The organism is Desulfonatronum parangueonense, from assembly GCF_054656975.1.
Genome location: NZ_BAAHXH010000003.1, coordinates 284,476 through 382,500, shown reverse-complemented (window position 1 = coordinate 382,500; position 98,025 = coordinate 284,476). Strand labels below are relative to the sequence as shown.

Sequence of the window (98,025 nt, the reverse complement as noted above, 5' to 3'; positions counted from 1 at the left end):
GGCCGTGACCTTGCCGAACCGTTCGAACGCTTCATCATAGGCGTGCATCAACCTGCTCTGTCCTATTGCGGCGGCTGCCTGCTTTTCCGGCAGGTGCACTCCCAGGCATAGATTTGAAATCACCTTCCGCCCGGCGGCCACGGCTCCGGAAGAAACCAAAACCAGATCCAACCCCCGATCGTGCAGCGACGACATCTGGTCCGCCAAACGCGAAACCACGCGCAGATCAAGGCCCTGTTCCGACGTCAGTACGGCACTGCCCACCTTGATCAAAATCCGTTTTGCGTTCGCCAGCACCTGATGACGATGTTCTTTCCAATCACTCATAGCTTTATTCCTTGAGTATCTTGCCATCCCCCGCAATGCTCTTCCGCCATGTCAACTGAAGAAGCCCTGCCGCCCCGCTGCCACTCGCGAATCTGCTGATCCGGAATCAGCAACGCCGATTCCTGTCGGAGACATCAGCCCCATTTTCGCACAGCCGAAAGCCTGACGAAAGGCTTCGCGGCATTGATGAGGGCAGGATCCCCTGCTGACGTTTCGGTGAATACTCATTGAAATGCCGGATGAAAAGCCCCGGCAAATGGCCATATGACAGTCTGTCCTTCCGATCCTGAAAACGAAGGAGCCATATCCAATCCAGATGGTGATTCCGATGTGAATTATGGCCCTGCCATGGGCTGAAGAAACAAAAAAAGGAACAACACCTTCGTGTTGCTCCCTGATTTTGTTGACCTTGTTATTCCGAAATCCAAGTGTGTGGTGGAGGCGGCGGGAATCGAACCCGCGTCCGAGAACGGTCCGCCAGCGACGTCTACAGGCTTAGGACAGGTTTAATTCTCGCCATGAAAGCTGCCCCTGTCCAGGCGGCTCCAAGGCCAGTTCGTCTGTGTCTCGCCTTGATTCCCGACGAACAGAGGAATCAAGGCCAGCCTGAAGTGTCGTCGCTTCTATCGGCTTACCAGGCGATGGGCCGGAGAAGCGCTGGCTGTCTTAAGCAGCCAGGGCGTATTCGCGATCGTTGGCAGTTGAATGCCTGCTGCGTGTTTAACGAGGCCTCGCAGCACCTCGGCCTGCAGCCGTGGTTTCATCATCCCCGTCGAAACCAGGGCGCCCCCTTGCGTGGAAGACCTCTATTATAGTTTTTGCCATTGATTTGGCAAGGGGTGTTGAACAAAAAAATCTTCGTCTGTCTTTTGCTTTACGCCATTATTCACCTCGTGAGTTACGATTCGATCACGGCATCCGCTCAGGAAAAATACATGTATCCATGTATATGATGTTCGTTCACGTAACGATACCCTGTTTCCATGGGGCAGAGGATTTGGCGAATCCGCAATGAATCATTGATTTGTGGCAACGAGCAGGAGCTATGAGGCGACTTCAGAACCTCAACCCACTGTCCAACTAAAAATCTCAAACGAAATGATAACTTTTCAGCTTCGTTCCGGTTTGTCTCAATTTTTCAGCCTCGCAACTCCTTCGTCGGCCTCACAACATCGAACCATTGCTCGAATAAACATCCATTGGCACTTCAGGCGATTGGCACAGGTTCGACGACGAATCCTGGCTCAGTCAGACAGGCGATGCCAAAAAATCGAGACATTCCGGAACAATCCAGGTTTATCATGAAAAGTGCTGAGTAGTTATTGGTTACCAACATTATGATGGCCGTCGCCATGAATTGGGTAGTCCGTGGATGGCGAGTCCGTGGAGGCTGTAATGATTAAAGGCATTTCCATGAAGCAGTTCGTGCTTGATCTCAACCAGGAGATCAATAACGACAACGTCTATAATGGCGCCGCGGCGTTGGGATACTATCTGACGCTTGCCATTTTTCCAGCAATGATTCTGCTCATGACCATCATCCCCTATCTGCCCATCGAACGAGTGGATGAGGCAATTATGGACCTGCTGGGGCAGGCCCTTCCGGACGAAGCCTACGACATGGTTGCCGAGGTGGTGGTCGATGTCACGGAAAATCGGCGCGGAGGCCTCCTGTCCTTCAGTCTTGCCGGAACGATATGGGCGGCTTCAACGGGAATGTACGCGGTCATGCAACAGCTCAATGTCACCTACGGCGTTCAGGAGGCCCGCAGCTTTGTTCGGGGGCGAGCCACGGCTTTCATGCTCAGCCTGCTGTTCGGCCTGCTGGTGATAGGTGCATTTTCCCTCATCGTCCTCGGCGGCATCATTGAGGATTGGATGGCTGACCAGCTCGGCATGAGTGACGCCCTGATCATGGTCTTTGCCGCCTTTCGATGGGTGGTCATCGTGCTTGCTCTGTTTTTGGGGTTCGCCTTGATCTACCGGTATGCGCCCAATGTCGAACAGAAATTCAAGTTCATCACCCCGGGCAGCGTGTTCGGCGTGGTCATGTTAATCATCGCGTCTTTAGGCTTCTCCATCTACACCAGTAATTTTGCCGACTACGACGCCACCTACGGCAGTATCGGCGCGGTGATCATTTTGATGTTGTGGCTCTATGTCGCCGGACTGGTGATTTTAATCGGTTCGGAGATCAATGCCGTGCTCGAGCATTATAGTTCCCACGGCAAGCGCAAGGGCGAAAAGAAGGAGGGGGAGCACCAGGGTGAGAAATTGCAGGATCGGTAACGCACAATAATTTCATAGCTTCATAAGCGGCTTTGCCCGCAACCCGGTTATCAGTTATCCGTTATTTGTTATCAGGTAATCAGGTAATTGCTCAAAAAGATCGGATGATGAAGTTCCCTGCGCAAGGATACTCATCGACGCGGAGTTTCGTGAGAAAGCTACGGGGGCCATGCTCCAGCCGGAACTTTGCCCTGAGTGCGTTACACCGTTGCCGCACTGGGGTGCGGCGCTCCCAGGTTTCATCTTCATTGCCCCAAGTTTTGAGCAGTTACCCGGCGCGCCTGAGTCAATCAGAGCAGCCACTCGATGGGCAACCGGGCGAGAATCCGGATGGCGACCCGTTGCAATGGCGTCGTGCCCGGCTCGATGTCATGGTGAATCAATCGGCCCTCATCCAGCTCAAGCCAGTAGAGTTGTCCCGCTTCGTCCAGCCGCACTTCGTATGCATTGGCCGGTATGACTGTCTCAAAGGCGGTCGCAATTTTTTCGGCCAAAGACGGGCTGTCAATGACGAAGCCGAGTTCGGTGTTCAGCTTCGCGGAACGGGGATCAAAGTTGAACGAGCCGACAAAGACACGTGATGCATCCACGGAAAAAGTCTTGGCATGCAGGCTGGCCCCAGAGCTACCAAAAGGTCCCGCCTCGCCCGAGTACTGTTGCATCGTGGATGAGAGCTTGAACTCAAACAGAGTAACTCCGGCAGCGAGCAGATCCTTGCGTCGTTTGGAGTAACCGGCATGGACGGGAAAAACGTCGGTGGCCTCCAAAGCATTGGTCAGCACCTTGATCTGCACTCCCTCTTCGGCCATGGCCGCGAAAGCCGACACTCCCGATTCCGTGGGCACGAAATAGGGGGAGATCAAGTCCACTTCCCTGGACGGCACACCGATGATATCGCGCAATTGAGGGATAATCAGGTCTTCAGGCGCACCATCCGGCATGATCTTGTCTGGATCGTCGCTGACCATGCGTACCGTTGTCCACTCCAGAGCCAGGTTCCCGGAAGTCAGGTCGTTCACAAACCGTGATTCCCGCACGGCGTCCAGATAAATTTCCACGTGAGGGCTTATATCCAGTCGCCGAACTCCCAACTCGGCGACGTCTGCCTGAGGCAGAATGGCTTCCACCGGATATGCCGCTCTGCTCTGCCAGTAGCGATCGAAATTGGCGGACACCTCTTGGACCACGGCACCGACTGTCAGAACGTCCAGATCCGCAAAAAGAATGTCGTTGGTCGCGCCGAAATACTCATCCCCGATATTCCGCCCGCCGACGATGGTGACCATGTTGTCCACGGTGAAGGACTTGTTGTGCATTCGACGATGGGCGCGTGAAAAGTCCAAGATGAAGTTCAACGCACGGAAGTTGCGAAAGACGAAGGGGTTGAACAACCGCACTTCAAAGTTGGGATGTGCGTTCAATCTCGCCAAGGTCTCGTCCAATCCGGCCGTGGGCAAATCGTCCAGCAGCAGACGGACTCTGACTCCACGTTCGGCAGCATGATGCAATGCCTCAAAAAGCAGATTTCCGGTCAGATCGTTACGCCAGATATAGTACTGAACGTCCAGGGTCCGCTCCGCCGCCGCGGCCAGCAGAACACGGGCCGCAAAGGCGTCCTTGCTGGTTTGTAGCGCGAAAACGCCGCTCATTTCGGGATGCAGGTCCACCAAAGGCGCAACAGTCTTGCCCAGGTAGGTGTATCGTGCTTCCTCCGCCGCCAGTGCGGAAGATTCGGTTCGCGATTCCAAGGTCGGCAGGGAGCGACAACCCATCGCCATCAGGCTGACCAGGAGTATCAAGACGCAGGCAATCGCCGGGAACACGTCGCGTAGTGGAACCGCCACCAAGCTGCTATTCCGGCGAAAGCGGAGTTCGGCGTCCAGGGCCGACCAAGAACAGGGATCTGTTGGCAGTGAGGAATTACTCATCAACTCACTTCATCTTCAGCAAAGCCTGATACAGGGCCTGGGTGCCATCACGGCCATGACCCAGGGCTGAGGCCTCTTTATAGATACGTTCCACCAGATCCAGACCCGGCAGATGAATGCCCATGCGCTGGGCTTCATCCAAGGCTATGCCCATGTCCTTGATGAAATGATCGATCATGAAGCCCGGCGCGAAGTCGCCCTTGAGGATGCGCGGAGCGAGATTCTCCAGGGACCAGCAGTAGGCGGCGCCCTTGGTGATGGAATCCAAAACCCTGACGGGATCGAGACCGGCCGCAGCCGCGTAGACCATGCTTTCACAGACGCCGATCATGGTCCCGGCAATGACGATCTGGTTGCACATTTTCGCATGCTGTCCGGCACCGGCCGGTCCCTGGTAAACGATGTTCACGCCCATCAACCGAAACAGCGGCAGAATCGCCTCAAACGCCACTTCGTCTCCGCCGACCATGATGGACAGCTTGGCGTTTCGCGCTCCCACATCTCCTCCGGAGACCGGCGCATCCAGAGAAAAAGCCCCCTGCTCGCGGGCGGCATCGGCAATGTTTACTGCCAGGCTTGGACTGGTGGTAGTCATGTCCACGCAGACGGCTCCGGATTTCAAACCCTTCAGGATTCCCGATTCGCCGAAGTAGACCTCACGCACGTCCGGGGGAAAACCGACAATGGAAAAAACCACGTCCGAATCATGAGCAACAGCCAGGGGCGACTCAGCCCAGACCGCGCCCCTGTCCAGCAAAGGTTGGGCTTTGGATCTGGTCCTGGTGAACACCGAGACTTTGTATCCGGCATCCAGCAGATGCCCGCACATGGACAAGCCCATCACTCCCGTTCCGACCCAGCCGATCCGGGCGGTTTCAGGCGACACGCTCGGGAATTTATCCGTCATGATTTCCTCCTTGAATAAAACAGTAGTGGCCCTTTGGGATCAACACAGCACACATTGCGTGCCCTGCCTCAGCAAATCGAGTTAGGAGTCGGATTCTGGTGTCAAAAACCCGGCCTCCACATGGCCAACGTTTCCGAGACCGATAATGTTGAATGTAACTACTCAGCTGAGGTCCGGGTTGCTTTGATTTTGCGGCCTCGCCAACTCCTTCGCCGGCTTCGTAACACCAAACCATTGTATGAATAAACAACACTCGTGCTCCAAGAGTCCGGCAGTGGTTCGGTGAACGAATCCTGGCTCAGTCAAACAGGCGAGACCGCAAAATCAAAGCAACCCGGACCATCCCTGCTTCAACTGTTAATAGTTACTGTTGAATAATGATTTATTCAAACGAAAACGTCCAGACTGCAAAGCAGCAGCCTGGACTTGAAAACAGCAACGACAAGCAACATATTATGACGAAATGATGATTACTTCTTGCCTCTCTCCCCGGAAGCGTCGGCCGTGGCCAGAATCGGTTTGACGATTTGATTCATGGCCTGGGCAGTTTGGCCTTCCGGATGCACGCGGAGAAAGGCGAACCCCTCGTCTCCGGCTCGAACCACCTCCGCATCCAGGGGTATGCGTCCCAGAAAAGGCACGCCCGTCTCGCGGGCAAGGGCTTCTCCCCCGCCGCTGCCGAAAACGTCGTCCACTTCACCGCATTTGGAGCAAACATGACCGCTCATGTTTTCCACAATGCCCAAAACCGGGTTTCCCACCTCAGCGCAGAATGTCACGGATCGGCGCACGTCGTCCACAGCCACCCCTTGGGGCGTTGTGACGATCAAAGCCTTGGCTTCGGGACCCAGCAACTGGAGGACGGAAAGAGGTTCGTCGCCGGTTCCCGGAGGGCAATCCACCACGAGAAAATCCAGATCGCCCCAACGCACGTCCCGCAGGAACTGCTTGATCATGCCCATCTTCACCGGCCCCCGCCAAATCACGGCTTCCCGGTTGTTGGGCAGCAGGAATCCCAAGGACATGACCCATAAATTGGGACCCGCATTGATTGGCTCCATACGGTTTGCATCGACCTGTGGCCGTTCTCCGGACAGGCTGAGCAGCCTTGGAACGCTGGGCCCATGCACGTCCACATCCAACAAACCGGTGATTTTGCCGGCCATGGCCAATGCCTGGGCCAGGTTCACCGCTACAGTGCTTTTTCCAACGCCTCCCTTGCCGGACAAGACAACGATCTTGTTCTTGATCCGGGCCAGATTGGCCTGCAAAATTTTTTCTTCTTCGCTCGGTTCGCTGCACCCCTTGTCCGAACACTTTTCCGAACAGGTTCCGCACGCATGTTCACCCATGATGCCATACTCCTGAAAATCTGATGTTGAAGGGTTGATGTTCAGGGTTGACCCGCTTGCCTATTGTGCAGGAGGTCCAACCTTTCAGCTTCAGTATCTGTCGCACCCCGCATACCGCTCAAGTTCCGCAATCCGTTAACATCGCTGTGGGGTAACGACAAAAATGGAACATACGGCAGGCTATCGGACACGTCCAGACCGGTTTCCTGGATTGGCTCATCCCGGTCCAGCGCGGAATTTTGCTGAGCGGTTCCTTTGGGAAACCATTACCGCTTGACATTATGAAAAAAAAACAGTGGGAAAGGTGGCGGCGCTTCATTGCCGATAGTCCGGGAATGATATATCATGCCGAGTCCACAACAGGACAGGAAAATCATCAACTTCATTTTTTCCATAACAGGGGAATCCCTTTCGGGAGGATATGCAAATTATGACATTACCCAGTTTATCTTTCGGGGATTTAGTTGCCAGGACGCCAATTGTTCAAGGTGGAATGGGCGTGGGCATATCCCTTTCCGGCCTCGCGTCAGCCGTAGCCAACCAAGGCGGCATCGGGGTCATCTCCGCGGCCATGATCGGCATGAATGAGCCGGATCTCGCCAAGAATTATACTCAAGCCAATATTCGTGCTCTGCAAGAGGAAATTCGCAAGGCCAAGGAAATGACCAAGGGCATTCTTGGCGTGAACATCATGGTTGCCCTGAGCAATTTCGCCGATCTGGTCCGCACCTCCATTCAGGAGCGTATCGATATTATCTTTTCCGGAGCCGGATTGCCCTTCGACCTTCCGAAGTATCTCACGGAAGAATCTCACACCAAACTTGTGCCCATTGTCTCATCCGGCCGGGCCGCGGCCATCATCTGCAAAAAATGGATATCCAAGTTCAACTATGTTCCGGACGGTTTCGTCGTCGAAGGCCCCATGGCCGGCGGCCACCTGGGCTTCAAGGCGGAACAGCTGGACGACCCCGAGTTCCAGCTCGAAAACCTGGTTCCGCAGGTCATCGAAGCGGTCAAGCCTTTTGAAGAAGAACACAATCGTTCCATTCCCGTGATTGCTGCCGGTGGCATCTTCTCCGGCGCGGACATCTGCAAGTATCTGCGCATGGGCGCCGCCGGCGTCCAGTTGGGGACCCGTTTTGTCGCCACCCATGAATGTGATGCGGAAATGGCCTTCAAACAGGCCTTCATTGACGCCCAGGAAGGTGACGTGACCGTGATCAAAAGTCCGGTGGGCATGCCCGGCCGGGCGTTGAAAAACACATTTCTGAATGATGTGGAAGAAGGCAAACGCAAGCCCTTCAAGTGCCCCTACCACTGCATCGTCACCTGCGACATCAAGAAAAGTCCGTACTGCATCGCCCAGGCTCTGGCCAACGCCAAGAAGGGCCGGATGAAGCTGGGCTTCGCCTTTGCCGGGCAGACCGCGCACCGTGTGGACAAACTGCTCTCGGTCAAGGAATTGATGGAATCGCTGGAAGCCGAATACAACGAAGCCTGCGCAGGACCGGCTCCTGCCGAAAACTAAACGCCGGGCATCTTAAACCCAACGCTGAAGCCATCTCAAGGCGGGGGATCAGATCTCCCGCCTTTTTTTATCGCCAAATAGAAACAGATCCGGACACCCCTGTCTGACCGACCCAGGCATCGTTCTTCAAGCATTGCCGTAGGCAGAGAGCAAAGTCTTTTGTTATGACAACGCAACGGCTTGATGATCCGAAGCCGGCGCGTGAGTTTCAATCCTGCCAATCAGGTAAACCAAAATGCCCTGGAGCCTTGCCTCTTGTATTCACAGAGGAAAACAGATACAGCCGCGTTGAGCTTTGACGGCACTTCGTATGTTCACTCTTTTGCCGTTGCAATGACGTGCCAAAACATCCTGCACAATTTGACGCAATCATCAATAATTACGTTGGCATTTTCGCCGGCTTTGACGGAGTCAATAAGAAATGGACGATGGCGGTAGTAGTACCCGAAAATCTCAACCTCCCTCAGCCTTGCCCAATGGTCCTCAAAGGACGCCGCGCCACGCCGGAACGTTCCACTTGTAAATCTTAGATCGTTCCTGTCCGGGTTTACCTCCGCCGCGTCCCTCAAGACCACGGGCCTGGAGGCAACCCATGAAAGATCCTCTCCTCATCAGTACTTTGCGCGAGTATATTGATGCCGGGAATCCCAAAGCACTGCGGGATTTCTCGGCTTCCCTGCACCCGGCGGATCTGGCCGATTCCCTGGATGAACTGGCGCCGAAAGACGCATCGTACGTCCTGGAGACGTTGTTCTCGCATCAGAGCGCGGAAGTGCTCGGGCAGCTTGACTCAGACCTGCAGATGGACATCATGCTCCGGATGTCCGACATCCGACTGGCGGACATTGTCACGAACATGTTCTCCGACGAGCGGGTGGACCTGATCCAGCTCCTGCCCGAGGAACGACGCCAGAACGTTTTACGCCTGCTGGCCAAGGCCGAACGAGAAGACATCATCCGTCTGGGAGCCTACGAGGAAGGAACCGCGGGCGCGATCATGACCTCGGACTATGCGGTGCTCAAGCCCACGCTGACCACCCGCCAGGCGCTGGACAAGCTGCGTTTGGAAGCTCCGGACAAGGAAACCATCTACTATGCCTACGTCATTGATGAACAACGCCGGCTGCTGGGCCTGATCTCCCTGCGTGACCTGATCATGGCCACGCCGGAAAAGAAGGTCGAGGACATCATGCGCCGCGATCCGGTGCGGGCCAATGTCGCCGACGACCAGGAAGACGTGGCCAAGACCATGGCCAAATACGATATCCTGGCCCTCCCGGTGACCAACGGCAACGACGCCCTGGTCGGCATCATCACCTTCGACGACGTGCATGACGTCATTGAAGAAGAGGCCTCGGAAGACTTTCACCGCATGGGATCCATTGCCGAGGGATTCGGCCCCTCGGCATCCGACCTCAGCGGATTCAAACCAGCTGACATTTATTATCTCTTCCTGAAGCGCGTTCCCTGGCTGCTGGCCCTGGTCTTCGTGAACATCTTTTCCGGCGCGGGCATCGCTTTTTTTGAAGACACCATCCAGGCCGTGGTCTCGCTGGTCTTTTTCCTGCCGCTGCTGATCGGCAGCGGCGGCAATGCCGGCTCGCAGTCCGCCACCCTGATGGTCCGCGCCCTGGCCACGGGAGAAGTGCACATGAAGGATTGGTTCAAGCTGCTCGGCAGGGAGATCGTCATTGCCCTGGCCATCGGCCTGTGCATGGGCTTTGCTGTTTCCCTGATCGGCATTTTTCGGGTTGGTCCGGACGTGACCGTGGTTGTCGCCTTGAGCATGATCACCATTGTGCTCATGGGCTGTCTGCTGGGGATGTCCCTGCCCTTCCTGCTGACCCGAATGAAGCTGGATCCCGCCACGGCCAGCGCCCCCTTGATCGCCTCCCTGGCCGACATCGCCGGCATCGTCATCTATTTCGGCATCGCGACCTGGTATCTGGGACTGCAGTACTGACCCATCACGAATCTTCACTCGCAATCGCAATCGAAATCGAAATCGAAATCGCAATCGAAGCGAATTGCACCACGAAGAGAATGAAAGATACTGCTCGAAAAATTGTGGCAAGCATGGCCTGGATGCCCGCCTTCGCGGGCATGACGAGCTTGGTAAAGCGTACCTTTTGGAGTCATTCCCGCGAAGGCGGGAATCCAGGTACAAGGGTACTTCAGACCGCCCGATCTTTTGGAGCAGTTACCATGAAAGCACGAAGGCACACAAAGCATCAAGATTTCCTCTCCGTCCCCCTTCGTGCTCTTCGTGCCCTTCGTGGTGAAAAAAAATCCGCAAGAAATCAAACAACAACTTGATCACGTCCCGTCCCGGCGTGACATCTTACTTCTCGCGGAAATTCGGGCCGCACTGGGGTGCGGCGGTCCCGGGGGTTACATCATTGGATACCTATGCCGAACACTTGGGATGGCAATCTCGATTTCGATTGCGATTTCGATTTCGATTTTTTTGTTACATTGAGGCGGCTCACTGTCAGAATGGTGGAGAGGCGCTGGTATACAGATAGCGCTTGATTTTGTGGGTCGGGGTTTTTTCGAAGGGTTCGGTTTGCTCGATGATCTTGGTGATCCGGGAGAAGGATGACAGTCCGGCATTGGTTTTTGTGCGGATATCCTCCAGCAGGGTTTCCAGTTGCTTGCGTGCATCGAACTGGCTCATGCCCCGCCAGGCGAAGACTTCATCCAGCCGGTCGTAGTCCAGAAAAACCCTGGCCGCCACCTTGCCGTCCAGTTCGAAGACCAGGGATTCCAGGACGAAATCCTGTTCATTCAGGGCGATTTCGATTTCTTCCGGATAGATGTTCTCACCACTGGGCCCGAGGATCATGTTCTTCAGCCGCCCACGGATGAACAGATAGCCGTCATTGTCCAGCACGCCCAGATCACCTGTTCTCAGCCAACCATCCGCGGTGAAGACCTCTGAAGTCAGTTCCGGCTCCTGGAAATAGCCCTGCATCACGTTGGGGCCCCGGACCTGAATCTCGCCCACGCCCTCCTCGCCGGACTGCTGAATGCCCTGGCTCTCCAGCCCTGCTCCCTGATCAGCGGCAATGCGCACGTCCACGCCCGTCAGCGGACGGCCGCAGGAACGCCGGCGGACCCAGGCAGGCCCCGTACCGGTCACCAAAGGGGAAGCTTCGGTCAGGCCGTATCCAACAGCATAAGGAAAGCCCGCATCGCGCAAGAAGGTCTCGGTTTCCACGGCCAGAGGCGCTCCGCCGATGCAAAAGCCCCGCAGATGACCGCCGAAGGCCTGGAGCAGTTTCTTTCCAGCAGCCTTATGCAGAACTTTCCGACCCGGAGCAAAGCGGTACAGCATTCGGCCCACGGCGCTTCCCGTGAGCTTGGGCTGAATGCGGCGCTTGAATATCTTTTCGATCACCAGAGGCACGCTGAGCATGAAGGTCGGCTGCACCTTGCCCAAGGCGTCCATCAGGGCCTGTGGCGAAGGCACGCCCTGCAGATAGCGGATCTGGGTGCCATTGATCATGGGCAGCAGGAATCCCAGGGTGAACTCGATGGTATGGGCCAGGGGCAGAATGGAAAGCATCCGATCCTGTGGGCCAAGGTCCACAAGCTGCCGGGTCATCCAGGCATCGGAAATCAGGTTGCGATGGGAGAGCATCACTCCCTTGGCCCGACCGGTTGTGCCGGAAGTATAGACGATGGAAGCCAGATCATCCTCCCCAGGTGCCGCGGGCACGGATTCACCGGTCAACTGCCGGGCCAAAGCCTGCAGTTTTTCCCGATCCTTGAAGCTGGAACGAATGACGCCTTTTACCCGACCGGCCAGGGATTCCGGTGGCAGAATCCGGTAGTCATCCAGAACGATTACGGTCAGATGCTGCTGGTTCAACCCTTCCAGCTTGTTCAGACAACGTTCCGAAACCAGGAGAACTTTTGCCCCGCTGTGCCGCAGGATATGATGCACCGCGGACGGGTGAAACTCCGTCAGAATCGGCACGGCCACAGCTCCGAGAAAACTGGCCGCGAAATAGGCCACGGCCCAGTCCGGACGATTTTCACAATAAATCGCCACCCTGTCCCCATGTCCCACGCCCAATTGCGCCAGGGTCTCAGAGTGTTCCTGAACCTTGGAGTAGAGTTCGGAATAGGTGAGCGCGTCTCCCCCTACTTCTCCGACAGCCGGACGATCCGCAAACAGAACCGCGCCCCGGGACAACACCTCGGGTACGGTTCTTGGAGATACATTGACATCAAAATCCACTTTCTTTGTATTCGGCATGGTGGTCATGGCGATTCCTTCATGATTATTGGAATGGTTGCTCCAGGATGCTCATCCCGGCGTCTACCCCATGTATTGTTGATCGTACAACCGTTTGTAGACGGCGGAGGTCAGATACAGTTTTTCGTGATCGCCCTTGTGGGTGATCTGCCCGGACTCAAAAAGAAAAATATTGGACGCCAATCGGATGGTACTGAACCGATGGGCGATGATCAGCACGGTCTTGTTCCGGATCAGTCCGGACAGGGCCTGCTGGATCATCTCTTCGCTGGTAGCGTCCAAGGCCGACGTCGCCTCGTCCAGAATCAGGATCGGGGCATTGCGCAGAAAGGCCCTGGCCAGAGCCAAACGCTGTTTTTGGCCCCCGGAGAGCCGCATGCCCTTCTCTCCGACAATCGTCTCATATCCATGCGGCAGATCCCGGATGAACTCATGGGCAAAGGCGCGCTCCGCCGCATGCTCCACGGCTTCGGGAGACGCTTCCAGATCTCCGGCCATGATGTTGTAACGAACGGTATCGTTGAACAGTACGGGGTCCTGGGGCACGATGGCCATGGTGCGGCGCAAATCCTCCTTGCGAAGGTTGCGCAGGTCATGGCCGTCGATCCGGATGCTTCCGGCGGATACATCGTAGAAACGCGGAATCAGGTTGGCGAAGGTCGTCTTCCCCGCCCCGCTTGGTCCCACCAACGCGACCACCTCGCCCGGGGCAATTGTCGCGTTGATGTCCTGCAGCACCGGAATGCCCTGGTCATAGGCGAAAAACACCCGCTCGAAATGGATCTCCCCGCGCACCTTTTCCAAGGGCAGTGATTCCGGTACTTCAGGGTCGGGGACGCTGTCCTCGGTGGAGAGAATATACTCCAGACGCTCCAGCGACGCTTCCCCTTTGCGGATTTCATTATGGATCCGACCCAGTTTTTTGACCGGCTCATAGGACATGTACAGGGCGAAGATCAAAGGCAGAATTTGTTCAAGGCCGACGCCCCGGGACGACGCATAAAAAACGGCCCCGGCAACGCCGAATGCCGCCACGACTTCGATTGTCGGCGAAAGAATGTGCGAATACTTAACCACCTTCATGGCCCGGCCGAACAATTCTCTGACCGCGTGCTCGAACTTTCGGATCTCGCGATTCTCCAGGCTGAAAGCGCGTATTTCCTTTGTTGAGGTAAGATTCTCGTTGAGGATGGTGGTCAGGTCCGCGGTCTGCGCCAGGAAGCGGTGCGCCCGGTGCAGGAGCTTCTTGCCGATGATCCGGATGGGCAGGATGCAGACCGGAACCAGCAGCAAGGTCAGCAAAACGAACAACAATTCCTGCTGCTTGAGGGACAAATAAATAACCGCGCCCACGGCTCCGAGAAAGGTCAGGGGCTGCTTGATCAGGTCATTGGCCACATTGGTCACGACGCCCTGTAAATGCCCGGTATCATTGATTACCCTGGCCAGCAGGTCGCCGCTTTTATTCTTCTGATAAAATGCCAGTGGCAACGTCTGGAGCTTGGTGAACACCCGCACCCGCAGGGCTTCCAGAACCTTGCCGCCGCAATAATGTATCAAATAGACATTCAGGAAGCCGCTTACGCTGCGGACCAGAAAAATCGCGGGAATAAACGCGGTTACGGCGATCAACACCGACAGGGGGGGCGGTTCCGGTCCAAAAATGATCGGGAAGACGCGGTCAGCCATGAACGGCAAGCCGAACCCACTGGCCACGCCGAAAATGACCCCGAAAAAAATCGCCGCTGCAAACTGCTTGCGCACTGCCCCCAGGAGTGAAAAGTAGGGCAGAAAGCGTTTGAACAACCCTTCGTTTTGCTTTACTCGCATCAGGAGGAAACGCTCCTCCGGCAAAAACGTTGCTCAAAAATGTCCATACCGGACTCCTCCACCCTCAACCCGCATCTTGTCAGCAAACTGTTGCATGAAAAACCCCACCTTTCTCATCATCAAGCCGTCCTCTCTCGGAGATATCGTTCACGGCCTGCTTGTGGCCCAGATGATCAAACGCGGATTCCCTGAATCCCGCATCGACTGGGTCTGCCGGGACATCTTCGCCCCGCTGATCCATGCCTGCCCCTTTGTGGACAATGTTTTTCTCTTTGAACGGCACGGGGGCATCGCCGCTTTCCTTAAACTGATCCGTAATGTGCGACAACATCGTTATGGTTGGATCCTGGACATGCAGGGTCTGGCTCGCAGCGGTCTGATCACCATGCTGGGCAGAGCCGAAACGTCCATCGGCCGATCCGATGCCCGGGAAGGCGCCCGGTTCGTCTACGACAAGCGCCCCCCCCTGCCGCCGACGGGCGTTCAATCCCACGCCGTGGCCATTCTCAGCGAGTTCCTGCCCCTGCTTGGCCTGCCCAGGAATGTTTCCCCCCGCCTCATAATTCCCACTGGAAATCAGGGCTGTCCGCAAGCTTTCACGATGTCGTCCGCTCCGGTGCTTCTGTTTCCCGAAAGCCGCCGCGCGGAGAAGAACTGGCCGTTTTTTCCCCGCCTGACCCGCGATCTCGGCGAAATTTTTCCGGGCATCCCGATTGTCTGGGCCGGGGCCCAGGCCGTGGACTTCCCCGCGGATATTTCCGGAGAAGATTTCATCAACCTGACCGGAAAGACGTCACTTCGGGAACTGCTTCCACTTCTAGCCGGCGCCCGCCTGGTCGTCGGCAACGACAGCGGCCCGTTGCACCTTGCCGCGGCCTTGGGCGTGCCCACCCTGGCCCTCTTCGGCCCCACGGACCCGGCCCGATATCGCCCCTATCCTGAAGACGACCGGCAAAACCGCATCCTCTGCGCTCCAGGGGGCGTCTTTCAGCGGCTTCAGCCCGAGACGGTTCTGGAATCCATCCGAAATATTCTCACGTAACCTGCCATGGCCTCTCAAGCAAGGAAACTACATGCTCGATCTCAGCTCATTGAGCGCGAGCAGAGTCCGTTGCGCGGAGCCTTTGCCGGCCAGGTGCCATTGCCTGGCGGCCCGTCCCCGCTCCTCTCGTGCCGCGTGGTTCTGGAACAAGGCCAGAACCTGGTCGGTCAGTTCCTGTTCACCGTGCATAATTTCCCCGGCTCCTGCCGTGGTCATTGAGGTCACTATCGCTCGGAAATTCTGCATGTTCGGCCCGAAAAGGACCGCCTTTCCCAAAGCGGCAGCCTCGATGGGATTCTGCCCGCCGCGGTGAGGGTCCATGCTCTTGCCTACAAAAACCACGTCGGCAATCTGCAGCAAGGCCACCATTTCCCCGGTGGTATCGGCCACGGCCACATCCACGGTCGCGGTTGCCGGACCAGTTGTCCGAAAGTGAGCGGCCCACCCTGTCTTGGTCAACATCTGCCGCAGGTCGGTACGTCGTTCCGCATGCCTGGGAATCAGCAGCAGTTTGCAGGGTACGCCGTGTTCCCGAAGCGATCTCGCCACCCGCAGCAGCATTTCCTCCTCCCCGGGCCAAGTGGACGCACCGGCCAGGATAAGCGGCCGAGTCGTTGCTCCAGACTCCCAAAGCCCAAGTTCACGGCGCAATTGCTCCAGTTCATGGGGTTGCAGAAGCGGATGGGGAGTGAAGTCCAGCTTGAGATTGCCGCTGACCACGATCCTGTCCGGAGGCGTTCCAAGCCCGGCATACCGTCGGCCGTCCTCTTCCGAAGCGGCCACGACCTTGTCCAACATGGCAAACGGCGCCCGAAGAAAACTCGGAAGAATCCGCCAGCGGCGAAAGGAACGCTCGGACATCCGGGCATTGATCAGGGCCACGGGAACATTCCGCTGACGGGCCTGGTGCAGATGCTCCGGCCAGATCTCGCTCTCCATCAGCACGCACAGATCCGGTTGCAGCCGGTTCCAAACACGATGGCTGACGGGCCAGAAATCAAGAGGAAAGTAACCGAGATGAGCCATATCGGCGCCGTATTTGCGGTGGGCCAGAGCATAGGCCGTGCTGGTGGTCGTGGTGAGCACGATCTGGACGGTGTCATCCTGGCGCAACAAGTCCAGCAACGGGGCCAGGGCCAGAATCTCTCCGACACTGACTGCATGAATCCAGATTCTCCGCCCACCCCGCGGTTTGGGCGCCAAGGCTGGAACATTGCCCAGGCGCTGCGCAAAATGCCCGGCATAGCCGCCGCGCCGCAGCATCCTTGGAATATACATCGGCAGAACCAGAAACAGGGCCGGCAGAAACAGCAATCGGTAGAGCAGCAGCATCGCGTCTTCAGGCTATGTGTCTTTGCCCGGTTGCCGGGTAAAACGAACCATGATGAAATCCCCAAAACCATTCGCCCGGGAACCGAACGGCAGCGCACACTGTTGATCCATGGTCACTTTCCTGTTTGTCTGTCCGCAAACATCAACGGCCATGCGTATGCTCCGAGCACCCCTGGGCGGGGTGAAAACAGGATCCCGTTCGACATGAGGGGAGGAACAGGGATGTAAGAACCGCGGCAACGGCCGGTGCGACAGCCTGTCACGGTCAGAGGGGAATGCCGTTGTCCCGCAGATCCTGGATCAAGAACTGCCGCATCCGTTTGCTCACTGGTCCGGGACGAACGTCGTGAATGGGCTTTTTGTTGAAACGGACCACGCTCAAGGCATCAATGGTCGTACCCAGCAGAATCACTTCCCGGGCCAGGTAGATGTCGTTCTCGGAGACCTTGCGAAAAAGAACAGGCATGTCTCCCGTGACCGCATCCAAAGCACGCATCAGTGTCGTTCCGGTCAGTGCGTTGCTCAATTCCGGAACGACCACGCGCCCCTGGTCATCGACAAGACAAACGTTTTCCACGGCGCCTTCGGCCAGAAATCCCTGTTCATCGAAACACAGCGAATAGTCGCAACCGGATTCCACTGCTTCCCGTTTCATGAGCACATTGGGCAGGTAATTGACGCTCTTGATCTTGGCCATCAGGCCGCTTTTCGCGGGCATGGAGCAGCGAGAGGCCGTGACTCCCTTCTCGTAAGCTTCCTCGGAACGCGGATGGAGCTTGTACACCACGATGTACAAGCTGGCCTTGGGACACTCCCGGGAATCAATGCCGAAGCCTCCGGGACCGCGACCCAGCAGCACCCGGACCATTCCCTGCTCCGCGGATGCCGCCCTGGCCACATCCACGATCATTGTCTTCAATTCTTTCCAGGAACAGGGCGGTTCGAGAAAAATCGACTGTGCCGAGAAAGTAAGCCGCTCCACATGCGGCTCCATCTGATACAACTTGCCGTCCACGAATTTCATTGTTTCAAAAACACCGTCTCCGCGGTGCACCATGTGATCATCCAGCGGCAGAAGCATCAGCCGCGGGTCAGTGCCGACAACCCCCACCCTGTGATCATAAAATGCCAGAACTTCATCGATGCCGGGACGCGGCGCCTGCAGCATGCGTTGCAAATAAGCTTGCTGATCTTTTTCTATGGATAGCAAAGGAATCTCTCCTCAAAACAGGTACGGTTAAAGCCCGGCAGCCCAGGACTGCCGGGCAAGCAAGGACAAATAGGTTATCGGAATGGTAAACAAATCTATAACGACTCAGCTCGTCCGAGTTAAACCGGCTGGATACCCGCTTTCGCGGGTATGACTGGTCCGAAGACGGCAAAAAAACAAAGTCATTCCCGCGAAGGCGAGAATCCAGGTCACACTTGCCAGACAGTTCGTTCAAAACCCCAAGTGCAAGGAGCAAAAATAGGTCAAGGTCGAAGCTCGTACGTGAGAGTTTGAACTTTTGCGGCAACGCAGCAGTTGGGAGTTTTTCAACGAACTGTTACTGGGCGTCGTTCACCCGGATCAAGTCACGATCCAAAAGCACCTCAGCGATCTGGACAGCGTTCAATGCGGCGCCCTTGCGCAGGTTGTCCGCCACGATCCAGAGGTTCAAACCGTTGGGGATGGATTCGTCTTCCCGAATCCGGCCGACAAAGGTCAGATCCTCGCCCGCGGCGTGGATGGGCATGGGATAGATTTTTTCCTTGGGATTGTCCAAGACCTGCACGCCCGGAGCCTGACTCAGGATCACTCTGGCTTCCGCGGACGTGATTTTTTTCTCGGTTTCGACGTTGACGGACTCGCTGTGTCCGTAAAACACCGGGACCCGTACGGTCGTCGCAGTCAGGCGAATGGATTCGTCTCCCATGATTTTCTGGGTCTCCAGGACCATTTTCATTTCTTCCTTGGTGTAGTCGTTGTCCAGAAAGACATCGATATGGGGCAGGCAGTTGAAGGCGATGCGGTGCGGATAGACCTCGGGCTCGGGTTCCTGCATGTTGAACATCTGCCGCACCTGGCTCTCCAATTCCTTGATGGCATTTTGGCCGGTTCCGGAAACGGCCTGGTACGTGGAAACCACGACCCGTTTGATCTTTCCCGCGTCATGCAACGGCTTCAACACCACAACCATCTGGATCGTCGAACAGTTGGGATTGGCGATGATTCCCTTATGCCGGGAAAGCTCATCCGGGTTCACTTCCGGAACAACCAGAGGTACTTCGGGATCCATGCGCCACGCGCTGGAGTTGTCCACCACCACGCACCCGGATCTTGCCGCGATGGGGGCGAACTTTTCGGAAGTGCTCCCGCCGGCCGAAAACAAGGCCAAGTCAAGGAAATTGAAAGAATTTTCATCCAGCTCCTCCACCACCAGCTGTCCGCCCTTGAACGGCAGTTCCTGTCCCGCGGATCGCGACGAAGCCAATGCCTTGACCGAGGTTGCCGGAAATTCCCGCTGTTCCAGTATCTTGAGGATCTCCCGCCCCACTGCCCCGGTCGCACCGACCACGCCGACACGTAGTTCTTTGGTCATGTCATAACTCCTAAATATTGGATAAAGATTGTCTGCAGATAAAACCGGTTATTGCGCAACCTGTTCCATGATCCGCAGACATCCGTCCGACCGGTTCATGGTGTACAAATGCACTCCGGGTGCGCCGTTGTTCAACAGATCCTGGATCTGCTGAGCGGCATATTTCATCCCCACTTCCTGCACCGCGGCATCGCCGCCCCGCGCGTCCGCTTGTTCCAGATCCTTCTGGAATTGGGCCGGCAGAGACGCACCGCACATGGAGGTTATGCGTTGGATGAACTTGAGGCTGAAAATGGGCATGATGCCGGGAATGATGGGTTTGGTGATCCCGGCGTCCCGGGCTTTTTGGATAAAATCCCAGTAAACCTTGTTGTCAAAAAAAAGCTGGGTTACGGCAAAATCCCCTCCCAGATCAAGCTTTGCCTTCAAGAATCGCAGATCCTCCTCCAGGCCGACGGCTTCCGGATGACCTTCCGGATAACCGGCCACCCCGATCCCGAAATCCGGATAGTTTCCGGTGATGAATCGAACCAGATCGGAGGCGTGCTGAAAACCTTCGTCAGATGGGGTGAACGAGGTCTCCCCTTTGGGAGGATCGCCTCGCAAGGCCATGACATTGGTAACGTTGGCGCGCGCCAAATCATCCAGAAAATCTTTCAGGCCTTCGGCGCTTGCACCAACACAGGTCAAGTGCGCCATGGGCTCCATGTCGAAATCGCGCTTGATGGTGGTCACAATATCCAGCGTGGCGGCCTGGGTGCTGCCGCCGGCGCCGTAGGTCACCGAAACGAAGAGCGGGTTCAATGGACGCAGCCGCTCCACTGTTTCAAAAAACTTCGGCCACAACGCCCGGTCCTTGGGAGGAAAGAACTCCAATGAAATCCTGGATCGATCAGGCTGCTGCAGCATGTCCTTGATTTTCACGACAAATCTCCGATGGTTTGTGATTGAAGATGACTATGGGTCAAGTCCAGCCACTGTTGCCGCTATCACCGGCTGGATTTTTTTCTGATAGCAAGCTTGGTAACTGCTCAAAAACTTGTGGCAATCAACAGGATAAATCCTGGGAGCGCCGCACCCCAGTGCGGCAACGGTGTAACGCACATCGGGTAAAGTTCCGGCAGGAATATGGCCCCTGTAGCTTGGTCACGAAACTCCGCGTCGATGGGAACAGGAATCCTCGTCGCCCGATCTTTTTGAGCAGTTACCATGCTTGGACCTTTAACGAAATTTCTTCGATTTCGATTTCGATTTCGATTTCGATTTCGATTAAAGCCAAAGCACACTTATTCTGGTGCTGTAAACTACATGATCGTCTCGCCGATTTGGAAGATGGGCAGATACATGCTGACCACCAGTCCGCCGACCACGACACCGAGGAAGACGATCATCATTGGTTCCAGGAGCGAGGTCAGCGTCTCCACGGCCACATCCACCTCGTTGTCGTAGAAGTCGGCGACCTTGGCCAGCATGTGATCCAGGTTACCGGTGGTTTCGCCGATGGAAATCATCTGGATGACCATGGGCGGAAAGACACCGGTGGCTTCCAGGGGATCTGCCAGGGTCTGTCCCTCGGAAATACTTTTTTTGGCATCGAGAACACCGCGTTCAACGGTCTTGTTGCCGGAGGTTTTGGCCACGATGTCCAGGGCGCCCAGAATGGGCACCCCGCTGGAGACCATGGTGCTCAAGGTGCGGCCAAACCTGGCCACGGCAACCTTGCGCAGGAGGGGACCGAACACCGGCAGGGTCAAGACCCAGTAATCTACCAAGATCTTCACCCGCTCGATCCGGTACAGGCGTTTGGCAATGATTGCAAACGCCACGGCCCCGCCGAGCATGAACAATATGTTGTCCTGGGTGAAGCGGCTCAAATTGATGACGATCTGGGTCGGCATGGGGAGCGCTGCGCCGAAATCCGCGAACATGGTTTCAAATGTCGGGATCACGAAAATCAGAATGATGGCAATGACCGCCACGGCCACGGTGACGACCACCGCCGGATAGACCATGGCCGACTTGACCCTGGCCTTGAGTTTCGCGGCCTTCTCCAGGTAGTCCGCCAGCCGGAGCAGGATTATGTCCAGCACGCCTCCGGCCTCGCCCGCATTGACCATGTTCGCGTACAGATCGTTGAAGATCTTCGGATGTTTGCGCATGGCGTCGAAAAGCGAGCTGCCGCCCTCAATATCGTTGCGGACGTTGTACAGAACCCGGCGCAAGAGCTTGTTTTCCGTTTGCTCGCACATGATCTGCAGGGACTGCAGGATCGGCACGCCGGCATTGATCATGGTCGAGAACTGGCGACTAAAAATGACCATGTCCCGGTCCGTGACCTTGCCTTCGAGAAAAGTGCCCTCAAGGATGTCCTTGGGCTTGGGCTTGACCGTAAGCTGGGTGTAACCTTTTCGCCGAAGGGCGTTTTCAGCCATTTCCAGTGATGGAGAGTCAAAATCGCCCTTGATCCGGCGACCTTGCCTGTTCCGGCCTTTGTAGATGAATATGGGCATTCAAAAGATCCTAAATACTCGAATGGGAAGATAACCGCAGTACAGCGCAAACGGCTGATGGATTCCCCGAATCTGGATGCAACTGCGCTTGCGACTTTGCAAACGGATCAATAAACGCTTTGCCTGCAACCAGGTTTCGAAACTAGCCATGGACAAACGATCATCGGACATCGGGTCGTGACGAATCAGACCAATCAGCAGGTGAGGAAACGGTTGCCAGTTCAGCAACGATCTCCAGATCGCCCGGCAGAAAAGGGAGATCCGCAGCACCAGGGACAACCCAAGCCAGGTCCTGATTTTCCTGCGGTACAGGCGTTCCCTGGAAGCAGCTAACCCAGAAAAAATACAAATGAACATGAAGATCAGGGTATTGGTGTTTTTTTTCACGCCAGAGGGAAAAGTGCTTGGGAATAATTTCCAGTTCCTCCCGCAACTCACGTACCAGTGCCTGCTCCAGCGTTTCTCCAGGTTCCACCTTGCCCCCGGGAAATTCCCAAAAACCAGCCATGTGCTTGCCGTCAGGCCGCTGAACAGCCAGATATCGCCCTTCTCGCCACACCACCGCGGCAACGACTTTCGTGAATTGACCTTCTTTCATCCTTTACCTCTGACAAAGGCGTCTCTTAGCGTAAAGAGATGCATTTGACCAGAACGGGCAGAGATCACGCAGCAGACAATATCCAGGACCGGCAAATTCAACAGCATGACGGCACTCGATCCTGTTATTCTTTTGATTAAGGCAAGTACGAAAGCCCTTGACCACGAATCCCACACAAAAAACTCTCGCAAACATCACCCTCGCCTTGACGCTTCGCCAAAGAGCACATAAACAGAGTACCCATGCGCCCGTAGCTCAGTCGGATAGAGCGTCGGACTTCGAATCCGCAGGCCGGGAGTTCGAATCTCTCCGGGCGCACCAAGAAAATTAAGGGTTTACGATGAAAAATCGTAAACCCTTTTTTGCTTCAAAACGCCAAAAATCGCTTTTTGGTCAACCCCTGGTCAACCAATGTAAATCTTGACCAGCCTCGCCCCACCTTGGAATCTTCACTTGGATAGCCACCCTGCATCGTTGCGGGAGCACATGGATGTGCGTCTTCGGTGCCGCCTTCGGGCGCTTGACAGCAGTGCTCGCGACGGCTAAATTGTTGTTTAGATAGACAAAAAGTATTTGGACGGACGTTCGGGGCCAGCCTACCCTTCCGGCGTACAGGCGCTGCCTGTTCACCGTAGGGGCGTCTGGCAAGGGGGGCATCCCCCTTGACCCCCGTTTCCGCTTCGCGTCGGATTTTTGGTGTGGCTAAAATATTTTGAACCAACCGAATTGAGGGTGCTTTTTGAAAAAGAAACCACCCGCTTCGCTCATGACACTGAGGTCGCCATGAATATGGCATCGATGCTTTCCAACTCCCGTCAGAGAGTGGCAATCCTATTGGAAAGCAGCCCTCCCCCTGCTTTGCAAAATGTTTCCTTAGCGAACTTTGCGGCTTGAGCGACCAATGGGAGCGGACGGTGAAACGATTTTGCCCCCTGGTGATAACTGACCCCGCGCACCCGAACCGGCTAACGCCGATGCTCCCATCATCAAAACAGAGATTTCCGGAGGTACAAATGGCCAAAAGCGAACGAATGCACTTGCGGTTCAGCCCGGAAGACAAGGTCTTGGTCCGGCAAAAAGCCGAGATGGCGGGCATGAGCGTGTCCGAGCTTGTCCGGTCCATTCTCCATAAGCGCCAGATTCGCTCCCATCTGGACATCCGGGTGGAACAGCAAAAGATTGTGGAGTTGAACCGCGTCGGAGTGCTGCTGAACCAGATTGCCAAGTATGCGAACACCTACGCCGAAGATGCCGACGCCGGGAAAATCCTGGATGGGCTTTTGCGGATTGAATCCCTGATCAACGGGAGGGCGTAGCCGTGCATATCAAATTCACCAAAGCCGGGAAACGGACGGCCAAAGGTCTGGCCGAGTATCTGCTTCAAGAAAAGAATTCAAGAGGGGCCGTGCGCCATGAAATCAAAGTCCTCGAAGGCGACCCACATCGTGTTGCCCGGATCGCGGACAGCCTGGACTTCAAGGACAATTTCACCCACGGCATCATTACGTGGGGACCGGAGGATGAGCCTACGGAACAACAAAAGGACAGCCTACTGGCCCACTTCAAGAGATTGGCCTTTGGTGGCCTTGACGAGACCAGGTTCGCCTTTTCCTTCGTGGAACACCAGGAGCAGGACAAAGGGCGACATATCCATTTCTTTCACGCCAAGTTGGATCTCCAGTCCGGCTTAAAATACAACACCGCGTCGCCGCAAAAGGGCCGGTTTGGTTACTATGCCGCGTGGCAAAAATCGTATGACGCCCTGCGCGACGTCTTCAACTACGCCTGCGAGTGGACCCGACCCGACGACCCGCGTCGGATGCGTGACATCTCCCTTGGACGTGGCAATTTTGCCACTGAAGGAAAGGCCTTTACGAATCGCACTGCACTGAAAACCGCCCTGTGCGAGATCGTTCTCCGGGAAATCAAAGCCGGGACGATCAAAAACCGTAAGGACGTGCTGGACACGCTCCGGGAATACGGGACGATTACGCGAACCGTGAGAAATTCCATTTCCATCGAACTGGAGGGCCACAAAAAACCGTTTCGATTAAAGGGATACATTTTCAGCCAGGATTTAGACGTAGCCCAACGAATCAAGATAGAGCAAATGCCAGAGTTGTCCCCGGAAGAACGCGCGGCCAGAATACAGGCCGCAAGCAAAACCTTCACCGAAGAGCTGCAAAAGAAAATCGACTACAATCTTAAGCGTTACGGGGCGGACCGGGAACTCCCTCTGCCCGACCCCGGCCAAGGCCACGAGTTGATGAGCAAGGCCATATTCCGTCCTTCACCCTCTCCATTGGCCATCAATGCCCCTGACAAACCCCTTTCCCTGAGGACCTTCACGCGGGACACCGCCTGTCCCGTACGTCTGCTTTCCCCAATGGCAGTGCAACAACACGTCAAGACCAAAGAGCGGTCCCAAGTCCAGCCGCGCCAAGCACCCTCCAAGCAGTTGCCACTAACCCGTTCCTTCTGGAGTGACATGGCCCAAAATCAAATGAGGAAAACAGCCCTTAGCACACAACAGGACTTGGGCATCTTCCTGGAGCAACTCCTGCTCACGGTCTCCTGGCAACAGCCTGACCGCTTGGACATTCCCTACAATACCATCATGGTTGAATCAGAACCGGGAAAATGGGCTTACCTCCTGGTGTACCCCGACGAGTACACCCCAGAGGCCATCCTTTTTCTCGATACCAAGACCCTGGCCGTTCTAGAACGGGAGGGCACACCGGAGGCGCTGAACACCCTTATTTCAACTTATCAAAACTGGGTCAAAAACGACCTAACAAGCCATCTTGATACACATAACCCCACTCATCGTCTCGCCTTCTAGCGCAAGCCCCAATAATTGATATGGCGATCAATTTTTTAGTTTTTGACTTCCCCTCCCCCTTCCTTTAAGGCAAACCTTGTCTAACCGGATATAATCAAGTCGGACAGAATTCAACTTGATTGAGCCCCCTTTTTTTGATTTGGATAAGAACGGAGTCAACTTTATGCAAGACAGATGGTTGTCCGTCGATGAGATTGGAGACTATCTCGGCGTAAAGCGGGATACGGTCTACAAGTGGATCGTCGAGAAGGACATGCCTGCCCACAAGATCGGTCGGCTTTGGAAGTTCAAGAAGGACGAGGTTGACAACTGGGTGCGTAAGGGCAAGGCAAAGAAGAACAATGGTTTTGGCAATGCAAGCTAGCCAAGACCTGCTGGAAAAATTCGGCTTCGCCTTTCCCAAGGGCAGCCCGCATGTATCGCGGACCATGATGTCCGAAGAATTGGGTTTGCTGCTGGACTTTGTCAGTGAACCTGACGCCGAGCGGGCGGATTATGTCCAGGCCATCGTTGCCAACAACTGCCTGGGCAAGAAAACCGAAAAAAACCGCCTGATCACAAAAAGATATCTTGTCGAACTCTATGCGCTGGACCCGGCATTTCTCCTATTTCGGGCTCTGCGGTTCTTCTGGAAGCGGGACGAGAGCGGGCGTCCGCTGCTGAGTATTCTTTGCGCCTATGCCCGCGACACCATGCTTCGTGCCTCAGCAAAATACGTTCTGTCTCTTCCTGAAGGCTCTCTGGTGACGCGCGTGACCATGGAGACTTTCCTGGATGATCTTGCCCCAGGCCGTTACAGTCCGGGAAAGCTGGCCTCCAACGCCAAGAATCTCAATTCCACCTGGACCCAATCCGGACATCTCAAAGGCAGAACGAACAAAAGCCGCTCCCGCGCACTTCCCACTCCAGGCAGTGTTTCTTATGCCCTTTTGCTGGGTTATCTGTGCGGGTTTCGCGGTCATTCCCTGTTCACCAACGAATACGCCAACCTTCTGGACTGTTCCTTTGACGAAGCGGCCCAACTTGCCGAGAGCGCTTCCCGGAAAGGATGGATTGTATTCAAGCGGGTGGGAGATGTTGTCGAGGTGAATTTCCCGAACCTGATCACAATGCAAGAAATGGAGTGGCTACGTGAGCAGAATTAAGCGTCTGGTCCAGTCTTACGGAAAACATATTGCCGTGCCCTGGAGGGATGATGTAGCGGCAGCCCAGCGGGTCATTTTCTGCGTTTACAACGAAAACGACGAACGGTGGCTGCGGGCCAGGATTGATGAGTTTGAAATTTTGACCCGGCAAGCCGGCCATGAGTGGGCGATCTATGACCTGACAGACACATTCGCCGTGTGGCTGGCCGCTCAACGATACTCCATAAGCTATTTCCAGAAGCCTGAACTCCTCTCAACACCGCTTCCCAAATACATGACGTACATCACCGGAAGTTTTTCAAACTTCCTGGACGAAAAGCAGGTCGGCTCCCAAGCGGTTACCGCCATCATGGGCGTGGGTTCGCTGTTCGGCTTTATGAAAGTCAAGGACCTTGTGGACAAGCTTTCGCCGATGGTCAAAGGGCGGCTTTTGGTCTTTTTCCCTGGCAGTTTCGAGAACAACAATTACCGGCTGCTGGACGGTTACGACGGATGGAACTACCTAGCCGTACCCATCACGGCGGATAAGAATACTTGAGCAAGGGGATGAGCATGATCAACCGCGGTGTTTACCAAAAAGATCCTTCCATCAGAAAACTGGTCAACGAGGGCGTGGCTAACGTCAATGACTCCAGATCCAGCCTGGATCTGGCCGTGTTGCGCTATGAGTTGGAGACCTTTGTCTGTGATGGTCAGTATGAAAAAGGCATGGCCCATATCCTGGAAACCTATTTGAAGAACATTGACCAGGCCCAGCAGCCCGGTGTTTGGATCAGCGGTTTTTTTGGCTCGGGCAAGTCCCATCTGGTAAAGATGCTCCGGGCCATTTGGCTGGATACGGCTTTCGATGATGGAGCCACTGCCCGAGGAATTGCCAACCTTCCACAACATATCCGCGACACCTTGAAAGAACTGGACGTGGCAGCCAAACGGCATGGCGGGTTGCATGCGGCTTCCGGGACACTGGGGGCGGGAGCCAGCGGCAGTGTGCGCCTCGCTTTGCTCGCGATCATTTTCAAATCCGTCGGGCTCCCGGAAAAATATCCCGTGGCTCGTTTTCTGATGTGGCTCAAGCACGAGAGCATCCTTGATCAGGTCCGGGAAGTCGTGGTTCAGAACGGGTTTGACTGGGAAGAGGAACTGGACAATTTCCATGTGGCCGAAGGCCTGTATCAGGCCCTGTGCACGGTCAAACCCAAGGTCTTCTCTCCAAACCTGACTGCCGCGGAAATCATCCCCCAGCTTTATCCCAACGTGAACGACGTTTCCAACGACGACATGCTCAAGGCCATGCGCCTGGCCCTGACCAATGGCGGCAAGTTTCCCCTGACATTGATCGTTCTGGACGAGGTGCAACAGTTTATTGGCGACGACAGCCAGCGATCGCACGATGTTCAGGAAGTGGTGGAAACCTGCTGCAAGCATGTTGGCGGAAAACTGCTGTTCATCGGGACCGGACAGACCGCCGTGACCGGCACCAGCTATCTCAAGAAATTGGAAGGCCGCTTCACCGTCCGCATAGAACTCTCCGATGCTGATGTGGAAACCGTCATTCGTCAGGTTCTACTGGCCAAGAAACCAGAGGCCAAAACACCCATCAACGAGATGATGCAGGAAAACCTGGGCGAGATTTCCCGCCACCTTTCCGGAACAACCATCGGACACCGGCAGGATGACATTCCCTATTTTCCCCAGGACTATCCCATTCTTCCAGTGCGCCGCCGATTCTGGGAAAATACTCTTCGGGTGCTCGACCAGACCGGCACGGATAGCCAGTTGCGCAACCAGTTGAGCATGATCCACAAGGTCATCCAGACCAATCTGGATGCTCCCTTGGGCCACGTGGTTCCAGCTGATTACCTCTATTTTGACTCGGCGGAGAAGCTTATCCAGGCCCGCATTCTTCCGCGTAAGGTCTATGAAACGACCATGTCCTGGAGCAAGGGCTCCCAGGGTGAACAGCTTCTGGCCAGAGCCTGCGGGCTGGTTTTTCTGATCAACAAGTTGGCCGCCAGCAACGACGAGATCGGCATCCGCGCTACCATCGATACCCTGGCCGACCTGCTTGTTGAGGACATCTCCAAAGGCTCCGGAGAATTACGCGGCAGGTTGCCGGCTTTGCTTGAGGCTTGCGATCTGCTGATCAGGGTCGGCGACGAGTACCGTATCCAGACCGAGGAGAGCGCTGCCTGGAATGATGAATTTCTGAGTCAACGGTCAAGCCTGGCTAACTCACCGCATCGAATCGAGGGCGAACGCGATGATCGCATTCGCAAAAAGTTCAACGAAATGGTCCGCAAACTCACCCTGACCCAGGGCAGTTCAAAGGTTGTCCGGGATATTACCCCATGCTTTGATGCCCAGCTTCCGGTGGATGCGGAAAAGCGTGTCACGGTCTGGGTGCGTGACGGTTGGGGCGTTGATGAAAACACTGTCCGCGCCGACGCCCGCCAAGCCAGCGCACACTCACCAACGGTTTTTGTGTTCATCCCCAAGCGTTCCGCCGACGACCTGCGCCGGGCCTTGATCGACTTCAAGGCCTCTAGCGCCACCCTGGATATTCGCGGCGTCCCCAACACACCTGAAGGCGCTGAAGCCCGCGCGGCCATGGAAACCACGAAACAGACCGCTGAAAAAAGGATTCACGAACTTCTGACAGAAGCATTCTCCGGTGCCCGTGTCTTTCAGGGCGGTGGAAGCGAGATTACCGGAAGTGATTTGCAGGACATGATCCATGAGGCTGGCGAGAATTCACTGACCCGCCTCTACCCTCAATTTCATCTGGCTGATCATGCCGGATGGTCCAAGGTTTACGACAAGGCCAGAACCGGCGCTCCTGATGCCCTGAAAGCCGTGGGCGACGATGGGGAGCCGGGCAGGAATCCGGTTTGCAAGACCATCCTGGGTTTTATAGCCGGTGGCAAAAAAGGGGCTGATATCCGAATTCATTTTGAGTCTGAACAGTACGGCTGGTCTCGCGATGCCGTGGACGGCGGACTGCATGTGCTGCTTGTGGCCGGATCGATCCGTGCCCAGGATGAGCGCGGGCAGCCCATCGACCCCAGGGAACTGGAGCGCAAGAACATCAGCAAAGCGATGTTCAAGGTGGAGTCAGCCACAGTCACCACTGCCCAGCGCATCCAGATCCGGAAATTGTTTCAAAAGGTAGGGCTGACGGCCAAACAGGGTGATGAGTTGATCCATGTACCGTCCTTTTTGCAAAAAATGACGGAACTGGCCGATCAGGCTGGCGGTGAAGCTCCGAAACCACTCAGACCGGACACAGCCTTTCTGGAGGAGATTCGTCTTTCAGCGGGCAATGAACAACTGCTGGCTTTGTACAACCGCCGCGACGAGTTGGCCCAGGCCATCGACGACTGGACTGGTCTTACGGAGCGGATCACCAAGCGATGGCCGAACTGGATGGTCCTGAAACGGCTGCTGGGCCATGCCCAGGGAATACAGGACGCGGAGATGATTCTGGCTCAGGTCACGACCATCGAACAGCAGCATCAGTTGCTGGAAGATCCTGATCTTGTGGCTCCCCTGGCAGCCAACCTGACCCAACTCTTGCGCGATGAATTGAATAATCTGGCTTCCGCGTGGCAAAGCCGGTGGGAGCAAGGCGAAACCCTGCTCAAGAACGACGTCAACTGGAACCAGCTGGAGCCGGAACAGCGTCAGGAATTGCGCAAACCGCACGGGCTGATCGAATCGGCAAAGCCAACGATTCTTGTTGATTCAACCGACTCGGTCCTGAAAACCCTGGACAGCAGCGGCATCGCTCCGCTCAGAGACCGTATTGCCGCCATGCCCGGACGTTACGAACAGATGCTGATGGATGCGGCCCTGTTGCTGGAACCACAAATCCAGATGGTCAACCTGCCCTCTCCAACCCTCAAGTCCGAGGATGACATCGACTCCTGGCTGTCCGAGGTCAGAAAGCTGCTCCTGGACAAACTCGAAGACGGTCCTGTGAGGCCCAGATGAGACTGTTCGTCGGAAGTGCACAAATCGTCAGGCTTGTGTTTGGCACACTGGGCAAAGGCGGGCACGACTGATGCACACGAAACAGCATATTGCCGAGCTACTTGAACAGCTTGACGAGCGCATTGCCGATGAGCTTGAAAGCCAACATCTGGATTTCAAACAGTGGGATCTGCAAAGCCGGGAAAAGGCCGTGCGCACCGTGGTCAACATGGCCGTCTGCATGGCCAATGGCGGTGGGGGCAGCGTTGTTTTCGGCGTCGCGGACCAGGTCAGGGGGCGCGAGAAGGCCCTTGTTGGCGTTCCACTTGAAATAGATTCCCATCTGCTCAAGAAAGCGGTGTACGAACGTACGGACCCCAAGATCACTCCTGTCTTCGAAGACATACCCATCCCCCACGGCACCGGCAGGCTCCTGCTCATGCATATCTACCCCGGAATGCCACCCTATACGGACACATCCGGCCAGGGAACATTTCGCTCCGGCAAGGATTGTCTCCCCCTGACCGGAACCATTCGGCGCAAGATAGCCGTGGAAACCGGAGAAACAGATTTCACGGCCCGGATCGTGGCTCCGTTTGATCCGGACATGCTCTCCCCCAGCGCCATGGAAAGTCTGCGCGATTTGGCTCGGGCTGAACGCGCTCCTGGGGACTTGCTGACATTGAGCGACGCTGAGCTGCTCAACAGGCTGGATGTTATCAAAAATGGCCAGTTCACCCGCGCCGCCCTCTTGCTGGGAGGAACCGAGGAAGCATTGCGTCAGCATCTGCCCGGCTACGGTTGGACCTTTCTCCAGATGAATTCAGATACGGACTACGGGATTCGCGAAGACAGAACCGCGCCAATTCCCCTCTCTATCCAGCGCATTGAAGAGCTGTTCGTGCCCTTCAACCCCATCACGACCCTGGAACGGGGCTTTTTCCATCTGGAATACCACACCTGGCCGCCCCTCGCCCTTCGTGAAGCCCTGATGAATGCCTTCTGTCACCCTGATCTGCGCATCTCCGGACCGGTTCTGGTCAAGCTGCACGCGGACAGACTGGAAATCAGCAACAATGGCGGGTTCATCGCCGGGATCACGGAGCAGAACATCCTTCATCACCCGCCAGCGGCACGCAACCCGTTACTGGTTGAAGCCCTGACCCGGATGCGCCTGGTCAATCGGAGCAGTTTGGGAGTGAATCGGATGTTCAAGGCGCTTTTGGTGGAAGGAAAAGAACCGCCCCTGATCCGGGAGATCGGTGAATCCGTGCAGGTCACCTTTTTCCGGCGCGAGCTTTCACCGGCCTTCAGGATGTTTGTGGCCGAGCAAAGCAAGCAACGCCGGGATCTGAGTTTGGAAAGCCTGCTCGTCCTGCAATATCTGCTCAAGCATCCCGAGATTGAAACAAACCTTGCCGCCAGGATTTGCCAGCAGTCCGACGACCAGATGCGGGAGCACCTCGCGTCCATGGAGCGCCTTGGCTACATCGAACATGGAGGCACGGGCCGAGGGGCCTACTGGACCATGCGACCGGAATTGCACCGCAGGTTGACCCAGGATGACCATCAGGAACGGACACGTCGCATTGACTGGGAGGCAGCCAAGACCCGAGTGCTGAGCGTCTTGATGGAGCGTTCAAAACGCGGCGAACCGGGAATGAGAAATCAGGACATCCGCAGACTCACTCATTACAGCAGGCACCAGGTTATCAAGCTGATGAAAGAATTGATGAAAGAAAACAAGGAAATTCAAGAGCCTGGGCGCGGCAGTCAAGCGGCGTACCGGTATGTTGCCGGTAATAACGGCTGAATGTTGACACAACATTAAACGCAGCATTAATGACCTCTCAATGTTGCATTCAATGTTATTTAAGCATTCAATAAAACATTCACGTCCATCACGTCCATTAACGTTTCGACCTTTCCCAGTCTCTGGAGCACCCATGTCCACCCTTGAAAAAAGCCTGCGCAATAAGCTGGAAAAGACCGTCAAGGACGCTCGCGACATCGCCGAGGCAGCGGCCAAAGCGTCCCTGGAGCAGCTTGGGGTAAAGGAGCCTTCAGCCTATGCGCATCTGACGGAGGATGAACGTTCCTTGCGTCGAGCCTTGCGGGCGCATGCCAGGCAACTGGGCAATGGTCGCGGCCCCAAAGGCGAACAGGAAGTCGACCGCCTGATCGAAGAAGTCGCCTACGAGCATTGGCACCGAATGCTCTTTGCCCGGTTCCTGGCCGAGAACAACCTGCTGATGTACCCGGACCCGGATGATCCGGTGGCGGTATCTCTGGAAGAATGCGAAGACCTGGCCGCCGATGAAGGCGCGGCCAACGGCTGGGAATTGGCCTCCCGCTATGCGGCCCGGATGCTGCCCCAAATCTTCCGCCCTGATTCTCCAGTCTTTCGCCTGACCTTGCCCCCGGAACACCAACACAAGCTTGAACGCCTCGTGGCTGATCTGCCGCTGGAAGTCTTCACCGCTTCGGACTCCCTGGGCTGGGTCTACCAGTTCTGGCAGGCCAAAAAGAAGGACGAGGTCAATGCCTCCGAGGTCAAGATCGGCGCACGGGAACTGCCTGCCGTGACCCAGCTTTTCACCGAGCCGTACATGGTCAGCTTCCTGCTGGACAACTCCCTGGGGGCTTGGTGGGCTGCACGACGGCTCACTGAAGCCGATCTCAAAAATGCGAGCACCGAAGAGGAGTTGCGCCAGAAGGCATCCATCCCCGGCGTACCGCTGGAGTATCTGCGATTTGTCCAGCAAGAAGATGGCTCCTGGACACCAGCGGCTGGCACCTTCGACGGCTGGCCGAAGCAGCTTGCCGACCTAAAATCCCTCGACCCCTGCTGCGGCTCTGGCCACTTCCTTGTCGCCGCTTTCCTAATGCTGGTGGCCATGCGCATGGAGCTTGAAGGGCTTTCCGCCCAGGAAGCCGTGAACAAGGTACTCTCCGAAAACATCCACGGTCTGGAGATCGACCAGCGTTGCGTGGCCCTGGCCGCCTTTGCCCTGGCCCTGACTGCGTGGACGTATCCGGATGCCGGAGGATACCGGCCCTTGCCGGAACTAAATCTGGCCTGCTCCGGCTTGGCGGTCAGCGCCGCAAAGGAACAGTGGACCAGTCTCGCCCCACCGCAAACCAAGTTGCGCAACGCCCTGGACCTGCTCTACGACGACTTCCAGCAGGCCTCCATCCTGGGCAGCCTGCTTAATCCCTCCCGAGGCATTGCCGCCAACCTAGTGGACATGCACGAACTTGCCCCGATCCTGCAAAAAAATCTTTCCCAGGAAGAATCCCTCGAAAAACACGAAGCCGCCATCGCGGCCCAAGGTCTGGCCAAGGCCGCCGCAGTGTTGATTGGCCAGTATCATCTTGTAATCACCAACGTGCCCTATCTGGCCCGGAGCAAGCAGGATGAGACCCTACGGGAATTTTGCGCCCAGTATTACCCAAAAGCCAAGAACGACCTGGCCACGGTGTTTCTAGATCGATGTTTAGAATTATGCGTTCAAGGTGGAACCGTGAGCGTGGTGTTGCCGCAGAACTGGCTGTTTCTAACTGGTTACAAGAAGTTTCGGGAGAAACTGCTGAAGAAGGAGAGTTGGCATTTGGTGGCGCGGTTGGGGCCAGGGGCGTTTGAGACGATCAGTGGAGAGGTGGTAAAGGCCATCTTGATTACCCTCAACAGAGGCAATTCCACTCTCACCCCATCCTTTTCCCAAAAGGAGAAAAAGCAAATCCATCTTCCTTGGGGAGAAGGTACCGGAAGTGCGGTTGATGGTTTGATTCGCGGCCTGGATGTTTCCAAGCCACGGACTGCGATAGAAAAAGCGGCGCAGTTAATTGTGGATGAAATCAATAGCGTGGAGCAAGCGAGGCAGCTGGAGAATCAGGATGCGCGAGTTACGTTTGAAAAAATGAATACGTCGCCTTTGCTTATGGGGCATGGCATTAGTGTTCAAGGGTTAGCTACTAGTGATGATCCGCAATTTACTTGTCTGTTTTGGGAGCTTATTTCAATAAGCAATGAGTGGACAGGTTTACGTGGAACTGTTGAAAACACAACCTACTTTGGCGGGTGTGAAAGGTTGCTTCTTTGGGAAAATTGCAATGGCAGGTATTTCCGCCATGCCATGGCCTTAAAAGAAGCTGGAAGACTAGGTGGATGGAAATCCGGAACAGAGGCTCGCGGAAAGAAAGGGATCATAATTTCCCAAATGAGCAAAATTCCTGTTTCGATTTACTACGGAGAATTCTATGACCATAATGCATGCGTTCTTGTTCCTAATGATCAAGGTCATTTATCAGCATTATGGTGTTACATGTCTAACAATAAATTTTATGATGAGGTCAGACTAATAGATCAGTCACTGAAGCCATCAAATAATACATTTCTTGCTGTTCCCTTCGACCTCGACCACTGGTCCAATGTAGCAGAAGGAAAATATCCCAACGGCCTGCCCAAACCGCACTCCGACGATCCCACCCAATGGATTTTTCACGGCCACCCCAGCAGTTCGGTCATCTGGGATGAGGAACAAAAGTGGACCGCGCACGGCCCGTTACGTACCGACCACACCGTGCTACACGTCGCCATTGCCCGACTCCTTGGCTACCGCTGGCCTGCCGAGCTGGATACCGACATGGAACTGGCCACCGAGCAACGCGAATGGGTCAATCGCTGCGATACCTTACTACCCTTTGCCGATGATGACGGCATCGTCTGCATCGCGCCAGTGCGGGGCGAGGCTTCAGCCACCGACCGCCTGCTGAACCTTTTGGCTGCCGCTTATGGCGATGCTTGGTCCAGCGATACCCTGGCCGCGCTGCTGAAATCAGTCGATCACGCGGGCAAAACACTGGAGACCTGGCTGCGGGAGAAGTTCTTTACCCAGCATTGCAAGCTGTTCCACCACCGCCCCTTCATCTGGCACATCTGGGACGGCCTGCGGGACGGGTTTGCCGCCCTGGTCAACTACCACAAGCTGGACCGCAAGAACCTGGAAACCCTGATCTACACCTACCTGGGCGACTGGATCAGCCGCCAGAAGCAGGACATCGCGGGCGGAGTGGACGGTGCGCAGGAACGGCTGGCCGCTGCCGAGAATCTCAAGAAATCCCTGGAACTGATCCTGGAAGGTGAAGCGCCCTTTGACATCTTCGTGCGCTGGAAGCCCCTGGACAAGCAGCCCATCGGCTGGGAGCCGGACCTCAACGACGGGGTGCGCCTGAACATCCGCCCCTTCCTGTCCGTCCCGGACGTGGGCAAACGCGGCGCCGGAGTGCTGCGCGACAAGCCGAACATCAACTGGAACAAGGACCGGGGCAAGGACGTGGAATCCGCGCCGTGGTTCCACCTGTTCAAGGGCGACCGGATCAATGATCACCATCTGACGCTGGCGGAGAAGCGATAGCGCGTAATTTAATCCAATGGTTTTATGCAGGACGAGGAAGCCATGAACGATAATAATTATCCAAGCACTGAAATTGAGAGAGGTTTAGTTCTTGTCGATCAAGAAATGACTGAACTGGATGGTTCTGACACAAGCAGTGAATCTGAAGAAGGAAAGATTACAGAGCCATTTGATCCAAGTAAAATCCGAGTGGAAACAAAAAATACTACTATGGATGTGCTTATAAAAAGGCTAAGGAACAATGAAATTGATCTAGCTCCTGATTTTCAAAGAAGGGGTGGGATCTGGAAAGATGATGCTCAGAGCAGGTTAATAGAATCTATGCTCATCAAAATTCCTTTACCAGCTTTTTATTTAGATGCAACTGAAGATGATAAGTGGCTTGTAGTCGATGGGTTGCAACGACTTTCAACAATAAAAAGATTTGTTATTGAAGAAAGTCTATGCCTTACAGGTCTTGAATTTCTAAATGATATTAAAGATAAAAAATTTAGAGATCTTCCTCGCAACTTTCAGAGACGTATAGAGGAAACTGAAGTTGTCATGTACCTTATCCAACCCGGCACACCCCCCAAAGTTAAATTTGATATTTTTCGTCGTATTAACACTGGTGGAGCTCCATTAAGCACACAAGAAATACGGCATGCATTAAATCAAGGCAAAATAATCAAAATACTGGAAAATTTAGCTGATTCTCAGGATTTTAAAATTGCAACTGCAAAAGGAGTGTCTCCTAAAAGAATGGATGATCGTGAATGTGTTTTGCGATTTCTTGCTTTTACAATAAATCATCCTGATGATTACGACACTGACAATTTTGATGGCTTTCTAAATGATTCAATGGCCCAGCTCAATCACATGAATGACGCCGAATTGCAAAATCTTAGTATTAAATTTCTTGATTCTATGCGCCTCGCCAAGCGTATATTTGGCACTGACGCCTTTCGAAAGCGATATGAAAAAACAACTATGAGGCACCCCATCAATAAGGCACTTTTTGAATCATGGTCAGTAAATCTCGGACAACTCACTGAAAAAGAGTCAGATAAATTGTTTGAAAAAAAAGAGATGCTTAAAGAAAATTTTATATCATTAATGAACAACCGAGATTTCGACATTGCAGTTACTCAGGGAACAGGCTCTGTGAAAAGAGTCCGTCTGCGTTTCAAGAGGATAAGAGATATCATCTCGGAGGTGTTGGCTTGATTTTCTCTCTTGGGCTTCATAATTTCAAGTGTTTTTCAGATGTACTATTAACACTTTCTCCACTAACCGTCCTTTCCGGTATAAATGGAATGGGAAAGAGTTCAGTTTTGCAATCCCTTCTTCTTCTCCGGCAATCCTACTTATCTGGAAACCGCAACATTTCAGGAGCGCTGTTAAATGGACCATTGGTTACCCTTGGAACGCCAGATGACGTGCTATATGAGGGTGCACAGTCAGATTCATTCATAACTTTTGAAATTATTCTGAATAAACATTTATCTTCTAAATGGTCTTTTGCTTATGAAAAAACAAACAACATTCTCCCTTTGCACCATTCTGAGATATTGGAAACATTACATCAATGTTCTCTTTTCAACTCAAACTTTACATATCTAAAAGCAGAACGGATCGGCCCAAGAACATCCTTTGCCATCTCGGATCACGAAATGGCAAAATACAACCCGATTGGAAATGCTGGTGAATATTGCGCTCATCTTCTTGCACGTACAGAGAGAAACCGTTTGAACATCCCAAGTCTCATGCATCACACCGAAGAACTTAATGAGCTAAGGGCACAGACGGAAGCATGGCTTTCCGAAATCGGACAAAACCCACGGATCCACATACAAGAATATTCCAAGATGGATCTGGTCAACCTTGAGTTTTCTTTCATCAGAGATGGCCTTCCCAGTATGAACTACCGGCCAACAAACGTTGGGTTCGGTTTAACCTATTCCCTTCCGATTTTTGTTTCCACACTTACTGCGATCCCAGACAGTCTGGTCCTAATCGAGAATCCTGAAGCCCACCTACATCCGCGTGGGCAAGTTGCTATGGGAAAGTTTTTAGCCTTGGCAGCTGCCCATGGCGTTCAGATCATCATTGAGACCCATAGCGATCATGTATTGAATGGTATCCGTATAGCAGTCAAGAACGGGATGATACCTGCTAACAATGTTACGCTACATTTTTTTGACCGTACCGAGCAAGCACCATGTTGTGTTGTTACAACGCCAAAAATTGATAAAGATGGGCGTCTAGATCAATGGCCTGATGGTTTTTTCGATGAATGGGAGAAGGGATTAACAGAACTTCTTTAGGCCAACAATGGATCAAATCTTCAATGAACTTTCTGTCTCAAGCTGTTATATAGACAAATATGCAGCCCAAAAAGGCATGGACTTGGCAATAGAAGTTTCGGTTGCCATTGCTAGGCTTGGAATGTCAAAAACAATCCGCACAACAAAAGATTTTACATTACGCTATCTGACAAAAGGATACTCTGTTGCAGAATGGGCTAGAGATAAAACAGTTAACAAAGAAAAGAAATGGTACTTTATTACACATGCAACAAAATCTCCATACATTGAGTGCTTCTATGAAGACAAGGAGCAGTGCGATGAACTCTTGGAGTATCGCTTTGAAGAAGAGATTGCTTTTGGGCTTGGCCTCGCTTACGTATGGGGCTCATCAACGTTTTCCTTATTGGGAGACACAAGGTTCACCCAAGGAAAAGTAAACATATCAGAATTCAAGGTCACTGAAGAAGGAGAAACTAATAATATAATTTCTGTGCTTACATTTACCACTCCCGATCAAGTAGATGCTCATGCTCAAATTATTATTCATAATCTTAAGCGCCTACTTCATAATGGTCAGTCACTAGTCGATAATGCCAAAGAAATGTTGCCATATCTTTCATTATGCTCAAAAGCTATAGATCAATTATCGATTTTACGAGGAAGCGAGACTTTCTTTCAAGATATCGTTAATCATTTGTTTGTCTTGAACGCCACAATGATGGTGTGGACTGCGGGACCGTTTACTCCTGGCCTTGATTTCTCTTCTGAATCAGAAAGCACAATGAATAATCCTGAGTACGCACAGAAGAGGATCTTTTTATGCACAGATGGTATAGAAAGACAATTCAAACTTCACTCAAAAATCAAGAGTTCGAATCAGCGTATTTATTTTCTCCCAATTCCTGAACAAAGAATTGTCCATATAGGTTATGTGGGCGATCACCTTTCAACAACCAGATTTAGGACATGAATTTTACGAATTTCTGATATCAAAGGTGGCACATGAGGATTTTTAATCACCTTCTATTAGCAGTCCGTGGTGCTGGTATTTTTAATCCCGAAGTCCAGATTGCTCCGGCCTGCATTCTCTGGCCAGATCATGACAGGCAGTGGGAACCAATCATCCCCAGACTGCAACAGGATATGCCCGAGTTGTTTGTGCTGGGCGAGTATACTCCCGACAAACGCACCGGACCGGGCATCTGGCTGCGTTGCGTGATAGCGAACACTGTTGAAAAATCCTCGGGCCTTATCGACGCATCTGGTAAAAAACGTCCAGCGATCATTTATCTCCCCGGCGTCAGTCGGCAAGATATGCGGGCTGTGGAGAACTGCCCAGAGCATCTCAAGCCGTTGGCTGAACTACAGTATCGGGGCGTGATTTGGTCACAAATCAATGCCAAGGACTGGACCATTCTTGCCTGGCTAAAGTCCGATCAAGGCGGACTTGGTCTGGATGTGGCCCAGGACAATGAAGCCAAAAACGCGATGAAACTGGCTTTGTATCGCCTACTGGATGAAGAGGTGGAACTGCTAAGGGGCAAACGTCTGGACAAGGATTATTTCAACACGCTGCTGACAGGAGGAGACCCTGTCCGTGACCTGCTCCAGTGGCTGGACCAAGGCGAGGCATTTCAGGCTGGACGAGGGCTGAACGAATGGAAGGCCTTTGTTGCGGTCTGCAACTCACAACTGGCCTTCAATCCCCAAGAAGAAGGACTTTTGGCCGGAGCGGCAAAGCTGGCTGCCCATCAAGGCCCTTGGCAGGCTGTCTGGGATCGCTACTGCGAAGCTCCGCTGCGCTACCCGAACATCCCGAATCTGATCCGCAAATGTCCACCCCCAGCCAAAGACATGTTCTGGATCATCGGACACGGAACATTCAACGGCTGGCCACAATGGAACGAGGACCAGGAAAAGTCCCTGCGCAATGACCTTCATGCCTTAAACAGCCTCCCCCCACATAAGGCCAGAACAAGGATTCTGGAACTGGAAAAGCAGCATGGCTCCAGGCGCATGCTGGTCTGGGCCGAACTGGGTGAAGCGCCTCTGGCCTTGGCTTTGGAACATCTGACGATCCTGGCGGACGTAATCCAGGTCGGACTGAACGCTGGGAGCGTCGAAGACTTGGCCGCCGGGTATCGGGTAGCAGGCTGGAAAGCTGACGATTCCATGGTCCGCGCATTGGCGCAGATTGAGAAGAGCGAGGATATGGAGGCAGTTTCCACGGCCATCCGGGCTGCATATATCCCTTGGGCTGAGGAATCTGCCCGGTATTTGCAGAAGATATGGGACGGGAACCATGAATCAAAGCGAATAGACGTAAATGATGATGGGAGTACCTGCGTGCTGTTTGTGGATGGGTTGCGCTTTGACTGTGCGCTGCGTCTGACGGAGATGCTGGAGAACACTGGCTGCTCTGTTCAAACCGAAGAATACTGGGCGGCTCTGCCCAGCGTGACCGGTACGGGCAAACCCGCCGTGGCTCCCATCAACCACAAATCACATCGCCTTGCCGAAGAACCGGACGGCTACAACTTCGAGGTCATGTCGGCCCATCATCTGCGCAAAGCCATCGAAGAGAACGGCTACAGCCTACTCGAAAAAAATATTCACGTTCATTCAAGCCCTTCAAAGATTCAAAAATCCTGGTCTGAATTCGGCAACATTGACCACGAAGGCCATACCAGGGGCTGGAAACTGGCCAGGCAAATTGATGTTCTGCTCACCGAAATAAGGGAACATGTGACTGCCCTGCTCCAGGCCGGTTGGAAAACCATACGCATCGTGACGGATCACGGGTGGCTGTTTCTGCCTGGCGGACTGCCGAAGATCGAACTGCCGAGAGCGCTTTCTGAGAATAAATGGGGCCGCTGCGCCGCCTTGAAACCGGGAGCAATGACCGAGGAACGACTCTTCCCGTGGTATTGGAACTCGAACCGGTATTTTGCCTTGGCGGACGGAATCAGTTGTTTCAAGAAGGGAGAGGAGTACGCCCACGGTGGACTGAGCCTTCAGGAATGTCTGCTCATGCGGCTCAGGGTTTCCATGGGGCAGAATCAAAGCACTGCCCAGGTTGAAATCACCGACGTGAAGTGGACGGGACTGCGCTGCAAAGTGGCCGTACTGGGTCAATACTCCGGTATAATGGTTGATGTGCGATTGAATGCTGGGGATGCAGGCACATCAGTGATTATGAGCACCAAGCCGCTCAATGAAAACGGCATGTGTTCGGTGGTCGTGGAGAATGACGACATGGAAGGCCGTGAAGCGTTTCTCATCCTGATCGATTCGAGCGGGTCACCGGTTGCGCAACTGGCCACGGTAATCGGAGGAGGACAAGAATGATCACTTTGGACCACATCGACGAGAAAGCGGCCTCAACACTTGAGGGATATCTTGTCCGCAAAGATCTTGTCCGGACTTTCAGCAGACAGTTTCCGGTTCCCACTTATGTGGTTGAGTTCCTGCTTGGCCGCTACTGTGCCAGCATTGACCAGGAAGAAATCAACGAGGGCCTGGAGATCGTCGAACGACAACTCAAGTCGCGCACTGTCAAAGCCGGCGAGGAAGAGCTGTTTAAGGCGCGGGCCAGGGAGAACGGCGAGGTCAAGATTATTGACCTGATTACGGCCCGCCTTGATGTCCGTACGGATTCCTACATCGCCACGTTGCCCAGTCTGCAATTGACCGACGTGCGCATCGACCCGGAGCTGGTGAACAAACATGAACGGATGCTGACCGGCGGGTTCTATGCCGAACTGAGTCTGGGCTATGACGCGGCCATTGCCCAAGAAAAAAGCGGGCGGCCATTTGGCATTGAGGGCTTGCGCGAAATTCAGCTATCCAAGCGTGATGTGCTGGACACCATGACTGAGGCCCGAGTGCAATTTTCAACCAATGAATGGAAGCACTTTCTGATGCGCTCCATCGGCATCGAACCGGGCGTACTGACAGAGCGTCAGCAAAACGCCTTCCTGCTGCGCATGGTTCCCTTTGTGGAGCGCAACTATAATCTGGTGGAACTCGGTCCCAGAGGCACGGGAAAAAGCCACCTGTTCCAACAGGTTTCCCCATATGCCCACCTCATTTCCGGCGGCAAGGCCACCGTGGCCCGGATGTTCGTGAACAACTCCACGGGTCAGCGCGGACTTGTCTGCCAGTTCGACGTGGTCTGCTTTGATGAGGTTTCCGGCATATCCTTTGACCAAAAAGACGGCGTGAACATCATGAAGGGCTACATGGAGTCCGGAGAGTTCAGCCGGGGAAAGGAAAGCATCCGGGCCGACGGAAGCATTGTGCTAGTGGGCAATTTTGAAGTGGATGTGGAGACCCAGCAGCGAATCGGCCACCTGTTTGGCCCCCTGCCGCCTGAAATGCGCAATGACACGGCGTTCATGGACCGCATTCACGGCTTTCTGCCAGGTTGGGACGTGCCCAAGATCAGCAAGGAACTGCTGACCGATCATTTCGGCCTGGTCAGTGATTTTCTCTCGGAATGCTGGAGTCGGCTGCGCAACCAAACCCGGCTGGGCCTGTTGCAAAACCGTGTCTTCTTCGGCGGAGCGCTGTCCGGACGGGATACCAATGCCGTGAACAAGACCGTCAGCGGTCTGCTCAAACTGCTCTACCCCGGCAACGGGATTGCAATTCCGGATGAGGATCTGGAGTGGGCCGTGCGCATCGCCCTGGAAGCCAGACGGCGAGTCAAGGAACAGCAAAAGCGCATTGGAGCCGCTGAATTCCGAAACACCCATTTCAGCTATGTGATGGGGACCGACGGCGTAGAAAAGTTCGTTGCCACCCCGGAACTGCAAAGCGACAACAGCATCGGCAGCGATCCATTGGAGCCAGGCCAAGTCTGGACCATCAGCCCAGGCGGCAGTGGTGACAACGCAGGCCTCTACCGCATCGAGATCAACGAAGGCCCAGGTTCAGGGGTAAAAATCTTGAACAAGCCCGTGCCCCCGGCCTTCAAGGAAAGTATGGGTTATGCCGAACAAAACCTGTACGCCAAATCCCCCCAACTGGTCGGCGACAAGGACCCCAGACACCATGAGTTCACCGTCCAACTCCGAGCCTTTGACACCTCAAAATCCGGAGCCAAGCTGGGCGTAGCCTCCCTCGTCGCCCTCTGTACGGCCCTGCTCAAAAAAAGCGTGCGCGGCGGTCTGATCATTGTCGGCGAAATCAACCTGGGAGGCTCCATCGAAGCCATCCACAACCCGGTGAGCATCGCAGAAATCGCCGTAGAAAAGGAGGCAACAGCCCTGCTCATGCCCGTTGCCTGCCGCAGACAACTCATCGACCTCTCGGACGACATGGCCACCAAGGTCGATATTCAGTTTTACTCGGATGCTAGGGATGCGTTGTTGAAGGCGATTGTGGAGTGATTTTGGCGTTTAAATGATTGTAACTGTTGGCTTTGCGCCATTCTTCTGACAGACCGTAATCAGACCTTCCTGCTCCAGGGCTGCCAATGCCCGTCGCTTGGCGTCTTTATTGACTCCCATCCTTTTCAAAAGCACGTTGCCAAGGCTGATCATCAATCGCTTTTCCAATGCGCTTTGGTGCCGGATGGCAAGGGCAACCTGTAAAGCTTTACCCGGCAACACAGCCGCCCTGGTCACCCATTCCAAGGGGATAGGTGCCAGAAACTCTTTGTTTCGCTTCGCGGCCTTGGCCAGGGATACTGACGTTTCAACACGACGTTGTTTGATGGTCAGAGTGTCAGGGGGCATGGTATCGTATATATTTAATTATATAATAATGGACCGGGGTCGCATGAGTGAGAAGGTGGGGTCGCGCTGGTGCGACCCTTCACATCGAGTTCGTTGACAACACTCCACACAGTACACCACATTTGTTCTCCGCGCTTATCCATGAACCTTTCGGGGTAGCGGATCACCTTTGCATCTGAGCGAAGCTGAAAACCACTCAGGACTATTTCTCCGGCCCGGCGCATGATGGCCTGAGTTCTGGCAATATCCTCGTCCAGCCGATCCAATGGGGCCTCGATGAGCAGAGCGTCGTGCACCGGAGCGACAACACCAATCCCGGTATCCGTGAGCATGATGCAGGCAAGGCGCAGCATCTCAGCGCCGTTGGCCTGCATGGGGAAGTTGCGTAGCGAGCGGGGATTATTCGTTTTGGTTGAGACATGCAGTTCCCAGGCGAACGTGGTCCAGAGCTTTCCGTGGAGCATGGCGTAGTCCTGAACTCCGTCGGACCAGTCCCAGTATTTTTTGTAAGTCCGCCGGTGTAGCGAAAGCAACTCCCTGGCCCTGATTTCCGGCTGGTCGATACGCAAAGCCAATGATGAAGCCCCCATCCCGTATTGCACTGCCAATACACAGGCTTTGCAGAGGTCCCGTTCATGCTCGTGGCTCTCTTTTGTCGCCCCTGGCGGCGCAAGTCCTGCTTGAATCGCAAAACGCATATACGGGTCACCACTAGCATAGGCGTCCATCATCAGCTCGTCGCCAGACAGCGCAGCGGCAATGGCGAACTCCTGTTGGGACCAATCGGTATACACCAAACCATGACCCTCAGGCGGCTTGATCAATCCCCGGAGCCAGGTTGACGGACCAAAGATGAATTTCGAATTACTGGGCTGGTTACGTCCGGTGCGTGAGCGAAAAGCTGACAGGAGGCAACGATTGCGTCCATCCGCGCCCACGGCCAAATCGGTCAGCCGCATCTGGCCAAGCGTGTGCCGGAGTTCACGGAGCGGGTTGAGCTGGGGATGGATACGCGACATCTCACGGAACGTGGCATCTTGCATATCCAACCTGCCAGTGGAGAGGCGAGGCCAAGCAATATTGTTGAGCATTAAATACTCTTCAAAGCGCCACATTTTGAAAGTGTTGTTTTCGTACACATTGAAATTTTTATCTATTTTTTTGACCAGAGCTTCACGTATCTCGGTCCATTTATCCTTTAACTGTAAAAATGCAGGCTGATCAATGGGTACGCCACGGTGCTCCATGGTTGCGACGGCGGACATGTATTTTCCACGGATCAGCGCCCGAGGCAGGTCAATCTTTGACAGCATCACCGGGAGTAGCTTTTCCAACGCCCGGACGTCGCTTTCGCAATAATTGAGCAAAGCGTCGCGCTCCTCTCCGGTCCAGGGGCCGCCGCGAAGAGCCAATTCGCGCATAGCGTCTTTTTCAAGGCCCTCGATTGCAGGGAGACCATGGTATGAAAGAGCGCCAAGAAGGCCTGCGCCACAGGGAACAGGGAGTCCGTTTGTCATACACCGGAATTCCGTGAATAGGTCAAGAATATTGACAGGCAACGGCCAGCCCAGGGACAGGTGACATTGCAACTCGGCTGAGGCATAGTAAGCGACATACAAAATATTTTTGTCGACCAAAAAAGGAGGACGGCCAAGTTGCCTCAGCTCGCCCTCCCACAATCGTATCAATCTTCCTGAACGCATCTCGAGGGCGACCATACAAATCGGCTCCTGCCGCTCGCCAGACTGGGCACGAAACTCAAAATCCACCAGCCAAGTTTGTTGAAATGCGTCCAATTTCATTTACGAAATCCCCAAGAGTCTCTGAATAATAGGATGATCGACCTTATCGATAATCCTCCCCTTGAATGCGATGTTCACCAGTTCAGTAAACGAGATTTCAGGCCAGACAGGATCAGGAATGTTACCAAGTGCCTCGAAGACCTCATATGCACCTAAAGACAGATTCGCTGCCAATCGGATCCATTTGACCTCTGCCATTTCTGAGGCTTCCAGCGCGCTTTGGTTGTAGTTATCCAACCTACCATCCTCTCCAGGGAGCCGGATCGGCCACAAAAAAACTACCCCTTGCCTGTTCACAGCAGTTACAATTTGCTTCGGAACGGTCTCCCCAGGAATTTCATGTAAAATGTCCGGGTTAACAAGGTAATGCTCACGATCCTCCTTCAATTCAATAACAGCAGTCTGCAATTTCATGTCATTGTCGGGGTGAACTCGAACAAAATCTTGTCTGTTTGGCTTGCGAACTGGAACTGTCGTTAAAAGTTTTTTCACACCTGACATACTGTTAAAGTCTTGTCTCAATCTAAACTGTTCTACATTAATATATTGTTTCTTAATTACTTCTTCATAATGTTCTGAATTTTGTTTTGAATTTTCTAATGTCGAACAGTTTTGTTTTGAATTTGTTTCCATAAATGCTCCAAACATGAGTTAATGGTTAGTTTTCATCTTAACATAACGAAAATGTATTAAAAAAATAATTTTTAATCCACAGACCTCTGTCGCAGCCATTCTGCCAACTCCTTCACTGGGTAAACCCATTTTTGTTGAATTCTTAAACGTGGGGGGCCTTTTTTTTGAGCGTCAAGATTTGCCAAATAACTTCCCCGTAACAAACCACCAGTAAATGTAAATACCTCCTTTCGAGTCACCACGGCACTAGGCCATTTTCTTTCCATTGCACAAAAAATATCATCCAATTTGATCACCTCCTCTCGAAATTTTTGACTATTATACACTTAATAAAAAAATGTGCAAGAGGTTTTCATTGTTTTCATCAAAAAAAAATTAATCGATTCATAAGACTTGATCTTACCGTCTCTACAAACCAAATATTTTAGCGTATACCATGGCTATCAGATCAAGACTTATGCAGCGCACACATAGGTTTTTCTATGTCAATCTGCCATCATAACGTATTTTATTATTGCTCTAGATGATTTGCAACAGGATACGAATTTGTTGGAATTAGGTGATAAACTAGCATAAGGAAGGGAGGCCACTGCCCAAATTCTTGGGTTGACCTCACAACTTTGTGAGATTCCGGCACATGTTGATGTTACTAACCACTGATCACAGACTACGGCTTGGTGCATAATGACTTTTGCACCAAGCTCATGAAGGGCGATCAGACAGGCCGGCGAGACAAAAACGTGAATAACCACAAACACAATGTTGCGTTTATTCACGTTTTTGTCTCATGGATGGCAGCTTGAATTTATTCATTTTATTTATAGGTTTACAAGTTTTACACGCGATAAACCAAATAGAAACTGCAAACAAAGGTGAAGGCAAGACGTGGTGGCAACTGTAATCTTCATAGGTACGTGAGTGAACATGTTGGGAGGCGACATTTCAAAAATATTATATGGTTATTTTAAAACAAAAAAAACTCGCCGACAAAAATCGACGAGTTCATGTAATAATCTATTAGAAATTTTTGAATATAAAAAAATGGAAAAGCAACCTCCATTCTCGTAATCTATTTTAACTATTGTTTTTGAGGACAGCGATAATTTTCTGACATCATCCTGTTGCAGCAGATAAAGAGTTGCTGCTTCCTCTTTCAAAATTTTTCACTACTTCTTCCAACACCTTTGAAGCAGCCTTGATATTATCGGGTGCTAAATGTGCATATCTGCTTGTCATTGTATAGTCCGAATGACCGAGTATCTGTTGAACTTGATAAAGAGATACGCCGTTGCAAACCATCCAACTTGCGCAGGTGTGCCGACACGTATGAAAGACAATCTTATCCGTGGACGAGGTAGCTCCGATGTTCAGTCCGAGTCGGTCAACGGTTCGACCGAAAAACTTACTGATTTGGGGCCGCACTCCACCACCACGAGCCGGGAAGATAAGGCTTCCATCATTGCACTTCAGCCTACCGGCGAACATAGACTTGACCTGGGAGGTCATGTAAACGGTTCGCCCTTTGTCGGACTTGGCCACCTGTGACCGGATATGTATTGACCCGTCTTCAAGGTTCACGTCCACCCAACGCAGGGTTGCGATTTCTTTGAAGCGCAGGCCGCAATGCAGTGACAAAAGCGTAATGTCGTAGGTTGCGTGATCATCCTGACCACCTTCCTTGAGGGCAGCCAGAAGTTTGTCCGCTTCTGCATGGGATAAAAATTTCATTCGTTCGTTTCTGATTTTGGGCTTTTTAGTGGAAGTCACGGGGTTGTCACCATGGTAGAGTGGTGGGTCTTGTGCCTTTGCCCAATTGATTACTTGCCGGATGACCTGGAGTCCATAAAGTCCGGTCCGCGGAGATGCTCCGGAGTCAATAATTTTTTTGGAAATTTTTTGACATAAAAAAGGAGTAACCTTGATAAGGGGCACTCTGACAAGTTCCTCCTCAAGCCAGCCAACCCACATATCAGCTTCACGCCCCCATGTCCGAGGCTTCTTCGACCTTACGGACTCATCCGAGTAAAGAGCCCAAACCTCGCCAAAAGTGATCTCTTGAAGTCGGTTCACTTCAGCCAGTCGGAGCCGTTCTGCTTGCTCCTGCTCTCTCCGTATCTGCTCGTCCTGACGTGATCGATCCTCAAGCTCTCGCTTCTCTTTCAACGTCCGAGGGCCTTCACCGGTCTTTTGAGCTCTTTGAAGATCCGCCAGGATGAGAGAGGCTGCTTTTTCGTTAATTTTCGTCGAAGAAATCCACCCGATTGACTCCGAAACCGTTTTACCCTGCCACTTGTAAACGAGCATAATGTACTTGTCCGGGGCATTGCCATGCCGACGTTCCGGATGGAGTCGAAACCTGATACCTCGATACTGACTTTTGACCCACTCTTTTTCCGCCATGCTCAAACCTCCTTTTTTTGACCCTTCGGACTCCTGTCCGTCATGCCGGAGGGCCGCTTTTGAGGGCAAGCTTTGGTCAACCCCTGGTCAACCAAAAGCACTCTTTAACAGTTTTTAAGAGTGAAAAAGAATGAAGTCAAGAGCTTTGCTTCCTTTATAATTCTGGATAGATACATTTATAAAATGGAGAAGTATGGGGAGGTGTTTAAGTGTAAAATTCGGACTTCGAATCCGCAGGCCGGGAGTTCGAATCTCTCCGGGCGCACCAAGGAAATCAAGGGTTTACGATGAGAAATCGTAAACCCTTTTTTTATTTGAGCCATAAAATTGGGTTCACCTTGTGTTCTCTGATTCGACGGAAAAGTGTCCAAGGGCTCTCAATGGATCGCTTCGAGGAAGGCTTCCTTCTGAACTCAACTTCCTATGCGAAGCGAATAACTTTCCCAAATTCCATGAGCCGTGCTTCTCCTGAATCCTGTGTTCCCCATCTGCAAAAACAAAATGGAAGCCAATGGCTTCCATTTTGATATCCAACATTTTCGGCAAGGTGTGACGGCTATGATCCAAGTTCCCTGCTGCGCTGCGCGGCTTCGTGCACGGCGTCGATGATCGCGCCCCGCATTGCTGTCCTGTCCAGATGATTCAGGGCGGCGATGGTGGTTCCGGCGGGGGAGGTGACCATGTGCTGCAGGGTGGAGAGGCTGTGGCCTGTTTCCATTGCCAGTTTGACTGAACCTTCCAGGAGGCCGGAGACCATCTCCTCGACCAGGGGGCGGCTCAGGCCTGCAGAGACGCCGGCTTGGACCAGGGCGTCCATGAAGTAATAGACATAGGCCGGGCCCGAGCCCACCAGGGCCGTGAAGGCATGAAAATCCTTCTCGGCCATAATATGCGCCTGGCCCAGAAGGGCCAGCATTTCCAGGACGATCTCCTTCTGCGCCTCGGTCAGTTGCGGATCTTCGAAACAGACCGCGCTGACTCCGGAACCGACCATGGCCGGCGTGTTCGGCATCACCCGCACCACGGCGCAACGCCGCTCGGACCAGTTCTGCAACTGCTCCAGGGAGATGCCCGCGGCAATGGAGATCAGGCAGGTTTCCGGACGCAAAGCGGGCTTGGCATCTTTCAGCACCCGGGACATGATTTGCGGCTTGACCGCCAGAAACACGAAATCCGCATCCTGAAGCACCGCCTCCATGGAATTGACTGCGCAAAACCCCGCTACCGATGCAAGTTCACCGGCTTTGCGCACATCCGGATCAAATCCGCGGATGGTGGTCTCCGGAAGATGGGACAGCGCCTTGATCAAGGCCGCTCCCATGTTTCCCAGCCCGATGCAGCCGATATGCAGATTGCTCACCCTTGCAGCTCCATGGCGTTGAAGAAATAGGGAATCTCCTGAGCCGCTGTTTCCGCAGCGTCGGAGCCGTGCACCGTATTGCGCTCCACATCCAGGGCCAGATCCTTGCGGATGGTTCCCGCGTCGGCATTTGCCGGATTGGTCGCGCCCATCAATCCCCGCCAGACTGCAATGGCGTTTTCGCCTTCCAAAACGGCCGCGACGATGGGACCGGACGTCATGTAGTCCACCAGGCTCTGGAAGAAGGGACGCTCCTTGTGCACGGCGTAGAATCCCTCGGCCTGGGCCTTGGTCAGCCGCAGTTTGCGCAGGGCCACGATCCGTAGGCCGGCGGACTCGATCCGGGTCAGGACGTTGCCGATCAAATTGCGCTCCACGCCATCCGGCTTGATCATGCACAATGTTCGTTCAGTCATGCGAAATTCTCCATGTATTCAAAAAGGTTAAGGTTCAAAAAGGGATTGCTCAATAAGGCAGGGCAACTAACCACCGCGGATATGTGCTGCCTGGATACCGGCCTGCGCCGGTATGACAAAATGGAGTGCCTCGTGGGCAATTTCCTTTGGCCGTCACCCCGGCGTAGGCCGGGGTCCAGTGTTTTCGTGTAGTTCAATCGCCCGGAGTTATTGAGCAGTTACGACAGAATCAGACCAACAACATCTTGTCCGAAGAAAAAGCTTCCTTCTTCAAACTGTAGAACCGGGCCAGCAGATCATCCACTTTCAACCGGGTTTTCTCTTCTCCGGTAATGTCCAGGATGATCTCACCTCTGTGCATCATGATCAGGCGATTGCCCATGCGCAGGGCCTGGTGCATGTTGTGGGTGACCATGAGCGCGGTCAGTTCCATGCTTTCCACCAGCCGTTCGGTCAGCTCCAGGATCTGCTGTCCGGTCTTTGGGTCCAGGGCTGCTGTATGCTCGTCCAGAAGCAGGATATCCGGGCGGACCAGGGTCGCCATGACCATGGTCAAGGCCTGGCGTTGACCTCCGGAGAGCAGGCCCACGGGATCCTGAAATCGATCTTCCAGGCCCAGATCCAGAAGCCGCAGTTTTTCCCTGAACAGATCCCGGTCCAGGCGGCGCACGCCCGAACCGAGTCCACGAAATCGACCGCGGCGCAGAGCCAGAGCCAGATTCTGCTCGATGCTCATGGAGGCGCAGGTGCCCAGCAGCGGGTCCTGGAAGACGCGGCCGATGAATCTGGCCCGCTTGTACTCCGGCCAGCCCGTCACGTCCTTGCCGTCCAGCAGGATGCTGCCCTGATCCGGAAAAAAACTGCCGGCCAGGCAGTTCAGCATCGTGGACTTGCCCGCCCCGTTGGACCCGATGATCGAGATGAAATCGCCGCGCCGCACGTCCAGGGAAAGGTTCTGCAGGGCCAGAACCTCGTTCACGCTGCCCCGGTAGAAATACTTGGTGATTTGCTTCAGGGAGAGCATCATGAGAAAAATCGCGCCTTGAGTTTTGGCGCCGTCAGGGCGAGCACCACCAGTATGGCCGTGATCAAGTTCAAATCGCTGGGAGTGAAGGTAAACGAGCCCACCTTCATGCTCAAGGCCATGGCAATGGCCGTGCGGTACAGGATCGATCCCAGCAGGACGGCGATCACCGCACGCATGATTCCGCCTCTGCCAAAGACCGTCTCGCCGACGATCACCGAGGCCAGACCGGCAACAATGGTTCCCACGCCCATGTTCACATCCGCCGCGCCCTGGTTCTGGGCGATCAACGCACCGCTGAAAGCCACCATGGCATTGGAAAAGCCCACGCCGAGGATGATCACCGTGTGGGTGTTTACTCCCTGGCTGGTGATCATTCGGGGATTGTCCCCGGTGGCCAGCATGGTCTGCCCGAACTCCGTGTGCAGGAACCAAACCAGAAAGACCACGATGCCGATCCCGATTCCGACAAAAAGAATGATCGAGGAAAGATACCCGGGCAAACCGAGTCCCATCAAGGGATCCAAGACCGTATTCCGGCCCAGCAGCGAAACATTGGGACCGCCCATCACCCGAATATTGACCGAATAGAGGGCGATCATGGTCAGAATGGAAGCCAGCAGGTGCAGGATGCCCAGCTTGGTGTTCAAGAAACCAGTGACCATCCCGGCCAGAAAACCCGCGCCCATGGCCAGAAAAAGAGACAAGAACGGATCCATGCCCGAGCTGATGGCCACGGCGCAAACCCCCGCTCCCAAGGGCAGGCTGCCATCAACCGTCAGGTCCGGAAAATTGAGCACACGAAAGGTGAGGTACACCCCCAGGGCCATGATCCCGTAGACCAGCCCCTGCTCCACGGCGCCGAGCAGCGCGTACCAGCTCATGGCTGCTCTCCGGTCCGGACAGGGCAGGCATGCGTGAAAACGATGGACACGCCCCGGAAGAAAACGTTTAACAGGATTTCATGCATAAAATTGAAGAGATGGTTTCATGAGAGGCCGGACAAATTGATGAGCCGGATTCCCGACCGAGGGAGACCAGCTTGCAAGCGACGTCGATAACTGCTCAAAATGTTGGGGCAGGTACGGCCTGGATGCCCGCTTTCGCGGGCATGACAAGCTTGAAAAAAAAGAGCTTGTGGATTCATTCCCACGAAAGGGGGAATCCAGGAGCAAGAGTACTTCCGGCTGCGCCTGACCTATTGGAGCAGTTATCAGCTTCCGGGATGGTGAAATTACCATGTCGCAGCTTCGAGGCAGCAAGAAAATCAGTTTCTGGAATGGCATCGCGGGCACGTATCGTGCCCGCGATTGTTGAATCGGATTATTATTCGTGGATTTTCACGGCTCGTTCGAGCAGAGATTCCGGAAGGGTCACGCCCATGGCCTTGGCCGCTGACAGATTGACATGCAATTCCAGATCCTGCTGCATTTCCACCGGAGTGGTCGCCGGATCAGCGCCCTGCAAAATGCGTCCGGCCATGGCCCCAGCCTGGCGGCCGTGCTCGTAGTAATCGAACCCAAGGGCAGCCACGGCGCCTCTGGGCACGGAATCCACATCCGCGGCATACAAGGGCAGCTTGCTTTCCTGGCAGACCTTGGCCAGGGCCTCGAAGGCCGAAACCACGGTGTTGTCCGTGGGCACGTACACGGCCTGCACCCGGCCGACCAGACTCTTGGCGGCCTGGAACACGTCGCTGGAGCGGGCCACGGTGGCTTCGACCAGGTTTATTCCGGCCTTGGAGGTTTCGGCCTTGAGCAGATCAGCCAATGCGCGGGAGTTGGCCTCGCCGGAGTTGTAGATCACGCCCAGGGACGTCAAATCGGGATGAATCTCCCGGATCAGCGCCAGATGGCGATCCATGGGAGTCATGTCCGAGGTTCCCGTGATGTTGCCTCCAGGATTCTGCAGGTCCGGCACCAGTCCGGCGCTGACCGGATCGGTCACCGCGCTGAACAGGATGGGGGTCTTCTGCATGGAGGGATTCTTCCTCACGGTCTGGGCCATGGCCTGGGCCGACGGCGTGGCAATGGCCAGAACCAGATGGGGACGCTCCCCGACAATCTGTTGCGCGATCAGGTTCGCGGTGGCCATGTTCGCCTGGGCATTGTGCACGCGAAAGTCCAGCTCAAACCCGTCCTCACGCAACTGATCCTGGAAACCGCGCAACACGGCATCCAGGGCCGGATGCTCAACGAATTGGTTCACCGAGACGATCCGGGGCTGCTCGGACAGGGCCGGAGTGGTCAGCCCGAACACAAAAGTAATCAAACAAGCAAGCAACATGATTCGCTTCATAATGCTTCTCCTCGAAAATAGGGGATATGAAAAAAACGATTTTTCTTATATAAAAAAATCACGGAGGACAAGAAATACTTGCTTCCTCGCTCGGCTTTCTTGACATGAAGACGTGAATGGGAAAGGTTTGCTTGAAATCGCACACAAGGAGAACCCCATGCTCAAAGTCAAAGATCTGATGACCAACCAGGTCATTTCCCTGAAGGAGCACGACAACGTGCAGACCGCCCGCTCCATCATGAACCTGGGCCGAATCCGGCATATCCCCATTATTGACAATCAGGGCGATTTCGCCGGCCTGCTGACCCACAGGGATCTCCTGGCCGTGACCATCTCCAAGCTGGCGGACATTGAGGCGGAGGTTCAGGATGAGATCGACGCCTCCATTCCCATTCATGAAATCATGCGTCGCGACGTAACGGTCATTGATCCGGAAATGGACCTCCGCGAAGCGGCGGAGATTCTCCTGCAGCACAAGTACGGCTGCCTGCCGGTGGTGGAGGACAAACTGCTTGTGGGCATTCTCACGGAGGCGGATTTCCTGAAACTGACCATCAGCCTGATGGATGCGCTGGATAAGATGGAAGCGTAGTGTGAAGTGGTAAGCGTGAAGGGTGAAGGGTGAAGAGGGTATGCTCTGTAGTCGAAATCGGAATCGGAATCGAAATCGAAATCGATTTTTCTTGCGATAGTCAATGAGATAGTGGCACTAATTATTCCGATTTCGATTGCGATTTCGATTTCGATTGCGATTTCGATTGCGATTTCAATTTCGATTTCGGAATACGATAGATGAAGCCCGCCAGAACACAATTGCCGATGGGAAAGGTTCGAGAGGCGGAAGCTTGACGTTTATCATGGACAGGAGACGGGAATTGCAACGGACAACAACGGCCAGGCTCTTGGAAATGAAGAGCAGCGGCGACAAGATTACCGTACTGACGGCGTATGACTGGGCCACAGCCAAGCTCCTGGACGAAGCAGGGGTCGATGTTCTTTTGGTAGGCGACTCCCTGGGCATGGTTGTGCTTGGCCTGGAGAACACTCTGCCGGTAACCATGGACGACATGCTGCACCATTGCCGGGCCGTGGCCCGGGGATCACAAAGATCCCTGCTGGTGGGCGACATGCCCTTCATGAGCTATCAGGTCTCGCCGGAACAGGCCGTGACCAATGCCGGACGTTTTCTGCAGGAGGCCGGGATGCACGCCGTGAAGGTGGAAGGCGGCCGGGAGATCCTGCCTGCCGTGCGCAGGATGACCCAGAGCGGCATTCCCGTACTTGGCCACGTGGGCCTGACTCCGCAACATGTTCACCAGCTTGGCGGATACAAGGTCCAGGGACGAACCGAACTCGCGGCCCAGCGTATCCGGGAGGACGCACTCGCTTTGGAAGAAGCGGGTGTTTTCGGTCTGGTGCTCGAATGCGTGCCGGAATCCCTGGCCCGAACCATTTCCCAGCAACTCGCCATTCCGACCATCGGCATCGGCGCCGGCCCCGGCTGCGACGGCCAGGTCCTGGTATTCCACGACGTGGTAGGCCTCTACGACCGCTTCACCCCGAAATTCGTCAAGAAATACGCCCAGGTCGGGACCATGATGCGCGAGGCCGTGCAGCAGTACGTCCATGAGGTCAAATCCGGCGACTTCCCTGCCCCCGAGCACACCTTTAAATAGACAGTGGTTAGTGGTTAGTGGTTTGTGGGCAGAGGTCAGAAGACAAAGTACCAAGGATCCGGATTAGAAATGGAAAAATGAAAGTAACGACTCAGCTTGCGCAGGAAAAAGGTGGCTGTTCAAAAACCTTGAGACAAGCATGGCCTGGATTCCCACCTTCGCGGGAATGACTTTTTCCAATGCCGTATTCCGGGTCAGTCATACCCGCGAAGGCAGATATCCAGTTTTTTCTCGGATGACTGAAAAAGTTACAATTTAAAGCACTCTTCCTTCTGCCCCATCACCCATCACCCATCACCCATCGCCCATCACCCATCGCCCATCACCTATCGCCCATCACCTATTCCACCTACTCCGGCTGCACCGGGAATCCCTTCAGCGGCCCCAGGTTGAAGCGATCCCGCCAGACCACGGGCTCGGAGAGCATGTAGGCGGCGATCAATTCCGCCGTGGCCTGCAGCGAATCGAAGTGCGTGCGCTCGTAACCGTGCGTGCCGTCCACCCCGAAACAGACCAGCGCGGTGCGCAGGTCGTTGCCCGCCTCCACGGCGGATGCGGAATCGCTGCGGTAATACCGGAACACGTCGCGCCGGTGCAGGATATCGTGCCGGCGGCATAATTCCAGCAGTCTGTGGGTCAGATGGTAATCGAAGGGGCCGCTGGAATCCATCATGGCCACGCTCACGCCGCGCTCGCAGAGATTATGCCCGCCATGCAGCGGCGCCGTATCGATGCTGACCATTTCCGCGACATCCCCGTGCAGGGTCACCGAGGCCCCGGTCCCCACTTCCTCGGCAATGGTGAACAGCAGATGGCAGTCCAGCGGCGGTTTGGCTCCGCTTTCCAGAATCGCCTTGGCCGCGGTGAACAGGATCGCCACCCCGGCCTTGTTGTCCAGATGCCGGGAATTGATGTACCCGCTGGGCCGGATCTCGCACAAGGGGTCCACTGCCACCCAGTCCCCGACATGGATGCCCAGTTCCAGCAAATCGTCGATGCACAGGGACGGCTCATCGATCCGGACCTCGATGTTGTCCCAGTTCACGGGCTGGGTGTCGATTTCATCGCCGTAGACGTGTCCTGAGGCTTTCAGCGGCAAAATTGTCCCGCGCAAGGACTCTGTATCCGTGAATATCGTCACCCTGGCGCCCTCGGCAAAGCGGCTGGACCAGGTTCCGATGGACGTGATGCCCAGACGTCCATTGGGCTTGAGTTCGCGCACCATGGCCCCGATGGTGTCCAGATGGGTGACCAGGGCCCGGTCCGGATTGCTGGTCCGGCCCTTGATGTCTGCTCGAATGGCCCCCCGCCGGGTCAACTCGAAAGGAATGCCCAATCGTTCCAGTTCCTCTCCGGCAAAATGCACGATCCGGTCCGTGTACCCCGTGGGGCTGGGAATCTCCAGCAGCTGTAAAAGGATCTTCCTCAGATACTCCATGTCCAGAGTGATATTTTCCACTCATGCCCTCCCTTGTTCTACTGCTCTTCCCATTGCTTTCTGGCCGCGGTCTGGGGAAAGAGCATGTCCACAAACCGCTCGGCCGTGGGTTGTGGTTCGTGGTTGGCCAGACCGGGGCGTTCATTGGCTTCGATGATCACATATTCCGGCCCCTGCACATCCGGGACGAGGAAATCAAAGCCGACCACGGGAATATTCAGCACGACCGCCGCCTGCTCCGCGGCTTGGATCAGTTCGGGATGCACCTGGTCCGTCACGTCATGAATCGTTCCTCCGGTATGCAGATTCGCGGTCTTGCGCACCACCAGAATTTCGCCCGCCGGAAGAACGTCCTGCATTTTCCAGCCGCTCATGGCAACGCACCGCTCGGTCTCCGCATCCATGGGAATGCGGCTTTCCCCGCCCGTGGCGGCGGCTCTGCGCCTGCTCTGCTTGGCGATCAGCCGCTCGACGGCATGTTCACCGGTGCCCACCACCTGGGCCGGTCGGCGCACGGCCGCCGCGACAAATTTATAGTCGATGACGATCATCCGCAGATCCTCGCCCTCCACGAAAGACTCCAACACCACCTGATCACAGACGTCCCGGGCCATTTCCACCGCCGTCGTCAGCTCCCGCGGTTCCCGGACGTCCACACTGATTCCCCGGCCCTGCTCCCCGCGCACCGGCTTGACCACCACCCGGCCATGGCGCTGCAAGAAAGCGCTGTTCTGCTCTTGGTCACCTGCCCCTACCTGCTCCGGCACCCGCAAACCGGCCCGCTTCAGCAGACGCAAGGTCAGGCTTTTGTCGTCGCAGCGGCAAAAGGCCACGGCGCTGGTCATTTCGCTCAGCGATTCCAGACAGGCAATGGTCCGGCCGCCGAAAACGAGCTGGAAATGCCCGCTCTGCTCGTCCAGCACTTCAACGTTGATGCCCCGGCGTTGCGCTTCCCTGATGATGATCATGGCATAGGGATTCAGGTTGCTCTGGGGCTGTTCTCCCACGAACAGGGGTTCGTTGATGGCGTTCTTATGCTTGACGCTGAATACCGGAATGCGCTGAAAACCTACCTTTTCATAGAGGGCAATAGCCTGATCGTTGTCGTGCATCACGGACAGATCCATGTAGGATCGGCCGCGCACCTGAAAATATTCCGCCAGGTAGCGCACCATCGCTTCCCCCACTCCGGGCAGTGGACATTGCGGTTCCACGGCCAAACACCAGAGGCTCGAGCCGTTCTCCGGGTCATTGAAGGCCTTGGAGTGATCAATGCCCATCACCGTTCCGACAATCTCGCGGCTCGAAAGATCTTCGGCAACCAGGGGAATCACCGATTTGGCGTGGCGCTGCTTCCAGAGGAAATCCTCGTTGGCCACCACCATGCCCCTGCCGGCATAGATGGTGTTCATCCGTTGACAATCCTCTCTGGTCTGAAGTCGGCGGATCAGAATCTGCTTGCTCAGGGACGAATCCGGCTGATACTGATCCAGCCATAATCGATAGGCATGGGAAGGATCCATGAATATATCCTGGGGCGCCATGGCCAAGACGACATGGGGATCGCGCAGATAGAAGGCGATATCCCGTCGTCCCGGCGATTCCTTGAGAATCGTCCGCACCAGTTCGCGCTGGTCGCTGAAGGTATGCGCAAAAATCAGCCGCCCCCAGCCGCAATCCAGAACCACGTTGGCGGGCAATTGCGCGTGCCTGGGCGTTTCGCCCTGCTTCCAGTTGCGCAGGGACGGGAGATTGGCACGATCAAAACGGTGCTCGGCTCTGTGCTTGGTGGGGGCCATGGGAGTTCCTCCTCTCCGAATCATTGAATTCCATGCTCTTGCAGCCACAGTTCCAGGACGGCCACCTGCCAGAGCTTGGAACCGCCCAGCGGGGTGATGTGCTTCTCCGGTGCACGCAACAGATCCGCCAGATATTCCTCGCGGACAATGCCCCGGCTTCGGGCTTCGGGACGTTGCAGGACTTCGACCACGAAATCCAGAAACGGCCCTTGCAGATATTTCAAGGCCGGGACGGGAAAATATCCCTTGGGGCGATCAATCACCTCATGGGGGATGATGGACCGAGCGGCTTCCTTGAGGATGTACTTCCCGCCTTCGCGGACCTTCAGTTCCGCGGGCACTCGGGCGGCCAGTTCCACCAGTTCATGGTCCAGAAACGGCACCCGGGCCTCCAATCCCCAGGCCATGGTCATGTTGTCCACCCGCTTCACCGGATCATCCACCAGCATCACCAGGGCGTCCATGCGCAAGGCCTTGTCGATGGCCCTGTCCGCGCCGGGCTTGTCGAACTGGGTCCGCAGATACTCCAGGCTGTAATCGTCCCGGCACCATCGTTCCCCCACCAGTTTGGAATAATCCGCATGGTCTCGGTCACAGAACAGTCGCGCATAATCCGAAACGGCGTCGCGACTGTCCAGCAGGGGCGGATACCAGTGATATCCGGCAAAAACCTCATCCGCGCCCTGGCCGCTCTGCACCACCTTGACATGCTTGGCGACTTCCCGGGAAAGCAAATAGAATCCGATATTGTCATGGCTGACCATGGGTTCGGACATGGCCCGAACGCAGTTCAGCATATTGTCCAAGGTTTCCCGGGAGGAGACGGTAATCTTGTGATGCCTGGTGCCGAAACGCTTGGCCACAATATCCGAATACATGAACTCGTCGCCGGATTCTCCACCCACGGACTCGAAACCGATGGAAAAGGTCTCCAAGTCCCGCACTCCGGCCTCGGCCAGCAGCCCCACCACCAGGCTGGAATCCAGCCCGCCGGAAAGCAGCACACCCACCGGCACGTCCGCCACCATGCGGCGATCCACGGCCTTGCGCAGTGCGGCCAGCACTTCATCGCGCCATTGGGCTTCGTCCTTGTCCGGCTCGAGGCTTTGATACTCGGGTTGCCAGTAGCAACGTTGCCGGCTCGCCCCATCCGCCTCGATACGCATCAAGGTTGCCGGAGGAAGCTTGCGCACGCCCTGGAGCAGGGTATGGGGAGCCGGCACCACGGCATGAAATGAAAAGTAGTGGTGCAAGGCAACCGGGTCCAGATCCGTATTGATCTTTCCGGTGGCCAGCAATGCCGGCAGGCTGGAGGCAAACAACAGACCGCCCGGAACGTCGGCCAGATACAACGGCTTGATGCCCAGCCGATCCCGGCCCAACAGTACGGCCCCGGAATCACGCTCCCACACGGCAAAGGCAAACATGCCCATGAATCGTTGTACGCAGTCCTCGCCCCATGCGTGATACGCCTTGAGCAGCACTTCGGTATCGCCGGAAGAAAAAAACCGGTACCCCTTGCTTTCCAGTTCCCGACGCAGTTCCTTGTAGTTGTAGACGATTCCATTGAACACGCAGGCCAGCCCCAGTTCCGAATCAACCATGGGTTGCTGCGACGCATCGCTCAAATCGATGATTTTCAGTCTTCTATGGCCAAGAGCCAGACCTTTCTGGACGAATATGCCGCTTCCGTCCGGCCCGCGGGCAGCCATTGCCACGGTCATCTTCTGAACATTGTCTGATGTTGCCTGTTGCCGATCAAATCGTAACTCTCCACAAATACCGCACATTGGTTGGAATCTCCTTTAACACGTCAGAAATTCATATGGATTTTCATGTATCAACATGATCTTGCAACAATCCAAATCACAATTTGACCAAAAACAGTAAAATTATTGAAACAATATTATATCGAGATACAGTCGACAAGGACACGGTTTTGAAAAAATGCATTTCAGACAACACCGTATACCGATGAATCAATTATCATTATAATTATATACATTTCCATGTATTGTCAAATTAGTATGACCACATTCAAACATGAATGGGACTCGCCGGTTCCGATTGAAACCTCCCCCTGGATCCATCCACCTTCATCCCTGAGCCATTGATTCATCCGTCAAGCCACGGTAGAAACATTTTTTCGACCGCCTTGAACCCTCCTGACCGATCCTCGATTCCGTCGGGACGGCATGAAAAACAAGGTCCATTCCCGAATGGCGGGAAGCCAAGCCATGATTTTCGCAAGTAAATAAAAACGTAACTACTCAGTTCATCCAAGAAAAATCGGACTGGATAGCGATAGCGCCGGCCTTCGCCGGTATGACTGAACTTGGAAAGGACGTGGTATGATACACCATTCCGGCGAAAGCCGGAATCCAGCTCTGACGAGTGATCACAGAGTATGTGCTGAATAGGTACATGAAAACCTCTCCCTCTCTGAAGCTGAGGAGTTACGTTCACGTAAGCATTTTTTCCGGATCCAAATAAACAACCCAAAGGAAGTCGCATGGGCTTTTTTTCCAAAGTCAAAAAATGGTGGTCCACAAAGGACGACGAGCAGCAGGTCCAGAAAGCGGACGAGATCGAACCGGGAGTTCCCCCGACCGAGGAGCCGGCCCCGGCCAAGCCCGCCGAGGAAGCCCCGCCTGCCGAAATTCCGCCCAGTGCTGCTCCAGAGGAACTGGTCCAGCCGCAACCGCTGGACCAGCCCAAAGAACAGCCCAAAGACCAGCCGCAAGCCCCTCCCCAGGATCAGCCTGAATGGCAATCCCGGGTCATGCTGGCACTGCAAGGCGCCGAACCGAAGTTGAGCGTCTGGCTGGAACATACCCTGTCCGGGGTGGACACCATTGGCGACGAATTGTGGGACCGATTGCGCTTTCTATTCCATGCGTTGCAGGCGCCTGCCGATGAGGCCGAGGAGTTCATCGCCAAGTTTCGAACCTGGCTGGAGGACATGGGCTACGAGCAGGTCGCTGAATTTCGTTCCGAGTTGCAGTACCGGCTGGCTCTGGCCCTGGACCTGGAGGATGAGGAGGACGAGCGGGATCGCCTCTTCCTGAAGCTGTCCGAGGGCTTGAACAAGACCCGGGAACAGCTCACCATGCGCATCGATGCGCTGCTGTCCGCGCACCGCAAGTTCGACGATCCTTTCTGGGAAGAATTGGAAGAAGTGCTGATCATGGCCGACGTGGGCCATCAGTCCGCGGGCAAGCTCCTGGACCGGCTCAAGGCCAGGGTGCGCAAGGAAAAGATCGAGGAACCCGAAGCATTCCGTGAAATGCTGCGTCAGGAACTGGCGGCTATTTTTCCGGAGCCGAAATCCGTCGCCGTGCCTCAGGGGCCGGAAATCGTTCTCGTTGTGGGCGTGAACGGCGTGGGCAAGACCACGACCATTGCCAAGCTGGCCCATCGGGCCCAGATGCAGGGCCGCAAGGTTCTCGTGGCTGCCGGGGACACCTTCCGGGCCGCGGCCATTGAGCAGCTGGGCATCTGGGCCAAACGGACCGGCGCGGATTTCTTCACCAAGGGCGAAGGCGCGGACCCGGCCGCCGTGGCCTACGAAGCCGTGGATGCAGCTCTGAAGGGCGGCCACGACGTGGTTTTTCTGGATACCGCGGGTCGGCTGCACACCAAGGTCGACCTGATGGACGAACTGCGCAAGATCAAACGGGTTCTGGGCAAGAAACTGCCCGGAGCGCCCCACCGCTGCCTGCTGGTGCTGGACGCCACCACGGGCCAGAATGCCCTGTCGCAGACCAAGCTCTTCAATGAGGCGGTCACGGTGGATGAAATCATCCTGACCAAGCTGGATGGAACGTCCAAGGGCGGCATCGTCGTGGCCATCGCCCTGGAACACAATATGCCCATCAGCTTCATCGGCCTGGGTGAGAAAATGGAGGACCTGCGCCCCTTCAGCGGCGAAGACTTCGCCAAGGCCCTGGTCAACTGAGGCAGGCAGCCGTGACCACGGGATGTCACGCGAATGCCTATAGTGCGGCACGTTGGGTTCGCCGCACCCCAGTGCGACAAGTTGGGGATTTTTGAGTTACTTATGATGTACCGAGTCCATACCGTGCCGCACTGGGGTGCGGCGGTCCCAGGCTGCGTCCATAACGGTCGCTGGTGCGGCGGTACCAGGTTGCGTTCAGGCGCAGGACTCAACCTGTTATCTGGGCCGCGAAGCTCTGCACGGCTTCCAGATTTCGTTCCAGTTGCGGCAGCAGTTCACGCAGGGTGGTCAGGTCGCCGTTCCTGCCGGCTTGTTCCATTTTTGCGGCAATAGCGGCCAGATCCGTACAGCTGCAGTTCAGCGCCGCTCCCTTGACGCCATGGGCTTCCCTGCCGGCCTCATGCGCGTTTCCATCATCCAGATATGCCCTGATGGCCTTGATTCTCTCGGAAGTATTGTCAATCAGGACGTTCAGCAGAACCTCGATCAAGCTCTCGTCATCCATGACCCGTTCCAGAAGCTCCGCCATGTTGCAGACCTGGGAAACATCTCCTGAGGATGATGAATCCGGCGCCGCGGCTCCGGATTCCGGCTCCCCGGCCCGCCCCCCCAGCCAGCGATTCATTTTTTCCACTAACGCCTCGATGCGCAAAGGTTTTGTCAGGTAATCGTCCATCCCTGCCGCCAAAAATCGTTCCCGATCCCCCTTCACGGCATGGGCGGTCAGGGCGATGATCGGCATTCCGGAATGCTCGAGTCTCCTGATCTCCCCGGTCGCTTCCATCCCGTCCATGACCGGCATTTCGATGTCCATCAACACCAGGTCGTACCGCTGCTTCCGTACAGCGGCGACCGCCTCCCGCCCGTTCACGGCGGTGTCCGGAGCAATGCCGATTTTCTGAAGCATCTTCCGGGCCACCAACTGATTGACGCGATTGTCTTCCACCAGGAGCACCCGTGCGTCCAGAGGAATGCGAAATCGCTCATGGACCGGCTCCGAAGCGAGGAGGGACGCGGCGGCATTGCCCTCCCCCAGGACCATAAACCCGACCCTGAACCAGAATGTGGAGCCTTGGCCCACCGTGCTCTGCACACCGATTTCACCGCCCATCATCTCCACCAGCCGCCTGGATATGGCCAGGCCAAGGCCGGTTCCGCCAAACCGGCGGGTCGTGGAGGCATCCACCTGATGAAACAGACTGAACAGGCTGTCCTTCATGTCTTCAGGTATGCCGATGCCCGTATCCCGCATCGAAAATCGCAGGAATACAGTCTCAGGGTCTTCCTGGGAAGCCGTTTCTGTCCGGCAGGTTGAAACGTATTCCCGTTCAACGCTGATCTCCACTGCGCCGAGTTCGGTGAACTTGACCGCATTGCCTCCCAGATTCAGAAGAATCTGCCGCAGCCGGAGAGGGTCGCCGCAAAGGTGGACGGGTACATCGGCATCGACCTTCCAGTCCAGCTTCAAGTTTTTGCTCTGGGCGGTCACGGCGAGAATACGCACGGTCTCCTCGAGAACGTTCCGCAGATCAAACGGGGCTTCTTCCAACTCAAGCTTGTCCGCCTCAATTTTGGAAAAATCGAGAATGTCGTTGATCAGGCTGAGCAGGGCTTCTCCGCTGGACCGAATCAACTGGGCGTATCCTCTCTGCTCTTCATCCAGACAGGTGTCCATGAGCAACTCGGTCATACCCACCACGCCGTTCATGGGGGTCCGGATTTCATGGCTCATGGTCGCCAGAAAGCGGCTTTTGGCTATATTGGCCCGCTCCGCGTCTCTTCGGGCGGCATGCAGCTCGGCCTCTCGATGCCGGCGGCGGTGAACGTTGACCAGCAGTTCAGCCAGGACCATGAACAGTTTGATCTCCGTGGTCGTCCAATCCCGAACCCGCACCACCGAGTCAAACCCCAGAAAGCCGATGCACTCCTGACCGGTGAGCAGCGGCAGTGTCAGGACGGAGAGAATGCCCTGGTCCAGCAGGTAGCCGCGCAGCGGGTCATTCTCTGGAAGATCTGGAACACTGTTGATGTAGAACGGCTCACCGGCCCTATGGCGGCGGATCTGCTCCTGGGCCGTGCTGAAGCCGACATTTTGCAGGCTGTGGATTTCCGGTTCAATATGCGGAGCGCGCCATTCATGAGTCTTGTGCATGACCTGCCGCTCAAAATCGTAGGAAAAGATGTAAACCCGGTCCGTGCGGGTGAAGTCGCCTACCCGTGCCAGGGTCTCCTGCAGTGCTTCATCCAGAAATTCCGTCGGAACATTCAGAAAGATCAGGGACAGATCCATGAGCAGATGCTGCAGGTTGATCTGATATTCGATCTGCTCACAAGCGGACACCCGCTCGCTGATGTCAACGAAAACACCTTGGTTGATTGTCTGGCCGTCTACCTCGATAATCGTGGACAGGATCTGGACCGGCTTTCTTTTTCCAAACCTGGTAATGATTTCAACTTCCACGGCATGATTGTTTCGGTCCCGAACGTTGTCCTCGAAAAGTTTTACATACTGCTTGTACCCCTCCTCCGGGTGCAGCACGGATTGGTGCAAGCCAAGCAACTCTTCGCGCCTGCGTTCGAACAGTTCCTCGGCCGCGTTGTTGCAGCGAACCAGAAAACCGTTGACGTCGGCCCAGAGGATGGCGTCCTTGTTGTTGTCGAAAATCAGCCGGAACTGGCGCTCGCTCTTGGCCAGGGCGAGTTCGGTCTTTTTTTGTTCCGTTATGTCCCGGATCACGGAGAGAATATAGGGCACGCCCTGGAGCAGAACGATTCTGCCGGAAAGCATGGTCGTCAGGAGGCGCCCGCTGTTGAACCGGTATGTGATCAGGGTGTTGTCGCAAAAACCATGCTCAAGCATATGATCAACAAATTTTTGCCGATCGTCCGGCTTCTCCCAGATACCCAGTTCCAAAGTGCTTTTGCCAAGAACCTCATTGGGCATGAAGCGACTGAGCTTGGTGAAGGCTTCATTGATCTCGATGATCACCCCGTCTTCCACCCGGGAGAGGACAACGGCATCCGGAATGGTCTGAAACAGGGTCTGGAAGCGTTCCTGAGCCTCACGCAGATCCTGTTCCATCCAATGCCGATCCGTGATGTCCATGAAGGTCAGCAGCACTCTGCTCTGCCCCTCGACATTCAGGCGTCCCGTGGCCGCCAGCAGGACCACTTCCCGACTGGTGGGGCTTCGCCGGAAAGTGGTCCGAAATTCGATCTCCTGAAAAGGAATTCCTGTCTGGAGGGTGCTGTGAATGGCGTTGTTCAGCTCGCAGATGGCGCAGGAAACCCCGAAGCCGCATCCTCTGGGATGTTCGCGGGCATTGACGCATCCGAATATTCCACCAGCCCGGATTCGCGTCAGATCTCCCATGGACATGCTCAGAAAGTCGCGCATGGCCTTGTTGGCAAAAAGCACCCGCTGCTGTTCGTCCAGGACGCACAGCAGTGCCGGCGTGCCGTCGAATACAGCCATGACTTCCTCGCCGTAGGTCGACAAGACGTCGCCGTGGGTTTCGCGACCGGATTCTTCCGCGATGCAGATCCTGGCCATGGGGAGCGAGGCTGCCGTCATTTCAGTGGACATGGAAATCCTGGCCCGGAAAGCGGATCCATCGCCGCGGACCAGACATGCTTCAAGCGTCTGCGGTTTTTTTTGGGTGAAAAGACACCGCAGCGTCTCCATGAACCTGGACCTGTCGGCGCTGTCAATGTGGTTGAGCAGTGAAAGGTCTTGCGCTTTGGAGTGGTCGCAGGCCAGTATCCTTACGGCGGCGGGATTGGCTTCTCGGACCAGTCCGTCCTCGGTCACAAGCAGGCTTCCCAGAGGCAGCAGCTCATGATGGTCCGAAATGTGTCGCCGAATGCTCTTCAGTTCCTCACGCGCCTGATGCAACTCCCGGGACAGCTGCTCGAGCTGCGCATGATGCGAAGGGTTGGCATCGAGTTCCTCTGCCGGAACACCACTTGAAGTGTCTTCCGATGCATTGAATCCCGCTGCGGGCGATCCCGACGCTGTATTTGAAGAAGTATCAGCCATGAGCTGGCAACATTTTGGATGGTTGCGACCAATAAGGGTTGCTGTGACGTACGCGATGCCACATTGCCGGCAAATGGATCTGAACAAGCGTTTAAATCCGGTTGCGGTAATTCTCAAAGGACATTACGTAAAGGTCGAGTATGTGGCAAGGATTTATCGCCATGCGTCATATTACCAGCACATCATGATTCTGATTCCATCCGGAGCATGGGCCCGCAGGGATTGGACTCCGGATCCTCGTTGAGCCATGCTGCAAGGAGATCACCTCTAAAGGAGCGAAACATGCAAGTCCACTTTCTGCAGGATCCTGATTCCGAGTCCCTGGGCAGGCTGATCCGGCAGGTTTCCGAACAGGATCAAATCCGATCCCTGCTGATCCTGGCCTGTGATGCCGACGACCTGAAGGCTGAACAGCTCGACCCGTTCTTACGCGATGTTCCCTTGCCGCTTTTTGGCGGAATATTTCCCCAAATCCTTCACGGAAGCCGGAAACTGGAGCGAGGCGCCCTGGTGGTCGGCCTGCGCGCACCTGTGGTCAGTGGGGTCATCACCGGCTTGAGCGATCCCAATGCGGACTTTACCGCCCAAATTCAGAACCTCTTTGGCGACCGGCATCTCACCGACAAGACCATGTTCGTCTTCGTGGACGGCCTGAGCACGCGGATCACGGATCTCGTCGACGCCCTGTTCAACAACCTGGGACTGCTGCCCAACTACATCGGCGGCGGCGCGGGCTCCTTGAGCTTCCGGCAGTCGCCCTGCCTTTTCACCAACCAGGGGCTGCTTCAGGATGCCGTGGTGCTGGCTTTGGCCGATTCAACCAGCTCCATCGGCGTGGCCCATGGCTGGACCCCGATCAGCGAAGCCTTCAAGGTCACCCAGTCCGAGCGAAACACCGTGATCAGCCTGAACTGGCGTCCCGCTTTCGAAGTGTACCGCGAAGTCGTGGAGGCGCATTCCGGACGATCCTTTGCCGAAGAGTCCTTTTTCGACCTGGCGAAATCGTATCCCCTGGGCATCGCCAAGCTGGATGCGGAAATGATCGTCCGCGATCCGATCATCCTGGACGAAACCCGTATTGTCTGTGTCGGCGAGGTGGCCGAAGGCAGCCATGCGCATATTCTGAGCGGAAACATCGACTCCCTGGTGGCCGGCGCGGCCCGGGCACGAGATCTGGCCGAAGAAGGCCTGCCCCCCCCCCCCGGGCGGATGGATTCATGCTGTTTATCGATTGCATTTCCCGCGTCCTTTTCCTGGAGCACAATTTTGACAAGGAACTGGCCGCGGTGGAGCGGGAGATGCCGCTTGTCGGCGCCCTGACCCTTGGCGAAATAGCCAATACTGGGGATGCGTACCTGGAATTCTACAACAAGACTTCCGTTGTCGGCATTCTTCATGATCGACATGAGTGACGACCTTCGCCGCCAGATCCTCCTGGAAATCGCCTTGTCCATCAGCGGCGAACTGGAGCTCCAATCGCTGCTAGGCAAGTGTCTGCCCCTGTTTTTGCGCAAGCTGAATTGTACGGCAGCCGCGGTTGTTCGTTTTACGGACCAGGACCCCGTGCTTTGCAAAGCCTTGCCGGCAACTCTGATCCGGGGGCGAGAATGGTCCTGCATTGTAAACCAGCTTTGCGCTTCAGCCGAAAACACTGATGCCGACTACACCGTCCAGCACGGCGGAAACCTTTCCTGCTTCGGTTTTATTCTTCCCGACTTCGGCATGCTGATTCTCGCGCGCCCAACTCCCTTCGACCCGATCTTTTTAAAGGATTTCCAGCCACTGACCGAGATGCTGGCCCGGGCCTGCCAAGCCTGCCTGGAGGTGGAGCGACGTCAGGCCGTGGAGCGGGAACTCGCCCAGGTCCAGGCCAGTCAGCGAGCCCTGCTGGACAATCTGCCGTTTCTGGCCTGGATGAAAGACGATCAGGGTTGCTACACGGCCGTGAACAAGGCATTTTCCGATGCCACAGGAATCCGGGTCGAAGAGGTGATCGGCAAAACCACCCACGACGTCTGGCCGCGGGCCAAGGCGGACATTTTTCACGCGGACGACGCAAAGATCCTGCGCGATGCACTACCGGTGGAGGGACGAGATCAGGATATCGCATCAGATGGAACCGTCCGCTGGTTTGAATACTCGAAGCGGCCCATCATGGACAATTCCGACGCGGTTTGCGGTACAACCGGCTTTCGCTGGGAGATCACGGACCGGGTGCAAGCCGAACAGGCACTGGAACGCCGCCGGGCTTTTCAACGGGTTGTCATGGATCTGGCCATCGGCTTCGTCAATACGCCCCTGGAGGAGTTGGACAAGAGCATCAACAACGCCCTGGACATGATCGGTCGGTTCGCCGAGGTGGACCGGGCCTATCTCTTTCGCTACGACTTCACGAAAGCGATGATGCACAATACCCACGAATGGTGCGCCTTGGGCATCAACGCGGAAATCAGCAACCTTCAAAACATTCCCAACTCTCTGGTCCCGGAATGGGTCCAGGCCCACGTTCGGGGGGAAACCATTCACATTCCCCGTGTCGCCACGATTGAGAATCACGACCTGCGCCGTCTCCTGGAGTCCCAGGGCGTGCGGACCCTGATCACTTTGCCCCTGATCCAGGGAAGCGTCTGCTACGGATTTGTCGGCTTTGACGCTGTCCGGGAAGAAAAAGTCTGGAGTGATGAAGAGATCTCCCTGCTCAAAATTCTGGCTGAACTCTTTGCCAATGCCGAAGGGCGACGTATCCACGAACAGCATTTGATTGAGGCCAAGGCCATGGCCGAAGCCGCCAGCATGGCCAAAAGCGAATTTCTGGCCAACATGAGCCATGAAATCCGCACCCCGCTGCACGGCGTGGTCAGCATGATCGGCCTGCTCCAGGGGACGAAGTTGACGTCGAATCAGGCCGAATTCCTGAGCATGGCCGAATCTTCGGCGGAATCGCTGCTATCGGTGATCAACGACATCCTGGATTTCTCCAAGATCGAGGCCGGCAAACTCGAACTCAGTCCCCGCCTCTTCAACCTGGAGGAGGAGGTCTATCGGCTGGCCGGCCTAGTCTCGGCCAAGGCTCGGGAAAAGGAGCTTGAACTGCTGGTCCGCTACGATCCCAAGGCCCCGCGGTTTGTCATGGCGGACAACCTGCGGCTGCGCCAGATCCTCTCCAACCTGCTGACCAATGCCCTGAAATTCACTGAGAAAGGCCATGTTCTGCTCAACGTGGAGCTGCTGTTCCGGGAGTCAAAGCAGGTGGGTCTGCAGTTTCTTGTCGAGGATACGGGCATAGGAATACCCGAGCATCGCCTGAACCAGATCTTCGAAAAATTCACCCAGGTGGACGGCTCCACCAGCCGCAAATACGGTGGCACGGGCCTGGGACTGGCCATCAGCCAACAACTGGTGACCATGATGGGCGGCACCATCACGGTGGGCAGCACCGTGGGCCGCGGGTCGCGCTTCTTTTTCGAACTGGTTCTGCCCTGGAACGAAGCCGCCGAAGGAGCCGGTTCGCTGGTCAGCCTGCAAGAGTACCGGGCGCTGATCGTGGATGACAAGGCCATCAACCGGCGCATTTTTTCCGAATACCTGCACTCCTGGGGTGTGAACCACGATTCCGCGGAAAGCGGTCCCGATGCTCTGCGCATGTTGGAACAGGTGCATGATGGAATTCGACGCCCATACGATTTCGTGCTTCTGGATCATGCCATGCCGGGCATGAGCGGTCTCAAGCTCGCTGAAATCTTGCGCAAGGATCCCCGCTGGAAGCATGTTCGCTTGATAATGCTGACATCCATGTGGGGCTTGGTCGACATGAACGAAAACAGGACTTTCGGTCTGAGCGCGTTCCTTCCCAAGCCGGTTGCCGCGAGCGATCTTTACAACACCATCCGGGACTGTCTGCTGACGGACTCCGGGGTAGGGGCAGAAACCTGTTCTGAGTCGATCACCGATGAATCGGAACATGCGCATGAACAGGAAAGCCGCCCGGAGCTGCCCCTGATCCAGGTACTGCTGGTGGATGATCATCCCATCAACCGTAAATCCGCGTCCATGCTCCTCCAGGCTCAGGGATGCGCGGTGACCACTGCGCGGAACGGCCTGGAAGCCATTGATCTGCTGCACGATAAAAATTTTGATATCGTCTTCATGGACGTTCAGATGCCCGTCATGGACGGATTGGAAACAACGCAGGCCATTCGAAACATGGGCGGCCGATATCGGAATTTGCCCATCATCGCCCTGACGGCCAACGCCATGGATGGCGACCGACAACGCTGTCTGAGTGCCGGAATGACCGATTATCTTCCCAAACCACTACCCAGGGACGCCCTGGGGCAGATCCTGATCCGGCATCGTCCAAGCCAGGCCGGCACGGCACCGGAACTCTCCCCGTTGCCCCCGGAAGGCCCCGTACTGAATATCACGGAACTGCTGACGCATTACGATGACGATCCGGCCATTGCCCGGGAAATGCTCTTGGATTTCCTGGCGGATGCCCCCTCGGACATCAGGGCCATCGCCGAAAGCGTCCAAGAGCGGGACCCACAGGCCGAACAGGCGGCGCACAGGTTCAAGGGCCCCTGCGCCTACATTGGCGCTGAACGCCTCCAAAGGCTTTGCTCAATGATCATCGAGGCAGTCCGGCTCGGGCAGTGGAATACGGCCGACCATCTAGCCAGCGTGCTTCAGGAGTCCTGGGAATCCTTCGCCACGGAGAGCAGAGCCTGGCTGAACGCTGCTTCCAAAGAAGGACATGCGTTGGCCATGCAACCCTGAAAGCCGCCAATGAAGGACGCCACGTATGAAAGTGCTGATTGCCGATGATGAAAAACTGAGCCGCAAGACGCTGGGCTTCTATGTGGAAAAACTGGGACACGAGGTGCTTTTGGCCGAGAACGGCACCCAGGCCTTGCAAATCTGGAAGGACCAGTCCCCGAAAATCGTGCTCACGGACTGGAACATGCCCGTAATGGACGGCGCTGAACTCTGCCGCAGAATCCGTCACGATGAAGGCGATGACTACACCTATGTCATCATGATCACCTCCCGCGGAAACAGCTCCGACCTGGTAGCGGGTTTCGAGGCCGGGGTGGACGACTACCTCACCAAGCCGGTGCGCCGGGATGAACTCTTTGTTCGCCTCAAGGCCGGGGAACGGATTTTTTCTCTCCAGGACAAGGACATGGTCATCTTTGCTTTGGCCAAGCTGGCCGAAACCAGGGATCCGGAAACAGGCTATCATCTGGAACGCATCCAGGGTTATTGCCGGATTCTGGCCGAGGCCCTGATTGGCGACAGCGCGAATTTTCCCGAAGTGAACCGCCATTTCATCGAAACCATCCATGCCACCAGTCCTCTGCACGACGTGGGCAAGGTGGGCATCCCGGATCGTATCCTGCTCAAGCCGGATCGACTGACGGATGAAGAGTTCCAAATCATGAAGACCCACACGACCATCGGCTATGAAACCCTGCACAGCGCATATCGCAAGAATCCCAAGGCGGCCTACCTGCGCATGTCCGCGGAAATTGCCAGGGCGCACCATGAACACTGGAACGGCAACGGCTATCCCGATGGGCTGAAAGGGGAAGCAATCCCGCTTTCAGCCAGAATTCTCGCCGTGGCCGACGTCTACGACGCCCTGATCTCCAAACGGATTTACAAGTCGGCCTTCACCCATGATACCGCGCGTACGATCATCATCGACGGCCGCGGCACCCATTTCGATCCGAGAATCGTGGAAGCATTTCTGGCCAAGGAAGACGATATTCTCGCCGTGGCCCGTAGATTTCAGGAGTAATCGAGGCTTCCCGAATGTTCTATGTTCGCCTCTTTGGACGGCCATACACAGGATCTGAATTAACAATGGTTGTAAATCATGCTCTTCCGCTTCCCTGAAGCCCTGAAAGTCATCCTGCTCATCGCCCTGTGCGGGGCATTGGGAGCATTGGCCAGGTACTGGCTTTCCCTGGCCGTGTACACGCTCATGGGTCGTGATTTTCCCTGGGGAACATCCGCGGTCAACATCCTGGGCTGTTTTCTTTTCGGTCTGGTCTGGGTTCTGTCCGAGGAACGGGGATTGATCCCCCTGCAACTGCGGTTCATTCTTCTTGTTGGATTCATGGGCTCCTTCACGACGTTTTCGACGTACATCTTTGAAAGCAACGTCCTGCTGGAACAAGCCCAATGGTTCAAGCTCGGCCTGAACCTGCTCTCCCAGAACATCCTCGGCCTCGCCGCCCTGTACCTCGGCTTTCTGGCCGGCCGGGGTTGGTGACTCACCTGCTATCGTCGTCCTTTCCCCCCGGCGCAATCATTCCTGATCCGGGAACTGCTGGAGCAGGTCTGCAAGGGAGATGACGGGAACAGGTGTGCGGACGCAGTCCAGAAGGTGCGGGTCTCCGGAAACGATCAGCTTGGCTTTGCCTTGCGACGCGCACCAGATGAACTTGTCGTCTTCGGGATCGTTCGGAATGAACCTTTCACCCGGAGTGACAACCAGCGGCTTGAACCATGGCAGGATTTCATGATCCAGGAGATGGCGGATCTCTGACCTGGCGAGCTGGAACTTGGGATAGGCCAGGACACGGAGGTATTCCGACACGATTGCCTCCGAAACCAGTGGATGGATAGCTTCGGATTTCCAGAGTCCGATGATGCGCCCGGCTTTTCCGCCAAAAAGCAAAGCGGATACAAGAACGTTGGTATCTACGACGATCTTCACGTTTTTTCCCGAGCCCAGCGCACGGCATCGTCGACAGAATCCTCGGTAATACCAAGTTGTCGCATCTTGGCACGAATTGATTCGGTGGAAATCCCGGAAACATGAACCGGCTCCAGAACGACCACGCCATCCCGAAGAGCTACATTAAAATATTCAGTTGGCGGCAGGTGTTTCATGATGTCCTTGGGAATCGTGACTTGGTTTTTTGAGGTCAGTTTCGCAAGCATGTTCGTCTCCTAAGCAAATCTTTCAAATATCTGTGTAAGAAATTCTTACTTCCTTTCTTGCTTTTTTCAAGTCATGGATCAACGGCGTCAGAAGGTTGAACTACGGAGCGGACGCATTGCCATTTTATTCATACGTATGTATGAAAACTTTGCACCCGCAACCAGCTGCAAGGACCAATCAATGAATACGAGCACCGCGGACCGCATTCTGGATACCGCCGAACGTCTGTTCGCCGAAGACGGCTACCATGCCACCTCCTTGCGCAGATTAACCGGCGAGGCCGGGGTGAATCTGGGGGCGGTCAACTACCATTTCACCTCCAAGCACGGCCTGATGGAGGCGGTGATCCAGCGGCGGCTGTCCGCGCTCAACGAGCAGCGCCTGGGAATGCTGGAAACGGTTCTGGACGAAGCCGATACCCAAAACCGGCGTCCAGCGGCTCGGGAGATCCTGCGGGCCTTTCTCGAACCGACCCTGCGCCTGCTGGAGGAGGATTCCGGCAACTCCCACTTCATCATGCTCATCGGCCGCGTGTTTTATGAATCCGACGACACGGTGCGCAAACTGTTCCTGAAGGCCATGTCCCCGGTCATCAATCGTTTTTTCGAGGCCCTGTGCCGGGCCCTTCCGGAAATTTCCAAACCGGTCCTCCTGCGGCGACTGCTGTTCACCCTTGGGGCCATGGGCAGCACCCTGAGCCTCACGGGTCGAAAGGCGGACTTCACGTTTCCGGGCACGCCCCTTGACTGGGACGCCGAACACCTTCACCACCAACTGCTTTCCTTTGCCGCGGCCGGCATGGAGGCCCCGTGTTCGGCATAACTCCCCTTCCGCTGTTCCTCTCATTGCTCCTGGCCTCGTTGCTGGCCCTGACCGGGTGCGCCGCCCATGCCCCCCGGGCCGTACAGCCACCGCCGAACATGCCCGGCGTGTTTGCCGGAGACGTGGTGACCGACTCGGCTGCCCTTCCCGGTGCACACCACTGGTGGAACGTCTTTGAGGACGACCGGCTCGACGACCTGATGCAGGAAATGTTCGCCGCCAACCTGGATCTCCGGGCCGCGGCCGCGCGGCTGGAACGCTCCCAGGCCGCGGCGGACGTTGCGGGTGCGGGGCGTTCCCCGACCCTGAACCTGGATGCATCCGGCGGCAGGCAGCGCCAGGTCCTGCCCATGGGGGCCCAAACCGATGACGCCTACCGTCTCAGCGCGGCCGCGGCCTATGAACTCGATCTCTGGGGCAGGCTGTCCGCCACGGAGCAGGCGGCAACGGCGGATGCGGCGGCCGCTGCCGAGGACCTGCGCGCCCTGCGGGTCAGCATCAGCGCGGCCCTGGCGGACCTGTACCACCTGGCCGCCGAGGCCCAGGCCCAGCTGGAGTTGAACGACCGGGCCGCGAAACACGCCGCCCACTCCCTGGAACTGACCCGCAATCGCTACCAGGAGGGACTCGTCCCCCTGCTGGACGTCCACCAGGCCCAGCAGAACCTGGCCCGGATCAGGGCCCAGCGTCCGACCCACGAAGCCCGGCTGATCCAGGCTCGCAACGCCCTGGACGTTCTCCTGGGCCGCTATCCAGGCGAGCAACCATCCATATCCATCCCTGCCCTGCCCCCTCCCCCGGAAGTCTTCGCCGCGGGCCTGCCTTCGGAGCTTCTGGCGGCACGGCCCGACATCCGCGCGTCTCTGCTCCGGTTGCAGGCCGCTGACGCCCGGGTGGCCGCGGCCGTGGCCGACCGCTTCCCCTCCTTTTCCCTCACGGCGGTATACGGCGGCGCCAGCACGGATCTGGGGGCGCTGCTGGCCTCGGGAAACATCTTCTGGAACCTGCTCCTCAACGCGGCCCAGCCACTCCTGGACGGCGGCCGCCGCAAGGCCCAGGTCCGGGTTTCCGAAGCCGAGTTCCAGGAACTGCTGGCCCGTTACCATCAGACCGTGCTCCAGGCTTTCGCCGAAGTGGAGGACGCCCTGGCCGCCAACGAGTCCACGGCCCGGCGCATCCTGCTGCTGGAGGACCAGCGCGCCGCCGCCCAGCGCACCCTGGACACGGCCCTGTGGCGATACCAGTACGGCCTGAACGACTACCTCCCCGTACTCCAGGCCCAGACTACGCTCACCGACACCGAATCCGCCCTGCTCACGGCCCGCCGCCAGATCCTGACCGACCGCGTCCAGCTGGCTCGGGCGTTGGGCGGAGCCTTATAATTCCCATGGGACTCATAGGACCTATAGGACCTATAGGACCATATTCAAATCAACGACCCCGCGAGGTCCAGCCATGACCATCCGTACCATCCTGAAAATCATTCTTCCCCTGCTCATCCTGGCCGTTGCCGTACTCATCGCGGGCCGACTCATCGCCGGTCGGCCCCAGCCGGAGCCCGTGGCCCGCGAGATCCCGGCCGTGCTGGTGGAGACCATGACCGCCACCCGCGAGGACAGGACCATCATTGTCCGGGCCACGGGCACGGTGCAGGCCGCCCGGGAATCCTCCATCGTGCCCCAGGTGGCCGGCCGGGTGGTCTGGGTTGCCGAGGAATTCACGGCCGGAGGCTTCTTCCGTCAGGATGATCCCATGCTGGCCCTGGAGGAGGACGACTACAGCCTGGTTCTGGAACGCTCCGAGGCCGATGTGGTTCGAGCCGAGGTGGAGCTGACCAAGGTCGAGGGCGCGGGTCGGGTGGCCAGGCAGGAATGGGAGCGTTTCGGGCCGGACCTGGGCGGCGACGCTTTCCCGCCCGGCCAGGAACCCAACCCTCTGGTGTTGTATGAACCGCAGCTGCGCCAGGCCCAGGCCTCGGTACAGGCCGCCCGGGCAGCTCGGGACCAGGCCCGGCTGAACCTGGAACGAACCAAAATCACCGCTCCGTACAACTGCCGCATCCGCTCGGAAAATGCGGCTCTGGGCCAGTTCGTGCCGTCGGGCGCGCCCGTGGCCATGGTCGCGGACACGGACAGCGTGGAGATCCGCCTGCCGGTACGGGTGGAGGATCTGGACTGGCTGCGGGTTCCCGGCGCCAGGGCCGCGATCCGGATGCCGGACCGGCCGGAGCAGGTCTGGCACGGTCACGTGGTCCGCTCTCTGGGAGAAGTGGACCCGCACACCAGAATGGCCGCCCTGGTCGTCTCCGTGGCCGATCCCTACGGTCTGGAACCTTCCGAAGACCTGCCTCAGCCCAAGGACGCACCACGTTCGCACCTGACTCCGGGACTTTTCGTGGAAGTGGATCTGGAAGGGGGCGAGCTTCCCGGCGTGGTGGTCATCCCCCGACGTGCCTTGCGGGAGCAGTCCACGGTCTGGCTGGCTGAAAACGGCACCCTGCGCATCAATGAGGTCAGGGTGGGCCGGGCCCAGGGTGAAGAGCTCTTCATTCTGGCCGGAATCGAGCCGGGCCAGAGGATCATCCTGACCTCGCTCACCGGCGTGGGCGAGGGCATGCCTGTCCGCACCGCAAACGAGAACCGTCCATGAACGCCATGATCCGCTGGATGGCCCACCACGGGGTGGCCGCCAACCTCCTGATGCTCGTGTTCATGGTCGGCGGGCTGATGGTCGGTTTGAACATCAAGCAGGAGGTCTTTCCAGAGATCGCCCTGGACAAGGTCCAGGTCAGCGTGATCTACCCCGGCGCCGCGCCTGCCGAGGTGGAGGAAGGCGTGCTCCTGATCATCGAGGAAAACGTCAGCGGCCTGGAGGGCATCAAGAAAATAACCTCCCAGGCCGTGGAAGGCCGGGGCACGGTCACGGTGGAACTGCTGCCCGGGGTGGATCCGGACGTGGCCCTGCAGGACGTCAAGGCCGAAGTGGACCGCATCGACACCCTGCCCGAGGAGGCCGAAAAACCGGTCATCGCCAAGATGGTCAACCGGGTGGAGGTCATCTCCCTGGTGGTTTACGGTCAGGTTTCCGAACGCAGTCTGCGCGAGACCGCGGAGATGGTCCGCGACGAGCTCCTGGTCCTGCCCGGCATCACCCAGGCCGAACTCGGCGGCGTGCGGCCCCATGAGATCGCCATCGAGATCACCGAGGAGAACCTGCGCCGCTTCGGCCTGACCCTGGACACCGTGGCCCAGCGGGTGCGCCTTGCGGCACTGGACCTGCCCGGCGGGGAAATCCGCACCCAGGGCGGCGAGATCCTGCTGCGCCTCACGGAGCGCCGCCATTACGGCCCCGACTTCGAGGACATCGTCATCCTGCGCACGCCGGAAGGGGCCCAGGTCCGCCTGGGCGACGTGGCCACAATCCGCGACGGCTTCGAGCAAACCGACGAATCCGCTTTCTTCGACGGTCTGCCCGCGGCCATGGTCACCATCTACCGGGTGGGGGACCAGAAGCCCGGGGAGATCGCCCGGTCCGTCCTGGAGTACGTGGCCGCCAAGGGGCCGACCCTGCCCCCGACCATCCACCTGTCCACCTGGAACGACACCTCGGAACTGCTGCAAAGCCGCATCGACCTGCTCCTGAAAAACGCCCTGCTCGGCTTGTCTCTTGTCTTCCTGGGCCTGAGCCTGTTTTTGGCCATGCGTCTGGCCCTGCTGGTGATGCTCTGCATCCCGGTGGCCTTCCTGGGCGCACTGTTTCTCATGCCCGCTCTGGGCGTGAGCATCAACATGATCTCCCTCTTCGCCTTCATCCTGGCCCTGGGCATTGTTGTGGACAATGCCATCGTGGTCGGGGAAAACGCCTTCGGCCACCACGCCCGCGGTCTGCCCCCGGATCAGGCCGCGATCCAGGGCGCCTCGGAAGTGGCCGGACCGATCATCTTTTCCGCCCTGACAACGGTGGCCGCGTTCCTGCCCCTGCTCTTCGTGGCCGGCACCATGGGCAAGTTCATCGGCGCCGTTCCCCTGGTGGTCATTCCGGTGCTGACCATCTCCCTGATCCAGTCCCTGTTCATTCTGCCCGCGCATCTGCGCAAGGGCCTGGCCCGGCAGCGAAAGCGGGAGTACTTTCTCAAGCGGCTGCAGAACCGCTTCGGCGCCGGGCTGGAGCGGATCGTCGCCGGTCCCTATTCCCGGCTGCTGACCCTGGCTCTGGAATTTCGCTACGCCACCGTGGCCCTGGCTCTGGCCGCCCTGATCCTCAGCGTCGGACTGGTGGGCGGGGGCAAGGTCATGTTCCGGTTCATGCCCCAGGTAGAGGCCGACGTGATTACCGCCACCCTGCAGATGCCCCACGGCACCCCTGTGGAGCAGACCGCGCTGGTGGTGGAGCACCTGGTGCGCCAGGCCGGTCTGGCCGTGGCCGAATTCGACCGGGATCTGCCGGAAGGCCGGACCGTGATGCGCCATGTCTACGCCCTGGTGGGCGCGCACCAGATCCCGGGCGGCGGTCCCCAGGGCGCAAGCAGGATCAGCGGCGGGCACCTGGCCAACGTGGCCCTGCAGCTCAAGCCGGGAGAGGAGCGGGACGCGTCTTCGGACGCCGTGGCCCGGCGCTGGCGGGAACTGACCGGGGACGTAGCCGGCGTGGAGTCGCTGACCTTCAAGGCCGACCTGATGCGCTTCGGCGCGAACATCGACGTGCAGCTCTCCCATGCCGACTTCGACGTGCTCATCCCGGCCGCCCAGCGCCTGAAGGCGGCCCTGGCCGATTATCCTGGCGTGAGCGACATCGCGGACAACCATGCCGCGGGCAAGGAGGAGATCACCATTCGGCTGCGTCCCGAGGCCGCCACCCTGGGCCTGACCGAGGCGGATCTGGGCCGGCGCGTGCGCGCCGCGTTCCATGGAGCCGAGGCCCTGCGTCTGCAGCGCGGGCGCAACGAGGTCAAGGTCATGGTCCGCTATCCCGAGGACCGGCGGGTTTCCCTGGCGGATCTGGAGGAGCTGCGCATAATCGCTCCCGGTGGCATTGAACTGCCCCTGGACATGGCCGCCCACCTGCAGCGGGATCGGGGCTACAGCGCCATCAACCGCACGGACCGCAAACGGGTGATCAACGTCACGGCCACGGTGGACGCCCGGACCGGCAACGTCCAGGACATTCTCCAGGATCTGCGCCGGACCGTGCTCGCGGATCTGAGCGCGGATCATCCCGGCCTGGGCTTCGACCTGGAAGGCGAGGAGCGCGAACGCCGGGAATCCTTCGCCAGCATGGGCCAGGGCTTCCTGATGGCCCTGTTTATGATCTACGCCTTGCTGGCCATCCCCTTCCGCAGCTATTCCCAGCCGCTGATCGTCATGGCCGCCATTCCCTTCGGCATCGTCGGGGCAATCTGGGGGCACATGATCATGGGCATCAACCTGAGCATGCTCAGCCTTTTCGGCATCGTGGCCCTGTCCGGGGTGGTGGTGAACAGCTCCTTGCTGCTTATCGACTTCATCAATTCCGGCCGCCGCTCCGGCATGGCCGTGCGCGACGCGGTCCTGGCCTCGGGCCGGCGCCGCTTCCGGCCCATCCTGCTCACCTCGCTGACCACCTTCTTCGGCCTGATGCCCATGATCCTGGAACGCAGCGTCCAGGCCCAGTTCCTGATCCCCATGGCCGTCAGTCTGGGCTTCGGCGTCCTCTTCGCCACCGGCATCACCCTGCTGCTCATCCCGGCCCTGTACATGGTCCTGGAGGACTGGCGCGGGATGCTGGGGCTGACCGATCAGACGTGACCAAATTTTCCTGATGGAGTAGGGAAAAAAACCTCGATTCAGTACACACGAGCCCCATCACTGCCAATTTGCGCGCAAATTACCAATCCAGAATGAGGATCTTCATTTGACATCCTCCGGAGAAAAACTGGGTTACAGGCATATCCCTCGCAGGAAACTTGTTGAAGGGAATGCCTGTCTCGATCGGTTCGCGAAAAGGTATCTGCTCAAAAACTTGTAACAATCAACAGGGTAAATCCTGGGAGTGCCACACCCCAATTATTACTTTTTTTTAACCGCCATGGATTCGCATTTTCGAGGAGGCGCTAACATCTGATTTCCTTCTTGTCCGAATCTTTCCCCTATCGCATCTCCCCCGTCGTCTTAGACGAACTTACAGACTTCAATAAATGCGGCGGGATATCAATAGGTTCGTTGTTCCAAATTCTGTGTACGGATTGGATATCCAAACCGGTGAGTCGGGCGATGAGATCGTCGGAAACGCCCTGTTCCTTGGCATTGTGAACCAGGTCAAGCAGTGCTGAATAACGGCCCTCCTTCAGGCCCTCTTTCCGGCCTTCTATCTGTCCCTTTTCAATCCCAATCCGCTCAACACTTGTAATATATGGCATCTTTTTCTCCTCCTCGATTTTGCTGTATTCGGTCCAGAACTCTTTCTCCGCCGACTCGGGCAGGCGGATCATCCAGTCGATGATCCGGAAGAGCTGCAGGATGGTTTCGCGGGTATAGCCCCGGTCGTACATCAACCGGATCAGATGCAGCTTCCAGGCCCGGAGTTCATCAGTATTCTTGATGGTCTTGGCCTTGATCTGGGCCATGACCACCAGGGAGAAGACGTTGTCGCTGTTTTCCAGTTCTTCCCAACGGTCCTTCCAGTCCAAAAGCTTGACCATCGGGAAGCGGAAGTCAAGCTCGCAGCCCCAGCGTTGGCGTTGGTAGGATGAGGGCCGGAAGGACGGGGATGCGTCCGCCAGGACGCCCAGGCTGACCACGTCCACCTTGTGCTTGTCAAAGATGCGGTAGTTATAGACGTACATGCGCAGGGAGAAGTCCTGGTCCGGATCGCCTTGGACCTCCAGGTGGATCAGGACGAAAATGGCCCTATTGTCCTTGGTCCAGACCCGGACCAGCTTGTCCGCATAGCGTCGGCCCAGTTGGGAGTCCTGGGTAATCTGTTGCAGCTCGGTATCCAGGAACTCCGGGGGACGGCTCCAGTCCACTTCCCGGTGGATATGCGGGAAGAGCAGGGCCAGGAAGTCGCCGAAGCGCTGTTCCAGGATTTCCTTCCAGGGGCTGTCATGGTCCTGGTTTGGCGTGTCCAGGGAATCCGAGTTGGTGGTTGCATCGATCATGGTTGCGCTGCTTTGAGGTCGTGTTGATGATGGAGAAAAGGGCTGACCGGCGGTTGGGAACTACCGCTTTACCCTTGCGCAGTACGCCGCCCCCCCCTACTTCAGGCCACTCTTGAGGTTGCAAGATGACCTACGTTTATTCGTAACACACGGGGAAATCGATTAACAGCCAAGCAGGGACGGTACATATCTCCACGTGCCCCCAGGGTCGATCTTTCTAGAAATTGCTCTGCCTGTACTCCTGGAACGGCAATCGCCAGGTTGGTGGTTCGGTGTCATAATCACTGTTGATTCCAGCAACATCAAGGAAAAAATACCTGTGCTGCCGACATGCCTACTTCAGGGCTCCCGCTCCATACATTCTGCCACGCCTCGAACAGCAACGGCGTCCAGCCATAGACAAACGGCGTCCATGACCAGTTCCGCTCCATTTTCACCATTGGTCAGAACGACAAAACCTCTGGATTGAGTGCCCTCTTGGGCGTTTCCGGGCAGAAATGCCAGCAGCGAATGCCAGGCAGGGGGATTGTCTCCGGGGTGGAAGGCCAGCATGCCTTGGCCGTCAGGAAGGTCGAGCAGTCCCAAGCCCAGTCCCCAGCGGCTTCCCGAGAAGACGAGTCCGCTTTCCGAGGCGGGCTGGGGAACAAGCATCGCCTCCGCTAGTGACCGCGGCGTTTGCATGTGGCCACCCTTTCCGGCTCCGTCCTCCGTCAAGCCAACGATAAAGCGGCCCACGTCACCGGCCGATGCCCAAAGGCCAGCCGCGGCCAGAGCCGTGAACCGATGTTTGGGAACGGCAACGTTGTCCAATGTGTAGGATCTGGCCTTCTGGCCGTGCAGGCGGGGGTCGTCGCCAAAGCTGCTCAGTTCCATGCCCATCGGTTCCAGAACCAGGTCATGGGCCACTTCGGCAAAGGGTCGTCCGGCAACTTCTTCGATTACAAGCTGCATCAAGGTGTAGCCGCCTCCGGAATAGGCCCATTGTTCTCCGGGCGGTAGAACAATCTCCACCCCCTGCCCTCCGGCGTCCAGAGCCGATGTCAGGGAGGCTTCCAGAGTCTGGACCGACTGATCAGGTGGAAACCCCATATAGCCTGAAACGGAAAGTCCGGCAGTATGGCTCAGGATTCGGCGCAAGGTCACCATGCCGGGATCGAATTCCGATTCCGGAAGATGCCAGCGGGTCAAGTACCTGGAGACCGGTTCATCCAGGTCCAGCAGACCTTGCTCAGCCAGGCGCAGTACCACCGCCGCGCTCACGGCCTTGGAAATGGATGCCGCCTGAAAAACCGTATCCGGCAAGGCCGGAAGCCAAGCCTCCATGTCCGCCCATCCGTAGCCTTCCTCCCAGACCACTTCTCCGCCCTCCACCAGGGCCACGGCCGTTCCGTAAACCTGCCACTTGTCCATCAAACGAAACATGGCCGCCTCCAGTTCCTGCGGCGGCAGGGGGGCGACTTGAGCCGCAGAAGGACCGGTCACTCCGACAATCCAAAAGCAAAGACCGAACACCAGAATGCGTGGCCAACGAAAACAACAAGTCATGGATTTGTCCTCCCAAAATTCTCTGTTTGCCGGACACCTGAAGCACGAATGTTGCTTATCCACGCTATGGTTCGATGTCAGGAAGCCGGTGAAGAGGTTTAAGGTGATGCCGAAAGTGCCCTGTGGAAGACTGGTCTGCGGCAATGCTTCGGTGAGCGCCTTCCTGGATCGAAGCAATGGATGCCGAGACCTCCTGGGTGGCGGCCATGGTCTTTTCGGCCAACTTGCGCACCTCGTCTGCGACCACGGCGAATCCGCGTCCGGCGTCGCCTGCCCTGGCTGCTTCGATGGCGGCGTTCAGAGCCAGCAGGTCGGTTTAATCGGCGATGTCCTCGATCACTGTGACCACCCGGCCGATGTCATGAGCCCCGAGTGCCCAGAACGTTCATGTCCTCCTGAAGGCTTTGAGCCTGTCCCTGGACCTTGGTAAAATGGATACAGTTGGGATATTTCCAGAACTTTGGAACGTGTTCTGTTCGGCCAGGGGAGCCGTGAGCGAGCCGTTTCCTCAGCTACGCGGGCCATGCTCAGAATCCAAAAGTGGAATTTTTTTAGTAGGGAATTGCATCGCAAAAGTAAACGCATGCTCAATTTTTCACACAATTGTAACACTTCCGGTAATTGCTCTGCACACAATCTGTTTTGCGATCTTCCTTCGGTTATCGTTATTGGGATCGGGGGTTGGGATCGGGGTTGAATCCGAAACACTCCAGTCCTACCCTGAAAGTGCTGAGTAGTGACGTTGGCTCTTTATTTCCGTTTATGGCATATTTTACAGACTGTCTGCAGGCAATGCCGAAAACAAATTGAGAATGAATCATATCCAACAAACAGATCAGGCTTTTTCGACATAATTGCAGCCAATCTTCCGAGTGCCTGCTCCCATGGCTATGCAACTTCACCAACATATTCCCCGGCTTCCTGCCATCGACCTTTGGAGAAGACGATCATGCCCATCAATCATTCCCTCCACGCCGGCAGGCTGACCGCCACCACGCGGTTTGCGATGATTGCCGCGAAGCTGGTCAAGTACGGCTTCGGCAGTTTTCTGGCCCAGCTTGGGGTGAGCCGCTTTCCCTGGAGTTGCCGCCGGGCCTGCACCCTGGCCAGGGACATGACTCCCTCGGCCCGATTGCGGCGGGTGATCGAGGAACTGGGGCCGGCTCCGGTGAAGATCGGGCAGTTGCTGTCCATGCGTCCGGATTTGATTCCCCTGGAGTTGTGCGACGAACTCAAGGGGTTGCAGGAGGACGTCCGGCGCGAGAAATTCGAGGATATCCGCAAGGTTGTCGAAGAAACCTATGGGACTGCCCTGGAAAATCTGTTTGTCGATTTCGAACCGGAACCTGTGGCCGCGGCGTCCCTGTCCCAGGTCCACCGGGCTCGCCGCAAGGACACCGGCACTCTGGTAGCGGTCAAGGTTCAGCGGCCGGGGATTCGCAAGATACTGGCCGCGGACCTGGAGATCATGGCCTTCCTGGCCGGGCTGGCCAACGAGCGGGTCATCTCTCTACGCACGGCCCGGCTGCCGGACGTGGTCGCGGAAGTGCACAAGTCCATCCTGCGGGAGTTGGACTTCACCAATGAAGCCCGGAGCATGCTGCTGTTCAACCAGATTTTCGCGGACGAACCCCGGGTCTTCGCGCCGGAGGTGCATCCGGACCTGGCCCGGGAGAGCGTCTTGGTCATGGACTTTGTCCAGGGCCGCCGCCTGGACATGTTCCACGGCGATCCGGAACAACGCCGGGACCTGGCCCTGCTGGGCCTGAACGCCACGGTGCGCCAGATGCTCGAATACGGCTTTTTTCATGCCGACCCGCACCTGGGCAACCTGAAGATCGTGGACAACGACAAGATCTGCTTTTTCGACTTCGGCATGTGCGGCCGCCTGACGCCGGACATGCGCTCGGCCCTGGTGGACTACATCGTGGCCCTTGCCAAGAACGACCCGTCCAAGGTGGCCCAGGTGGCCATGGACATGGCGGTCAGCGTGCCGCCGTTGATGGACGAGCAACGGTTCGAGGCCGACGTCATGTTCATCCTGGAAGGCATGCATGTTCCCCTGGGCGAGGTCAACCTGGGCCGTTTTCTACTGGACCTGACCAACCTCTGCCGTGACTACGGGATATTCCTGCGTTCGGACTACATCCTGATGGCCCGGGCCCTGCTTTCCATCGAGGCTGCCGGGCGGGTGGTCGATCCGGAATTCGATTCCCTGGAAGCCTTGCGCCCGGTGGCCGCGCGCTACTCGCTGCGTCGGATGGTTCCCGGTCTGTCCGACAAGACCCTGCTCGGGGACCTGGAACAGCGGATGGACGAACTGGTCAACCTGCCCAGGCGGATCACCAAGCTGCTGGATACGGCCGTGGCCGGCAAGCTGTCCGTGGAACTGCACCAGAGCGATTTCGGCCATTTTCCCGACCAGCTCCGCCTGATCGGCAACCGCCTTGGCGGCGCCCTGATCACGGCGGCATTGATCATCGGATCGACCCTGGTCTATATTTCTGATGTGGGACCGCATTGGAACGGCGTGCCCGCTCTGGGCGTGGCCGGATTCAGCGTGTCCGGCCTGCTGGGGATCTTTCTGGCCTGGAAGATGTTCCGCGGAACCTGATGAGTACGTTTCAACCGCTCCTGGACGAGCGCTTTCGGAGAAATGAATGTCGGACCTGTTTCAGAAAGGATTTCAGACAGGATTGGGTGCGGGACTGCTGCTCTCCCAGGGGCTTGCGGACAGAACGAGCGAGATCCTGAAGGCACTGCTGGGCGGATCGGACACGATGCGCTCCCCCCTGGACAAATTCGCTGCCGGAATATCCGAGGAACTGGCCAGCCTGAACATCCGCGGTGAGGAGGAAACCGCGCGGATTCTCGCGGACCTGGGCCTGGCCCGGAAGCGGGATCTGGACGCCCTGCAAGCCCGGATCGAGAAGCTGGAGCAGACCGTGGCCGACCTTCGGAGGCTCCCGTGAACCGGATTCTGGTAACCGGCGCCACGGGCTTCATTGGCCTGGAGCTGGCCAGGCAGCTGGCGGCCCAAAACATGGTCCCCCGGCTTCTGGTCCGCCGGCCGTCCAGGGCCGGGCTGCTCAAAGGCCTGGACGTCAAAATCATTCCGGGCGATCTGGAGGACGTCCAAAGCCTGCACCGGGCCGTGCAGGGCGTGGATACCGTGATCCATCTTGGCGGCAGGGCCCTGTTCGAACGCTACGAGCTGGTCCGACCGACGCTGGTGGGCGGTTCAACCGCCTTGATGCGCGAGGCCGTGGCCGCCGGGGTCCGTTCCTTCGTGTATGCCTCCAGTCTGCTGGTCTACAAGAGCCAGGAAGGCTTTATCGACGCCGACACCCCCCCGACGCCCATCCTCGGCTATGGCCGAGCCAAGTTCGAGGCGGAACAGGAGCTGACCAGGATGGCCCGGGAAGCCGGAATGCGCCTGGCCATCATCCGCCTGCCGCACATCTACGGGGCCACGTCCCTGATGTTCGACCACATTCGGCGCGGCTGGGTGGTCCAGCCCGGCCCGGGCGAGAATGTCTTTTCGCACATGCATGTCCATGACGCGGCCCGTATCCTGCGCGCCGCGGCCCTGTCCGACTGGAGCGGCGCCACGCCGGTGGGCGACAACCAGCCCATGAGCTGGGTCGCGTTCATGACCCAGGCCAAAGGACTGTACCCCCACTTCCGGCACCTGAGGGTTCCGGTATGGCTGGCCATGGCCGGGTGCACGGTGCTGGAAACCGGGTACCGCCTGCTGCGCCGCCCGGCCCTGTTGACCACGGACGCCGTGCGCGGGTTCAATCTGCGGGTGGCGGTCCGCCCGAACCTGCTCTTTCCGGAACTGGGCCTGGAACTCCGCTACCCGACCGTGCTCGATGGCCTGGCCGAAATCTTCTGCGAAAACATCCCCTTCACCTGGCTCCCCTCGGTCCGCGACCGCTGCGCCTGCTACCTGGACAAAGGGGCCTGCCCCCTACCGGACGCTTGACCCCGGACAGCTCATGCCCTTTGTATGCCAAATATAGAGAGGATTGCCATCCCATCAAGTACCATCTCCGATCTTACGTTATTCCAAGAAAGATCGGCATGCACATGACGACGTGATTCCACCAGGCTCAAGCAGCGCAAAACTCGATTTTCGAAACGACTTCGAGGTTAACGGACTGCCGGCCACGCCACAGATCGAAATTATCCTGCACGGCCAGCCAGCTTTCAGGGGAGCGGCCAAGCGCCTTAGACAGCCGGAGCGCCATTTCCGGGGCTTAATATGCGATAAGTTTCTTCTTGACTAAGAGTAAGCACTTCAAAAAAGCGTAGGATTGAAGAAAAAAGTACGTTCTGGCAACAGTAGACTTGACCCGGTAATCAGAATCTAATGCCTGCCGCCAGTTCCCGCTCACTCGAATCAATCAGCGTCCGAATTCCCGCCTTTGGGCTGATGCAAAGGAAATCCTGGGATATCCATGTCTGAATAGTGGTCGCCGTGTCCAAAACCGCAAGCAGCATTCTCACACATTGAATGGCTTCGGCATTTCAGCATCAGCATCAGCAAAAACATCTTGCAATTTAATTCAGCGGCTTCGTTGAACCGTGAATATTGCGGAGATGCAGCCATTGGCGGGAACAAAGATGCTCCGATAAATTGATCATCAAACGTCATTCTCACTCATGCATGCCAGATACAGCAAGCCATAAATCCTCAACTACACTACTGCTAAAATGAAGCGACAGCTTCCCGACGGGGGCCAGATCGACTTTCATTTCGGCCGCACGGAGTTTACCGAGCGAATTCTGTTTTAAGGTCACTTTTATGTTCTCGTTTATAGTAACATCGATGTCGTTTGCGACTCTGGCAAACAAGCTCAGTCGCTTAACCGACCCAAGTCGCCCCTGGCTCCAGAACGGGTAATGTTCAGGACGCAAGTTAAGCTTCAACTCATAACGACCATCGGTGGACGGTGTCTGGGTCGTGAATTTCGCCCACTCGGTAGGGAATTCATGTCGAACCGAGTACAAGCGGACAGAGCCGGCCGCCTCAGCCGAGTCGATGGCCTTGATCAGGTTGGCGATAGCGGCGTTGCGCAACAGCTCGCCACCTTCCCGAGCGGTATAGCGAACATGCAGAATGACGTCGCTGATGGTGTTGTAGTCGAACTGCGCTGGCTCCTCCTTGCTCGGATTCGCGGGCAACTGTAGCTGCCATTCACTAATTACGCCCGAGTTCTCGAACGGCAAGTAGCGTTCATCACGTAGATTGGTCTCGAACAGACCACTGTCGTTCTGGGCGGAGCTGGTGACAATGGATTGAAGACTACCGAAATAATCACTGAAACGTTTATCCTCGGCGTCCTCGCGGGCATAAACAACACCATCTCGCAGGATTTGTGTCTTGCGGATACTGCTCCTGAGCAGCGTCAAGGTGCAGTTGATGCCGGCATAGGGGCCGGCTACACAGGGAATGCTCACAGCTACTGTCTTAATACGCCTGAAATAATGGCCGGGGCCGTCCATGTCGAACAGCGCTTCGGGCAGTTTTATGGCGCAACGGCCTGTGGCACGTAATTGGATCAGCGCCAGCGGGTCAACCTGGAGCAGGCTGACGTGTTTGGTCATTTCGTATTCGCGCTGGTTCAGGTCAAAGTAGGCCATTTCCATGCGCTTCACATCAAGGTATAGCTTTTCACCTGCCAAAAGCCCTTCCTTGCCGGCCAGGTAGCCGAACTTGACATAGTTTAGTTCTGTGTTGCCCAATTCATGCTGGAGTGCACGTTCCGCTTTCTTGGCGATGTCAAAGGCGAACTGGAAACACTGGGAATAGAGCCCTTTCACCTCCCGTTTCATCCAGGCATAGAGGGCTTTGTTGGTCTTCTTGCCGGTCCTTTCGGTGCCCTCCTCGTTGAGGAAGCGCTCGATTTCGTTGGCATGCTTCATCTGTTGGCGATGGTTTTTCAGCTCCAGATCGGCAATGGCTTCGCGGATCTGGGCGGCACGGAGCTGTTTGAAGATCTGATTGATCTCACCGGCGGCAAGGTTGCTCTGGAAAGCCCAGTCGAGTTCGCGTCTTGTGTAACCGTCAACACGACTTGCACGACGAGCCTCGAAGTTTAGGCGATCAGCAAGTGCTCTAGCTGCTGCTCCAATAGCATGCAGAGAATCACCCAAATTTTGACCACCCCATTCCACAGTACCTCCAACACCCATCGGTTGTCCCTGTATTTTTAAATTGGGAAATATGTAAGAAAGTGACCCCATAAAATTCATTACATTAGCAGTATCAGATGAGAGTTGTGCACTTTCGAGTAATAAAGACTCCCGGACCTCATGCGAACTCAGTAACTTACCACCACTAAAGCATCTTGTCGCTTTGGCAACAACACCTTCTGCTATATCCACCTCAATCTTCCGTGGCATCATTTCCGGCTCATCCATGGCAAACTTCATCTTATCCAAACTTTCTTGATCCAGCTCCCCAAGTTCAGGGATTGCCTTTTCGATCTCGTCGGCCTTTCTGCCCAACTGCAGCTCATAGTAGCTGTAGCGCTGCACAGCCAGAGCCAGTGACTGCAGCAATCCTTCTTTTGATTTGATCGCCTCCTGGAGTTGGCCGTAGCGGACGTGTTCAACCATTTCCAACGCTACCCGCTCGTGTTTGGCGCGCAGGATGGCCATGGCCTCACCATCTTCCTTCTCCATCGCCGAGAGCAGGTTGTTGCCAAGAGATTTGACTTCCTGAACAATTTCAGCGGCTTTCTGTACCAGCAGTTGGAAGCGCACCAGTGGCAAGGGTTGGTTGAGGCCGTTGATGATGGCGCCCACATCCAGGCCTGCTGCCGTAGCCCGCGCAAGCATGGCAGGGTCAATGGGTGGTTCAAACAAAGCAAGCTGCCGAAAAACACCCTGAATATTCAAGCTGTTGCGGATCTTGAACAACCGGTCGGCCACAGTATCCCAATAACTCAGCAGTTTGTCGTTGGGCGGGACGCAGAAGTAGAGCGCCTTGCCCAGGCTACGCAAGGTCGCCATCCGGCCGTCATCGCCTTCAACCTTCATGGGAAATGGCGTCAGATTGAAGGGCAGATCCGCCTCCATATCGCGCATGACAGTACCGAATTGGCTCAGGTCTTGCCGCAAATTGGCAAAGGTTTGAGGGCGCACCGAGCCTTTCCTGGGCACCGGCAAGGGCCGTGGGCCAAGGATGTTGGCTGCCAGCACATACAACTGGAGCGCCTCATCAATGGCCTCACCCGTATCCTGCCGGAACAGGGAATCACCCCAGGCAATCAGATTGTCCAGGTAGGCCATCACGGTTTTGTACATATAGGCCTGCTGTCGGTAACGGGCTATGACGTGGGGGCGAAACGGAGCATCTTTCCAGGCCTCGATACTACGAATTGTCTCGTTGCGCAGCTTCTCATTTTTTCCAGTGACGAGATTGGTCAGCAGTTCCTCCATCTGTTGAACATCGGTGTACTGGAACGGGCGTACCTTCCAGAACCGCTCCGGAGTGGGACCATGGCTGTCGTCAGTGGGATCGAAGAGAAAATGGAACCAGCGCTGGGCTTCGGCAAAGCGTTGGTTCTTACTCAGATGGATGGCTATGGTGACGGGCACATGATAGAATAGCTCCCAGTTATAGGCGGCGTAGGCCCCGCTTGGAGTGAAATCAAGGTCTTTGACCGGATGCGGCGACTCTTTTGTATCAGGCACCATGTCCGCATCAGGCCGGTACAAAGCCGCAAAGAATTGCTCATACAGGACAGGAACCGGCACCCCATCCAGCAGTTTGCAGGTCAAAGGGCTGTCCAGGGTCACTTTCTCGCCTGTGCTACGGCGCAGCGTCGTCCCGGTCTTAAGGGTCACTTGGCTTTCCGCCGGCGGCGTAAGAGCCGAGCCGTCGGACACGTCAAGCACCTTGCTCCCGGAAAACCGAATCAGGGTATCCGAATCGTTCAGATTGACACTTTGCCCGTCGGACAAAAATAGAACCTCGTTATACTCAAGTTGTACCTTTCTGCCGTTCGAGCCTTGAGCCTCCGCAGGGCCCCTCAACCGGATCCGGGTATGGAATTCGGTATCTGCTGCCTGCAATCCCGGCGTACCCGCGCGGACCAACCGCTGCAACAACTGTTGCAGGTAGGGGTGCTGGTGCAGGTAGAAGCGATAATTGAGCTTGCGTTCCTGGATTACGAAGTACTTGGGCCTGATAGTTTCCCGTACGTGGCCGGGCCAAAAGAAAAGCTCGGTGTCCAATAACCCATGAAATTGGTGTTGCGTTGCTAACGGATATCTCATGACAACACCTCCTTATCTCGGCGCCTGCTGATTCCAGCGACGGCAGTGCCCGCGCCGACGCCTTGGAGTTTCAACACTTTGAAATTGCTGGAAAGTGCGGAGTTGAAACCACCTTGTCCCACCACATTCAAGCCGCCGGCAGCCGGAACCAACCCACTCTGCTGTAGCGCAACGCTATCGGCAACCACAATGATCTCTCCAGCTGCAAGGCTGCTGCCGGGGTTGACATTTACGGACCCGCCCACTTCCGCAATGTCCCCCGAGAGCTCTCCAGTTCGTATATGCAGTCCCGGCTGACCGGTCGATCCAATGAGAACGTCATCGAAGATCAGCACAGTACCGGGATTCAACAACCAGTCGTCGATCGGCCCCGGATTGATGAGCGAGCCGAGCTCCAACTCGTGATCCTGCCATGGGATTTCAGGCACAGGAAGAATTTCTATACTTGGGATCCCTGGTATCACTATGAGATCATCCCACCAGCCGGCTTGAGACCACTCGAACTCCGGTTGGATCGGCCTTGGGATCCAATCCTCCCAACCTTCGGCAGTTATTTCGGTCACATTGGGCTCTACGAAAAAGGTGTGGCGGTTGTCCTGGTAGAATACCGGCTTCATGAGGGCCATGATCTCGCCAAGACCACTCTCGATGGCTGCCTTGACGGCTTCAGGTTTTACAGCGCCCTGAAATTCCTCCTCCGAAACGCCCAGCGCTGTCAGGTCGTTGTTGCAGGGTAGGATGCTATGGCTACGTTCGCTCTGAAGAATTTTCGCTGTTTTTGATACCACTTTCGGAGGAGTAGCCTCGACAGTATCGATACTTTGCTTGAATTCTACAGTAAGGGCGCCTTCGCCCGTGTAGCGAGTTGCCTGACTGTTACTGGCGCCATAAGGGTTTGAAGGCTTGGCTTTATAAACTATGATTTCCTCAACATCACTATTCCGACCAGCCATGTAGAAACTGTGTTGGAATTTTTCGGGGCCTTTCAGGTGGATATAAACTCCCCCATTTTGGCCCGATTCCTTTGAGACATGAATAAAGACATTTTTCAAGTTGAAATTGAGGGGGGCTTTCAGCGGTCGGGAAAAATAAAGCCCAATAATATAATGATAGAACCTTTGGTTCACCTCAAAAAACTCGCTTGACTGGTGCATAGACCATTCCCCGGCCATGTATTCAATCCAATGAAGCTGCACATCGATATGCTTCCATTTGCCCGCTTCACCGAGATCTTTCATCACATCCTCCACGGAGGCTCCGGCTATACCTTTTGCCGTTCTTTGGCCTGCCTGCGCATTTTCAGCCGGTTTGTCCATAAATGTCACCCAGAAAAGATACAACCTGTCCCGCCACACCACCGGCGCCAGATGGTCACCCGATATTTCGGTGTTGACCGGCTCCCATGGTGTCCACATCTGGTGGGCGTATCGGCGGTAGAAGTATTTGTGCGGTTGGCTGTAGGTACGGCCGAAGACATGCAGTGTGCGCCGGGCGGGATCGGGATTATCCTCGATGTGCATGGCCACAATGTCCAATCGGGCCAGCTCATCCAATTTCTTGAGGTAGTTCAGGAAGGCGTCTTCGACCAGCTCACTGGAGACGTCGCCTTGCAGCAAGGCGCCCTCCAGTTCGCTGAACAGGTGGGTCTTGTCATCACGGAATTCCGGTTCAAGCCAGTTTTCGGGAAAGAGGAAGATCTTGCGGTTGGCTTCCCACACCCGGTAGCGCTTCATCCATTCCCAATGCCTGGAATTGATGGTGGAGGGATGCACCTTCTTTTCCAGATTGAGCAGGCTGCGCTGGATAAAGAGCTGTACTGAACTGATGGCCAAACGGATGCGTGAGGTCTGCACCACCGGTTCCATGCCGGGATCGATCAGGAAATGCTCGTAAAGCTGCTCCACGCGGTCAAAGCCATACTGGTGCAGAACATGAGATACCAGGGCATCCCGCTGGAGTTGACGCAGCTTGTCGAAAATCGGCTGGGCCACGCGCTGCCAGGCATCTTCCTCAAAGCGGGCCTTGATCGCTTCCCTGAGCTCGCGGGCAATGCCGAAGCGCTCCTCGGGAGTTGCAACGGCACTGACGATATGTGTCCATTCAATAAGCGATGCAGTCGGAACTCCGAATCGCTCGACAGCCTGCAGAGCCTCCCACAACCGCCATAATGGTTTCTCGCTCTCAAATCTTGGATTGGCAGCCAGGGCCTTAGCACAAACCTTGACCGTCGCTACGTCCCGGCGCGTCAGCTCCGCGATTCGAGGGTACACCTTCCTTTCCAGCTTGTCCGGGATTTCATTCCCATTGGCTTCGAAGATGTCGATCACATCGTCGGTTCCGCCGGCCATCTCCCGCTTGAGCCGGGCATAAGCCGCCAGGCGGAGGAACTGTTGAAAGCGCCCGATGGCAGCGGCTTCCTTGTCAGGCATATCTTCAGCGGCTTCCTTGTCAGGCATATCTTCAGCGGCTTCCTTGTCAGGCGTATCTTCCATTGCCTGGGTAGGCAATCCACTTAGGTCCACCCCACCAAAGTCGTCTTTGTGGGTCAGCAAATACCGCACTTCCCGAATGCTCAACTCCAGGGCCTGCACCAGTTGGAGGACTTTGTTCAGTAGCACCAGCGCCCGCTCGGCGGTCTCCCAGGCTGTGGCGGGATAAAGATTCAATAGCGACAGCGGCCCCTTGGGGACGGACTCGCCCTGCACCAGCAGCCGCCCCCTGCCGCCATCCAGTTTTTTCAGCTTCAGGCTGAAGCGGTAGGGTATGCCGGCTTTCAGCTCCAGGAACTCATCAGGGTCATTGCCAAGGGTTGTGCCATCGGATTCAGCCTGGCCGTTCAAAAAGACACGTTCCGGCAGATGGCCGAAACACAGCGTTGCTTCGGTTAGAGCTTTTTCTAGTTCAATGAAGAAGCGGTAGGCTCCCGGTGCGGGGACTTCAAGGTAACCGTCGAAGCGGGCGCTGTTCACGGGGAGACTGTTATCGTCTTCCGTCTTTCCCATGACCGTGTCTGCGCAGTGCAGTAAGGCGGTCACCCCCTGGGCCTCTCCCGATAGATCTTCCGAGTTGAAGAAGACAGCGCTCACGCCATGGTTGGCCGTCGCCGTGAACGCGGCTAGAAGGCTCTTGTCATCGCACACTTTCAGCAACTTGACGTTAGTGACCAAACTTTCCACCAACGCAGGGTCGGCGCCGGTCTGGGCGGTCAGTACCCCGACAACGAACTGGCGGATCAGACTTTGTTGGAGGAACGGCAGAAAGGCATCGGCGATCTTTAACCGTTGCTTACGCAGCCTGTCCTGTTCGGTTTCCCCATCGGCTAACACTAGGTTACGATCGAAAAGCAGTTCGTAATCGTCCGGGTCGAAAAAACCATAGGTAGGCTGAAGGGCGTCCGTTTGCTTCTGCAGGTTCGTCTCAAAGAACGTCCTTGCCTGTTGTTCAACATCATCGAGAAGGTCACCGAAAACATTTGACGGCCCATAGTGTTTCTTATAGTGATTCTTCAAATCATCCTTTTCTGCTTTGAACAACACGCCGGCAAAGGAGAGTTGCTGTACCCGACCTATCTTGTCGTAGTGAACCTTGCGAATTTCAGGCTTGTCATCAAGTTTTTCAAGATCCAGGGCACTATTCTCATCGACATCTGTCCGGGTCGCGGTAAACTCAACGGTGCCGTTCAGCATGGCGATAAAGGTCGACAGAATGTCCGTTGGTAGCACCAGACCCAACTTCTGCCGCAACAATTCATCAGTGAAATCCGCTGGATCGTCCGGCACAGAGTGCTCGGCACGGATTGTTCGCACGCCCTCGGCCAGGGTTTTGAGTAGAGACAACATGGTTTCCCGATCTGGGCGGTACTTGCCGGTCTCGTCGAAGCGGTGGCGAAGCAGATAGTCCAAGTCTTCAATCTGCAATCCGCTACCCCTGACCTCCTCTACCACCTTGACGAACTCCAAGGTATGGACGAAAGGATAGTCTTGATCCAACGTCTCTAAAGGACTGGGATGCAACTCTTTGAAGGGGTCGAGCCCGGAAAGCTGCTTGAGGGCGATCAGTTCAGTCACGGACAACTTGAGGGCTTTCGCCAGCAGGCCATAGCGGTAGAGAATAGAAACCATATGAAGATCCAATGGCGCTAAAGCCAAAGCGTGCTCTGGCGTAAGCTGCTCATCTTTTGGGCCTTTCAGAGCGTCAGCCAGGATGCGTCCGATCTCATCCGCTGTCAGATTCAGCGCCGCTTGGAGACCAAGTATGTGACTGTTAAGCGACACGTTTCCAGTTTTGGCGTCCTCTTGTTGTGACGCATCCCACTGGAATGGTATGTACTTCTTTGAGCTGGAGTCGAAGTAGCAAAGGTACTTTCCTAATGGATGGTCGAAAACAGGATGACTCTTTAGCACACCGTGTGTGAGAAAGAGTTGTGCATAGAGCGGATTCCTGCCGGTCGTAGCGATGTCCGACCAGAGTGTAAGCAGCTTAAGACGGCTCTGCCTGCCGATTTTCAGCGTTTCATCCAGTGTCTTGAGGTGGGCCAGATAGATCAGCGCCGTTTTAAGGGGCTTCTGCTTAAGGTTGTCCGTGTCTTCATTGAATGGTGCATCTTTCGGCACAAAGGTGCTCAGAGCCCAGTCGGTTTCCTCGATACTCCAGCCGAGTTTGCGCCACAGGCGCACGAACAGATTGATGCGCAGAAAGTCGATCGACTCGGCCTCGGTACCGTCTGCATATTGCAGGATAGTGTGATCAAAACTGCATCCTGTATGCGAATCCGCCAGGACCAGCACACGATCGAATGGCATGGCCTCAATGGCGCTTTGCAGATCGTTCCGGTTGAACTCTGCCGCTAGATCATCAAGCCTATGCCTGAAGGCCGCAACTTCATTGAGCACCTGCCAACCACTGTGTTCTCCGTCCGGCCGAACCTCGTCCAGTCTCTTGAAACGCGCTTGATCCGCTGGCGACAACTCGTCTCTCTTCTTGCCAATCAGATCCTTGTTTTCTTCATAGAACGGTTTCTCGTCCATGTAGAGCTTGGCGTCACGTATGCTCACCCTCAGCTTGTATAGCAGGCTCAGCTTGACCAGTTCCGGATTCACGAACCCGGTCTGAACGATCTCCGTGATCTCCTTGTATGTCACGCCGAGCCGTCGCGAGAGGGCTTTCGCCGATTTCAGGTCAGCTTTCGCTGCTGACTCCTCCTCATCTGCTGACTCCTCCTCATCTGCTGACTCCTCCTCATCTGCTGACTTTTCCTCATGGGTGTACCCATAAAGCTCACACCAGTTTTCCAGGGGGTTCGGATCGGTGAACATGGCCACTTCGGCAGGTGAGAGGCCGAGGGTTTCCATAAAGACGGCAGCGCGTTGATACAGCGGGTGAGGCACAAGGTGATCCCCAGTACTTGGGGGGGATGCCCAGCTCCCTTCAAACGTGACGGTCGTCAGATCTTTGCCTGCTGAGTCGGGAGCATCGACGCTGTAGATGCGCTTCCACTCGTCCCTAGGCGAATTCGTACTCGCGGACAAATAGGTGAGCACCATCCCATTCATGAGTTTTGCCGCTGAAGTATTAGCAATACTGACGGTTGCATTGCCCTCGTTTGACTGGTTCTGAATGGACGCAAACACATCTGGCCGCATGACTTCAAGCAACCGGTGCAGGGGCAACTCAAAATAATCACAAAACTGACGTGTGGTCTCGAGCCAGAGATCAAAGGGAAGGTTGAGCGGATAGCGGGCCTCATGCAGCTTTTCGTAGGCCTGGCGAATAACGTTTTGCGGTTCGGCCAGAAGTTCTGCCGTGGTGGCCTCGCCGGTGTCCCGCGCAGCGTCTTCCGCCAGTTTTTCGTAGGCGACAGAGTATTCAAGAATCTCATTGACGATATCGATGTAGGGCAGCGCTGTGTGAGTGTTCTCGCAGGTGAGCGGGATGTACGGCAAATCGGGACGACGTTCGGTGAGCACGTCGTAAGGCTTCAGTGCATTTCCGCGTTCATCGCGGTGGGGGTAATCCAGGCCGCCGTGTGTTGCTTTCCAGTGGGCCTGGAAATTGCCCCACACACCCGGTTCAGGGTCGAGGAACTGCAGCAGATCCACCAGGTAGGCCGCGGGACTGAGCACCGAGCGACAGTGTTCGCACTCACAAAAGTCCATCGAGCCGAACAACGATTCCATTGTTGGGAAATGTTTGATCAGTTCATTGCGCGCACTCTCGCGCACTTCAACCGGTGCTGACAGACCGGCAATCGGCGGCTCGCTCTGCATTTTGCCGGCTATGGTGAACAGGTTATAGGTAATGCTGCTCACCTGCTCTGACTTTCGGCGGATCAGACCGGCCAAACCAGCCAAGGCCGGCTTCTTGTAGATTCTCATGTACTCGGCCTCAAAGATCGCAACGAAATCTTCTTCGGTATATGCCATCACGTCGTAGGCGGAGGTCATATCCAGCTTCATCAAGACCGCCATGGCCTCGTTTGAGGGCGTGATCTGATAGACGCGCTGCAGTGTCTGCAATTGTTGTTTGGCGGCTTTCGTTTCAGAAGG

At 56.0% G+C, this 98,025-nt stretch carries 66 protein-coding genes, 1 tRNA gene, 1 other RNA gene and 1 pseudogene (2 of these 69 cut by a window edge); 33 read left to right on the top strand and 36 right to left on the bottom strand.

Annotated features, from left to right (window positions below):
• Positions 1-327, bottom strand: partial view of a glutamate 5-kinase gene (gene proB, locus ACYQ15_RS02165; RefSeq protein ID WP_459935889.1) — the beginning only. The gene continues 816 nt to the left of window position 1, outside the view; only the first 327 of its 1,143 coding nucleotides appear in the window; the start codon lies at positions 325-327; its stop codon lies beyond the left edge, outside the window.
• Between the two features lie 433 nt (positions 328-760).
• Positions 761-1,118, bottom strand: a transfer-messenger RNA (tmRNA) gene (ssrA, locus tag ACYQ15_RS02160).
• A 604-nt stretch (positions 1,119-1,722) separates the two neighbouring features.
• Here ssrA and ACYQ15_RS02155 point away from each other — a divergent pair.
• On the top strand, positions 1,723-2,616 hold the full coding sequence (locus tag ACYQ15_RS02155) for a YihY/virulence factor BrkB family protein (protein ID WP_459935888.1): 894 nt from the start codon (positions 1,723-1,725) through the stop codon (positions 2,614-2,616).
• A 290-nt stretch (positions 2,617-2,906) separates the two neighbouring features.
• Here ACYQ15_RS02155 and ACYQ15_RS02150 read toward each other — a convergent pair whose 3' ends face one another.
• The 3 genes from ACYQ15_RS02150 to ACYQ15_RS02140 all read right to left on the bottom strand — a co-directional run bounded on the left by ACYQ15_RS02150 (position 2,907) and on the right by ACYQ15_RS02140 (position 6,803).
• Positions 2,907-4,544 carry a phospholipase D family protein gene (locus tag ACYQ15_RS02150; protein ID WP_459935887.1) on the bottom strand — a complete coding sequence of 546 codons (1,638 nt, stop codon included), beginning with the start codon at positions 4,542-4,544 and terminating at the stop codon, positions 2,907-2,909.
• A 4-nt stretch (positions 4,545-4,548) separates the two neighbouring features.
• Entirely contained in the window at positions 4,549-5,451 is a 903-nt protein-coding gene (locus tag ACYQ15_RS02145) for an NAD(P)-dependent oxidoreductase (RefSeq protein ID WP_459935886.1), read from the bottom strand.
• A 470-nt stretch (positions 5,452-5,921) separates the two neighbouring features.
• The gene (locus ACYQ15_RS02140) at positions 5,922-6,803 is read right to left on the bottom strand and encodes a P-loop NTPase (RefSeq protein ID WP_459935885.1); all 882 of its coding nucleotides are present in this window, start codon (positions 6,801-6,803) and stop codon (positions 5,922-5,924) included.
• 430 nt (positions 6,804-7,233) lie between these two features.
• Between ACYQ15_RS02140 and ACYQ15_RS02135 the strand changes: the two genes are divergently transcribed.
• Together ACYQ15_RS02135 and mgtE are read left to right on the top strand one after the other, a co-directional pair.
• Positions 7,234-8,331 (top strand): NAD(P)H-dependent flavin oxidoreductase, encoded by a 1,098-nt coding sequence (locus ACYQ15_RS02135; protein ID WP_459935884.1) that lies wholly within the window; start codon positions 7,234-7,236, stop codon positions 8,329-8,331.
• Between the two features lie 592 nt (positions 8,332-8,923).
• A complete protein-coding gene (mgtE, locus tag ACYQ15_RS02130; protein WP_459935883.1) occupies positions 8,924-10,294 on the top strand; it encodes a magnesium transporter in 1,371 nt (456 codons plus the stop codon).
• A gap of 528 nt (positions 10,295-10,822) precedes the next feature.
• On the opposite strand, the gene ACYQ15_RS02125 is transcribed toward mgtE, so the two are convergent.
• Positions 10,823-12,604: an AMP-binding protein gene (locus ACYQ15_RS02125; protein ID WP_459935882.1), complete on the bottom strand. Its 1,782-nt coding sequence runs from the start codon at positions 12,602-12,604 to the stop codon at positions 10,823-10,825.
• Positions 12,605-12,658: 54 nt separating this feature from the next.
• Positions 12,659-14,425, bottom strand: coding sequence for an ABC transporter ATP-binding protein (locus ACYQ15_RS02120; RefSeq protein ID WP_459935881.1), 1,767 nt, complete (start codon positions 14,423-14,425; stop codon positions 12,659-12,661).
• Between the two features lie 94 nt (positions 14,426-14,519).
• Here ACYQ15_RS02120 and ACYQ15_RS02115 point away from each other — a divergent pair, with 94 nt between their 5' ends.
• Positions 14,520-15,467 (top strand): glycosyltransferase family 9 protein, encoded by a 948-nt coding sequence (locus tag ACYQ15_RS02115; RefSeq protein ID WP_459935880.1) that lies wholly within the window; start codon positions 14,520-14,522, stop codon positions 15,465-15,467.
• 27 nt (positions 15,468-15,494) lie between these two features.
• On the opposite strand, the gene ACYQ15_RS02110 is transcribed toward ACYQ15_RS02115, so the two are convergent.
• The 7 genes from ACYQ15_RS02110 to ACYQ15_RS02080 all read right to left on the bottom strand — a co-directional run bounded on the left by ACYQ15_RS02110 (position 15,495) and on the right by ACYQ15_RS02080 (position 22,489).
• Complete coding sequence (locus ACYQ15_RS02110; RefSeq protein ID WP_459935879.1) at positions 15,495-16,799, bottom strand: 3-deoxy-D-manno-octulosonic acid transferase; 1,305 nt, start codon at positions 16,797-16,799, stop codon at positions 15,495-15,497.
• A gap of 12 nt (positions 16,800-16,811) precedes the next feature.
• A complete protein-coding gene (locus tag ACYQ15_RS02105; protein WP_459935878.1) occupies positions 16,812-16,952 on the bottom strand; it encodes a hypothetical protein in 141 nt (46 codons plus the stop codon).
• Positions 16,953-17,064: 112 nt separating this feature from the next.
• Positions 17,065-17,967, bottom strand: a complete 903-nt coding sequence (locus tag ACYQ15_RS02100) for an aminotransferase class IV (protein WP_459939539.1) — start codon at positions 17,965-17,967, stop codon at positions 17,065-17,067.
• Between the two features lie 379 nt (positions 17,968-18,346).
• Complete coding sequence (locus ACYQ15_RS02095) at positions 18,347-19,381, bottom strand: aspartate-semialdehyde dehydrogenase (RefSeq protein ID WP_459935877.1); 1,035 nt, start codon at positions 19,379-19,381, stop codon at positions 18,347-18,349.
• A gap of 48 nt (positions 19,382-19,429) precedes the next feature.
• Complete coding sequence (metF, locus tag ACYQ15_RS02090; RefSeq protein WP_459935876.1) at positions 19,430-20,305, bottom strand: methylenetetrahydrofolate reductase [NAD(P)H]; 876 nt, start codon at positions 20,303-20,305, stop codon at positions 19,430-19,432.
• 380 nt (positions 20,306-20,685) lie between these two features.
• Positions 20,686-21,891, bottom strand: coding sequence for a type II secretion system F family protein (locus ACYQ15_RS02085; protein WP_459935875.1), 1,206 nt, complete (start codon positions 21,889-21,891; stop codon positions 20,686-20,688).
• A gap of 160 nt (positions 21,892-22,051) precedes the next feature.
• Positions 22,052-22,489 carry a (deoxy)nucleoside triphosphate pyrophosphohydrolase gene (locus tag ACYQ15_RS02080; protein WP_459935874.1) on the bottom strand — a complete coding sequence of 146 codons (438 nt, stop codon included), beginning with the start codon at positions 22,487-22,489 and terminating at the stop codon, positions 22,052-22,054.
• Positions 22,490-22,733: 244 nt separating this feature from the next.
• On the opposite strand from ACYQ15_RS02080, the gene ACYQ15_RS02075 reads away from it, so the two are divergent.
• The 14 genes from ACYQ15_RS02075 to brxL all read left to right on the top strand — a co-directional run bounded on the left by ACYQ15_RS02075 (position 22,734) and on the right by brxL (position 43,543).
• A tRNA-Arg gene (locus ACYQ15_RS02075) sits at positions 22,734-22,810 on the top strand.
• Positions 22,811-23,502: 692 nt separating this feature from the next.
• Positions 23,503-23,805 (top strand): plasmid mobilization protein, encoded by a 303-nt coding sequence (locus ACYQ15_RS02070; protein ID WP_459935873.1) that lies wholly within the window; start codon positions 23,503-23,505, stop codon positions 23,803-23,805.
• 2 nt (positions 23,806-23,807) lie between these two features.
• Positions 23,808-25,331 carry a hypothetical protein gene (locus ACYQ15_RS02065; RefSeq protein WP_459935872.1) on the top strand — a complete coding sequence of 508 codons (1,524 nt, stop codon included), beginning with the start codon at positions 23,808-23,810 and terminating at the stop codon, positions 25,329-25,331.
• Between the two features lie 163 nt (positions 25,332-25,494).
• Entirely contained in the window at positions 25,495-25,695 is a 201-nt protein-coding gene (locus ACYQ15_RS02060) for a helix-turn-helix domain-containing protein (RefSeq protein ID WP_459935871.1), read from the top strand.
• Positions 25,685-26,476, top strand: a complete 792-nt coding sequence (locus ACYQ15_RS02055; RefSeq protein WP_459935870.1) for a hypothetical protein — start codon at positions 25,685-25,687, stop codon at positions 26,474-26,476. Before ACYQ15_RS02060 ends, ACYQ15_RS02055 begins: the two co-directional genes overlap by 11 nt.
• Positions 26,463-27,014, top strand: coding sequence for a BREX protein BrxB domain-containing protein (locus ACYQ15_RS02050; protein ID WP_459935869.1), 552 nt, complete (start codon positions 26,463-26,465; stop codon positions 27,012-27,014). The genes ACYQ15_RS02055 and ACYQ15_RS02050 overlap by 14 nt, the downstream gene beginning before the upstream one ends.
• An 8-nt stretch (positions 27,015-27,022) precedes the next feature.
• A complete protein-coding gene (gene brxC, locus ACYQ15_RS02045; protein WP_459935868.1) occupies positions 27,023-30,466 on the top strand; it encodes a BREX system P-loop protein BrxC in 3,444 nt (1,147 codons plus the stop codon).
• A gap of 70 nt (positions 30,467-30,536) precedes the next feature.
• Entirely contained in the window at positions 30,537-32,258 is a 1,722-nt protein-coding gene (locus tag ACYQ15_RS02040) for an ATP-binding protein (RefSeq protein WP_459935867.1), read from the top strand.
• A gap of 133 nt (positions 32,259-32,391) precedes the next feature.
• Positions 32,392-35,862, top strand: coding sequence for an Eco57I restriction-modification methylase domain-containing protein (locus ACYQ15_RS02035; RefSeq protein ID WP_459935866.1), 3,471 nt, complete (start codon positions 32,392-32,394; stop codon positions 35,860-35,862).
• A gap of 42 nt (positions 35,863-35,904) precedes the next feature.
• Positions 35,905-37,068, top strand: coding sequence for a DUF262 domain-containing protein (locus ACYQ15_RS02030; RefSeq protein ID WP_459935865.1), 1,164 nt, complete (start codon positions 35,905-35,907; stop codon positions 37,066-37,068).
• Positions 37,065-38,168 (top strand): AAA family ATPase, encoded by a 1,104-nt coding sequence (locus ACYQ15_RS02025; RefSeq protein WP_459935864.1) that lies wholly within the window; start codon positions 37,065-37,067, stop codon positions 38,166-38,168. Before ACYQ15_RS02030 ends, ACYQ15_RS02025 begins: the two co-directional genes overlap by 4 nt.
• Before the next feature lie 7 nt (positions 38,169-38,175).
• Positions 38,176-39,120, top strand: coding sequence for a hypothetical protein (locus ACYQ15_RS02020; protein ID WP_459935863.1), 945 nt, complete (start codon positions 38,176-38,178; stop codon positions 39,118-39,120).
• Between the two features lie 32 nt (positions 39,121-39,152).
• The gene (gene pglZ / locus ACYQ15_RS02015) at positions 39,153-41,498 is read left to right on the top strand and encodes a BREX-1 system phosphatase PglZ type B (protein WP_459935862.1); all 2,346 of its coding nucleotides are present in this window, start codon (positions 39,153-39,155) and stop codon (positions 41,496-41,498) included.
• Positions 41,495-43,543 carry a BREX system Lon protease-like protein BrxL gene (gene brxL, locus ACYQ15_RS02010; RefSeq protein ID WP_459935861.1) on the top strand — a complete coding sequence of 683 codons (2,049 nt, stop codon included), beginning with the start codon at positions 41,495-41,497 and terminating at the stop codon, positions 43,541-43,543. Before pglZ ends, brxL begins: the two co-directional genes overlap by 4 nt.
• A gap of 9 nt (positions 43,544-43,552) precedes the next feature.
• On the opposite strand, the gene ACYQ15_RS02005 is transcribed toward brxL, so the two are convergent.
• From ACYQ15_RS02005 to ACYQ15_RS01960, 10 genes are all read right to left on the bottom strand, one after another.
• Complete coding sequence (locus ACYQ15_RS02005; protein WP_459935860.1) at positions 43,553-43,891, bottom strand: hypothetical protein; 339 nt, start codon at positions 43,889-43,891, stop codon at positions 43,553-43,555.
• Positions 43,892-43,905: 14 nt separating this feature from the next.
• A complete protein-coding gene (locus ACYQ15_RS02000) occupies positions 43,906-45,693 on the bottom strand; it encodes a DNA polymerase (RefSeq protein WP_459935859.1) in 1,788 nt (595 codons plus the stop codon).
• Positions 45,694-46,326, bottom strand: coding sequence for a hypothetical protein (locus tag ACYQ15_RS01995; protein ID WP_459935858.1), 633 nt, complete (start codon positions 46,324-46,326; stop codon positions 45,694-45,696).
• Positions 46,327-46,397: 71 nt separating this feature from the next.
• The gene (locus ACYQ15_RS01990; protein WP_459935857.1) at positions 46,398-46,613 is read right to left on the bottom strand and encodes a hypothetical protein; all 216 of its coding nucleotides are present in this window, start codon (positions 46,611-46,613) and stop codon (positions 46,398-46,400) included.
• 826 nt (positions 46,614-47,439) lie between these two features.
• The gene (locus tag ACYQ15_RS01985; RefSeq protein ID WP_459935856.1) at positions 47,440-48,726 is read right to left on the bottom strand and encodes a tyrosine-type recombinase/integrase; all 1,287 of its coding nucleotides are present in this window, start codon (positions 48,724-48,726) and stop codon (positions 47,440-47,442) included.
• A gap of 556 nt (positions 48,727-49,282) precedes the next feature.
• Positions 49,283-50,086: a pyrroline-5-carboxylate reductase gene (gene proC, locus ACYQ15_RS01980; protein ID WP_459935855.1), complete on the bottom strand. Its 804-nt coding sequence runs from the start codon at positions 50,084-50,086 to the stop codon at positions 49,283-49,285.
• Entirely contained in the window at positions 50,083-50,502 is a 420-nt protein-coding gene (ndk, locus tag ACYQ15_RS01975; protein WP_459935854.1) for a nucleoside-diphosphate kinase, read from the bottom strand. The genes proC and ndk overlap by 4 nt, the downstream gene beginning before the upstream one ends.
• A gap of 229 nt (positions 50,503-50,731) precedes the next feature.
• On the bottom strand, positions 50,732-51,526 hold the full coding sequence (locus ACYQ15_RS01970; RefSeq protein ID WP_459939538.1) for an ABC transporter ATP-binding protein: 795 nt from the start codon (positions 51,524-51,526) through the stop codon (positions 50,732-50,734).
• A complete protein-coding gene (locus tag ACYQ15_RS01965) occupies positions 51,526-52,410 on the bottom strand; it encodes an ABC transporter permease (protein WP_459935853.1) in 885 nt (294 codons plus the stop codon). The genes ACYQ15_RS01970 and ACYQ15_RS01965 overlap by 1 nt, the downstream gene beginning before the upstream one ends.
• A gap of 442 nt (positions 52,411-52,852) precedes the next feature.
• On the bottom strand, positions 52,853-53,824 hold the full coding sequence (locus ACYQ15_RS01960) for an ABC transporter substrate-binding protein (protein WP_459935852.1): 972 nt from the start codon (positions 53,822-53,824) through the stop codon (positions 52,853-52,855).
• 157 nt (positions 53,825-53,981) lie between these two features.
• On the opposite strand from ACYQ15_RS01960, the gene ACYQ15_RS01955 reads away from it, so the two are divergent.
• Both ACYQ15_RS01955 and panB read left to right on the top strand, forming a co-directional pair.
• The gene (locus ACYQ15_RS01955; protein ID WP_459935851.1) at positions 53,982-54,416 is read left to right on the top strand and encodes a CBS domain-containing protein; all 435 of its coding nucleotides are present in this window, start codon (positions 53,982-53,984) and stop codon (positions 54,414-54,416) included.
• Positions 54,417-54,699: 283 nt separating this feature from the next.
• Positions 54,700-55,500 (top strand): 3-methyl-2-oxobutanoate hydroxymethyltransferase, encoded by an 801-nt coding sequence (gene panB, locus ACYQ15_RS01950; RefSeq protein WP_459935850.1) that lies wholly within the window; start codon positions 54,700-54,702, stop codon positions 55,498-55,500.
• Positions 55,501-55,849: 349 nt separating this feature from the next.
• Here panB and ACYQ15_RS01945 read toward each other — a convergent pair whose 3' ends face one another.
• The 3 genes from ACYQ15_RS01945 to ACYQ15_RS01935 are packed head-to-tail and all read right to left on the bottom strand — an operon-like array spanning position 55,850 to position 60,527.
• Positions 55,850-56,959 (bottom strand): osmoprotectant NAGGN system M42 family peptidase, encoded by a 1,110-nt coding sequence (locus ACYQ15_RS01945; protein WP_459935849.1) that lies wholly within the window; start codon positions 56,957-56,959, stop codon positions 55,850-55,852.
• Between the two features lie 17 nt (positions 56,960-56,976).
• Positions 56,977-58,737, bottom strand: a complete 1,761-nt coding sequence (ngg, locus tag ACYQ15_RS01940) for an N-acetylglutaminylglutamine synthetase (protein ID WP_459935848.1) — start codon at positions 58,735-58,737, stop codon at positions 56,977-56,979.
• A 20-nt stretch (positions 58,738-58,757) separates the two neighbouring features.
• A complete protein-coding gene (locus ACYQ15_RS01935; RefSeq protein ID WP_459935847.1) occupies positions 58,758-60,527 on the bottom strand; it encodes an N-acetylglutaminylglutamine amidotransferase in 1,770 nt (589 codons plus the stop codon).
• A 722-nt stretch (positions 60,528-61,249) separates the two neighbouring features.
• On the opposite strand from ACYQ15_RS01935, the gene ftsY reads away from it, so the two are divergent.
• Positions 61,250-62,695 (top strand): signal recognition particle-docking protein FtsY, encoded by a 1,446-nt coding sequence (gene ftsY / locus ACYQ15_RS01930; RefSeq protein ID WP_459935846.1) that lies wholly within the window; start codon positions 61,250-61,252, stop codon positions 62,693-62,695.
• Between the two features lie 208 nt (positions 62,696-62,903).
• Here ftsY and ACYQ15_RS01925 read toward each other — a convergent pair whose 3' ends face one another.
• Positions 62,904-66,734 (bottom strand): PAS domain S-box protein, encoded by a 3,831-nt coding sequence (locus tag ACYQ15_RS01925; protein ID WP_459935845.1) that lies wholly within the window; start codon positions 66,732-66,734, stop codon positions 62,904-62,906.
• Positions 66,735-67,016: 282 nt separating this feature from the next.
• On the opposite strand from ACYQ15_RS01925, the gene ACYQ15_RS01920 reads away from it, so the two are divergent.
• From ACYQ15_RS01920 to crcB, 5 genes are all read left to right on the top strand, one after another.
• Positions 67,017-68,054 carry an FIST signal transduction protein gene (locus ACYQ15_RS01920; RefSeq protein ID WP_459935844.1) on the top strand — a complete coding sequence of 346 codons (1,038 nt, stop codon included), beginning with the start codon at positions 67,017-67,019 and terminating at the stop codon, positions 68,052-68,054.
• Positions 67,970-68,146: a hypothetical protein gene (locus ACYQ15_RS01915; RefSeq protein WP_459939537.1), complete on the top strand. Its 177-nt coding sequence runs from the start codon at positions 67,970-67,972 to the stop codon at positions 68,144-68,146. Before ACYQ15_RS01920 ends, ACYQ15_RS01915 begins: the two co-directional genes overlap by 85 nt.
• Positions 68,139-71,510 (top strand): response regulator, encoded by a 3,372-nt coding sequence (locus tag ACYQ15_RS01910; RefSeq protein WP_459935843.1) that lies wholly within the window; start codon positions 68,139-68,141, stop codon positions 71,508-71,510. The genes ACYQ15_RS01915 and ACYQ15_RS01910 overlap by 8 nt, the downstream gene beginning before the upstream one ends.
• A gap of 25 nt (positions 71,511-71,535) precedes the next feature.
• Positions 71,536-72,534 carry an HD domain-containing phosphohydrolase gene (locus ACYQ15_RS01905; protein WP_459935842.1) on the top strand — a complete coding sequence of 333 codons (999 nt, stop codon included), beginning with the start codon at positions 71,536-71,538 and terminating at the stop codon, positions 72,532-72,534.
• Between the two features lie 78 nt (positions 72,535-72,612).
• Positions 72,613-73,011 (top strand): fluoride efflux transporter CrcB, encoded by a 399-nt coding sequence (gene crcB / locus ACYQ15_RS01900; protein WP_459935841.1) that lies wholly within the window; start codon positions 72,613-72,615, stop codon positions 73,009-73,011.
• Between the two features lie 36 nt (positions 73,012-73,047).
• Here the strand turns inward: crcB and ACYQ15_RS01895 are convergent, their stop codons facing one another.
• Positions 73,048-73,458: a putative toxin-antitoxin system toxin component, PIN family gene (locus tag ACYQ15_RS01895; RefSeq protein ID WP_459935840.1), complete on the bottom strand. Its 411-nt coding sequence runs from the start codon at positions 73,456-73,458 to the stop codon at positions 73,048-73,050.
• A complete protein-coding gene (locus ACYQ15_RS01890; RefSeq protein ID WP_459935839.1) occupies positions 73,455-73,685 on the bottom strand; it encodes an AbrB/MazE/SpoVT family DNA-binding domain-containing protein in 231 nt (76 codons plus the stop codon). Before ACYQ15_RS01890 ends, ACYQ15_RS01895 begins: the two co-directional genes overlap by 4 nt.
• 181 nt (positions 73,686-73,866) lie before the next feature.
• On the opposite strand from ACYQ15_RS01890, the gene ACYQ15_RS01885 reads away from it, so the two are divergent.
• From ACYQ15_RS01885 to ACYQ15_RS01870, 4 genes are all read left to right on the top strand, one after another.
• On the top strand, positions 73,867-74,508 hold the full coding sequence (locus ACYQ15_RS01885) for a TetR/AcrR family transcriptional regulator (protein WP_459935838.1): 642 nt from the start codon (positions 73,867-73,869) through the stop codon (positions 74,506-74,508).
• Positions 74,496-75,890: an efflux transporter outer membrane subunit gene (locus tag ACYQ15_RS01880; protein WP_459935837.1), complete on the top strand. Its 1,395-nt coding sequence runs from the start codon at positions 74,496-74,498 to the stop codon at positions 75,888-75,890. Before ACYQ15_RS01885 ends, ACYQ15_RS01880 begins: the two co-directional genes overlap by 13 nt.
• A gap of 73 nt (positions 75,891-75,963) precedes the next feature.
• Positions 75,964-77,157 carry an efflux RND transporter periplasmic adaptor subunit gene (locus ACYQ15_RS01875; protein WP_459935836.1) on the top strand — a complete coding sequence of 398 codons (1,194 nt, stop codon included), beginning with the start codon at positions 75,964-75,966 and terminating at the stop codon, positions 77,155-77,157.
• Positions 77,154-80,291, top strand: coding sequence for an efflux RND transporter permease subunit (locus ACYQ15_RS01870; RefSeq protein WP_459935835.1), 3,138 nt, complete (start codon positions 77,154-77,156; stop codon positions 80,289-80,291). Before ACYQ15_RS01875 ends, ACYQ15_RS01870 begins: the two co-directional genes overlap by 4 nt.
• 341 nt (positions 80,292-80,632) lie before the next feature.
• Here ACYQ15_RS01870 and ACYQ15_RS01865 read toward each other — a convergent pair whose 3' ends face one another.
• From ACYQ15_RS01865 to ACYQ15_RS01855, 3 genes and pseudogenes are all read right to left on the bottom strand, one after another.
• The gene (locus tag ACYQ15_RS01865; protein ID WP_459935834.1) at positions 80,633-81,643 is read right to left on the bottom strand and encodes an Rpn family recombination-promoting nuclease/putative transposase; all 1,011 of its coding nucleotides are present in this window, start codon (positions 81,641-81,643) and stop codon (positions 80,633-80,635) included.
• 339 nt (positions 81,644-81,982) lie between these two features.
• Positions 81,983-83,188 (bottom strand): serine hydrolase domain-containing protein, encoded by a 1,206-nt coding sequence (locus ACYQ15_RS01860; RefSeq protein WP_459935833.1) that lies wholly within the window; start codon positions 83,186-83,188, stop codon positions 81,983-81,985.
• A 121-nt stretch (positions 83,189-83,309) separates the two neighbouring features.
• Positions 83,310-83,610: pseudogene (locus tag ACYQ15_RS01855) on the bottom strand (methyl-accepting chemotaxis protein); the annotation flags it as partial.
• Between the two features lie 527 nt (positions 83,611-84,137).
• Here ACYQ15_RS01855 and ACYQ15_RS01850 point away from each other — a divergent pair.
• Genes ACYQ15_RS01850 through ACYQ15_RS01840 form a run of 3 tightly spaced genes read left to right on the top strand, consistent with a single transcriptional unit; the run spans position 84,138 to position 87,176 of the window.
• Positions 84,138-85,802, top strand: a complete 1,665-nt coding sequence (locus tag ACYQ15_RS01850) for an ABC1 kinase family protein (RefSeq protein ID WP_459935832.1) — start codon at positions 84,138-84,140, stop codon at positions 85,800-85,802.
• A gap of 46 nt (positions 85,803-85,848) precedes the next feature.
• Positions 85,849-86,160 carry a hypothetical protein gene (locus ACYQ15_RS01845; RefSeq protein ID WP_459935831.1) on the top strand — a complete coding sequence of 104 codons (312 nt, stop codon included), beginning with the start codon at positions 85,849-85,851 and terminating at the stop codon, positions 86,158-86,160.
• Entirely contained in the window at positions 86,157-87,176 is a 1,020-nt protein-coding gene (locus ACYQ15_RS01840; protein ID WP_459935830.1) for an NAD-dependent epimerase/dehydratase family protein, read from the top strand. The genes ACYQ15_RS01845 and ACYQ15_RS01840 overlap by 4 nt, the downstream gene beginning before the upstream one ends.
• Positions 87,177-87,593: 417 nt before the next feature.
• On the opposite strand, the gene ACYQ15_RS01835 is transcribed toward ACYQ15_RS01840, so the two are convergent.
• The 3 genes in view from ACYQ15_RS01835 to ACYQ15_RS01825 are tightly spaced (at most 2 nt apart) and all read right to left on the bottom strand, a layout consistent with a single transcriptional unit that may run on beyond the window.
• Complete coding sequence (locus ACYQ15_RS01835) at positions 87,594-87,848, bottom strand: hypothetical protein (RefSeq protein WP_459935829.1); 255 nt, start codon at positions 87,846-87,848, stop codon at positions 87,594-87,596.
• Positions 87,849-87,850: 2 nt separating this feature from the next.
• Positions 87,851-91,480 carry a Tc toxin subunit A-related protein gene (locus ACYQ15_RS01830; RefSeq protein ID WP_459935828.1) on the bottom strand — a complete coding sequence of 1,210 codons (3,630 nt, stop codon included), beginning with the start codon at positions 91,478-91,480 and terminating at the stop codon, positions 87,851-87,853.
• Positions 91,477-98,025, bottom strand: partial view of a neuraminidase-like domain-containing protein gene (locus ACYQ15_RS01825; protein ID WP_459935827.1) — the 3' portion only. The gene runs 1,950 nt beyond the window's last position; only the last 6,549 of its 8,499 coding nucleotides appear in the window; its start codon lies beyond the right edge, outside the window; the stop codon is at positions 91,477-91,479. Before ACYQ15_RS01825 ends, ACYQ15_RS01830 begins: the two co-directional genes overlap by 4 nt.

Coding starts and splice junctions, on each gene's coding strand:
- ACYQ15_RS02000 (WP_459935859.1), bottom strand. CDS start 45,693: ATGAAATTGGACGCATTTCAACAAACTTGGCTGGTGGATTTTGAGTTT.
- ACYQ15_RS01835 (WP_459935829.1), bottom strand. CDS start 87,848: ATGACGTTTGATGATCAATTTATCGGAGCATCTTTGTTCCCGCCAATG.
- ngg (WP_459935848.1), bottom strand. CDS start 58,737: ATGGCCCCCACCAAGCACAGAGCCGAGCACCGTTTTGATCGTGCCAAT.
- ACYQ15_RS01860 (WP_459935833.1), bottom strand. CDS start 83,188: ATGACTTGTTGTTTTCGTTGGCCACGCATTCTGGTGTTCGGTCTTTGC.
- ACYQ15_RS02020 (WP_459935863.1), top strand. CDS start 38,176: ATGGATCAAATCTTCAATGAACTTTCTGTCTCAAGCTGTTATATAGAC.
- brxC (WP_459935868.1), top strand. CDS start 27,023: ATGAGCATGATCAACCGCGGTGTTTACCAAAAAGATCCTTCCATCAGA.
- ACYQ15_RS02140 (WP_459935885.1), bottom strand. CDS start 6,803: ATGGGTGAACATGCGTGCGGAACCTGTTCGGAAAAGTGTTCGGACAAG.
- ftsY (WP_459935846.1), top strand. CDS start 61,250: ATGGGCTTTTTTTCCAAAGTCAAAAAATGGTGGTCCACAAAGGACGAC.
- ACYQ15_RS01995 (WP_459935858.1), bottom strand. CDS start 46,326: ATGGAAACAAATTCAAAACAAAACTGTTCGACATTAGAAAATTCAAAA.
- ACYQ15_RS02035 (WP_459935866.1), top strand. CDS start 32,392: ATGTCCACCCTTGAAAAAAGCCTGCGCAATAAGCTGGAAAAGACCGTC.
- ACYQ15_RS01920 (WP_459935844.1), top strand. CDS start 67,017: ATGCAAGTCCACTTTCTGCAGGATCCTGATTCCGAGTCCCTGGGCAGG.
- ACYQ15_RS01970 (WP_459939538.1), bottom strand. CDS start 51,526: ATGCTCTCCCTGAAGCAAATCACCAAGTATTTCTACCGGGGCAGCGTG.
- ACYQ15_RS01935 (WP_459935847.1), bottom strand. CDS start 60,527: ATGTGCGGTATTTGTGGAGAGTTACGATTTGATCGGCAACAGGCAACA.
- ACYQ15_RS01965 (WP_459935853.1), bottom strand. CDS start 52,410: ATGAGCTGGTACGCGCTGCTCGGCGCCGTGGAGCAGGGGCTGGTCTAC.
- ACYQ15_RS02095 (WP_459935877.1), bottom strand. CDS start 19,381: ATGACCAAAGAACTACGTGTCGGCGTGGTCGGTGCGACCGGGGCAGTG.
- ACYQ15_RS02110 (WP_459935879.1), bottom strand. CDS start 16,799: ATGCTGCTGCTCTACCGATTGCTGTTTCTGCCGGCCCTGTTTCTGGTT.
- ndk (WP_459935854.1), bottom strand. CDS start 50,502: ATGACTGAACGAACATTGTGCATGATCAAGCCGGATGGCGTGGAGCGC.
- ACYQ15_RS02155 (WP_459935888.1), top strand. CDS start 1,723: ATGATTAAAGGCATTTCCATGAAGCAGTTCGTGCTTGATCTCAACCAG.
- ACYQ15_RS02030 (WP_459935865.1), top strand. CDS start 35,905: ATGAACGATAATAATTATCCAAGCACTGAAATTGAGAGAGGTTTAGTT.
- ACYQ15_RS02150 (WP_459935887.1), bottom strand. CDS start 4,544: ATGAGTAATTCCTCACTGCCAACAGATCCCTGTTCTTGGTCGGCCCTG.
- ACYQ15_RS01910 (WP_459935843.1), top strand. CDS start 68,139: ATGAGTGACGACCTTCGCCGCCAGATCCTCCTGGAAATCGCCTTGTCC.
- ACYQ15_RS02125 (WP_459935882.1), bottom strand. CDS start 12,604: ATGACCACCATGCCGAATACAAAGAAAGTGGATTTTGATGTCAATGTA.
- ACYQ15_RS01925 (WP_459935845.1), bottom strand. CDS start 66,734: ATGGCTGATACTTCTTCAAATACAGCGTCGGGATCGCCCGCAGCGGGA.
- ACYQ15_RS02040 (WP_459935867.1), top strand. CDS start 30,537: ATGCACACGAAACAGCATATTGCCGAGCTACTTGAACAGCTTGACGAG.
- ACYQ15_RS02005 (WP_459935860.1), bottom strand. CDS start 43,891: ATGCCCCCTGACACTCTGACCATCAAACAACGTCGTGTTGAAACGTCA.
- crcB (WP_459935841.1), top strand. CDS start 72,613: ATGCTCTTCCGCTTCCCTGAAGCCCTGAAAGTCATCCTGCTCATCGCC.
- ACYQ15_RS02120 (WP_459935881.1), bottom strand. CDS start 14,425: ATGCGAGTAAAGCAAAACGAAGGGTTGTTCAAACGCTTTCTGCCCTAC.
- ACYQ15_RS02100 (WP_459939539.1), bottom strand. CDS start 17,967: ATGCTGCAGGCGCCGCGTCCCGGCATCGATGAAGTTCTGGCATTTTAT.
- ACYQ15_RS01985 (WP_459935856.1), bottom strand. CDS start 48,726: ATGGCGGAAAAAGAGTGGGTCAAAAGTCAGTATCGAGGTATCAGGTTT.
- ACYQ15_RS01850 (WP_459935832.1), top strand. CDS start 84,138: ATGCCCATCAATCATTCCCTCCACGCCGGCAGGCTGACCGCCACCACG.
- ACYQ15_RS01870 (WP_459935835.1), top strand. CDS start 77,154: ATGAACGCCATGATCCGCTGGATGGCCCACCACGGGGTGGCCGCCAAC.
- mgtE (WP_459935883.1), top strand. CDS start 8,924: ATGAAAGATCCTCTCCTCATCAGTACTTTGCGCGAGTATATTGATGCC.
- ACYQ15_RS02135 (WP_459935884.1), top strand. CDS start 7,234: ATGACATTACCCAGTTTATCTTTCGGGGATTTAGTTGCCAGGACGCCA.
- ACYQ15_RS02115 (WP_459935880.1), top strand. CDS start 14,520: ATGAAAAACCCCACCTTTCTCATCATCAAGCCGTCCTCTCTCGGAGAT.
- ACYQ15_RS02105 (WP_459935878.1), bottom strand. CDS start 16,952: ATGGCCGTTGATGTTTGCGGACAGACAAACAGGAAAGTGACCATGGAT.
- ACYQ15_RS01875 (WP_459935836.1), top strand. CDS start 75,964: ATGACCATCCGTACCATCCTGAAAATCATTCTTCCCCTGCTCATCCTG.
- ACYQ15_RS02145 (WP_459935886.1), bottom strand. CDS start 5,451: ATGACGGATAAATTCCCGAGCGTGTCGCCTGAAACCGCCCGGATCGGC.
- brxL (WP_459935861.1), top strand. CDS start 41,495: ATGATCACTTTGGACCACATCGACGAGAAAGCGGCCTCAACACTTGAG.
- ACYQ15_RS01955 (WP_459935851.1), top strand. CDS start 53,982: ATGCTCAAAGTCAAAGATCTGATGACCAACCAGGTCATTTCCCTGAAG.
- pglZ (WP_459935862.1), top strand. CDS start 39,153: ATGAGGATTTTTAATCACCTTCTATTAGCAGTCCGTGGTGCTGGTATT.
- ACYQ15_RS01830 (WP_459935828.1), bottom strand. CDS start 91,480: ATGAGATATCCGTTAGCAACGCAACACCAATTTCATGGGTTATTGGAC.
- ACYQ15_RS01960 (WP_459935852.1), bottom strand. CDS start 53,824: ATGAAGCGAATCATGTTGCTTGCTTGTTTGATTACTTTTGTGTTCGGG.
- ACYQ15_RS02055 (WP_459935870.1), top strand. CDS start 25,685: ATGCAAGCTAGCCAAGACCTGCTGGAAAAATTCGGCTTCGCCTTTCCC.
- ACYQ15_RS02060 (WP_459935871.1), top strand. CDS start 25,495: ATGCAAGACAGATGGTTGTCCGTCGATGAGATTGGAGACTATCTCGGC.
- ACYQ15_RS01890 (WP_459935839.1), bottom strand. CDS start 73,685: ATGCTTGCGAAACTGACCTCAAAAAACCAAGTCACGATTCCCAAGGAC.
- ACYQ15_RS01865 (WP_459935834.1), bottom strand. CDS start 81,643: ATGATCGATGCAACCACCAACTCGGATTCCCTGGACACGCCAAACCAG.
- ACYQ15_RS01905 (WP_459935842.1), top strand. CDS start 71,536: ATGAAAGTGCTGATTGCCGATGATGAAAAACTGAGCCGCAAGACGCTG.
- ACYQ15_RS02070 (WP_459935873.1), top strand. CDS start 23,503: ATGGCCAAAAGCGAACGAATGCACTTGCGGTTCAGCCCGGAAGACAAG.
- ACYQ15_RS01845 (WP_459935831.1), top strand. CDS start 85,849: ATGTCGGACCTGTTTCAGAAAGGATTTCAGACAGGATTGGGTGCGGGA.
- ACYQ15_RS02085 (WP_459935875.1), bottom strand. CDS start 21,891: ATGCCCATATTCATCTACAAAGGCCGGAACAGGCAAGGTCGCCGGATC.
- ACYQ15_RS02080 (WP_459935874.1), bottom strand. CDS start 22,489: ATGAAAGAAGGTCAATTCACGAAAGTCGTTGCCGCGGTGGTGTGGCGA.
- ACYQ15_RS01885 (WP_459935838.1), top strand. CDS start 73,867: ATGAATACGAGCACCGCGGACCGCATTCTGGATACCGCCGAACGTCTG.